The sequence below is a fragment of the Microbispora sp. H11081 genome (assembly GCF_012999535.1).
Lineage (GTDB): Bacteria > Actinomycetota > Actinomycetes > Streptosporangiales > Streptosporangiaceae > Microbispora.
In genome coordinates, this window is sequence record NZ_JABBWV010000008.1 from 112,112 (window position 1) to 226,945 (window position 114,834).

Genomic DNA, 114,834 nt, shown 5'->3' on the forward strand with positions numbered 1-114,834 from the left:
CCCGGGTCGCGATCGAGCTCACCGAGGAGGCCGCGCTCGCACTGGTCGACGCGATCCACCGGGCCCTGGCCGCCGCGCCGCCCGGCCTCGCCTCCGCCGCAGGCGGGTCCGCCCCCGCCTGACCGCGTCGTACGACGACGGCGGCGGACCCGGAGATCCGCCGCCGCCGTGCGAGCCGCCGTCCTGGCCTGCCGCTACCACTCGCCGCCCGGTGCGCCGACGCCCCGCCGGCCGCCGCCGTGCTCGTGCTGCCGATAGTTGGCGGCGAACGCCAGCGCGCCGAGGCCGAACAGGAAGATGATCGCCCCGGTGACCACGTTGTTCCAGATGGTGGCGGTGGTCGCCGGCCGGCCGCTGATCACCCACGGCGCGATGACCGTCCAGGCGCCCAGCACCGGGAGCACCCAGCTCATGCCGTACGTGCGGCCGAACGCGGACGCGCAGCCCAGCGCGAGCGCCGCGACCGTCAGCCCGACGATCAGGTTGTTGATCGCGAGGCCGCCTAGACCGGCGAAGCCCACGACCCACGGCGAGACGGCGAGATACAGCCCGGCGAGGAGCGTCACTCCATCCATGACCTGCGCGGGAACGGTCGAGCCCGCGCGATCGTACGTCTGGCGTAGCTCCGTCGCGTCCGGACGTCGTGCCAGACCTGGTCGCACCATGATGCGTCACCTCTTTCCCCCGGCAGGGCCGCGGCCTCGGGTCTCCCCCTCCGCGGACCCTCCTTCGCATCATGCAACGCCGCAGGCGGCGAGGGGGAGGTCGCGAGACCCGCAGGAAACAGATGGACGACATCTGCCCGGCAGATGGACAGGCCGCCCACGGAGCGCGGGCGGCCTGGGCCGGTCTCGTGGGCGGGGTCGTCAGGCGCGGCCGAGGACGTACCGCTCGACGAACTCGTTGGCGAACACGCCCCGGGGATCGAAGTGCCGCGCCAGCGCCGCGAAGTCGTCCAGGCGCTCATAGCGGGACCGCAGGACGCCGGGCTCAAGGGTGAAGACCTTGCCCCAGTGGGGCCGTGCGCCGAACGGCGCGAGCCGCTCCTCGATCGCGGTGACCACGGGCGTCACGGCGCCGGGGTCCTTGATCCAGGTGAAGTGGAAGGCCACCGTGTCGCGGCCCTGGCTCGGGCTCAGCCACAGGTCGTCCGCGGCGATCGTGCGGATCTCGGAGATCTGCAGCACCGGCGCGATTCGGTCGCGGATCTCGCCGAGCGCGCGGAACGCCGCGACCGCGTGCCGCCGGGGCACCATGAACTCCGTCTGGAGCTCCTCGCCGCTGCTGGGGGTGAAGTCCGGCCGGAAGTGCGGCAGCCGCTCGAACGAGGGGCCGGGCACGCCGAGCTGGGTGGTGCAGTGCACCGCGGACATGCCAGGAACGGGGTGCCTCGGGCCGTCGGCGGGGGTCGCCCCGAAGAAGCCGCCGCCCGGCTCCGCGCCATGGAGGCCTCCCACGGCCGTGGCGCCCTCCAGCCCACCGGCGGCGACGTCCTCGGCGAGGCCGCTCACGGCCGCCGCCTCGGCGGGGTCCACGACGGCGCCGGGGGCGGCGTCCACGCGTTCCTTCACCCAGACCTGGTTGATCCGGGAGGTCCGCCAGTCGGTGAACAGGCTCACGCTGTACGCGGCGGACATGACGGCGTCGAACTGCTCGCCCAGCACCTCGGCCGGCAGGCCCTCGTACACGCGCTGGCGGACGTCGAACGACGGCACGACGTCGAGCGTCATGGCGACGACGGCGCCGAGCGCGCCCAGCGCGACCACCGCGCCGGGGAAGCGGCCTCCGTCGGTGTCGCGGCGCAGCGTGACGAGGTCGCCGCCCGCGGTCACCATCTCGATCTCGCGTACGGACGTGGCGAGGCCGCCGTTGGCGTCGCCCGAGCCGTGGGTGCCGGTCGCGCAGGAGCCCGCGACCGAGATGTGCGGAAGCGACGCGAGGTTGGGCAGGGCGTAGCCCTTGTCGTGCAGGCGGCGGCCCAGCTCCCCGTAGCGGACGCTCGCGGCGACCCGGACCGTCGACGACGCGCTGTCGATCTCGATCTCCGGTGGCAGCGCGTCCAGCGAGACCAGCAGGCCCGGGGAGTCGGCGATGTGGTTGAAGGAGTGGCCGCTGCCCAGGACGCGGATCTTCTCGCCACGCGCGACCAGCCCGCGCGTCTCCTCCACGGAGGAGGGACGCTCGACCGACTCGGCCCGGAAGGTGATGTTGCCCGCCCAGTTTGTCACTTTGTGAGTCACAAAAGAGTTCTACCGGACCAAGGGCCGTGCGGTCGCCTCCTTCCGCGACGAGGCGGAGCGTACGGGGGTCAGGCGCCGCGGCCGGGCAGCGCGGCGAGATACCAGTCGACGCGATTAAGCCGATCGTCGGCCAGCCTGGCCTCCACCTCAGCCTCGGTCTTCGGCGCGGCCAGCAGCACGTCGTCGCCAGGCCGCCAGTTGGCCGGGCAGGCGACGCCGTCGCGGTCGGCGGTCCGCAGCGCGTCCACGAGCCGGAGGATCTCGGGGACCATCCGCCCCGCGTTCATCGGGTAGTAGAGGATCGCCCTGACCACAGACTCCGGGTCGATGACGAACACCGCGCGGACCGCCGCCGTCGCCGACGCGTTCGGGTGGAGCATGCCGTACGCGCGGGACACCCGCATGTCGAGGTCGGCGATGATCGGGAAGGGGATCCTGACGCCGAGCTTGTCCTCGATCGCCCGGCTCCAGGCCAGATGGCTGTGCACGGAGTCGATCGAGTTGCCGAGCAGGGCGACGTCCCGGGCGGCGAACTCCGGCGCCAGTTCCGTGAACGCGACGAACTCGGTGGTGCACACCGGGGTGAAGTCGGCCGGGTGGCTGAACAGCACGAGCCAGCGCCCCGCGTAGTCGGCGAGCCGGACCGGACCCCGCGTGCTCTCGGCCTCGAAGTCCGGCGCCCTGTCGCCGATCAGGGGCAGCCGGGCGGCGGGTTCCACCCCAGGGGTCACGGAGGGGGTGGCTGAGGAGGTGACGGCAGAGGTCATGGTGGCTTCCTTTCCGCACGCCGCGGCGTCCCGCCGCGTCACGCACCGCGTCATCCATCGCTCAGGCACCACGTGGCGCACCGCGTCATCCGCCGCGACGTCCATCGCGCACGCACCGCGTCGTCATCGGGCCCCCTACCCGCCAGAACCGGGGGCGACCACGGCCGGTATCACCCGGATTCGGTAATACCGCTCCGCCCGCGCACGGGGAATGAAAGGAGAAAGGGAAGGGGACGCCATGCCGGTGACCGAGGTCAGCCATCCGCTGTTCGCCCGCTTCTACACGTGGTTCAGCGGGGTGCTCGACCGGCACGGCATGGCCGAGCAGCGCGATGCGCTGGTGGCCGGGCTGTCCGGCCGGGTGATCGAGGTCGGCGCGGGCAACGGGCTCAACTTCTCCCGCTACCCGCCGTCCGTCACGGGCGTGCTGGCCGTGGAGCCGGAGCCGCGGCTGCGGGCGACCGCGGCCGGCGCCGCCCGCCGGTCCCGGGCGCGGATCGAGGTCGTCGGCGGCCTTGCCGACCGGCTCCCCGCCGCGAGCGGCGAGTTCGACGCGGCGGTGGTGTCGTTCGTGCTGTGCTCGCTGCCCGATCCGGTGGCGGGGCTGCGGGAGATCCGCCGCGTGCTGGCTCCGGACGGGCGGCTCCGCTTCCTCGAACACGTCCGCGCGGGCCCCGGCGGCTGGGCCAGTGCGCAGGACCTGCTGGACGTGACCGTGTGGCCGCATCTGACCGGCGGCTGCCACACGGGCCGCGACAGCGTGGCGGCCGTCGAGGCCGCCGGCTTCACGGTCGGGCCGCTGGAGGCCTTCGTCTTCCCCGGGCGCTTCCGCAGCCCCATCTCCTTCTGCGTACGCGGCGAGGCCCGGCCCTGAGACCCGGCCGGGCCGCTCAGCGGGAGTCGGAACGGCTCGCGAGCGCGTCGTACCTGCGGAACGCGGGCACGGCGAAGCCGGCCACCAGGACGAGCACGGCGCACATCAGGCCGCCGCCCGCCCAGGAGGGCACGAGCCCGAAGGCGTCCGCGGACGCGCCCGCCCGCAGGTCGCCCAGGCGGGGCCCGCCTGCGACGACGACCATGAACACCCCCTGCAGGCGGCCGCGCATCTCGTCCGGCGCGTAGGTCTGCAGGATCGTCTGCCGCCACACGGCGGAGGCGAGGTCGGTCGCGCCGCCGATCGCCAGCAGCCCCACCACCAGCCACAACGGCTGCGCCAGCGCCGCCGCGGTGACCGTGACGCCCCACAGGGCGATCACGAGCGTGAGCGCCACCCCCTGCCTGCGCACCCGGCCGACCCACCCGGAGAACACCCCGGCGACGACCGCGCCGATCGCGATGCTCGCCGACAGCCAGCCGAACGCCACCGCCGACCCGCCGAAACGCTCGGCCGTCATCTCGGGGAACAGCGCCCTCGGCATCGCGAACGCCATGGCGATGATGTCCACCACGAACGACATGAGCACGACGGGCTTGCTCACCACGTACGCGAGCCCGTCGACGACCGACCTCAGGCCCGGCCGGGAGATCTCGCCGACGGGCGTCAGCGCCGGCAGTCGCACGGCCGCGTAGAAGCCTGCGCCGAACAGGACCGCGTCGATGAGGTACGCCGTCGCGTACCCGCCCTTGGCGAGCACCAGCCCGGCCAGCAGCGGCCCGGCCACCGTGCCGATGCTGCTGACCAGGAAGTTGAGCGTGTTGGCCGCGGGGACCCGCTCGGTGGGCACGATGCGGGGGATGATCGCCCCGCGCGTCGCAGACGTCACGGCGAAGCCGATCGACTGCAGGGCGATGACCGCGAGGATGAGATAGACGTTGCCCAGTCCCGACCAGGCGTGCAGCAGCAGGGCGACGGTGGACAGCCAGGCCACCACCGAGCCGGCCAGCAGGAGCCTGCGACGGTCCATCGCGTCGGCGACGGCGCCGCCCCACAGGCCGAAGACGACCAGGGGGACGAGGCTGACCGGCCCGAGCAGGCCCACCCACAGGGACGACCCGGTGATGCTGTAGATCTGCCCGCTCACGGCCACCGAGGTGAGCTGGAAGCCGACGAACGAGACGCCCTGGCCCACCAGCAGCCGCCGGTACGCGGGAATGGCCAGGGGCCGGGTGTCGAGGGCGACACGCTTCAGAACTGCCTGTACCCCCGCCACCCTTACCTCACTGACCAGGACATATCGATCATTTCGCGTACTTTACCCTGATCGCGGTCAAGGTCCGGCGACCGGTGCTCTCCAGGCGATCACGGGAAGGCCGAAGGCCCGCGCCGGGCGGCGCGGGCCTTCGGGACGGACCTCAAGGACCTTCGAATCGGAGTGGTCAGCGGCGCGGGCCGGGCTGCAGGAGGCGGTCACCCGGGTTGCACAGCTCTCCCGTGAAGAACGTGCTGCCGGGCACGCACCGCCACATGCTCGGGTTGGTGTAGCTGGGCGCGAGCCGGACGGCGGTCGCCTGCTCCAGGACGTAGCCGTCGGCGAGCAGGGTCGCCTCGCTGAAGGCCGTGCCGACGAGCGCGACGCCGATCGGGTTGCGGCCCGCCGAGCTGTTGGTGGCGCCGTACCCCGCGGGCAGGGTCAGCACCGGGTAGCCCGCGCGGTCGGCGTGACCGACGAGCGCGTTGCCGGACGGCACCAGCACCGCGTCGAAGTCGTCCGACGGGTCGCCGGGGGTCCCGTTGGCGAGGATGCCGTCGATCAGCGCGCGGGCGGACGCCCGCCCCGCCTGCAGATCGGAGGTGTACGCCGCGCCGGTGGCCGGATCCGACAGGTCCACGGCCTGCGCGTCGAGCAGCTGACCCTGCTGGTACTTCAGCCCCTCGACCGGGTTGGCGTCGTTGTAGTCGATGACGTCCTGCAGGGACCTCGCCCCGGGCCCGCGCCCGGCGCCCGAAAGGTAGGCGTTCAGGTCGCGCTTGAACTCCCGGCTCACGATGCTCACCGGGTTGGGGCTCGGGGTGCCGACGGTCACCGTGGTCGTCGTGGCCCCGAGCGACTGCAGGGCGCTCACCACCGCCGGGTACGGCTCGGACGTGCTCGATAGGACGGCGATCCGCTCGCCCTGCAGGGCGGTCTTCGACAGGCCCGCCGTGTAGTCCTTCACGTGCGCGTCCTTCGTCGCCGGGTCGGCCGGATCGGCCCCGGCCATCGCCGTCAGCGCCGCCGCCGCGTCGTACACGGTACGGGTGATCGGCCCGGGGGCGTCCTGCGACTTGGCGACCGGCAGCGTGCCGGTGCGGCTGACCAGCCCGACGGTCGGCTTCAGCCCGACGACGCCGGCCGCGTCGGCGGGGGCCACGAGCTGGGCGGAGTCGGGCGAGGTCTCCATGCCGACGGTGAACGCCGCCAGCCCGGAGGCCGTCGCCGCCGCCGATCCCGCGGACGACCCGGCCGGAGTCTTGTCGGTGTCCGACGGAAGCAGCACCTGACCGGCGAGGGAGGAGTACCCCTCCGGCAGGTTCGCGTCGAACACACCGTTCAACTCGGTGATGTTCGTCTTGCCGAGGATGATCGCCCCGGCGGCCTTGAGCTTGGCGACCACCGTCGAGTCCTTCGCCGGCCGCAGGTCCTGCAGGGCGATCGAGCCGCCCGTCGTCGGCAGCGATTTCACGTCGAACCCGTCGTTGACCAGGACGGGAAGGCCTGCCAGCGGGCCGAGCGGGTCATGCTTGCCCTTCTTGTCCTTGGCCGCCTTCTCCCGCTCCTTGTCGGCCTTGCGGGCCTCCTTGATCGCCTCGGTGTTGATGGAGCGTACCGCCTGGATGGCCGGGCCCTCGGCGTTGGTGAGCGCGATCCGGTAGAGGTACGCCTTGACCAGGGCCTCCGAGGTGAGCGTGCCCGCGGCGAGCCGCGCGGACAGGCTCTGCGCCGACTCGGTCTCCAGCGAGAACGGCAGCAACGCCGGCGCGCCGCCGAGCATCTTCATAATCGTGTCGTAGGCGGGGTTGCAGTGCCCGCGCGAGGCGTACGGCCCCGCCGGGACGGTGGGCGCGCACCGGTACATGCTGGGGTTCACGTTGCCGGCCGTCTGGCGCAGCTTCGTGGACTGCTCGATTACGTAGCCGACGCCGATCAGGTCGTACTCGTCGTACGCGCTGCCGTGGATCTGCACGTTGACCGCACGGCGGGTGGTGGCGTTGTACCCCATCGGGATCGTCATCGCCGGGTACCCGGCCTGCGGCCCGTTCGGCACGCTGCCGAGGATCGCGATCACGGGGTCGGCGGGCTGGGAGGGGTCGGAGCCGGGGTAGGTCATCATGTCGTCGATGGCCTTGTGCCAGGCCGCCTTGCGTACGGGGAGGTTCGCCCGGTAGGCGGTCTCGTTGGCCCCGCCGGGGGTGACGTCGGCGTTCAGCGCGCTGAGGTGGCGGCTGTTGCCGTACTTCAGGGCCTGGTGGGCGTTGGCCTGGTTGTCGGCCACCTCTTCGGCCAGCGACTTGATCGGCGCCTGCGAGCCGAGGCGCTTGTAGTACTCGTCGATGCTCTTGTGCTGCTCGTACCCGCTGGGCAGGTCGGGGATCGCCGGGATCGACACGGTCGGCCGCGGCACCATGATCGCGCCGGCGGCGACCAGCGCGTCGTACGCGATCTTGAGCGGGCTGCCCTCGGTGAGCGTGCCGTTGTAGCCGATCTTCTTGCCCTTGACGAAGCCGAGGTCCAGGGCCTTCATGTAGTCCGGCACCTGGGCGGGCGGGGTGGGGATGACACCGGTCCTCAGGTAGTCGTCGCCGAAGACGGCGCGGTATCCGGCGTCGTTGTCCGGGTCGGGCCCGGCGATCGACTGGAGGGTCATCGCGGCGTCCGACACGCTGCGGACCATCGGCCCCGCCGTGTCCTGCGAGGCGCTGATCGGCGCGATGCCGTACCCCGGGACGAGCCCGACGGTCGGCCGCAGCCCGACGAGGCTCTGCGCGCTCGACGGGCTGATGATCGAGCCGGAGGTCTCGGTGCCGATGCCCAGCGTGGACATCGCGGCGGCCATCGCCGCGCCCGTACCGGAGGAGGAGCCGCTGGGATTCTGGTCGGCGTCGATGCCGTTGATGACCTGCCCGGTGAGGTTCGCGAACCCGGACGGCTGGTTGCCGAAGCTGTTGGCGTACTCCGACAGGCCGACCTTGCCGAGGATGACCACCCCGTGCTCGCGCAGTTTCTTGGTGATGCCCGCGTCGGTCGCCGGGAACGAGTTACGCAGCGAGTAGTTGCCGGCCGAGGTGTACATGCCCTTGACGTCGATGAGGTCCTTCAGCAGGATCGGCAGCCCGTGCGCGGGCCCGAGGACCTGCCCCTTCGCCCGTTGCCTGTCGGCCTCGGCGGCCTCCTTGAGGGCGTCCGCGTTGAGTTGCGTGACGGCGTTCAGGCCCGGTCCGCGCTTGTTCAGCGCGTTGATCCGGTCGATGTACATCTGGGTGAGCTCGACGGAGGTGAGCTGACCCTGCTCCATCATGGCCTCGGCCTGCGCGCCGGTGAGCGTCTCCAGATCGAGTACGGGTGGCCGGTGGCCCTTCGCGGGATCTTTCGGCGGCGCTTCGGCGGACGCCGGCGCCGCCGTGAGCGGGATGACGAGGGAAAGGGTGAGGAGAGAACAGAGGACGGGACGAGCCTTGCGCACGAGGTGCTCCTTGGGGAAACCCGGTGATGCGCGAGACGCTATAAATGATCAGTTACGGCTGAATGTCCGAAACGTTCCCGCCCTGAAACAGGGATCATCCCGACAAATTTCACTGCGGCACTAATGGGTGGCGCAGAGCGGCACAAAGCCCTGATCGTGGGAGGGGCCTGGCGACGAGAGCAGGCGCTTCTCGATGCGCGCTCAGCCACCGTGACGCGGGTGGCACCGAAATTTTCGGGTCTAGATCGAAATTTCTACCCGGCGGAGTATGCGTCCGGCGAGGAGGTGCACCGGCGGCCACTCCGCCGATCGCACCGGTCTCACCACGGCCGGACCCGATATCCGCATCCCGATTCGCCGTACGCTTCCCACGACTTCGGTGCGGAGAGCGTCACCGGATCGGCCGGGGCTCCGAATTTCTTCCCGAGATCCGAAAGTTCAGGCGGCGAGGGCGGCGGTGCTGCCGCGCACGACGAGGCTGGTGGTGAGTTCGAGGCGATTCTGCGGCGGGGTTTCTCCCCGGGCGAGGGCGACCACCATGGTCGTCGCGGCGGCGGCCATTTCGGTCAGCGGCTGGCGGACCGTCGTCAGCGCGGGGATGAGCCACTGCGCCATCGGCAGGTCGTCGAAGCCGACCACGCTCAGCTCGTCGGGGATGCGCAGCCCCAGCTCGTGGGCCGCCTGGTACACGCCCATGGCCTGTGCGTCGTTGAAGGCGAACACGGCCGTCGGGCGCCGGCGCAGCGCGAGCAGGGAGCGGGCGTGCGCAAGGCCGTCCTCCGCGCTGAAGTCGCCCTGCCGGACGAGCTCCGGATTTGTCGGCACGCCCGCGGCGTCCATGGCGGCGCGGAACCCGTCGAGCCGCGCGCGGCTGGACAGGGCGTGGGCGGGACCGGTGATGAGCGCGATGCGCCGATGTCCCAGTTCCAGCAGGTGGCGCCCGGCCGACAGGCCGCCGCTCCAGTTGCCCGCGCCCACCGAGGGAAGCTCGTGCCCGGGATCGCCGGTGGGATCGACCAGCACCACGGGGATGTCCCGGGTCCTGAACTGCTCATGCTGAGCCCGGGTGAGGCCGGAGAAGACCACGATCACCCCGCAGGGGCGACGGCCGATGACGCCCTCCAGCCATCCCCTGGCGGGCGGTCTGCGCTCCTGCAGCTCGGAGACGACCACCGCGAGGTCGTGCTCGCGCGCGACCTGCTCGACCCCCTTGATGACCTCCATGGCGTACGCGCCCTCGAGCTCGTGGAAGACCAGCTCGACGAGCGGGGCCGAGGCGGGGCGCTTCTTCTGCCTGCGGTATCCGTGCTCGCGGATCAGCTCCTCGACCAGTGCGCGGGTCTCGGGGGCGACCTCGGACCTGCCGTTGACGACCTTGGAGACGGTCGCCGGGGACACCCCCGCCAGCTCGGCGATCTGGGCGATGGTCAGCGGCCGGGAGGGCGTGCGTTCCGGAGGCGTCGGCTCCCTGGTCGTCGTCATGGCCGCAGTTTAGCCTCCAGTTTTCGGACAATCACCCGAATGTTTCGGATATCTCGCGTCCGATTCCTTGACGGCCTCCAGCACAGCGACCTAGAGTCCACATAAACTATCGGTCCCAATCTTGAAACTTTCGGTCATCGGGGGCCGAGCCCCACGCGGTGGATCGACAAACAAGGGATGTCATGACATTCGTAGACGCGCCGGGCATCGCGCCCTGGCGGGACGCCGAGCGGCCTCTCGACGAGCGCGTGGAGGCGCTGCTGACCGAGATGACGCTGGAGGAGAAGGTCGCCCAGCTCGGTTCCGTCTGGGTCGACATCTCGACCACCGGATCCCAGGCGGCGTCGGGCAACGTCGCCCCGTTGCAGGACCTGTTCATGAAGGACGGCACCGACCTCGCCGACCGGATCCGCGATGGCGTCGGCCACCTCACCCGCGTGTACGGAACGGCGCCGGTGAGCCCGGCCGAGGGCGCGGCCGGGCTGCGGTCCCTTCAGGAGCAGGTCGTGGCGGCCAACCGGTTCGGCATCCCCGCCATCGCGCACGAGGAGTGCCTGACCGGGTTCGCCACGTACGGCGCGACCGCCTATCCCACGCCGCTGGCCTGGGCGGCGACCTTTGACCCCGCGCTGGTCCAGCGCATGGCCAGGGCCATCGGCGACGACCTGCGGGCGGTCGGCGTCCACCAGGGCCTGTCCCCCGTCCTCGACGTGGTGCGCGACTACCGGTGGGGCAGGGTCGAGGAGAGCCTCGGCGAGGATCCCTACCTCGTCGGCCAGATCGGCGCGGCGTACGTGCGCGGCATCGAGGAGGCCGGCGTCATCGCGACGCTCAAGCACTTCGCCGGCTACGCCGCCTCCCGGGCGGGCCGCAACCACGCCCCGGTCAGCATCGGCCCCCGCGAGATGGCCGACGTCATCCTCCCGCCGTTCGAGACGGCGATCCGCGAGGGCGGCGCCCGCTCGGTCATGAACTCCTACACCGACGTCGACGGCGTCCCTGTCGCCGCAAGCGCCGACCTGCTGCGGCGCGTGCTGCGCGACCAGTGGGGCTTCGACGGCACGGTCGTGGCCGACTACTGGGCGGTGCCGTTCCTCGCGATGAACCACCGCGTGGCCGAGGACGAGGCGCACGCGGGCGTCATCGCGCTGCGCGCCGGCATCGACGTGGAACTGCCGGAGACCGTCGGCTACGGCGAGCGCCTGGTCGAGCAGGTCCGGGCGGGCCGCGTGGCGGAGTCCCTGGTCGACGAGGCGGTCCGCCGTGTGCTGGTGCAGAAGATCGAGCTTGGCCTGCTCGACGGCGGCCCCCTCGTGCCCGAGGGCGCGGGCGACGTCGACCTGGACGGCCCCCGCAACCGCGACCTGGCCCGCACGGTCGCCGAGCGCTCCGTCGTGCTGCTGAGCAACCCCGCGGGCGTGCTGCCGCTGGCCGCCGGGACCCCCACCAGGATCGCCGTCGTCGGCCCGTGCGCCGACGACCCGCAGACGCTGCTCGGCTGCTACGCCTTCCCCAACCACGTGCTCGACCGCTTCCCCGACCACGGCATGGGCCTGCCCGTCGCCCCCGTCATCGACGGCCTGCGGGCCGAGTTCCCCGCCGCCGACCTGCGGTTCGCGCGCGGCGCGGACGTGTCGGGCGACGACGCCTCCGGCATCGCCGAGGCCGCCGCGCTGGCCGCCGACTCCGACCTCGTGCTGCTGTTCGTCGGCGACCGGGCCGGACTGTTCGGCAACGGCACCTCCGGCGAGGGCTGCGACGCCGACCACCTCGGCCTGCCCGGTGTCCAGGGCGAGCTGGCCGAGGCGGTCCTGGCCACCGGCACGCCGGTCGTGCTGGTCGTCGTGTCCGGCCGCCCGTACGCGGTGGGTCCCTACGTGGAGCGGGCCGCCGCCGCGCTCCAGGCGTTCCTGCCGGGCGTGGAGGGAGGCGCGGCGATCGCGGGGGTGCTCAGCGGCCGGGTCGAGCCCTCGGGCCGGCTGCCCGTGCAGATCCCCGGCTCCCCCTTCGTCAACCCCTCCACGTACCTGCAGCCGCCCCTGGGACTGCGGACGGACGGCATCTCCGTGTCCGACCCGACCCCCGCGTTCCCCTTCGGCCACGGCCTGTCGTACACGACGGTCAGCTACGACGCGCTGACGACCTCGGCGGAGCGGTATCCCACGGACGGCACCGTCGAGGCGCGGGTGACCATCACCAACACCGGCGCCAGGGCGGCGGAGGAGGTCGTGCAGCTGTACGCCTCGGACCCGGTCGCGATGGTGGCCCGGCCGGTGGCGCAGCTCGTCGGCTTCGCCCGGGTGCCGCTCGCCCCCGGCGAGACCCGCGAGGTGGTCTTCGACGTGCCCGCGGACGCCTTCTCCTACACCGGCCCCGAGCTGCGCAGGATCGTCGAGCCGGGGGTGATCGCGCTCACGGCGGGCCCGTCCGCCGCCGACCGCCCGCTGAGCGCCGAGATCCTGCTGACCGGCGACACCGTCGTGCTCGGCCGGGCCAGGCGGCTCACCACGCACGTGCGGACGCCGGACCCGGCCTCCTGACCACGCCGCACGGCAGGCGGGCGGCGTGGCCGCCCGTCTGCCGCATCTTCCTGCCCGGAGCGGCCGCCGCTCCACGCCGTGCGCGACGGATCGCGCACGTCCGATATGAATCTTCCCGTGGAAGGAGCCTCCCCGTTGGCCCGGACCGACCTCGACGCGCTCGCACTGGACGCGCTCACTCTGGAGCAGAAAGCCGCGCTGCTGTCGGGCCGGGACTTCTGGACGACCAAGCCGATCGAGCAGGCGCGGATCGCCTCCATCACCCTGTGCGACGGGCCGCACGGCGTCCGCCGCGAGGCCGGCGGCTCCGATCATCTCGGCATCAACCAGAGCATGCCCGCCACCTGCTTCCCGCCCGCCGTCGCGGTCGGGTCGAGCTGGGACCCCGAGGTGGCCGCCCGGATCGGCGCGGCCGTCGGCCGGGAGGGCCGGGCCCTTGGCGTGGCCGTCGTGCTGGGCCCGGGCGTGAACATTAAGCGCTCACCGCTGTGCGGGCGCAACTTCGAGTACTACTCGGAGGACCCTCTGCTGTCGGGCGTGCTCGGGGCGGCGCACGTCGCCGCGCTGCAGGCCGAGGGGCCGGGCGCGTCGGTCAAGCACTTCGCGGCGAACAACCAGGAGACCGAGCGCATGCGGGTCAGCGCCGACGTGGACGAGCGCACCCTGCGTGAGATCTACTTCCCCGCGTTCGAGCGGGTGGTCACCGAGGCCCGGCCGGCCACGGTCATGTGCTCCTACAACCGCGTCAACGGCGTGTACGCCTCGCAGAACCGGTGGCTGCTCACCGACGTCCTGCGCCGCGAGTGGGGCTTCGCCGGCGTCGTCGTCTCCGACTGGGGGGCCGTACAGGACCGGGTCGCCGCTCTGGCCGCCGGGCTCGACCTGGAGATGCCGGGCACCGGCGGCGAGGGCGACCGGCGCGTCGTGGAGGCCGTCCGCGCGGGCGAGCTCGACGAGGCCGTGGTCAACGCGAGCGTGCGCCGCGTCGTCGCCCTCACCGCACGCCACAGCGGGGTGTCCGGCGCGTTCGAGGCCGACGCCCACCACGCGCTCGCCCGCGAGCTCGCCGCGGAGTGCGCCGTGCTGCTGAAGAACGAGGGCGACGTGCTTCCCCTCGACGCGGGCGCCCGCGTCGCCGTGATCGGCGAGTTCGCGGTCACTCCCCGGTTCCAGGGCGGCGGCAGCTCGCACGTCAACGCGACCCGGGTCGACGCGGCGCTCGGCGCGATCCGCGCCCACGCTCCTGACGCCGTCTACGCCCAAGGGTTCTCGCTGGACGGGACGGGCGACGCCCGTGAGCTGCGCGAGGCGGCGGAGCAGGCCGCGTCGTCCACCGACGTCGCCGTCGTCTTCGCCGGTCTGAGCGAGCGGGAGGAGTCTGAGGGGTTCGACCGGGAGACGCTCGACCTGCCCGCCGTCCAGGTCGAGCTGATCCGCGCCGTCGCCGCCGCGGCCCCCCGTACGGTGGTCGTCCTGTCCAACGGCGGCGTCGTCTCCCTGGAGGGATGGCACGACGAGGTTGACGCCGTGCTGGAGGGCTGGCTGCTCGGCCAGGCGGGCGGCTCCGCCGTCGCCGACCTCCTGTTCGGCGTCGCCAACCCCTCGGGCCGCCTCGCCGAGAGCATCCCGATGCGCCTGCGGGACACCCCGAGCTACCTCAACTTCCCCGGCGAGGCCGGGCACGTGCGCTACGGCGAGGGCGTCATGGTCGGCTACCGCTACTACGAGACGGTCGAGCTGCCGGTGCGCTACCCGTTCGGCCACGGGCTGAGCTACACGACGTTCGAGGTCGGCGGCCTCACGGTCACCCGTACGGGCGACGACACGGCGACCGTCACCGTGCGGGTGACCAACACCGGCGAACGGGCGGGCAAGCACGTCGTGCAGGTCTACGTGGCCACCGCTGCGGGCCCGGTGCGGCGGCCCGCCCGGGAGCTGCGGGCGTTCTCGAAGGTCTCCCTCGCCCCCGGCGAGTCGCGCACGGTCACCCTTCCCCTCGACCGGCGGGCGTTCGCGTACTACGACGTGACGCTCGGCCGGTGGGCCGTCGCGCCTGGCGACTACACGATCCAGATCGGGGAGAACGCCTCGTCCGTCGTGGCCGAGAAGACGATCAGGCTGGACGGCGACCGCGCCGTCCCCGTGGTGTCGCTCGACTCGACGCTCGGCGAGTGGCTCTCGCACCCGCTCGCCGGGCCCGCGCTGCTGCGGGCCCTCACCGGTGAGCGCAGCGACCGGCCCGAGGAGGACGACGAGAACGGGTTGCGGATGGCGTCGTCGATGCCGATGGGACGGTTCCTGACCTTCGCCGGAATCGACATCCCGCACGCGACCCTGCGGGAACTGGTGGAGCTTGGCGGGTCGGACGCCGCCGCCTGACCGGCGCGGATCCCGGCCCCCGAGCCCTCGAAGACCCCGAGCCCCCGGAAACCCTGAACCCCCGGAGACCCTGGGCCCCCGGCAGCCGTGAGGCGCCGGGGGTCAGATCGCCAGCGCGCGCCTGCGGGACGCGGCCCGCTTCGCGGCACCGGTCCCGCCGCTGGTCGCAGTGCGGCGCCGCATCTCCGCCAGCACCTCGACAGGATCGGCCAGCAGCCTGGAGAAGGCCAGTTCTGCGGCGCCGACCAGCGTGGCGTCGTCCCCGAGCGCCGACACGCACAGCCGCACCCGCTCCCGGGAGATCACCATGGCGTTCGTCTCCACCCTGCCGCGCACCTGCGCCTCGGCGCCCGGGTACACGTCCCGCAGCATCCCCCCGAAGATCACCATGCCGGGGTTGAACAGGTTGATCAGGTTCGCCACCCCGATGCCCAGCCAGTCGCCGATCCGGTGCAGCGCCTGCGCCGCCGCCGCGTCGCCGCGTCCGGCGGCCTCCACCACCGCGCGTACGCCCTCGCGTCCGCTCAGCTCTCCCGAACGGCCCGCGGCGTCGATCAGGGCGTGCTCGCCGACCTCCGCCTCCAGGCAGCCGCGGGAGCCGCACATGCAGGGCCGGCCGTTGTACGGGTTCACCATCATGTGGCCCAGCTCGCACCCGTAGCCGCTGTCGCCGCCCAGCAGCTTGCCGCCGACGATGATCCCACCGCCCACGCCGACGTCCCCGTGCAGGTAGATCAGGTTGTCGTAGCCGCGGCCCACGCCGCGGTCGCGCTCGGCCAGCGCGCCCAGGTGGGCCTCGTTGCCGACGAGCACCGGCAGCCCGAGCCGGTCGCCGAGCTCGACGCCGAACGCCTGGTCCACCCATCCCATGTAGGGCCCGTACCGCACCGTGCCGTCGGCGGGCCGGATCATGCCGCAGTAGGCCGCGCCGATCCCGACGCAGACCGAGCCCGGCCGGGCGCCGCGCCGCAGCTCGCGGCCGAATCCCGCGAGCACGCCGACGACGTCCTCCAGGTCCGCGCCCGCACGTGGCCTGACCGCCTCGCGGCGGTCGAGGATCTCGCCGCCGAGTCCCACCCGCGCGGCGACCAGCCGGTCGACGCGGACGTCGAAGGCCAGCACGTGCGCCCGGTCGCGCTCAGGGCGGACCACCAGCGACGGCCGGCCCGCCCTGCCGGTGTCTCCCGGCAGTTCCTCGCTCACCAGGCCCGCGGCGGAAAGCTCGGCGGTCAGCGCCATGATCGTGCTGCGGTTCAGGGCCATCCGGTCGGCCAGCTCGGAGCGGGACAGCGCCCCGGACAGGTGCACGTGCCGCAGCAGGTCACCGAGGTTGCGCCGGCGCATCTCCTCTTGGGACCGACCGGCTTTCGACATGGTGCGCGATCCTGACGACTCGGGGTGTTCCTTTTCGGCGGCGGTGGGCGGAGGGGACGCGGGCCCTCCCCACTCTCGAGGTTACCAACGGAGGGGGTCGCGGCGGAGTTCCGCGCGCGGCGCGGGCACCCGGCCGCGCGCCGTCCGCGCGCCCGTCCCCCGTCCGGCGGGAGCGATCCCGCCGCGCCGTGCCCTCGCCCCCGGACGGACCGCCGCCCGGGTCCCCGCCTCGGCCGCCGCCCGGTACGGCGCCTGGGCGAGGGGGGCAGGCAGGGGCAGGCCGGCCGCGTAGGGCGCGCCGGCCGCCTGCACGATCTCGCACCCGCGGCTGCCCCTGCACAACGCGTTCTGGACGCTGGTCCCCCCGTTGGCGACGTTGATGGACAGTTGCTGGGTGCCGCGACTGCTCGTGGTGCTCGACGCGGTGAGCCCCGGCTCGGCGGCGGCCCGCTCGATCGGGGAGGTGCGGGGCCCGGCCTCCGGCCCGCGACGCGTCTCCGGCATGTGGCCGCGCGCGTCCCCGGCGGCGGGACCCGCGACGGTCAGCGCCGCCACGACCGACGCGCAGGCGAGGAGACCGAGGCCGATCCTCCTCGAAGCCGTCCTCACGTACCACCCACACTTCATCGCGCGCTCCCGAGCCTTGGGCGGCCCCTTTTCTCGCCGGGCCGCCCTCAGGCTAACGACGCGCCGGTTTTCCGCGCCGGGCGCGCGCGCGGCGTCTTACGGCATCATTGCCATATCAGGCAGCATGCCTCTCCCGTCCGTGGAGTTCGCGAACGCCGCGTTATTCGCCGTCACCAGCCGTTGGAGGTGATGGGCATGTTCTGCCACACCTTGCAGAGCCTCGGGCCGGGGCCGCAGAAGACGCCCTGAGTGCTGATGCGCCCGCCGTTCGTGATGCCGGTCTGCTGCTGGCCGATCATGAAGGTCGGGGCGAACACCCCGTTGAGGTTCTGGTTGAACTTGCCGTTCCCCGACTGCGACTGCCGGGCCCTGGCCGACCCGCCGGACGCCACCTGCTCCCCGCCACCGCCGCCGCGACCTGTGACGACGTGCGACGCGCCGCGGCGTGAGGGATGCGCGGCCGCGCTCGCGTCCTGGGCCACACCGGTCCACGCGATCACGGCCGCGAGAGCGGCCAGCGCGAGGCGGGGGGCCGTCGCTGACCGGGGCGACCGCGAGCGGAACATACAGCGCCGAGACATCGTGGAACGCACCTACCTACCAATGGCCATCCGGCAATGGGTTCGTCGCGGACAAGGGCAACGCCGACGTCATACCCCCGTGCGATCGCCTCGGCTTCGCCCATGCCGAGCGCGGCATGGTTCATGACGTATTTTTTGTCGCTATGCCTTTCGACCCCGACATTCAGCGCTTATATCTCCATTCGGAGAAATATCCCGCTATTAGCGGTTCATTCCTCGGCGGCGTCGAGATAGACCCAGGCGTTCGCGTGCCGGACGAACCTGCTCCGCTCGCGCATCTCGCCGGGCTGCCCCCGGTAGGCGTACCGGGCGCGGAAGGTGACGGTGCCGTCCGTGTGGACCGGGCTCCCGCCGGTGACCTCCTCGATCTCCAGCCCGGTCCAGCGCATGCCCCGCTCGAAGTCGACCCGCACCGGGCGGGTGGAGGGATGCCAGGTCCGCAGCAGATACGCCTCGTCCTCGATCGCGAACGCCGAGAAGCGCGAACGCATCAGCGCCTCGGCCGTCGGGGCGACGCGTCCCGCGTGGTAGCGGCCGCAGCATTCGCCGTAGACGGCCTGCCGGCCACAGGGACAGGGCTCGCCGGCACGCGGCGCGCGGCGCGGATCGGGACTCACCCCGTGAGGCTATCGTCCCCGGCCACCGGCGACGCGCCCCGGATGCCCGCTCGGGCCGGTGCGGCCCTCGGCGTGACGACGGCCATGGCGATCGGCGGGCGCACCGGTCCGCGGCCGGGCCCGGGTCACCGGAAGACACCCGTGTGGCCGAGCGAGTACCGGCCGGGCTGGGGATACACGCACAGCCCGTGCGGCCCGGCGCCCACCCGGATGGTGCGCACGACCCTGCCGTTCCGGGTGTCGAACACGTAGACCACCCCGTGGTACCGGCCGCTCAGCCACAGCTTCGTGCCGTCCGCCGACACACCGCCCATGTCGGGCGAGCCGCCGCCCGGGATCCGCCAGACGTCCACCACCTTCCGCTTCAGGAACGACACGACCGACACCGACCCCTCGCCCCGGTTCGACACGTACATATGGCGCGAGTCGCGGCTGACGTAGAGGCCGTGCGCGCCCCTGCCGGTCGGCAGGAACCGCATGACCTTGTACGTCGCCGCGTCCACCAGCCACACCCCGTGCCGTTCCATGTCGGCCACGTAGAAGATCGAGCCGTCGGGCGACAGCTTCACGTCCTGCGGCATGCTCATGTGGCCCAGGTGGATGCGGCGGATCAGGCGCGGCGCCCGCCAGTCGATCACGACGAGGTCGCCGCTGAACTCACAGCTCGCGAGGAACACCGAGCCGTCGGCGGTGAAGTCGCCGTGGTTCACGCCCCTGCAGGGCAACGGCAGCGAGCGCAGCAACTTCATGGTGTGCGGGTCGCGGAGGTCGAGCTGGTTGTTCCGCTCCGCCATGACCAGCGCGTACCGGCCGTCCGGGGAGAAGTACAGGTTGTACGGGTCGTCGACGGGCACCGGACGGCCGGGCCTGCCGGTGCGGGGGTCGACGGGGGTGAGGAAGTTGCCCCGGTTGTTGTTCACCCACAGCGTCTTGAGGTCCCAGGACGGCACCACGTGCTGGGGCAGCGCCCCGGTCCTGAAGTGCCGTACGACGCGGTAGGTCTCCGGGTCGATGACGTCGACGGTGCCGCTCTCGCTGTTGGGCACGTAGACCAGGGAGCGGAAGCCCTTGACGACGGGGCTGAGCATCCCCGGCCGGTCGGCCGCGTAGACGTCGGCGGGCGCCCTGTCCTCCGTCCCGCCGCCGGGGCCGAGCGCCGCGACCGCGGCGGGCGACGGCCGGGCGGACACCGGCGGGGCCGTCTCGATCACCGCCTGGGCGGCCCGGGGCACGGACGGCGTCGCCGCGCACCCGGCGAGGGCGCCTCCCCCGATGATCGTCAGTGCCATGGTCGCGGCAGCGGCTCCACGCGCTCGGTCCACGCCTGCCCCTTCGTCGCGGCGGGGCTGTGCCCGGCCGGCCTCCGTACGGTCGTGACCGGCCGCGCCGATGTTCGGCACAGTGCGGGATGGCGCGGTGTTCGATGGGGACGGTGCGGGATGAACACGGTGCGGTATGAACACGGTGCGGCGGGTCGGCGCGACGCTAACGCCCCGCGGGCACGGCCCGGAGGCGGCTTTGCCCGCTCTTTCACGCCCCGTTCGTTCCCCGTGGACTACGGCCTCGCCGGGCGGTTCCCTCGGCGTCGAGCAGTTCGTCCACCGCCTTCCTGTCGGGCAGCGAAGGGCTGGCACCGGGCAGCGTGGTCGCGAGGGCTCCGGCGGCCATCCCCCGGCGGATGGCGGTGGCGGTGTCGAGTCCGGCCGCGAGCGCCGCGCCGACGAAGCCGGTGAAGGCGTCGCCCGCGGCGGTGGTGTCCACCGGGGTGACGGGGTAGGCGGGGAAGTGCCGGGTGCGGTCCTGCGTGACCGACAGGACCCCCGCCGCGCCGAGCGTGATGAGCGCGTGCCGCACGCCGCGGTCGAGGAACCAGGCCGCGGCCCGCTCCGCGGACTCGGCGTCGACGACCTCCACCCCGGTCAGCGCGGTGGCCTCGCTCTCGTTGGGGGTGACGACGGCGACGTGCGGCCAGACCCGGTCGGGCAGCGGCCGCGCGGGCGCGGGATCGAGCACCACGGTCAGGCCGGCCCGCGCACCCGTCTCCGCCGCGTGGCAGGCGACGTCGACGGGGGTCTCCAGTTGGAGGAGCAGCACGCTCGCCGTGTCGCGCACGGCCCTGATGCTCTCGTCCACCATCTCGGCGCTGAGGTCGGCGTTGGCGAGCGGAGTCATGACGATGTCGTTCTCGCCCGACGCGTCCACCCTGATGTGCGCGACGCCGGTGCGGCCCGCGACAGAACGGACCTCCGTCAGCGCCACGCCGTGGGAGCGCAGCGCCGACGAGACGATCTCGCCGAACGGATCCGTGCCGACGCAGCCGACCAGCCAGGTGGGCGCTCCCGCACGGGCGGCGGCGACCGCCTGGTTCGCACCCTTCCCTCCGAGGACCAAGGTGACGTCGTCGCCGAGAACGGTCTCCCCCCGGCGCGGGAGGCGGCGGGTGAAGGCGGTGACATCCGCGGAGATGCTCCCGACGACGACGACACCCTGCGGTTCCATGACGTTCCTCCTGTTTCGGGCTGTCAGTGGTGCGGCGACGCTCAGGAGGCCCGGCCGAGCGTCTCGATGGCACCGATCATGAGGTCCCAGAACCGGTCCCGGTCAAGACCGATCCCGACGTTCGCGTTGGGCTCCCAGTCCATGCGGCGGTGCAGGTCGGCCACCGTCGCCCCCCGCGTGTGCGGCCCGTCCAGCTCGATGCGCAGGCCCACCCGCTCGTACGTCATGACCGTGGGGTCGATCAGGTACGCCACCGTGATCGGGTCGTGCAGCGGCGGGGCGGGGAACCCCCAGGTCTCGTGGTAGGTGGAGCCGAAGAACGTCAGCAGTTCCACGCAGATCCGGGCGAGCGGGGTGCCGAGCGCCTCGATCCTGGCGAGCACGTCGGCGGTCACCAGGGCCTGGTGGCTGACGTTGAGCCCGACCCATGTCGTCGGCACGCCGCTGTCCAGCACCTCCGCCGCCGCCTCCGGGTCGGCGTACACGTTGAACTCCGCGTACGGCGTGTGGTTACCGCGATCCGTGGAGCCTCCCATGATCACGATTTCCCTGATCCGCTCACGGTCACCGGGATGACGGCGGAGCAGCGTGGCGATGTTCGTCAGCGGGCCGATGGCCACCACGGTCACCGGCTCCGCGGCGGCGGCCAGCGTGTCGTGGATGAGGTCGACGCCGTGGCGGGCGTCGAGCGGAACGTCCGGCTCCCCGAACGCCGGGCCGTCCAGGCCGCTCTCCCCGTGCACGTAGTCGCCGATCTCCAGCGGCGCCGTCAGCGGCCGGTCGCAGCCCGCCGCGACCGGCACGCCGGTGACGCCGGCGAGGCTCAGCATCCGGCGGGCGTTGAGCGCGGTCTTCTCCACCGTCTGGTTTCCCGCGACCGTCGTGACCGCGCGCAGGTCGATGGCCGGGCTGGCGACCGCGAGCAGGATGGCCATGGCGTCGTCGTGTCCGGGGTCGCAGTCGAGGATCACCGGGATCGGCATGTCACAGCTCCTTCGCGAGCCAGCGGACCGCCCGCGTGAACAGCGTGCGGTAGCCGTCCCAGGAGACGAACTCATCCGGGCACCAGTGGGGCGCGATGTCTGAGGCCCAGGCCAGCGTGCGGCCCGCCCCGGCCTGCCGTACGGCGAGCAGGGGGTCGCCCCCGACGGTCGCGAGCAGCGTCGCGTCGTCCGGCAGCGTGAAGCGGTTGTAGCCGAGCAGGTCTGGCCACTGGGCGGGGAGCCCGGTCACGATGGGGTGCGCGTCGTCGGCGAGCAGGCCGGGCACACCCTGCGGGGTCTCGACGCGGTCGTCGTGGCGGGAGATCCGGGCGGGCAGCACCCGCTCGACCGCCGTGCCGGCGAACGCCGCCTTGGCCTCGAAGCCCTGGAAGCTCAGGTAGCCCCCGGCCATCGCGAGGCCGCCGCCCTGCTCCACCCAGTCGGCCAGCAGGTCGATTCGGTTGACGGTCTTCTCGCTGGCGAGCCAGGTGGCGGGGTGCAGCAGGATGCTGTTGGCCCCGATGTCGGAGAGCACGACCACGTCGTAGGCGGCCAGCGCCTCGGGCGTGCCGGGGAACAACGCGGGCACGTCGTGCGCGGGCAGGTGGTCGACCTCGATGCCGTCGGCGGCGAGCACGCCCCGCAGGGGTTCGATTCCGGTGTGGTACGTCGTCGAGGTGAACGCGTCGAAGCCCTTGTAATGGGTCGACACGCTCACCCACGATTCACCTGCGACGAGCACGCGGGTCATGAGACTTCTCCTTCTCTGTCTGTCTGGTCAGTGGCCGCGAGCGGCGGCGAGGAAGATCTCGCGCGGGTTGTCCGCGAGCAGGCGGGTGGTGTCGCCCGAGGTCAGCCCGTGCCGGTGCAGGCGCGGGACGAAGTGGGTCAGGATGTGGGCGTAGCCGGTGCCGCCGTAGCGGACGAGCATGGTCTTCAGGAACACGTCCTGGGAGAGCAGCACCCGGTGCCCCAGCCCGGCGCGGACCAGCCAGGCCACCGAGGCGGCGTTCTCCTCGTCGCACGGGGACTGGCCCTCGCCCGGATAGAGGTAGTCCATGCCGCACATGTCGTAACCGAGGTAGGCGCCGCGCAGGGCGAGGGACACCTGGTAGTCGCGGTCGGCCCCGCTGGGGTTCAGGTGCGAGAGCACGGTGCCCGCGAGCAGGCCGCCCTCCTCCGCGACGACGTCGAGGACGCGGTGACCGTGCCGCACCCAGCCGGGAAGGTGGACCGACAGCGGCACGCCGGTGCGGGCCTGCGCCCGGGCCGCGCCGCGCAGCACCTTCTCCTCCTCGGCGGTGAAGTCCGGCGAGACGCCGATCTCGCCGATCACCCCGGCGCGGACGCCGTCCACGCCCTCGGTGAGGTCGCGCTCGATCTCGTCGGCGACGTCCGCCGCCGTCATCGAGCGGACCCGGGCCGGATGGGTTCGCTCCAGGTAGAAGCCGCAGCCCATGACGACGTTCAGCCCGGTGGCGCGGGCGATCGCGACCAGTTCGGCGGGCGCTCGCCCGATCCCCTCCGGGGTCACTTCGAGCAGTGTGCGCCCGCCGCGCCCGGCAAACCTGCGCACCTCCTCAATCGCGGTCTCGGTGTCGTCGAGCGACACGTTGTCGCGGGAGAGGTAGGGGTCGTTGCGGAGCCTGCCGAGGAACTCCATCCGCACGGGTTCGCGGGCGATCAGCTCGCCCTCGGCGTCGCCCCGCGGCGCGGGGTGCCAGGCGAGCGCGCCGTCGTTGCGCAGGTGCTCGTGGCAGAGCGTGATCCCGAGGTCGTCGGGTGACACCGGTCCGAGCACGGTCGTCACGGCCGGCCGCCCGGCTGGGGACGTCATTTTCTTACGGCTCCGAACTTCGCCCACACCTTGCTGTTGGAGAAGATGGCCAGCAGCAGGATGGCGCCCTGGACGATCTGCACGTAGAACGGCGAGACGTGCAACAGCACGAGGCCGTTGGCGATCACGCCGAGCGTGAGCGCGCCGAGGATCGTCCCGAGCATGCTCGCCCGGCCGCCGAAGAGGCTGGTGCCGCCGAGCACGACGGCCGTGATGACCTCGAGCTCGAAGCCGGAGCCCGCGTTGGACGAGCCCGAGCTGAGGCGGGTGGCGATCAGCACGCCCGCGATCGCCGCCGCCACACCGGTCAGCACGTAGACGGTCAGCCCGACCTTCCGCGTGTTCACGCCGGCGCGGCGCAGCGACTCGCCGTTGGAGCCGAGACCGATGACGTAGCGGCCGAACGGCGTACGGGTGAGCACGAGCCAGCCGATCAGCGCGACGACCACGGCGATGACGGCGGGGACGGGCACCCCGGCGATGCGGCCCTGGCCGATCTGGACGATCCAGAGGTCTCCGTCGATTGGGGTCGAGTAGCCCTCCGTCGCCCGCAGCGCCGTGCCCCGCATGATCGACAGCATCGCCAGCGTGACGATGAACGGCGGGATGCCCTGGTAGGAGGAGAACCACCCGTTGATGAACCCGATCAGGGCGCCGAGCGCGAGGATCGCGACCAGGGCGAGGGTGGGGTCCCACCCGTGCTGCAGCACGATCGCGAGCAGCGAACCCGTCAGCGCGACCGTGGAGCCGACCGACAGGTCGATGCCGGACGTGCTGATCACGAAGGTCATCGCGGTCGCGACGACCAGCGTGGGGGCGATCTGCCGCAGCAGGTTGAGCAGGTTGCCCGTCGTGGCGAACCGGTCCGCGGAGAACGCGAAGAAGACGAGCAGGACCACCAGCACGACCGCGATCGCGATGGTCTGCGCGTGCCGGCCGATGTGGGCGTTGGCCCTGGCCGACCTGGTGGTGACGACCCGCTGACTGGTGACGGTCACCGTCGCCTCCCCTCCTTCTCTTCCTCGTCGTGGGCGACGATCTCGGACACGAGCCGTTCGAGGCTGGTGTTCCTGGCGTCCAGGTCGGCCCTGAGCGTGCCCTCGTACATGACGCACAGCCGGTCGCAGACCCGGAAGAGGTCCTGGAGGCGGTGCGTGATGAGGATCACCGACACGCCCTGGTCCGAGACCGTCTTGATCAGTTCGAGGACGGTCTCGACCTCGGCGACGGCGAGCGCCGCCGTCGGCTCGTCGAGGATGAGCAGCTTGGGCCCGAAGGTGACCGCGCGGGCGATGGCGACCGCCTGCCGCTGGCCGCCGGACAGCCCGCCGACGGGGATGTCCGTCAGCGGGATCCGGATGTTCAACGCGTCCAGGTGGCGGCGGGCGTCCGCGTGCATCTTGCGCACGTCGAGCAGCATGCCGCCGCCCTTGCGCGGCTCCCTGCCGAGGAACAGGTTCCCGGCCACGTCGATGTCGTCGCAGAGCGCGAGGTCCTGGTAGACCATCTCGATGCCCAGTTCGCGGGCGTCCTTGGGAGTGGCGAAGGAGACCGGCCGTCCGTCGAAGACGATCTCGCCGGAGTCCGGCACGACGGCGCCGGCCAGCACCTTCATGAGGGTGGACTTGCCGGCCGCGTTGTCGCCGACGAGCCCCACCACCTCTCCAGGGCCGACGCGCAGGGTCACACCGCGCAGCGCGTCGACCATTCCGTAGCGTTTGCGGATGTCGCGCATGACCACCCGATCAACGCGACCCGCCTTCTCCTCGGTCATGCGAGTCCCTTCGCCGCTCACTTGAACGTGGCGCGATACGAGTCGACGTTGTCCTTGGTCACGATCGTCACGGGCACGTCGATGTTCTTCTTCGCCTGGGCGCCGTCGATCAGGGCCTTGGCCTCCTTGACGGCCTCGTAGCCCTCGGTCTTCGGGTCCTGCTGGATCACGCCGGCGACGAACCCCTCGTCGATGCCGTTGATGGCCTCCTTGGTCAGGTCCCAGCCGAAGACCTTGACCCGGTCGGCCGCGTTCTGCGACTTCACGGCGGCGACCGTGCCGAGCAGGGCCGGCTCGCCCGTGGCGTACACGATGTTCATGTCGGCGCGGGAGGTGAGCAGGTTCTCCGCGGCCGTCATCGCGGCCTCCTGCTTGTTCTGCCCGTCGACGGTCTGCACGATCTTCGCGCCCGCGCCCTCGACGGTCTTGACGAAGTCGTCCTTGCGGATGTTCTGGATGAAGGAGTTGAGCGCGCCCACCACGCCGATCTTCGGCGCGGCCAGGCCCTGCGCCTGGGCCCACTTGTTGACGAAGTCGCCCGCCTGCTTGGCCGCGGCAGCGTTGTCCACGCCCACCTGCGTGTCCACGGAGGGCGAGTCGACGATCGCGTCGACGGTGACGACCTTCAGCCCCGCGTCCTTGGCGATCTTCACGGCGGGCTTGATGCCCTCGACGTCGATCGCGACCACGATGACCGCGTCGAACTGCTGCTGGACGAAGTTGTCGATGGCCTCGTTCTGCTTGGCCGGGTCGTCGTTGGCGTTGAAGACGGTGAGGTCGACGTTCGCCTCCTTCGCCGCCTGCTGGGCGCCTGCGTTCATCTCGTTGAAGAAGATCGCCTGCTGGTTGATCTGGACGAGGCCGACGCGCGGCCGGTCTCCGCCGGAGTCTCCGGACGCGCCGGAGTCGTCCGAGCCGCCGCAGGCCGCCGCTAGGAGGCCGGTGGCCATGATCGTCGCCGCCGCTGTCAGGCGGATGAGTCGCGTGGATCGCGCCATGAAGGTGAGCCTTTCGGGGGGAGCCGGCAGGGATGGACTGCTCGGGTAATCGATTACCCGAGTTTCGGGCATGCTAGTGCGACGGAAAAAGCACCGTCAAGGTGCGGTTTCATCGCACAACCTCTATCGTTCCGTGTGATCTGGGCATCGCAAGAGCCTGCTAGGTCGATCGTTGACAAAGATCAAGGGAAATCGATTACACGATGGGCGTGACGATTCACGACGTGGCGCGGGCGGCCGGGGTCTCCGTGGCATCGGCCTCCCGCGCGCTCTCGGGGCGGCGCAAGGTCACGCCCGAGGTCGCGGAACGGGTGGCGCGTGCCGCCGCCGAGCTCGGCTACCAGGTGAACGCGGTCGCCAAGGCGCTGCGCGACCAGACCACCGGCACCATCGGCATGGTCGTGCCGGGCATCGGCAACCCGTTCTTCACCACGATCGTCGAAGCCGTGGAGCGTGAGCTGCAGAACTCCGGCACGGACCTGCTGCTCTGCTCGTCCCGGTACGACCCCCAGGTCGAGGCGCGGAGGGTGGGAACCCTGCTGGCCCGGCGCGTGGACGGGCTGATCATCAGTCCCTGCGACATCGAGGCCAGCGTACCCGCGGTGCTGGACGCGGCCCGCCGGGTGCCCCTCGTGCAGCTCGACCGCCACATCGAGGGCGGCGCGGCCGACTGGGTCGGCGTGGACGACGAGGCCGGCGTGACCCTGGCGGTCGAGCACGTCATCGCGTGCGGGGCACGCTCGGTGGTCTTCGCCGGCAGCCGGCCGGTCAGCTCCTCCGCCCGGCTGCGGCTCAGCGGGTTCGAGCGCGCCGCGGCGCGGGCCGGGGTGGAGGTCCTGCCGCCGCTGCTGGGCGAGTTCACCCTGGAATGGGGCGGCGAGGCCGGGCGCAGGCTGCTCGACGCCGGCCAGCTGCCGGACGCGGTGGTCTGCGGGAACGACGAGATCGCCGTGGGCCTGGTGCGGTCGCTGCGTCTCGGCGGGGCGCGCGTCCCCGACGACGTGTCCGTGGTGGGGTTCGACGATGTGGGACACGCGACGATGTGCGACCCTCCGCTCAGCACGGTGCGCCAGCCGGTGGAGGAGATGGCCGCGGAGGCGGTGCGCCTGCTCGGCCAGGTCAAGGCCGCCGACCCGCGGCCCGCGCAGCGGATCGCGATCACACCCAAGCTCGTCGTACGGCAGACCAGCCGGCTGCCGGCGTCGCGGAGCGAGTCAGGGAGGGATTCCGGGTGAACGAGGCGGTCGAGCTGACACGCGAGCTGATCAGGATCGACTCGGTGGGCGGGGGCGAGGCCGCGGTGGCCGAACCGCTCGCGAGACGACTGTCGGACGCCGGTTTCGTGGTGCGGCGGCACGATCACGCGCCCGGCCGCACCGGCCTGGTCGCCCGCTGGGGGACGGGCGAGCCGGTGACGCTGACCGGGCATCTCGACACGGTGCCGCTGGGCGGGCAGGCCTGGCGGCACGCGCCGCACGGCGCCGAGATCGACGGCGACCGGCTGTACGGGCGTGGTTCCAGCGACATGAAGGCCGGTGTGGCCGCGCTGGTGGTCGCCGCCGAGCGGCATGCGCGCCGCGCCGGGGCGAAGGGCGCACTCGAGATCGTCCTCACGGCCGGTGAGGAGACCGGCTGCGAGGGCGCGGCCGGCATAGTGGCCGCGGGCCTGGTCGGCAGGTCGCGCGCGCTGCTGGTGGCCGAGCCGACCGGCAACCGGGTGCTGCTCGGGCACAAGGGCGCGCTCTGGCTGGAGGCAACCACGCGGGGCAGGACGGCGCACGGCTCGATGCCGCACCTCGGCGACAACGCGATCTACAAGCTCGCCCGCGTGATCGGCGCCGTCGAGCGGTTCGATCCCGGGGTGCCGGAACACCCCTCGCTCGGCCCGTCCACGGTGAACGTGGGGACGGTGCGCGGCGGGATCAACGTCAACTCCGTGCCCGACCTCGCCGCCGCGACCATCGACCTGCGCACCGTCGCGGGCCAGGACCACGGACGGCTCCGCGAACGGCTGCGGGACGCGATCGGCGAGGAGGCGACCCTCGACGTGCTCGTGGACCTGCCCGCGATCTGGACCGAGCCGGACGACCCCTTCGTACAGGTTCTGGTCGGCGCGGGGGCGGGCGCGCCCGGCGACCGCCCTGCGGCCAGCTACTTCACCGACGCCTCGGTCCTCGCCACCGCCTGCGGCGGAGGGCCCACGGTCGTCTGCGGCCCCGGTGAGCCCGAACAGGCGCACGTCACCGACGAGTACTGCCTCGTCCACCGGATCGAGGAGGCCGTCGAGATCTACACCGCCGCCCTCGGGCGGTTCGCCTGATCGTGTGACCGGCCGGGCGGCGTGGCCGGGACAGCCCCTGTCACGACCGTCCACCGCGGGCATCGGACGGTTATCGTCGGACTGTGGCAAGGCGATTATCGAACCGCCGGTGACCCGAGGAGGTCGCGTGCGCGACATGTCCCCGCCCCTGCACATGCTCCGGGACGGATTCCATCCCGTGCCGGAGCTCTCCGCACTGCGCGACGACGAGGGGGTGACCCGGATCCGCACCGTGTTCGGCACCGACGCCTGGCTGGTCACCAGATTCGAGGACGTCCGTACGGTGCTGAGCCATCCCGAGCTGTTCAGCAACGCGCTCGTGCCTCCGCTCCGGCCGCCCGGCGCGCCGCCGCCCAGCGCGGAGGAGGCCGCCGCGATGCGCGCCGGCAATCTGCTCGGCTCCGACCCTCCCGAGCACACCCGGCTGCGCCGGATGCTCACGGGCGAGTTCACCATCCGTCGCATGCGGCGGCTGGAGCCCAGAGTCCGGCAGATCGTCGACGACCATCTGGACGCCATGGAGCGCGGCGGGCCGCCCGCCGATCTGGTGACGGACTTCGCCCTCCCGGTCCCCTCCCTGGTGATCTGCGAACTGCTGGGCGTGCCGTACGCCGACCGGGCCGGCTTCCAGGGGACGTCCAAGCGGATCCTGGACGTGTCCCTGCCCCCGGACGAGCGCGCGGCAGCGGCGGCGGAGGCCAGGGCGTACATCGCGGGGCTGATCAAGAAGATCAGGACCGATCCCGGTGAGGATCTGCTCGGGATGCTCGTACGCGAGCACGGCGACGAGCTGAGCGACGCCGAACTCACCGGCATCGGCACCCTGCTGCTGCTCGCCGGGCACGAGACCACGGCCAACATGCTGTCCCTGGGCACCCTCGCCCTGCTGCGGCACCCCGACCAGCTCACGCTGCTGCGCGACGAGCCGGACCGCGTGGGCGCCGCCGTCGAGGAGCTGCTGCGCTGGCTGAGCATCGTGCACTCGGGAACGGTGAAGATCACTACGTCCGAGGTCCGGCTGGGCGATAGCACCCTCGGCCCCGGCGAGACCGTCATCTGCTCTCTGCCCGCCGCCAACCGCGACCCGGAGCTCACCCAGAACCCGGACGACCTGGACATCCGCCGAGATGCCCTGGGCCACATCGCGTTCGGGCACGGCGTCCATCACTGTCTCGGTGCTCCCCTGGCCCGCATGGAGATGCACATCGCCTTCCCCGCCTTGCTGCGCAGGTTCCCCGGCCTGCGACTGGCGGGCGAGCCCCAGTTCCGCTCCCTCACCGTCGTACACGGCCTGACCACGATGCCGATCACCTGGTAGGCGGCAGCCGGGCGGCCTCCTCCCGCGCGTCGATCCACGACGATCGGGAGGAGGCCGTGGGGGCCCGGGCGGTGCCTCCGTCCTCGTACGGCGCGGAGCGTCAGGCGACCGAGGCGGGGAACCGCTCCCAGACCCGGTGGGCGGCCATCAGCCGCTGGACGGCGGTGAAGGTCTCCGTGGCGGAGTCACCGGACACCACGCCCGGCGTGCCGCTGAGCCCGGTCTGCGCGAGCAGTTTCGCGCCGTCGCCCCACGCGCCGATCACCTTCGCGTGCCGCCAGCACTCGTCGATCATGAGCATGACGCGCGGGTCCACCATGGCGGTGTCGCCCGCGCCCGCCTTGGCGTCGCGCGCGGGCAGCGCGTCGGGCGCCGGCGCCGGCGCCGCCGCCAGCAGCAGCGCGTCGAACTCGATCGACCTGGCGGTGGCGAAGGTCCGCTGCACCGGCATGTCGCCCACCATCCCGCCGTGCGGCGCGATCAGCAGCGGCACCATCCCGGCGGCGAACACCGCCCTGCGCAGGTCGCGTACGCCGTCCAGGTCGGCTCCGTCCGCGACGACGACGCCGACCATGCGGCCGTCACCCGGCCACTCCTTGCCCACCTGCGAGAGCGCGGGGCTGGGCGCCGGGTCGGCGAGCGGCAGCGTCGGCTCCGGCACGGGCAGGCCGAGCCCGGTGGCGACCTCCCGGCACAGGACCGGGTCGATGTTCGCCAGGCACCGGAGCTGGCGTTCCTTGATCGCCTGCTCGTAGCACTTGCCCAGCTCGAAGGTGTAGGCGCGGATGATGTGCTCCTTCTCCACCGGCGACATGCTCAGCCAGAACAGGCGCGTCTGGCTGAAATGGTCGTCGAAGGAGACGGGGTTCGCGCGGACCTTCCGCGCCTGGGCGACCTCGACCGGCGCGTCGGTGTACGCCTTCTCCGCGTCGCCCGCGACGAACGGGTTGCCGCCGTCCAAGGAGTTCGGCCGGTACGGCGCGACGCCTGCGTGCACGGCGTGCTGGTGGAAGCCGTCGCGGAGCATGTCGTTGACCGGGCAGTGCGGACGGTTGACCGGGATCTGCGCGAAGTTCGGGCCGCCCAGCCGCGTGATCTGCGTGTCGATGTAGGAGAACAGCCGCGTCTGCAGCAGCGGGTCGTTGGTGACGTCGATTCCCGGCGGCAGATGGCCGACGTGGAAGGCGACCTGCTCGACCTCGGCGAAGAAGTTCGTGGGCGTCCGGTTGAGCGTCATCCGCCCGATCGCCTGCACCGGCACGAGCTCCTCGGGCACGATCTTCGTCGGGTCCAGCAGGTCGATGCCCTCGAACGTCTGGTCGGGAGTGTCCGGGAACACCTGGATGCCGAGCTCCCACTCCGGGTAGGCGCCGGCCTCGATCGCGTCGTAGAGGTCGCGGCGGTGGAAGTCGGGGTCCATGCCGGCCAGCAGCTGCGCCTCCTCCCAGGTGAGGGAGTGCACGCCGAGCTTGGGCTTCCAGTGGAACTTGACCAGCACCGTCCCCCCGGCCTCGTCGACCAGCCGGAAGGTGTGGACGCCGAAGCCCTCCATCATGCGGAAGGAGCGCGGGATCCCGCGGTCCGACATGTTCCACATCGTGTGGTGCTGCGCCTCGGTGTGCAGCGAGACGAAGTCCCAGAACGTGTCGTGCGCGCTCTGCGCCTGCGGGATCTCCCGGTCCGGGTGCGGCTTGCCCGCGTGGATGACGTCGGGGAACTTGATGCCGTCCTGGATGAAAAAGACGGGGATGTTGTTGGCGACGAGGTCGAAGTTTCCCTCGTCGGTGTAGAACTTCGTGGCGAACCCACGGGTGTCACGGACAGTGTCGGCAGACCCGCGCGAACCGAGGACGGTGGAGAACCGTACGAAGACGTCGGTCTTCTTCCCCTTCTTCAGGAACCCGGCTTTGGTCACCGCTTCCGCGGTGCCGTACGCCTCGAAGACACCGTGGGCGCCTGCGCCCCGGGCGTGGACGACACGCTCCGGGATGCGCTCGTGGTCGAAGTGCGTGATCTTCTCACGCAGGTGGTGGTCCTGCAGCAGGGTCGGACCCCGCTCCCCCGCCTTCAGCGAGTGGTCGGTGTCACGCAGTCGCGCCCCCTGCGCGGTGGTGAGGTAGGCGCCCTGCTGCCCCTCGGCCGTGGCGGGCGCGCCGGTCTCCGCTCCGGTCGGCGTGACGGTCGCGGGAGCGCCCTGCTCCTTCTTCGGCGGCAGCGGGTCGCGCGGCGTCGTCGGCTCCTCCAAGGTCGCCGGGGCGCTGCCGGGCGAGCCGGGGACGTCCGGCGTGAGGAAGTCGCTCACCTTCTCCGCTGCGTTCTCGACGACGTCCTTGACCGCCTTCGCGGGCTTGCTGGCATCCATCAGGTACGTTCCTTTACGAGCGGACATGAACAGATCCGCCCGCATACCCGCAGGTCGCGAACGGAAACCTCCGCCCGCGCCGCCCGCTCGGCGAAATGCGCCGAGACGGCAGGACCCCCGATCCGCCCGGCATCCGGATCACGGTCCCGGCAACGCTGTCATCGGGATGACGCTCGTTCAGGCAAGGCCAAGGACGATCACCGGAACAAGTCCAGCCTGTCCTGCGCCCGTCTCCTGTCCTCCTCCGTGAAGAGCTCCGCGAACTCCTCCTTCAGCACGTGCGCCTCAACAGTGAGATCGAGGCGTCCGTGGCTCCGCAGGGTTTCGAAGCCGTCCGAGATCTGGTCGCTCCACAGAAGTTGCCTTGCGGTGGCGAGTCCACCGCGTTCCGAGACCATCTGGATGAAACGGCTCGCGTTGTATCCGAGATCCCTCTTCGCAGCCTGATAAATCTCGACCATCGCGCGGTGGAACCGGCGCTCGGTCTCATTCACCCTTGCCCTCCTCCAGACCTACGGGGATTTCCGACCCAGGGCTGAGGAGTCCGATCAGCACGAGGACGCAAGACGCACTCGTCGCAGGTGGAGCTTACGGGCCTACCCTCCGCGTTCAGGAGGCCGAGTTCTCGGGCGCGCTCCTGTCGGCGCGCGGTCCCATGCCCTTGTTTCCAGGGAATCTCTGTGAGTCTCCACCAGGTCATGCCGTCCTGATCGGGGTACCGCATCAGGCGTTCGGCAGGTGTGTCGACCAACGAAGAACAGTCAGCACGGTGATGGAGAACACGGCCAGAACCCGCGCATAAGACTTCACCTGCCGAAGGCACAAGCCCGTAAGCGTCGCCCTCGATGTACTCGACCCTGACGATCTCGCCCTCGAATGGAGAGATGGCTCCGCCGCCCGCCCCGAAGCGATGGAGGTCTATCTGACCGGGCCTGGGTCGGCAAAGCCCACATGTCTCCACAGCCATCTCGTGGATACACTCCTCAGACACAAGACCATGCTGGCAGTTCGTCTTCGCTCCTGCCAGACCGTCCCGGCGCCTATCTCCATCGACGCCGACCGGGCTGCATAGAGCCCTTCCTTGCCAGCCCGCGCGTCGACCACGAGGGCTTCTTGCTCCCATAGCCAATTCCTGCTGGGTGAGCTGGACGAAAACACCACCCGAGAGTGCGCTTGCTCCCCCGTTTGATCCGGGTGCGCTGAATTCGACAGTTGGATCGCATGTCGCTTCTGGGGTTTCGTGCGATCCGCTCGCCGTCTCCGCCAATAACCTGGGCGGTCAGGGGTCGCTTTGAGAGAAATAGCACCACCGGCTGCCCACCTGCTCACCCAGGCCACCGCGGCGGCGGCCGCGTGATCAGAGCAGATCGCGTAGGCGCTCGGAAGTAAGGCCAGCCTGCCGCACGATTGAGGCAAGCGTGCCGACGGCCAGGGTGTCGTGCAATGGCACGATCACTGTGCGAGTCTCGTCTTCTGCGTGCAGGCGCAGCTTGCAATGGCTGCCCTTGGTGGCCACCACCTCAAAGCCGCACTTCTCCAGCGCGCGCACTACGTCAGTGCCGGAGCAGACCGGAAACTGGCGCGGGCTCATGCCGAGCGACGGATCTCGATCGGCGCCACGATCGGCTGCTGCGCAGTCTGGGGAAAGGGCTCGTCCTCGAAGTAGAGTTCCAGGGCGTCGCGGAGGCCGGCCAAGGCCTCGTCAACCGTCCGGCCCTGACTGGCCACCTCAACCTGGACGCAGCGCGCGACGTACCAACCCTCTTCGTCGGGGGTGACGGTCGCGGTCAAGGAGACGGTCTGGCTCATGCCGTTAGCGTACGCCAGCGCGCTTCGCCGGACCCGGCAGAAGGCACACGCAACCCCTCGCGATCTCCCAGGATGTTCCCGGCACGAAAGAAGCTCACGCCGCTGCCTCGGCACCCCCGACCTCCTGCCGCGTCGGTCAGGCCGGGTCTGTCCAATCATCAACGGCTCTGCCCCGTAATCGATGGTGGCACTATGTGATCGCCTGACATCCAAGATGCGCGGAAGATCCACAAGTCGTGGAGTGGTGTTCTCGAGGACCTGGTCATGGAGGTGGTGGCGGACGAGCACAACCTCATCCGGGTCACGGCCCGCACGAGCGATCAACCGATGCCGTGCCCGATCTCTAGGGTGCGACGAGTCGTACGAAAACGGCGGAGAGGCGAGATGAGCGCAGACGACAGAATCGAGCAGGCCAGACTGCTGTACGAGCGAGCAGTCTTCGGGGGCGACACCGACGCTATGACGGCGGCCGAGCGAGAGCTGGACGCGGTGGAGGCCGACCTCGCCCTCGCTCGGGGGCGTGTCATGCACGCGCGGTTCCTGGACAACAGGCACGAGAACCCTCACGAGTTGAGTGTGTTCGAGCGCGCGGCCGGACTCTACCGGCAGCTCGGAGACCTACGCGGTGAGGCGGAGGCCCTGTTCTGGATCGGCTGTTTCCATCAGGTCGTACGGAATGACGACGCCGCCGCGGTTCCCGTACTGGAACAGTCTCACCGGAAATCGGTGCACGCCGGTGACGCCCTGACCGCGTCCTATGCTCTCCGGCACCTGGGAATCGCAGATCAAAGGGCGGGCCGCCTGGAGTCCGCCCGGGAACGCCTGGAGGAGTCGACACGGCTCCGCCGTGAGGTCGGGTTCCTTCCCGGCGTCGCCGCCAACTTGATCGGACTGGCCTATGTCACCGCCGGGGAAGGCCGCCGCGACGAGGCGCTGGAATTTCTTGACGAGGCCGGCTCCATCGCCGAAGCTGCGCGGGCTTACGGCATTCTGCGCCAAGTCCAGGAGGCGCAGGCCCAACTGTAGAAACCGTCTTTCGCGAGTCAACTGGTGCAGCGACTGAAGGACGGCGCGTTAACCAGCAGTTCTCGCGCCGCGGGAACCGTGGTCACTCATAAGCTCAAAAGAGGTCACCCGCGTGGTCTCGGACGGCCTCTGAGCTGCGTGGACGATCGACGCGTACCACTAAAGCAGTGAATCTCCTGGGCCTCCGCCGCCGTCACGGGAGTGCCGTCAGCTACTCGCCAATGGCCATGTTCCGACATGCCTAGTTCCTTAACCCACCGTGCTTCTTGTCGTACAGCGGGCGATCGACGCCCTCCAGCGCCCATCCTTCCGCAGGCTGCGCCTATGTGCCACGGAGCGCACGAGGCTGGGCCTGCACCACGCCTAGCGCAAGCTGAGCGGGCGGTTCACAGAACATGGTCCAACCGACTATCACATGCCGCCTGACGTGCTGAAATGTCATGGAAAACAGTCCTAGCCGCGACGCGCATACGGCGTGGGCCTCTCTCTACAGCATCAGGCCCGAAGCGCCCAGCAGGCTAGCTCCTGATTACCAAAGCCCGTGTGATTTGCCGATAATGCCCCAGTGAATGAGAAGCGCTGCGAACGCTGTGATCTCTCTGTGGGCCTCGGCTGCTCCTGCTCAGGCCCATCAGCGACGATGTTCGTCCCCTTCGAGATCCTGATCTCGCCCAAGCGGTGCGCACACTTGCCGGACGGCTGCAATCACACGGCCGCACCGGAGCTTATGGAGAACGACTGGGGGCGGATTCGCCACCCTCGTCCAGGGCTGTGGACCAGCATCAGCCCGGATAGCCCCGCATGGGCTCAGAGCGGCAACCTGCACAGATTTACCGAACGACGATGCGGAGACTGCAACAACACATTCCCTGGCGCCAACTGATTAGAGATCTATCGCACGGGTCGGCGTCCCTGACTACTCAGCTAGGGACCGAGGATGCAGCGGCCCAGAACGAGCCCTCGGTCGGGCAGCGCCGTCTCCCGCCAGGCGGCACACTCGGCGGTCGACCCAACCAGGAAAAGCGTCCTCTATCGAAATGACCTCATCGCGCCGATGCTCACGAACCGCTTGCTCGGCACGAGCGAAGTCCGGATCGGACACCGCAGCCGCGTGTAGCCGCCACACACGCAACAACTCACGAAGTTGCTGGAACCGCCATACCTCGTGGGCCGCATCCAACGCGCTGTGGTACTCGCTGAGAAACTGCTCGTGCCACCGCTCCGGCAGCACACGCAAGATCTCCGCAGGGTCGTCCTCGGCGTGATGCACCGGCTCAGCAGCCATGTCCTCAGGCTATTGCGTGGTGCCGTCTGTCTCCTGCGATCCCACAGACGGCGATGGGCGCAGGGGCGGCACACCCACGCGAAGCAACACCAAACCGTCGTCGTCCCATTCGGAGCGCTTCTGCGGTGGCGGCAGCTCCACGCCTGCCAACCCGGCGGTAGAGGAGAACACCGCGCGCAGATGATCGACAAGTTCCTCGGCGCGGCGAACCGTCCGTGCGAGATCGTCCGGAGCCTCGACGCTGAGGCCGAGGACGGCCGCGCCCTCATCAGTGATCGTGATGATCGCTCCTCGGTGGTCGCGCCCTCTCAGGTAGAGCGAGAACCCGCCGCCGCTCCGGGGTCTCAACTCGTCGATCGCACACAGATCGGCATCGCTCCCCACCCCGAAAGGTAGACCCGCCGGAACGCGGCGAGCCGCTCATCACCCGGGTCATCGACATCGACGTACATGGAGATGAACCGATCGAGGATCGGTGGCCGAGGGTCCGCAACCCACACGTACGCATCGAGCCAGGGATACACGGACCCGAGCGTAGATCAGCGATGCGCCGACACAACGCTCACCCGGCGAATCAGCGGACACGGGAAGACTAGAAGAGGCCACCCGCGTGGTGGCGGATGGCCTCTGAGCTGCGTGGGCGATACTGGGATCGAACCAGTGACCTCTTCGGTGTGAACGAAGCGCTCTCCCGCTGAGCTAATCGCCCGGGATCATCTGCGCCTCGCGGCGCCGACGGGGAAAACCATACCGCACTCCAGGGGGTGATGGCGAAAGCACGGCACGGTCGCCTCGATCGTCCGGCCTTCGTCAACACCTTCGAAAGGTTCGCCAGACCGTCCCCGGCGTGGGGGTGTGGTGTCATAGCATCGTGATGCTCCATGCTCGACCTATACGCACGACCTGAGATCATTCGCCCGCAATGGCATCGCCGGCGCGGCCCCGCCGACACGCAAAGCAGAGGTTAGGACAAGCCTGTTGGTGATGTTTGAGCTGGTAGATGACCGAATGTCAAGCTGTGATCTGCGTTACAGAAGGGCCTGGAGGCGGAATCTTTCCTACGGGTCTCCTCGTTCGCCTCGTAGCGCGAGCGCCCGGCGAGGCCCGACCGCACAGTGAAGACGCAGTGACAGCCCCTGACAGGGGACCCGACGACGAAAAGGTTTGGCTGACGATGAACAGCACCACCGTCTCTGCCGAGCTAGGCCTTCGGCTTGTGGTCCCCGACCGTACGACCGTCCCCCTGCTCGCCGGCCTGAGCTACACAGCTGAGGATCCGTACGCCATCCGGATGGCCTTCCATGTGGGGAATGACGAGCCGGTCGAGTGGATCTTCGCCCGCGAACTGCTGACCGTCGGCATCGTGCGGCGCGTCGGCGACGGGGACGTCCAGGTGTGGCCGGCCCGGTCGGACGGCGAGCGCACGCTCAACATCAGCCTCACGTCGCCCTTCGGCCAGGCCCTGTTCGAGGTGCCGCTGGCCCCCCTCACCGAGTTCCTGCACCGGACCTACGAGCTCGTCCCCGCCGGCCGTGAAACCGACTTCATGGACCTGGACGAGGAGCTCACCAACATGCTCTGGAGTTCGTAGGAATCAGCCCGGCCTCCGCTGGAGCCCTCTCATACGCGCGATCTCGATCTGCTGGCCGGAGACGACGTCCTGCGCCATCGTCCGCATGGTGCGGTCCCGTCCCTGGCGCAGTTCCTCCGCCGCCATGCGCACCGCGCCCTCGTGGTGGCGGATCATCAGCGTGAGGAAGAGTTCGTCGAAGGCGCGTCCCCTGGCCGTACGCAACCGGGTGAGCTCCTCCTCGCTCGCCATGCCGTAGCCGCCCGTCCCCTGATCGCCCGTCCCCTGATCACTCGTGCCGTGGTCGTGGCCGGGCGGCGGCGTGCGGCCCAGTGCCCGCAGCCATGACTCCATCGCCGCGATCTCGGGGCGCTGCCCGTCCGCCACGCGGCTCGCGACCGCCGTCACCAGTGGGTTCTCTGTGCGGCCCGCGGCCAGCCCGGCCATCTCCAGCGCCTGCCGGTGATGCGGGATCATCGCCTCGGCGAACCGTACGTCCGCCGCCACCGGCCCTGCCTCCGCGGCCGGACGGCTGGGCGGCGGGGGGTCGGACTGCCCGGGGGCGCCGGGGACGACCACCGGGGCGTCTGCGCGCGCCGGTGGAGCGACGCCGGACGACGAGCATGCGGCCAGCGCGGGCGCAACTGCCAGCAGAACCGTTACCAATCCGGTCCGCACCGGTCGCGGGCTCGACATACCTTCCATGGTGGGCGATGATCCGCGGGCATGGGGGCGATGTGAGCAGACCGAGGCTGAAGGCCGCGCTGGTGGCGACCGTGATCCTGCTGTCCCCGGCCTGCGCCGCCACCGAGCCCGCGCCGTCGCCGACCGCTCGCGACGGCCTCCCGGCCCAGGACGAGATCAGGCACAGCCCCAACATGAAGCTGGTCGCCAACGTCCCCCTGGCGGCGCCCTTCGACGGCCCGGACGACTGGGGCACCGACATGGCCTTCCAGGGCCGCTACGCGTTCGTGGGCAACTACGGGGGCTTCACCGTGCACGACATCGGCGACCCCGAGCATCCGAAGGCCGTCGCGCGGGTGCGGTGCCCCAGCGGGCAGAACGACATCTCGGTCTCCGGCGACCTGCTGTTCCTGTCGGTCGACGAGCCCCGTACGGACGACACCTGCGCGAGCGATCTCGGGGACCCGGCCGCCGCGGGCGCCTGGGAGGGCATCCGAATCTTCGACATCTCCGACAAAACCCACCCGCGCTACCTGAAGTCCGTACGCACGGAGTGCGGCTCCCACACGCACACGGTCGTGCCGGGCAAGGACGACGAGACCGTCTACCTGTACGTGTCCTCCCCCGGCCCGAATCCGGACACCACGGGATGCGCCGCGCCCCACCAGAACATCTCGATCGTGGAGGTTCCCCGCCGTGAGCCCGGCAGGTCCCGGGTCGTGGCCAAGCCCGAACTGTTCGCGGGCAGACCGGCGGGTGAGGACCGCATCGGCGGCTGCCACGACATCACCGTCTACCCGGAGAAGGACCTGGCCGCGGGCGCCTGCTTCGGCGACGGCGTCCTGCTGGACATCTCCGACCGGGTGCGCCCCAAGCTGCTGCAGACCGTGCGCGACGAGGAGAACTTCTCCATCTGGCACTCGGCCACGTTCAACAACGAGGGCACCAAGGTCGTCTTCAGCGACGAGATGGGCGGCGGGGCCGCCGCCACCTGCCTGCCCTCGGTGAGCGCGACCAAGGGCGCGGACGCCATCTACGCGCTGACGCCGGAGCGCAGGCTCGTCCGGCAGGGCTTCTTCAAGATCCCCCGGGTCCAGGGCGAGACGGAGAACTGCGTGGCCCACAACGGCGCGCTGGTGCCCGTCCCCGGCCGCGACGTGATGGTCCAGGGGTGGTACATGGGCGGAGTCTCGGTCTGGGAGTTCACCGACCCCGCCCATCCGCGGGAGATCGCCTACTTCGAGCGCGGGCCGCTGGCGCCGGAGCTCCACCTGGGCGGCTCCTGGTCGGCCTACTACTACAACGGCTACATCTACTCCAGCGACATCACGAAGGGCCTCGACGTGCTGCGCGTGGACGACCCAGTCACCGATCCCGCCAAGGCCGTGCGCGTGAAGGAGCTCAACGCGCAGAGTCAGCGCTCCTACTGAGGATCACGGGTCGACGTCGGCCGCGGAACGCTCGGCGAAGACCTTCATGGCCTCCAGCGTGACCGGTCCTGGCGCCTGGGGCAGCACCTTCCCGTCCACGGCCCTGATCGGCTGGACGTCGCGGGTCGTGGAGGTCAGGAAGGCCTCCTCCGCGTCGTACAGCGCCGAGATCGGCACGTCGGCCTCCTCGCCGCCGCACCACTGGAGGGTGAGCGCGCGGGTCACGCCGGCCAGGCAGCCGGAGGCGAGCGTCGGGGTGATCAGGCGGCCGCCGGTGACGATGAAGATGTTGCTGCCCGTGCCTTCGCACAGGCTCCCGGCCAGGTTCTCGAAGATCGCCTCGGCGCCGCCGCGCTCCTTGGCGTACGCCAGGGCCTTGGCGTTGTCGCCGTAGGAGGTGCTCTTGACGCCGGCCAGCGCGCCGCGCTCGTTGCGCGGCCAGGGCACCACGACGACGTCGGCGGTGCTGGGGAACGGCGCCTGCTCGCCCACGATGACGATGGCGTTCGTGCCGGTCGATCCGCGGTCGGAGCCGAGCGGTCCAGGACCGCTGGTGTAGGTGATCCTGATCCGCGCCAGCGGCCACTTCGGCGCGGCGGCCAGGCAGCGGCGCACCCCGTCGGCGATCGCGGCGAGGTCGGGCTCGGGCAGGTCCATCCGCTTGGCGGAAAGCGCCAGCCGGTCGAGGTGGCGGGTGAGCGCGAAGGACTCCCCGTTCACCGCCTTGATCGTCTCGAACACGCCGTCGCCGACCATCAGCCCGTGGTCGTACACCGAGACCACGGCCCTGTCGGGCTCGTACAGCTCCCCGTTCACCCAGATGGGTACAGACATCTCCTGCTCCGTTCATTACCGATGTCGCGGGCCGTCCTCGGACGCGAGGCCGACGAGCCTGGCGGCCTTGAGCTCGGTCTCGTGCCATTCCCTCCGGGGGTCGGACCCCCAGGTGATGCCCGCTCCCGTACCGAACCGGATCGTGTCGTGCTCGATCCAGAAGGTCCGGATGCCGACAGCAAGCGCCCCCTCGCGCCTGTCGGCGTCGACCCAGCCCACGGCCCCACAGTACGGCCCGCGGGGCTCTGGTTCGAGCTCGTCGATGATCCGCAGCGCCGACGACTTCGGCGCGCCGGTCACCGATCCCGGAGGGAAGGTGGCGGCGAACAGCTCCGGCCAGCCGGCGCCGCCGGCCAGCCGCGCCCGCACCGTGGACACCAGGTGCACGAGCCCGGGGTGCTCCTCGACCGCGAACAGCGAGGGCACGGTCACCGAGCCTACCTCCGCCACACGGCTGAGGTCGTTGCGAACCAGGTCGACGATCATGAGGTTCTCGGCGTAGTCCTTGTCGAGGAGATCGTCGGCCGTCACGCCGGTGCCCTTGATCGGCCGGGACTCGACCATGTCGCCGCTCCTGGACAGGTACAGCTCCGGAGAGGCCGACACGACTGTCAGCCCCGGCACGCCGACCACCGCCGCGTACGGCGCGGGGTTGCCCTCGGCCAGCCGTGCGGCGAGGGCGAGGGGGTCCACGTCCGGGGAGGGCAGCGGCGCGGACAGGACGCGGCAGAGGTTGGCCTGGTAGACCTCGCCCCGCTCGATGTAGTCCCTGATCCGCCGGACGCCCCGCTCGTAGCCGTCCTGGTCCAGGGAGGTGGTCCAGGCGTCGCGGCCGGGTCCCCGCCACGGGCCGCGCGGCGGGGGCAGCGGGGCGGGCCGCACGTGGTCGAACCGCGCGCAGACGACCTTCCCCTCGTACGACACGACCACCGCCCACCAACCGGAGCCGTCGAGGGCGGCCAGGTCGGTGGTCACCTCTCTCAGGCCGGTGGCGAGGCGGCCCCCGATGTGGGCGAAGGCGTCGTGCACAGGTCTATTCTCCCTCCCCCGCCGCAGCCAGGGAGGCCGGGCGGGAGGGTCGGGCGTCGAGGTCAGGCGGGAACGGATCGGGGCAGCAGGCCGAGCAGCGCGCGGGCGGCCGGGAGCGGCGCCGTGCGCGGCAGGGCCGCGTACACCGTGCGGCGCGGCGCGAATTCGCCGAGCGACCGCAGCGCCACGTCCCCGCGTACGGCGGACGCGGCCATGGCGGGCACCAGCGTCACCCCGAGCCCGGCGGCCACATAGCCGAGCTTGCCGGTCCACTCCCCGATCCGCAGGTCGACCCTGGGCGCGAAGCCGGCCCGGGCGCAGGCGGCGCCGAGCATGGTCACCGTGCCGGGAGGGGCTCCCTCGATCCAGCTCTCGTCACGCAGGGCACGCAGGTCCACCTTGTCGTCCCCGGCCAGCGGGTGGTCGGCGGGGAGCGCGACGAGCAGTTCGTCCTCCAGCAGGGGGGTGACCTCCACCTCGGGACCCGCCCCAAGACCGGAGGGGTAGTCGCTCACCACCGCGATGTCGATCTCCGCGCGGCCGAGGCCGTCCATCAGCGCCGTGCTGAGGCCCTCCACCATGCTGACCGACACCTCGGGGCGGGCCGCGCGCAGTTCGCGCAGGGCGGCGGGGATGAGCACGGCGTTGGCCGTGGCGAACGCGCCGACCCGCAGGCGGCCGCCGGTGCCCTGGTGGATGGCGGCGAGCTCCTCCCCCGCCCGGCCGAGCCGCTCCAGCACCTCACGTGCGTAGCGGTGCAGGGTCCGGCCCGCGGGCGTGAGCCGCACGCCCCTGGGCAGCCGCGCGAACAACGGGCCGCCCGCCTGCGCCTCCAGGGACGCGATGCGCCGGGACACGGCTGATTGCGTGTAGTTGAGCTGCACCGCGGCGGCCGTGAAGGACCCCGTACGGGCCACGACGTCGAGCAGCACAAGCGCGTCGGTGTCGAACATGCTCCGATCCATGAGCGAGAGGAACCAGTGCCATGCGATCTGGTCGCTGGTGGGATGCGTTTTTTCTCCCATAGCATCCCAGGACATGATTGCTTTTCTCGGTCTGGGACGTATGGGCGTTCCGATGGCCGGCCGCCTTGTCGCCGCCGGCCACAAGGTGACCGTGTGGAACCGTACGCCACGGGACGTGCCGGGCGCGGAGGCGGCCCCCTCCCCCGCCGCGGCCGCCGCCGGAGCGGACATCGTGATCACCATGCTGAGCGATCCGGACGCCGTGTCGGAGGTGGCGCGTGCGGCGCTGCCGGGGCTGCGGCCGGGGTCCGTGCTGGTGGAGATGTCCACGATCGGCCCCGACGCGGTGCGGCTGCTGCGCGGCCTGCTCCCCGAGAGCGTGGGCCTGGTCGACGCCCCCGTGCTCGGCAGCGTGGGCCCGGCCGCCGAGGGCACGCTGGTCGTGCTCGCCGGAGGCGCCCGCTGGGACCTGGATCGCGTGTCGGACGTGCTGCGCGTGTTCGGGACCGTCCACGAGGCGGGTGGGCCGGGATCGGGCGCCGCGACCAAGCTCGCCGTGATGAGCGCGCTGGTGACGGCCCAGGTGGGGCTGGCGGAGACGCTGGCCTACGCGGACGCCCTCGGGGTCGGCCGCACCGCCCTGCTCGACGTCCTCGGGGCGACGCCGCTGGCCGGGCTCGCGGAGCGGCTGCGGCCGGTGGCCGAGTCGGGCCCGTTCGAGACGAGGTACGCCCTCGGCCTGGCCGCCAAGGACCTGCGGCTGGCCACCGAAGGGCCGGGAAGCGGCCAGACGGTGACCGCCGCCGCCCGCGACCTGCTCGCGGGGGCGGTCGCGGCCGGGCTGGCGGGGCACGACCTCACCGCCGTCGTCCCGTTCGCCGCGTCCCGGACGCCGGAGGCCCCCGCGCCGAAGGAGGTGCGGGCGCCGAAGGAGGTGCGGGCGCCGAAGGAGGTGCGGGCGGTCAACCCGCCCTCCGTCCCGGCGACCAACGGGCGCTACTCGCACGCCGTACGCTTCGGCGACCTGCTGTTCGTGTCCGGGCAGGTGGCGCTGGACGAGGACGGGAAGGTCGCCGGCGAGGGCGACATGACCCGGCAGTCCGAGGTCGTGATGGAGAACCTCGGCCGGATCCTGGCCGACCAGGGCTCGTCCTTCGACCGGATCCTGCACATCAGGACGTTCCTGACCGACATGGACCGGCTGCACGAGTACGCCGCGGTCCGCGGCCGTTTCCTCACCGGCGAGCCGCCCGCCAGCACGACCGTCGAGGTCGAGCGGCTGTTCCTGCCCGGCCTGGTCATCGAGGTCGAGGTGGTCGCCGCCCTCTGAGGTCCCTACGCCAGGGGGCCGACGGCGGACTCGGCGGCGGCGACCACGGCGCCGCTGCCGACCAGCCGGACGGCCGCCTCGATCTCCGGGGCGAGGAAGCGGTCCTCGCCCGGCCCGGGGACGGACTCGCGCAGCGCCGCGACGACCGCTCCGGTCCCCGGCGCAGGCGTGCGCGGCGCGCGCAGGTCGAGCGCGCGGGCGGCGGTGAGCACCTCGATCGCGAGCACGCGGGTGAGCCCGTCGACGGCGCGGCGCAGCTTGCGGCCAGCCGACCAGCCCATCGAGACGTGGTCCTCCTGCATGGCCGAGCTGGGGATCGAGTCGACGCTCGCCGGCGCCGCGAGCCGCTTGAGCTCGGAGACGATCGCCGCCTGGGTGTACTGCGCGATCATGTGCCCGGAGTCCACCCCGGGGTCGTCGGCGAGGAAGGCCGGTAGCCCGTGGCTGCGCGCCACGTCGAGCATGCGGTCGGTGCGCCGTTCGGCGATCGAGGCGAGGTCGGCCACCGCGATGGCCAGGAAGTCGAGGACGTACGCCACCGGGGCGCCGTGGAAGTTGCCGTTGGACTCCACCCGCCCGTCCGCCAGCACGACGGGGTTGTCGACCGCGCTGACGATCTCGCGTGCCGCGACGGCGGACGCGTGGGCGAGGGTGTCCCTGGCGGCCCCGGCGACCTGGGGGGCACACCGCAGGGAGTAGGCGTCCTGGACGCGGGTGCAGGAGCCGTCGCGGTGCGAGGCCATCACGCCCGAGCCTTCGAGCAGCGTACGCATGTTCGCCGCCGCCAGGGCCTGGCCGGGATGGGGCCGCAGCGCCTGCAGGTCGGCCGCGAACACGTAGTCGGTGCCGAGCAGCGCCTCCACGCTCATCGCGGCGCTGATGTCGGCGGTCGTGAACAGCCTGGACAGGTCGTGCAGCGCGAGCACGAGCATGCCGAGCATGCCGTCGGTGCCGTTGATGAGCGCCAGCCCCTCCTTGGCGGCCAGCTCGACGGGTTCGACGCCGCACTCCTTGAGCGCCTCGGCGGCGGGACGCAGGCGTCCCTCGGCGTCCCGCACGACGCCCTCGCCCATGATCGTCAAGGCGACGTGGGAGAGCGGGGCGAGGTCGCCTGAGCAGCCGAGGCTGCCGTACTCGTGGACGACCGGAGTGAGCCGGGCGTTCAGCAGGGACTCCAGCACCCGGGCCGTGGCGGGGCGCACGCCGGTGTGCCCGGTGGCGAGCGTGCGCAGGCGCAGCAGCATCATGGCCCGCACGACCTCGGTCTCCACCTCGGGCCCGGAACCGGCCGCGTGCGAGCGGACGAGACTGCGCTGGAGCTGGGCGCGCAGCGTGGGGTCGATGTGCCGGGTGGCGAGGGCGCCGAAGCCGGTGGACACGCCGTAGGCGGGGGTGTCGGCCTCCGCGAGCTCCTCGATCCGGCCCCGCGAGGCCGCCATCTCGGCGATCGCGTCGTCCGTCAGGCCGACCGGCGCTCCGTGCCTCGCCACCCTGACCACGTCGTCGAAGGAGAGCGGCCCGGGGCCGACGGCCACGACCTCGTTGTGGAGCATCGTCCCACTCTTTCACGTCGATACGCGCGTGCGCGCGCGTGCTGAGTAACTAGCGTATCTCAGCTTAGGTCCTTACATCCAAAGACCCTCTCCAGCCCCTCCCGTCCCACCGCCGTCACCCGGAGAGCCCGGGGCGCCGTGCCCCGTACGAGCCACTCCCGGGCCAGGAGCCGGTCCAGGACCGCGGCGCCCAGCGCCCCGCCCAGATGCGGCCGGCGCTCCAGCCAGTCGAGGCAGTCGGGGGCGAACCTTCTGCGGGCGCGGCGCACCCGCTCCACGTCCACCCCCAGCTCCTCGAGCGCCTCCGCGCCGCTCGCGGTCAGCAGGCAGCCCCCGTCGGCCACGGTCAGACGCCCCTCGCGCACCAGCGCGTCGTACAGCGCGACACCCACCCGGCCGGCCAGGTGGTCGTAGCAACTGCGGGCCTCCCGCAGCAGCACGGCCCGCCGCGACTGCCGCAGGGACCGTACGGCGACGCGCCCGCTGATCCGGGCCAGCACCTCGATGACGCGGGCGACGTCGGGGCCGGCGAGACGGTAGTAGCGATGCCTTCCCTGCTTGACCACCGTCACCAGGCCCCCGTCGAGGAGCCGGGCCAGATGGGAGCTCGCGGTGGGCGCGCTCACTCCGGCGATCGTGGCCAGTTCGCCCGCGGCCATCGCCCGGCCGTCGAGGAGCGCGGTGAGCATGGCGGCGCGGGCGCCGTCCGCGATCAGGGCCGCGACGGGGGCGATGTCGACGTCCCCCTCGGCCTCGGCCGTCGCCGGCCGCGGCGCGCCTCCCGCGGCACCGGGGATCACGGTGTGGGTGTGGTCGTGCGTGACGGACATGCTCCGACGCTAACGCGGCGACGGTTCGACGCGGCTGGAAACATCGGCCGCAACTCGCGGCGTGAGCAGGGAGAACGCCGCTGATTTGGGGAGTCGCGGGAGATTGGATAAAGTGCTCCACGTGAGTCCGGCCGAGAGCCGGGACGCGGAAGTGGCTCAGTGGTAGAGCATCACCTTGCCAAGGTGAGGGTCGCGGGTTCGAATCCCGTCTTCCGCTCGGAGCTTGACACTGTGCAGCTTGACACTGTCCGGCTTGTCACGGTGGAGTGGCCGAGAGGCGAGGCAGCGGCCTGCAAAGCCGCGTACACGGGTTCAAATCCCGTCTCCACCTCTTGGTTCGTCCAAGGGCGATTAGCTCAGCGGGAGAGCGCTTCCCTGACACGGAAGAGGTCACTGGTTCAATCCCAGTATCGCCCACCAGTATCACCGGCACGACAGGCCAGATCCCGGATTCGGGATCTGGCCTTTCTGTCGTCTGGTCGTTCCGCGACATGCAGCCCACCTATTGAAAGTGAAGTGGTGGGAGCCGCGTTCCACGCGGGCCTCGCCGGGTTCGCCGCGACGCTGCCGCGCCTCGTCATGCACATTCCCGCCGGTTTCATCGCCGACAGGATTCGACCGCCGCACGGTGCTGGCCGTCGCGCGACTCGGACGATTCACGACGCCGCGGCGCTCGAATTCGCGCCGCTGTCCGGGACGTGCACGATTCAGCCGCTGATCGCGCCCGGCCGCCGAACAAAACATCTTTTTATTGTTATAGCCGCATTACCGCCACGAGCGGCGTCCCCCGGACGCGGCCGTACGGCCGCCCGCCACAGCCGGTCGGGCGGCCTCTGGTGGCCCGCGGGTCAGTCGGCCCGCGTGGAGAGCTCGTCGAAGAGCTCCAGCGCGGCCCGGCGCACGTCGTCGGGCGAGATGCCGTCGAGGGTGCTGCGGGCCTGGGCGGCGTCGCGGGTCGTGGCGAAGGTGATCGCGACCGACTTCGCGGCCGCGTGGCGCAGTGATCCGGTGGGCGCGCTGTCGGCCAGTGCCTGCGCGCTCGCGGCCAGGTCGAGGTTGTCTTTGCCGAAATGAGTGGTCAAAGCGTTCTCCTGGTATGTGGCGTCCGCCTCATTATCCGCGATGCCCTCGTGACGAGGGACGGCACCCGCGTTGTTCGCGTGTCCCGTCCCGTTTCACCGCATCAGCGCCCCGCCAGGCGGGCGCGTACGACGAGGTCGTGCAGGGCGTCGTGGGCCGTCGGGGCGTCCGGCAGCGCGGAGGCGTCCCGGGCGTCCTCAAGGTGGGCGGTTAGCTTGTCGAGGTCGGCCGCCAGCCGTTCCGCGCAGGGCGCGCCCTGCGGCGGCCGGCCGTGCTCGGCCGCCCGCTTGGCCGCCACCAGGCCGGGCAGATACGACGGCCCGCCGTCCAGGAGCAGGGTCAGGTCGGCGACGAGCTCGCCCGAGCGCATGAGGTGGACGCCCGTCAGCAGCACCCGGAACGCGTAGAGCAGCGGCTTCAGCTCCCCCGTACGGTCGAACAGCCGCCGCTGGGTCCGGGCGAAACCGAGGTAGTGGTGGGCGTGGTGGCGGGTCAGGCAGCCGCGGGCGAGCGCGCGCAACTCCTCGTGCAGCGGTGAGGTCGTCACGACCAGCGGCGACAGCAGCTGTTCGAGGACGTAGCCGTTGCGGCCGAGCAGCAGCCGGCAGAACTTGGCGAGGTCGTGCGTGACGAGGTCGACCTCCACGCCCTCGCGCACCCATGACCGGGTCACCGTCTCCTCGGCCGCGCGCAGGCCGACGACCTCCTCCACGGGCAGCACGTGCACACCGCGCAGGTCGACGTCGGAGTCCACCGAGGGGAAGCCGTAGAGGTGCGCGCCGCTCACCGTGGCGAAGGCGAGCGGGTGCCGTTCTCCCGCGGCGATCTCGGGCAGCCAGGACGGCAGGACCTCGGTCACGTCGTCTTTCCTATCGTGGGGGTCGAAGGCCTTAACGAGGTCATAGGGCTCGTGGGAGTCACAGGGCCGACCTCCGCACGTCTGCCAGGAACTCCTCGACGGCCGCCCGGTCCGGCCGGGCCGGCAGCGCGCTCCCGGCCCGCTCGTCCAGCTCGGCCAGCAGCCGCCCCCGCCATTCCAGCACCTCACCCCAGGGCGTCCGGCCCCGCCGTACGGCGAGCAGCCGGTCGCGGTGGGCGCTCACGTCGATCAGCGGCTCCCCGCGCCCGGCCAGGTGAACGGCGGACAGCAGGAGCCGGATCATGTGCATGGCCATCTTCCAGCGCCTGGCGTCGTCGTCCGGAGACGGCGGATCCTGCGGCCGGATACGGCGGAACTGCCGTTCCGCCGACCCCGCGAACGCCCGCTCCGCCTTCCCGGACAGGAACGCGCGGCGCAGCGCCAGCAGCCGCTCCCCCCACGGGGTGGCGAGCTCCACCAGCGGCGACCACAGGCACTCGAGCACGACCGGGTTGCCCTCCAGCGCGAGCACGCAGAACCGCTCGACCTCCCAGGAGAACTGCTCGGGCAGCGGCCCCTCCACGTGGTCCGGCGGTTTGTCGAGCCGCCAGAACATCGGGGTGGGCGTCACGAAGACCCCACGCCGGTCGACGTCCGACCCCTCGATCTCCAGCCCGTACGCGCGCGAGCCGATCACGACCGACAGCACGGTACCGGCAGGGACAGCCAGGGTCATGTCACCAGATCTCCTCACGCAGGTAGGCTCCCGGTCCGAGACGCGGAAAGGTAGCGAAATAATGGCCGACTTCGGGCATGAGCTGTGGTTCGGGGCGTTCCTCACGCCAGACGCGGCGGGACACCACCGGATCGTCCGGCAGGCCGTGCTGGCCGACGAGATCGGGCTCGACGTCGTCGGCGTCCAGGACCACCCGTACCAGCCGTCGTTCCTGGACGCCTGGACGCTGCTGTCCACGCTGGCGGGACGGACCGAGCGGGTGCGGCTGTTCCCCGACGTGGTGAACCTGCCGCTGCGTCCGCCCGCGGTGCTCGCCAGGGCCGCCGCGTCCCTCGACATCCTGAGCGGCGGCCGGGTCGAGCTGGGGCTCGGGTCGGGGGCGTTCTGGGACGGCATCGCCGCCATGGGCGGCCCGCGCCGCCGCCCGGGCGAGGCCGTGGAAGCGCTGGAGGAGGCCGTCGCGGTGCTGCGCGCGCTGTGGACGCCGGGTGAGGGCGTACGGCTCGACGGCACGCACTACCCGCTGGACGGCGCGCGTCCCGGCCCGTTCCCCCCGCACCCGATCGGGCTGTGGATCGGCGCGTACAAGCCGCGCATGCTGGAGCTGACCGGTCGGCTCGGTGACGGGTGGGTGCCGTCGTCCGGGTACGCCGCGCCGGGCGAGCTGGGCGCGATGAGCGAGATCCTGGACGCCGCGGCCGTACGGGCCGGGCGCGACCCCGGCGAGATCCGCCGCGCCTACAACATCGCCGGCCGGTTCTCCTCCGTCGCGGGCAAGGGCTTCCTCGACGGGCCGCCTGCCGTGTGGGCCGAGCAGCTCACCGAGCTCGCGCTCGTCCACGGCACGAGCGTCTTCGTGCTCGCCGTGGACGACGACAGTGACCTCAAGGTCTTCGCCGAGGAGGTCGCCCCCACCGTGCGCGAGGCCGTGACTCGCGAGCGCGGCCGGACGCCGGGCGCCGAGGACCGGGAGGGGCAGGTCCCTGTCACAGGAGGATCTCCGGCGAGCGCGGTGCTCGACGAGTCCACCAGGCCCCGGCTGCCCAAGCGCGACATCGCCGCGCTCCCGCCACGGCAGCAGGCCAACGGCCGGCGGCTCGTGCTCATCCACGACCACCTGCGCCGGGAGCTGACCCAGCTCAGGGACGCCGTGGAGCAGGTCGCCGCGGGCCGCTCCGACGCCGCCGCCCTCCGCTCGATGATCAACGAGCTCACGATGCGGCAGAACTACTGGACGCTCGGCACGTTCTGCGCGTCGTACTGCCGGCTGCTGACCACCCACCACACGATCGAGGACGAGCACATGTTCCCGATGCTGACGTCGGCGCAGAAGTCGCTGGCGCCGGTCGTGGCCCGGCTGGAGCAGGAGCACGAGGTCATCGCCGGGGTGCTGACGGACCTCGACGCCGCCCTCGTCGCCATGATCGAGGACCCGGACCGGCTCGACCGCGTACGCGGCCAGGTGAACCTGCTCTCGGACGTGCTGCTGTCGCATCTGAGCTACGAGGAGGAGGAGCTCGTCGAGCCCATCGCCCGCCTTAACCTGGACATCTGAGGCGATAATCGGATGCGCGGGCCGGCGGCTACCTTCTAGGCTCCCCACCGTGCGTGATCTCGCCCTGCTGCCCAAGGCCCACCTGCACGTCCACCTGGAGAGCACGATCCGGCCTGACACGCTGGCGGAGATCGCGGCGGCCAACGGCAGGCCGGTGCCCCGCCCGGCCCCCGGAGCCGCCTTCGACGGCTTCCGTCAGTTCGCCGACCACAACGCGCTCGTACGGGAGTGCCTGGTCAGGCCGGAGGACTTCCACCGGATCGCGGTGGAGTTCTGCGCGGACGAGGCGGCCCAGGGCACCCGGTGGGCGGAGGTGACCTTCACCGCGGCCTCGCACGGGGAGCGGCTCGGCGACCTGGAGATGCCTCTTGAGGCCGTGCTGGCCGGGCTCGCCGAGGGCGCCGCGGCGTACGGCGTCGAGTGCCGGGTGCTCCTCGACCATTCGCGGCGGCGCTCCGTCGAGCGGGCCTGGCGCACAGTGCGGCTCGCCACCCGGTACGCGGAGGACGGGGTGATCGGCGTCGGCGTGGCCGGGGAGGAGTCCTACCCGCTGGCGCCCTTCGCCGAGGTCTTCGCCGCCGCGGCCGGCTCGGGCCTCCACGTCGTCCACCACGCGGGCGAGTGCGAGGGCCCGGCCAGCGTGCGTGAGGCGATCACGCTGGGACGCACCGAGCGCCTGGGCCACGGCGTGCGGGTCCTCGACGACCCGGGCCTGACCGCCGAGGTCCGCGAACTCGGCATCCCGCTGGAGGTGTGCCCGTCGTCCAACGTCGCGCTCGGCGTCGTGGACGGCCTGTCCGCCCATCCGCTCCCCCGGCTGCTCGACGCGGGCCTGACCGTCACGCTCAACACCGACATCCCGTCGGTCACCGGGATCCCCCTCTGCGAGGAGTACGCCCGGGCGCGGGACGCCTTCGGCTTCGACGACGCGGTGCTGGCCGGGCTGGCACGCGCCTCGATCGACGCGTCGTTCGCCCCTGAGGAGACCAAGCGCGCGCTGCGGCGCGAGGCCGACGCCTGGCTCGCCGCTCCCGCCAGACAGGGCGCCCGGCAAGACGCCCGGCGAGACCGCGCGAGAGACGGATACCGCGCGACGCGGTGAATCCCGTGACGGCGGTGACACGGACAGCTCAGTGGGAGCCGTGGTTCGCACCACGGGGACCACGCGGTTCTGGAATGATCTCGTGGAAAACCGTCGGACGTCGAGAGACCGTGACTGATGCCCCCCATTGACCAAATAACCGCCTTCGTGTCGGCCCATCCGGTCGGAACAGTCATCATCAGCGTCATCGCCCTGGTCCTGCTGGTCCTGGCCTTCTTCGCCCTGCGCGCCCTGACCCGCCTGTTCCGCCGCTGGGCCGCCGGCCGGCCCACCGAGGACATCCTCACCATCGTCGCCGCCAGCATCGCCACGGGCGTCTCCGCCCAGGGCATGTGGCGCTTCTCCGGCGACGTCCTCGGGTTCGACGGGCCGCTGCGGCTTCTGCTGTTCGCCTTCATCGAGGTCGCCGTCATCACCAGCGCCGTACGAGCGCGCCGCAACATGCGGGAGAACTACTCCGCCGGCATCGACGGCATCGCCGTGTGGGTCTTCACCTCACTGTCGGCCGTCCTGTCGAGCATGGACGCCCGCAGCGTCGCCGAGGCGGTCTTCCGTCTCGCCGCCCCGCTCGTGGCCGCCTGGCTGTGGGAGCGCGGCATGGCCATCGAGCGGGTCCGCATCACCGGCAGGGGCCGCATCAACTGGCGGCTCACCCCCGAGCGGGTGCTGGTCCGGGTCGGGCTCGCCGAGGCGAGCGACCGTACGGCGAGCGAGGTGGACGCCCACCGCAGGCTGACCAGGGTGGCGCTGGCCGCCAAGCGGGTTCGCGCGCTGCGCGAGGCCGGGGCGTCCGACCGCAAGCTGCGGACCGCGATGGCCAAGCTCGACAAGGCGATGGACCAGGCCGTGGAGTTCACCGGCCTCGCGGTGGACGAGAAGCGGCAGGAGGCCCTGCTGTCCCAGATCGGCGCGCTCTACAACACCTCCGCGCTGATCGACCTCGCTCCGCCGGTGCCCTGGGCGCCCGAGCCCGAGCAGCCGCCCGCTCCCCCCGCGCTGCCCGCCACGGCCATCGCCGAACTGATCGACGACGAGGATGACGACATGGCGGCCGGGCCGGCGCCCGTCGTCGACACGGCCCAGCGCGCGGCCCAGTTGCGGACCGCGCGGAACTACTGGGACCAGCAGATCGCGCGCAGGTACGTCCCCCGGGCCGCGGACATCGCCCAGGAGGTCGGCATCCCGCTCCTCGTGGCGAAGGAGTGGCGGGCGCTGTGGAAGCTCGAACCCCAGGCGCACGCGCTCATCGAGGCGGCCTACCGGGAGCACGGCATCATCGACACCGGCACGTTCCCTGCCATCGAGGTGCCCGAGCGCGAGCGTGTGCTCGTCGTGAACGGCTCCCACGCGGGAGCGTCCGCGCACGACTCCTGACCGAGGCGGCACCGCCCGGCCGACGGCCGGGCGTACCGGACAGCGTGACCAACGGGGGCGGCGGGACCGGACGAACCCGACCCGCCGCCCCGTCGCTTTCCCGGCCCCGCTCTCGATACATCACTCCGCCGACAACGAGGAGAACACCATGCGCAAGGTCGTGCTCTACCACCTGATGTCGCTCGACGGCGTCGCCTACGAAGACGGCGACTGGCTCGCCGACGACGGCCCCCAGCTGATCGCCTACCTCAGCCGGGTCATCGACACCCAGGACGACGTCCTGCTGGGACGCGGGACCTACGACTACTGGGCCGGGCACTGGCCCACGTCGGACTTCCAGCCGTTCGCCGGCTTCATCAACGGCACCCGCAAGCACGTCGTCACCTCCAGCGCGCCCACCGAGGAATGGGCGAACTCCACCCTGGTCACCACCCCCGCGTACGACTACGTGACCGCCCTGAAGCAGGGGCCCGGCGGTGACATCGGCATCCACGGCAGCATCATCCTGGCCCGGTCACTGCTGCGGGCCGGGCTCGTCGACGAACTGCGCCTGGTCGTCGCACCGGCGGTGGTCGGCGACGGCAGGCGGGTGTTCGAGGGCGACGGCGTCCGGTCGTGGAAACTGCTCGATGTCGAACGGGGCAAGAACGGCACGTTGTTCCTGGACTACAGCCGCTGAGAAGTCGTCCACCTAACGGGGTCACATTCCCGGCATAGCGGGGCAAGCACAGTCCTACTTTCCCGTGACATCGCGGGCGCCGGGGCGGACGTCCTCTCCTGCGACGGCCACACCGCCCAGGCACGGGAGGGCTCATGGAGATCTCGGGGGACGGCGCGGGGAACCGCGTGGCCCGCCTCGCGGGGGGACGCGACCAGGTCGGGCGGGCGCGCAGGCTCGTGTCGGCCGCGCTCGGGCGCGATCATCCCCGCCACGACGACTGCGTGCTGCTCACCAGCGAGATCGCGACGAACGCGGTCGTGCACTCCCGGTCGGGAGACGGCGGCACGTTCACCGTCACCGTCTCCCGCCTGCCCGACCGCGTGCGGGTCTGCGTCCAGGACGACGGGTCGGCCGGGCCGCCGTGCGCCGGTCATCCGCTGCCGAACGGGTCGAGCCAGGGTGGCCGCGGCCTGCCGCTGCTGGACATGCTCGCCGACCGCTGGGGGCTGGTCCGCGAGTGCGGCCGCAACGAGGTGTGGTTCGAGATCTGGTCCGAAGGCGACCGCCGCCGCGCGGCGCTCACCGGCGGGCGGACGGCCGTATGGGTCCGGCCGGGAGCCGCGGCGGCGGGTCTCGGCGACCGGTGAAGTGAAACCGGCGCGATGCGTGGTACAGAACCTCCGGGTGATTTCTCGTACGGAAGGGGAAAAACCGAGTAAAAGGATCGGGAAACTAGGAGGACGTCGCATGGCCCTGCCCGACTTCCTGGTGATCGGGGTGCCGAAGGCCGGCACCACGGCCCTGCACTCGGCGCTGGCCCGCCACCCCCGGCTCTTCATGTCGCCCGTCAAGGAGCCGAAGTTCTTCCTCACCGACGGCCCGCCGCCCGACAGGGGCGGGCCCGGAGACGCCGAGACCTACCGCGAGCACGTGTGGCGGCGCGCCGACTACGAGGCGCTGTTCGCCGGCGCCCCGCCGGGGACGCTGCGCGGCGAGTCCACCCCCTTCTACCTGTACGACCGGGACGCCCAGCGGCGGATCCGGGAGGCGATCCCCCACGCGAAGCTCATCGTCTCGCTGCGCGACCCCGTGGAGCGCGCGCACTCCAACTGGACCCACCTGTGGTCGGCCGGCCTGGAGCCGATCGCCGACTTCGTCGAGGCGTGCGCCGCCGAGAGGCGCCGGGTCGCCGAGGGCTGGTCGCCGTTCTGGCACTACGTGAGCCTCGGCCGGTACGGCGAGCAACTCGCCCACCTGTTCACCCTGTTCCCACGCGAGCAGGTGCTGGTCTTCCGCTACCGGGACCTGGTCGACCGCCCCGCTGCCACGCTCGACGCCATCTGCGCGTTCCTCGGGGTGGAGCAGGGGCTCGTCGGCGAGGTGCCCAGGGAGAACGTCACCGCCCACCCGTCGCACAGCCGCAGGCACCACATCCTGGCCCGGCTCGTCCGGCTCGGAGACCCGGTGCTCGGCCAGCGGCTCACCGCGCCGCTCGAGCGGATGCTGCAGCGCGACGCGCAGCCCCGGCGGCCGCTTACCTGGGGGCAGCGCCAGGAGTTGCTGGCCTACTTCGCCGCCGACATCGCGCTGCTGCGCGACGTGCTGGGCCGCGACTCCTTCGGCGAGGACTTCGGCGACTGGCTGCGTCCCAGGGAGCGGTCCGGCGGCCTGGTCGGCGCCCGGCCGTCCGGCCAGCGGCAGGCCCGCAATGGCCGCGCCCGCGGCCGCCCGGCTCCGCGGTGATCAGCGCAGCTCGGTGCGGAGCTCGTGGGCCCCGTCCGCGCGGGTCAGCTCGTAGTAGAGGCGGTGCCCCCCGGACACGGGCACGAGCGACAGGTAGCGCAGCCCTCCCCCGGCGTGCGGCGACTGGGCGACGGGGGCGGTCCCGGTGGCGGTGAGCGTGGACGGGCCGGGTCCGATGGCCACGCCGGTGCGCTCCTCGTAGTTCTCCTCCGCCGACGCGCGGCCGTCGTAGTAGGCGATGACGGTCCCGCCGCTGAACGTGACCGCGCTCACCCGTACGCCGCGCGAGTCCCACTCGCCCGGCCGCCGGTCGAGCGCGGTCCCCTGCCAGACCCAGTCGACGCCGTCGGCGCTGGTGGCGTAGTCGGTCACCATCTGGTCGGCCTCGTCGGGGTCCTCCAGCGGGTGGCACGACGCCCACAGGTGCCAGACGCCGCCGTGGTGGAGGATGACCGGGTCCTTGACGCCGGTCTTGAGGTCGCCCGGCAGCACGACCTGCGCGTCCGCGGGGTCGAAGTCCGCCGGTCCCGCGGCCTCGATCATCTCCACCCGCCAGTGCTTGGTCCCGTAGGTGGCGCAGCTCAGGTACAGGCGCCACCTTCCCTCGGGAGTCACCACGAGCGTGGGGCGCTCCAGCGACTCGGTCTTCATCTGCTCCTTGGTGATCGTGAGGATCCTCTCGAACCGCTCGCCGTCGGCCGAGCGGGCGATCTCCACGGCATACCCGCGCCCCTCGTCGAGCGGCCGGCGCAGCCGGTAGGCCAGGTAGATCCATCCGTCCCGGCTCACGGCGCTCGGCGCGCCCGCCCAGCATCCTGGCCCGTCTCCGGGCGGAGGAACCGCGACGACTGACCGTTCCGGCTTCGGTGCGAACACGTCTTATCTCCGTAGGTGCGCGACGACGGTGGGCTGCCGGCTCGACGCCGGCGCTTCTTGGCCTGTAGTGACTTACCAGCGCCCAGGCGGGAGGCCAAGCGTCCTCGCCATCGGGCGACCATGTCTATATAAAACCCGCTTGGTTTGCGGGTTTTGTCAGGATAAGGCAGATGAGCCACCACGCGGGAAAACGACCACCCTCGGCCATGCGCGCTCCGCGGAAAGCGGTATGACTGTGCACATGGATAAGGCAGACATCGGAGTCACGGGCCTGGCCGTCATGGGCCGCAACCTCGCCCGGAACTTCGCTCACCACGGTCACGTGGTCGCGGTCCACAACCGCTCGGAAAGCCGTACGACCAGCTTCATGGAGGAGTACCGCGACGAGGGCGCGTTCCTGCCGTCGAGCACGATCGAGGAGTTCGTGGCCTCCCTCGAACGGCCCCGCAAGGCGATCATCATGGTCAAGGCCGGGGCGCCGACCGACGCGGTGATCGAGGAACTCGCCGCCGTCATGGAGCCCGGCGACATGATCATCGACGGCGGCAACGCCCTCTACGCGGACACCCGCCGCCGGGAGGCCGCGCTCCGCGAGCGGGGCATCCACTTCGTCGGCACCGGCATCTCCGGCGGCGAGGAGGGCGCGCTCAACGGCCCGAGCATCATGCCCGGCGGCGACCCCGAGGCGTACGAGACGCTCGGCCCCCTGCTGGAGGACATCGCGGCGAAGGTCGACGGGGTGCCCTGCTGCGTCCACGTGGGCCCCGACGGCGCCGGCCACTTCGTCAAGATGGTGCACAACGGCATCGAGTACGCCGACATGCAGCTCATCGCGGAGTCGTACGACCTGCTCAGGCAGGCACTCGGGCTGGACCCGAAGGAACTGTCGGAGATCTTCCGCGAGTGGAACCGGGGCGAGCTGGAGTCGTACCTCATCGAGATCACCGCTGAGGTGCTCGGTCACACCGACGCCGCCACGGGCAGGCCGTTCGTGGACGTGGTGGTGGACCAGGCCGAGCAGAAGGGCACCGGCCGCTGGACCGTGCAGAGCGCCCTCGACCTCGGCGTTCCCGTGACCGGCATCGCCGAGGCGGTGTTCGCCCGGGCGCTGTCGGGCCACCCGGAGCAGCGGGCCGCCGCCCGTTCGCTCGCCGGGCCGTCCGGCACGGCCGGTGACTCCGGCCTGGTGGAGGACGTGCGGCGGGCGCTGTACGCCTCCAAGATCGTGGCGTACGCCCAGGGGTTCGACCAGATGGCCGCCGCGAGCGCGGAGTACGGCTGGAACCTCAAGCTGGGCTCGATGGCCACGATCTGGCGCGGCGGCTGCATCATCAGGGCGCGCTTCCTCGACCGGATCAGGGCGGCCTACGACGCCGACCCGAACCTGCCGACGCTGCTGGTCGACCCCACCTTCGCCCAGGCGCTGGAGGAGGCGCAGGAGGCGTGGCGGAGGGTCGTGGCGACGGCCGTGACGATCGGGGTGCCCACGCCGGGCTTCTCCTCGGCGCTCGCCTACTACGACGGGCTGCGGCGCGACCGGCTGCCTGCCGCGCTGCTGCAGGGGCTGCGCGACTTCTTCGGCGCCCACACCTACCAGAGGGTCGACCGGGAGGGCTCGTTCCACACCGACTGGTCGGCGGACCGGGCCGAGCGGCCCGCCTGACCACCGGAGACGCGATGCGGCGCACGCTCCCCCATGGGGGGCGTGCGCCGCGCCGTGCCTGCTCCGGCTAGTCCATGACGACGGCCACCGGCTCCGCCTTCTCGCCTCCCGCGGCGCCGGGGGCGCCGCCGCGCAGCGGGACGTGCTTGATGAACGCGGCGATCACGGGGACGATCACGGCGAACACGACCGACCACAGGAAGACGCTGCCGATCGCGCCGGCGAGCGCCTCGAGGAACCCCGCCTTCACCGGCGGCGGGAGCTGCGCCAGCACCTTCGGGTCGATCTGACCGCCGCCGGCGTTCGCCAGGGCCCCCGCCTGCCCGCCGAACTTGGCGGCGAGCTCGTCGGCGAGCCGGCTGTTGAAGATGGCGCCGAACAGCGAGATGCCGAAAGAACCGCCGATGGAGCGGAAGAAGGTCGAGGCGCTGCTGGCCACGCCGATGTCCTTCTGCTCGACGCTGTTCTGCGCGATCAGCATGGTCGTCTGCATCAGGAAGCCCATGCCGAGACCGAGGACGGCGATGTAGAGGCCGGTCTGCCACGCGGGGGTGTGGACGTCCTGCGTCGACAGCAGCCACATCCCGACCGCCATGACCACGCCGCCGATCACGGGGAAGCTCTTGTACTTGCCCGTTTTGGTGATCGCCCTGCCGACGAACAGCGACACGACCATGGACGAGGCCATCATCGGGAGCAGGAGCAGCCCGGAGTTGGTGGCCGTGGAGCCCTGCACGATCTGCTGGAACATCGGCAGGAAGGTGATCGCGCCGAACATCGCGAAGCCGAGCAGGAAGCCGAGCACGTTGATCAGCGTGAAGTTGCGGCTGGCGAACACGTGCAGCGGCAGGATCGGCTCGACCGCCCTGCGCTCGATGGGGACGAACGCGGCCAGCGCGACGACCGCCAGCGCGGCCAGCCCGAGGATCTGCCAGGAGCCCCACGGGTATCCGTGCTTCTGGCCGCCCCACGAGGTGATCAGCACGATCGCGGTGATGGCCACGGTGAGGACGGCCGCGCCGAGCCAGTCGATGCGGTGCTCGGTGCGGTGCCTGGGCAGGTGCAGCTTGAGGATGAGCCAGATCAGTGCCACGCCGCCGAGCGGGAGGTTCACGTAGAAGGCCCAGCGCCAGTTCAGGTTGTCGGTGATGAAGCCGCCGACCAGAGGCCCCGCGATCATGGCGAGCGACATGATCGCGGCCATGATGCCCTGGTACTGACCACGCTCACGCGGGGGGACGAGGTCCCCGATGATCGCCATCACGCCGACGATGAGCCCGCCGGCCCCGAGGCCCTGCAGCGCGCGGAAGGCGATGAGCTCGATCATGCCGTCTCCGGGGCCGCCGAACAGCGACGAGCCCGCCATGCCGCACAGCGCGGATCCGACCAGGAAGATGACGATCGAGTTCAGGAAGATGTTCTTGCGGCCGTAGAGGTCGCCGAGCTTGCCCCAGATCGGCGTGGAGACCGTGGTGCCCAGCACGTACGCCGTGGTGACCCAGGTGAAGTAGTCCAGGCCGTTGAGCTCCCCCACGATTCTCGGCATGGCCGTACCGACGATCATGTTGTCCAGCATCGCCAGCATCATGGCGAGCATCAGACCAGGTAAGACGATCATCACTTCCCGGGACCGGCCGGGCGCGGCCGCGGTCTCCGTGGTCATCGGGTGCCCCCTTTGGAGAAATCTGCTTACTTGCCGACAGGCTAGTGCCGGAGGCACGGTATTGTCCTTGCTTGCCGGCCGTCAAGTTAATAAGGACAGCAGGGAATGGGTGCTCAAACCGACACGCGCAGCCGTATCCAGGAGGTCGCGATCAGGCTCTTCACCGAGCAGGGGTACGAGGCGACCTCGCTCCGGGAGATAGCCGAGGCCCTCGGCGTGACCAAAGCGGCACTCTACTACCACTTCCGCACCAAAGAGGACATCGTCGCCAGCCTCATCGAAGACCGCGTCACGGCGCTCGACGAGCTGATCGCATGGGCGAACGGGCACCCTCGCACCCCGGAGACGCGCCGGGAGCTGATCCGCCGCTACTCCGCCCGGATGACCCGCGGACGTCACCACGAGGTCATGCAGTTCATGGACCGCAACAAGACGGCGTTGCAGGGTCACGCGAAGGTCGACCTGATGCGCGACCGCATGGGCGAGCTGATGCAGACGCTGTACGAGCCGGACGACCCGCTGCCGGTCAAGCTCCGGAGGTCCATGGCCCTGTTCGCGATGCACGCGACGTGGTTCCTGGTCAGGGACGAGTCGACACCCGAGGAGCGGATCGCGGCGGGACTGCGGGTGGCCCTGGAATTGGCGGACGGCTCGGAGAGTTGATCCCCGTCTGACGGGAAGGTGATCGACATGCTCTTCGGACAGGAACACGTAAGGCGCTATCTCGAGACGAACGGCGAGGTGGGCCACGAGTGGGAGGGCACCACCGTGGCCATCCTCACCACCAAGGGCCGCAAGTCCGGGCAGCCCCGCAGCACCCCGCTGATCTACCAGCCGTACGGCGACGCCTACCTGGTGGTGGCTTCCAAGGGCGGGGCCCCGGAGCACCCGCTGTGGTACCTCAACCTCCAGGCCGACCCCGAGGTGGAGTTCCAGATCAAGGGGGACAGGTTCGACGCGCGGGCCCGCACGGCGACTCCCGAGGAGCGTCAGGACATGTGGCGGACGATGGCCGCCGCCTGGCCCGCCTATGACGAGTACGCCACCAAGACCGACCGGGAGATCCCGGTCGTCGTCATCGAACGCGTGTAGCGGCGCGGGGCGCGCCGGGCGCCGGCGGTCACGAACCGCGGGACGTCCGGCTCCCCCGTCATCGGACCGTCTTGGCGGCCCGCCGCCCCTTGAACCCCGATGCCGTCCCGGACCGGGGCGGTGCCGCGTTCCTGGCGCCTGCGCTCAGTGACGCGTGCGCCCGTCGGCGGTATCTTTCCGGGTGATCCTCAAGAGCCGCGCCGTCCTCGGCGGACCGCGTGGCCTTCAGGCACTGGGAGGTTCCGTGAGCGACGGCCGCACCGCCGAGATCATGATCGCCGAGGCCCGCAAGGCCTTCTGGGTCATGGTCGGCTTCCTGGGGTTGATCTGGGTCGTGCAGCTCGCCAACTGGGCCGCGGACTACTCCCTCAGCTACAGCTACGGCATCAGGCCCTGGAACCTCGACGCGCTCCCCGGGATCGTCTCGGCGCCGCTCCTGCACTGGAGCTGGGCCCACATCGAGGGCAACTCAGGCCCCCTGTTCATCTTCGGGTTCCTCGCCGCCTACCGGGGCGTGCGGCGCTTCCTCGGCGTGACCGGGCTGATCGCCGTCGCCAGCGGGCTCGGCTCGTGGTTCACCGCCGACTCCGCCACGGTCGGCGCGGGCGCGAGTGGGCTCGTGTTCGGCTACTTCGGGTACGTGCTCGTACGCGGAGCCTTCGACAGGCACCTGATCGACATCGTCATCGGCATGGTCATGGCCCTGTGCTTCGCCTACCAGTTCACCGGGCTGCTGCCGGCCGAGGGCATCGGCTGGCAGGCGCACGTCTTCGGCTTCGCGGGCGGCATCCTCGGCGGCTACCTGTTCCGCGACCGGGGGCCCAGGACCGCGACCGGGACCGTCGCGCCCGGCAAGACCGCCGCCCCCGGCTCCAGGGCGGCGCTGCACAAGGAGATCGAGGACCTCGGCCTCTGAGCCTTGTGCCCGTGCGCGGAAGCGTTCTCCCGCGGCGGCGGACATTCCGCGACGCGCGGGATCAGGGCTCGCAGTGGTCGGGCGGGTGGAAGGGGATGCTGGCGGTGAGCGCGAACCCGCCCTCGGCGGTCGGCCCGTACGTGAGCCGCCCGCCCACCAGGACGACGCGCTCGCGCAGGCCGGGCAGCCCGTAGCCGCCTCCCGCGTCGGCGGGCACCCTGACCGGCACGGCACGGCTCTTGCCGCTGTTGACCACCGACACGTTCAGCATGCCGCCGTGGGCCTCGCAGACCACCTGCACGTCGGCCCCCGGCGCGTGTTTGCGCACGTTGTTGAGGCCCTCCTGGACGACGCGGTAGCTGGCGTGGCCGGCCTGCCGCGGCAGCGTCTCCTCCGGCACGTCGTAGTGCAGGGCGACGCGCATACCGGTGGCCCTGCCCTCCTCGACCAGGCGCGGTATCCCCTCGACGCTCTCCGCCGAGGGCGGCAGGTCCCTGCGCCGCAGCGCCGTGAGCAGCTCGCGCAGCTCGGTCAGCGCCCGCACGCCCTTGTCCTCGATGTTCCTGGCCAGCTTGCGGATCTCGTCGAGCTCGTCGGCGTCCTGGATGAGACCGGCGTTGAGGACCATCACGGTGACGGCGTGCGTCACCGTGTCGTGCAGCTCACCCGCGATGCGGCGGCGCTCCTGGGCGGCGGCGCGCTCCTCGCGCGCCCGCACGCCGGCCCGCAACTCCCGGATCATCGCGCGGTAGCGCCACACCCACGTGCCGACCAGCGCGGGCAGGAAGATCAACGTGACCGCCCGCACCGCCACGGCCATGAGCAGCCGGTCGGTGTAGGGGCTCGCGTAGTCGGTCAGCGCGTAGACGCCCGCCAGCGTGGCGGACGCCAACGGCCAGGCCCGCACCGCGTTCCGCGAGGTCACCGAGTAGGCCACCAGCATCAGCGGCATCGCCTGCCCCGTGAGCAGGGCGCACGCGACGGTGGCGGTGATCATCGGCCAGGCCGTACGACGCCGGGCCAGCATGGACACGGCCGCCGCGCCCGCCGCGGTCAGCTCCGCCCACCACGGCACGGCGAGGAACGGCAGGGCGGGGTAGGAGCGGCCGAACAGCGTCGCCGGGACGGTGAAAGCGAGGACGGCGACCGCGAACAGCACGTCGGCCACCGCCTCCCGGCGCGCGGCGAGCCCGGCCCACTTCTCCCCCATACCGCTAGTTTGTGGGTTTGACCTGCGGCTTCGTGCAGCGCCACACCCTTTTGACGTAGCTGTGCCACACCTTGCCGTACGTCGGGGTGGTCTAAACAGTCATGGGCCTTGGGCAGGATAGGAGTTGTGAGCGAAAGCATGAGCCTCCTCCGCCGCCTTCCGTCCGCCTCAGAGCCCGACGCGCTGTTCGACGCGTTCGTGTCGTGGAACGCCGATCGGGGGCTCACGCTCTACCCGGCCCAGGAGGAGGCGCTGATCGAGGTCGTCTCCGGCAACAACGTGATCGTGTCGACGCCGACCGGATCGGGCAAGAGCCTGATCGCCGCCGGGGCGCACTTCGCGGCGCTGGCCAGGGACGAGATCAGCTTCTACACCGCGCCGATCAAGGCGTTGGTGTCGGAGAAGTTCTTCGACCTGTGCGCGCTGTTCGGAACCGAGAACGTCGGCATGATGACCGGCGACGCCACCGTGAACGCCGACGCGCCCGTCATCTGCTGCACCGCCGAGATCCTCGCCCAGATCGCGCTGCGCGACGGCGCCGACGCCGACGTCGGCACCGTGATCATGGACGAGTTCCACTTCTACGCCGAGCCCGACCGCGGGTGGGCCTGGCAGGTGCCGCTGCTGGAACTGCCGCAGGCGCAGTTCGTGCTGATGTCGGCCACGCTCGGCGACGTCGAGCGCTTCAAGACCGACCTCACCCGCCGCACGGGGCGCGACACCGCCGTCGTGAAGCACGCCGAGCGGCCGGTGCCGCTCATCTACTCCTACCGGACGACTCCCCTGCACGAGACGCTGGAGGAACTGCTGTCCACCCAGCAGGCCCCGGTCTACGTCGTGCACTTCACCCAGGCCGCGGCGATGGAGCGCGCCCAGGCGCTCATGAGCATCAACATGTGCACCAAGGCCGAGAAGGAGGCGATCGCCGCCCTCATCGGCAACTTCCGCTTCACCACCCGCTTCGGCCGGGCCCTGTCCCGGCTCGTACGGCACGGCATCGGCGTGCACCACGCCGGGATGCTGCCGAAGTACCGCCGCCTGGTGGAACGGCTGGCCCAGGCGGGGCTGCTGAAGGTCATCTGCGGCACCGACACGCTCGGCGTCGGGGTGAACGTCCCGATCCGCACCGTGCTGTTCACCGCGCTGTCGAAGTACGACGGCACCAAGGTGCGGCGGCTGCGGGCGCGGGAGTTCCACCAGATCGCGGGGCGGGCCGGCCGGGCCGGGTTCGACACGGTCGGGTACGTCGTCTGCCAGGCGCCCGACTACGTGATCGAGAACGAGCGGGCCCTCGCGAAGATCGGCGACGACCCCAAGCGGCGCCGCGGCTACGCGCGCAAGAAGCCGCCGGAGGGTTTCGTCGGCTGGAGCGAGGACACCTTCGAGAAGCTCCAGACGGCCGAGCCCGAGCCGCTGACCTCCCGTTTCAAGGTCAGCAACGCCATGCTGCTGTCGATCATCAACCGGCCCGGCGACTGCTTCCAGGCGATGAAGCGGCTGCTCACCGACAACCACGAGGACCGCAAGGCGCAGCGCCGCCACATCAGCCACGCCATCGCGATCTACCGCTCGCTGCTGGCCGGCGGCATCGTGGAGAAGCTCGCCGAGCCCGACGAGCACGGCCGGATGGCCAGGCTCACCGTCGACCTGCAGGAGGACTTCGCGCTCAACCAGGCGCTGTCCACCTTCGCGCTGGCGTCCTTCGAGCTGCTCGACTCCGGCTCCCCGACGTACGCGCTGGACATGGTCTCGATCGTCGAGTCGACGCTGGACGACCCCCGTCAGATCCTGCACGCCCAGCTCAACAAGGCCAGGGCCGAGGCGGTCGCGCAGATGAAGGCCGACGGCATCGAGTACGAGGAGCGGATGGAGCGCCTCGCCGAGATCACCCATCCGATGCCGCTGGCCGACCTGCTCTTCGGCGCGTACGAGACCTACCGGCGCGGCCACCCGTGGGTCGGCGACCACGTCGTCAGCCCCAAGACGATCGTGCGCGACATGTACGAGCGGGCCATGACCTTCACCGAGTACATCCAGTTCTACGAGCTGGCCCGCTCGGAGGGCACGGTGCTGCGCTACCTGGCCGACGCCTACCGGACGCTGTCGAAGACGGTGCCCGAGCACCTGAAGACCGACGACCTGGTCGACCTCATCGAATGGCTCGGCGAGCTGGTGCGCCAGGTCGACTCCAGCCTGATCGACGAGTGGGAGAAGCTGGCCAACCCCGCGGAGGCGCTGGCGGCCGGGGAGGAGCTGGAGACCAGGACCCGTCCGGTCACCGCCAACGCGCGCGCCTTCCGGGTGCTGGTCCGCAACGCGATGTTCCGCATGGTGGAACTCGTCGCGCTGGACCGGGAGGAGGAGCTGGTCGAGCTCTACCCGGACGTCGACTGGGGCGCGGCCATGGACGCCTACTACGAGGAGCACGACGAGGTCCTCACCGGCCCAGCCGCCCGCGGCCCCGCCCTCCTGCTCATCGAGGAGGAGAAGGAGCTGTGGCGGGTGCGTCAGATCATCGAGGACCCGGCCGGCGACCACGACTGGGGCATCAGCGCGGAGGTCGACCTCGCCGCCTCAGACGAGGAGGGGCACGCCGTCCTCCACGTCACCGGCCTCACGCGCCTGTAGCCGCCCGGCTGCCGGAGCTCAGGACGTAGGCGGCGAGCACCGCGGTCCCGGCGACGTACGGCGCCACGTCGGCGGGCCGCCTGACCAGCGCGGCCAGCGCGGGCATGGACCCGAGCAGCGCGAGGTCCACGCCGGTCGCCGCCCAGACGAGCGGGCCTGTGGGCACCGCGCCACCCGGGGTGTCGATGACCGGCATGGCGTGGTCGAGGGGCCGCCGCCTGGCCATCCGCAGCGCCCCGGCGGTCAGCGCGGGCGCCGCCGCGGGCGCGGGCGCGGTCGCCGCGCCGTCCCACCGGCCCATCACGGCGGCGTAGTCGTTAGGGCCCAAGACGGCCACAGCCCGCGCGCCGACGCTCGCGATGATGTGGGCGAGGGTCTCGGCGTAGCTGTTGCGAGTCGTCTTCGTCTTGATCCCGTCGAGGAACCGGTCGACGGCATCCGCAACGCTCTCCCCGCAGCGGCCGTCGCTCAACGTGGCGAGGGCCAGTTGGCTTTACCGGGATGCCGGGCAAGTGCGCTGGTACGGCGCTTCGTGGATGTACTGCCGCCATTCCTCCGGTGTGAATCCACGGCCTGCGATGGCGCACACAGCACCAAGAAGATCACGCGGAAGCGCGACATCCCAGATCCGCACCGTCCGGTCGTCGCTGCCGCTGGCCAGCCGGGCACCGTCCGGGGAGAACACCACCGAGTACACCCTGCCGGTGTGGCCGGTCAGGGGCTTGCCGATCGGGGCGCCGGTGCGGGCATCCCAGATCCGCACCGTCCCGTCGTCGCCGCCGCCGCTGGCCAGCCGGGCACCGTCCGGCGAGAACACCACCGACCGCACCCTGCCGGTGTGGCCGGTCAGGGGCTTGCCGATCGGGGCGCCGGTGCGGGCATCCCAGATCCGCACCGTCCCGTCGTCGCCGCTGCCGCTGGCCAGCCGGGCACCGTCCGGGGAGAACACCACCGAGGGCACCCAGCCGGTGTGGCCGGTCAGGGGCTTGCCGATCGGGGCGCCGGTGCGGGCATCCCAGATCCGCACCGTCCGGTCGTCGCTGCCGCTGGCCAGCCGGGCACCGTCCGGGGAGAACACCACCGAGGACAGCCCGCCGGTGTGGCCGGTCAGGGGCTTGCCGATCGGGGCACCGGTGCGCGCATCCCAGATCCGCACCGTCCCATCACCGCCGCCGCTGGCCAGCCGGGCACCGTCCGGCGAGAACACCACCGACCACACCCCGCCGGTGTGGCCCGTCATGGGCTTGCCGATCGGGGCACCGGTGCGCGCATCCCAGATCCGCACCGTCCCATCACCGCCGCCGCCGCTGGCCAGCCGGGCACCGTCCGGGGAGAACACCACCGACCACACCGAGCCGGTGTGGCCGGTCAGGGGCTTGCCGATCGGGGCGCCGGTGCGGGCATCCCAGATCCGCACCGTCCGGTCGTCGCTGCCGCTGGCCAGCCGGGCACCGTCCGGGGAGAACACCACCGAGGACAGCCCGCCGGTGTGGCCGGTCAGGGGCTTGCCGATCGGGGCACCGGTGCGCGCATCCCAGATCCGCACCGTCCCATCACCGCCGCCGCTGGCCAGCCGGGCACCGTCCGGCGAGAACACCACCGAGTACACCCCGCCGGTGTGGCCGGTCAGGGGCTTGCCGATCGGGGCACCGGTGCGCGCATCCCAGATCCGCACCGTCCCATCACCGCCGCCGCCGCTGGCCAGCCGGGCACCGTCCGGGGAGAACACCACCGAGGACACCATGCCGGTATGGCCGGTCAGAATGGCGCGTTGGGGTCGGCTGAGCAAGGAGACCATACTCGCCGAGGCTTCGTCGGTCCTGTAGATCGCCCAGGCGGCGGCGGCCAGTCGTGCCGAGACCGCAGGGTCATCGGCGACTGATTCGCTGTCGCTGTAGGCGGCGGCCTCCCGGGACAGCAGTTGGGCATTCTGGCCGAGCACCAATGTGCGCTGCTGGTCGGCGTCGCGGCCGAAGCGGACCGCGGTTACCGCGGTGACGACCGCGATCAGCAGCAGCACGGCCAGCACCCCCGCCGTCGCTTGCCAACGGCGCCGGGTCCGGGTCGCGGCACGGTTGCCGGCGGTCAGGAAGGCGTCGACGACATCGGATGAACCCAGAGCCGGGTAGCGGCCGGGATCGGCCCGCCAGCGTGCGACCGCGCTCCGCGCGTCCTCCAGGCGAGACCCCCGATACATGAAGGAGGGATTGCGGCCGCGCCGATCCCACTCGCCGGCGTCCTGGAGGATCTGGCCGTGCATGATCCGGTCCGCCTGGTCCTCGGCAAGCCAGGCCCGTAGCCGTGGCCAGGCGGTCAGGAGCACGTCATGGGCGAGTTCGACCGTCCCGGCCGGTCCGGCCGCCGGGAAACCTTCCGCCGGCCTCGGCGACCGTGTCGTCGGGCTGAGCGAGGTGGTCCCCGGGGGAGAGTTCGGCTCGTCCGCTCCTGGTCCCGATGCCGAGCCCACTGCCGATCCCACTGCTGATCCCGGTGCTGGGTTCGAGGTCGGTTCCGATGCCGGATCGGTGGCGCCGGCCGATGACATGGTGGTCATGAGACGGGCGCTGGTGAAGGCCTCCACAACCTGACGGACCTGACGGACCTGAAGGTCCCGGGTGTTGTGGTCGCCGTTGGCGGATTGGCCCAGCCCGGTCAGTTCGGCCAGCGAGGCGCGCCTCCGGCTGATCTGCCCGCCGGGCCCGGTGATCGTCAAGGACAGCAGGACGCGCTGGGCGATCTGCCGCTGCGGGGGATCCAGGCGGGTGTAGGTGTCCTCGGCGGTGTCGGTGACGGCGGAGGCGACCCCGCCCGCGAGATCGTAGGCGGCGTGGGTCAACCGGGTGCCTTCGCGTTTGTCCCAGGTGCGGGCCATGGCCATCGACAGCAGCGGCAATGCGCCCACCACCCTCGATCCGCCGGTCCGGCCTGGTTCGATGGCCGCAGCGTGCAGGTGACTGACCAGGTCATTGACGATCTGCTCGGCCAGGCCGTCCTCCACCCGCAGCCCGGCGGCGGCGGCCGGGCCGGTGATGGCCCGGCGCAGTTCCTGCTCGCTCATCGGGCCCAGCACGAACGCCCGCTCCTCCAGCGCGCGGGCCAGGACCGGGTAGGCGGCGCAACGGTCGATGAAATCTCCGCGGACCGCCAGCACCACGATCCCCGCCGGGAGCCGGTCCGCCCACCCGCTGAAGCCTGACTCCCCCAGGCCCTCACCTGAACCCTCCGCAGGGTCCTGGCCCACCCCGGCCGGCGCCCCCGGCGCGGCGGAACCCGGGCGGGCGGTGAGCGCCTCCAGCGCGGCGAGGAAAGTATCAGCCTCCGCGATCTCCCCGTCCCGGCCGCTGTGGCCGGCGGAGGCCAGGGTGAACAGTTCCTCAAACTGGTCGACGACCACGATCAGCCGCCGCAGGCCCTGGTGCACCCTGGCGCGCATGCCGGGGGCGCGGCGGACCTGCTCGGCGACCAGGACCTGCCGGGCCCTCCGCACCACCGTCCCGGCCGGGTCGGCGCGTAGCTCGGCCAGCACCTGGTCGGGGTCGGCGTTGCAGCGTACCGCCAGCTGCACCGCCAACTCCTGCAACGGCCGGGCCCCGGGCGTGAAGGTGATCTGCGTCCACCCTGCCGTGCCATACGTCGCGGCCGGCGAATCCGCTGCCGATGCGCTCAATCCGGGGAGCAACCCGGCGTGCAGCAAGGATGACTTCCCGGCTCCGGATGCCCCGGTCACGATGATCGGCCCGCTGCCGGTGTGGGTGGTGACCATCGTCAGCAGGCGGGCGGTGGCCTGACCCCGGCCGTAGAAGACCGTCGTCTGGGCGGGGCCGAACGGGGCCAGCCCCTGATACGGGCAGCGACCCGCCCAGGCAGCCGATGGCTTGGCCGAGTCCATTGAGCCGTGACCTGCCGCCGGTGCCGCGCCGGGCAGGCGGACGGCCATCTCGGCCATCTGCTCGTGGAACTCCAAGAGCAGCGCGATCATCCACTGCTGCTGGGAGCGGTCGAAACGGTGCTCGGCCTCCTGCCGCGACAGGCTCCGCTGAATCTGGACGACCGCGCCGTCCAGGCCCCGCAGCAGCGGGCCGAACCCGGCCACCTGCTCGCCGAGGCCGGCGAAACCGGCCATCAGCTCCCGCAACAGCTGTGCCTGGCCGCTGGCGACGGCCTCACCGACCACGACAGCGGTCGCGTCGATCCGCGCCAGCACCAGCGCCAGCGTTCCGGCCAGCGCCTCAGCCTGCTGATCCTGGGCCGCCAGCACCTGCTCGATCCGGGCGGCGATCTCCTCCCGTATCTGCTCGGCGAAAGCCGCCGGATCATCCGCGGCCGGCCCGACGACGTCCTCGGCGTCCGGATCGGGCGCCCGCCGCCCGAGGGACCTCGCACGGGTGCGGGTGCGGGCGGCGTCCAAGGACTCGCTGATAAGGGTGGCCAGCACGTTGGCCCCGACCGAGCCCACCACGTTCAATCCGGCCGCCACCGCCGGCAGGCCCGGCTCGGCCAGCGCGATCGGGACCAGCGCGCTGGCGCACAGACCGGCCAGCATCGCCCGCGGACTGGCCCAGGCCACTCCCCGCACAGAAAGGGCGGCCGCCTGCCGATAGGTCCAGCGTCGTGCGCCGTCCTGAGCAGCGGCGATCGTCCCGTCCGCGCCCACCCCGGATTCCCCGTCGCCGTCATGTGGCGGTGGAGACGGCTGAACCTCGTCCGGTCCGCTCACCTGCTACTCCCGCGACCCTCTGGCCATCACGGCACCCCCAATCCCCGCGCCCAACCCACGCGACCGGCTGAGGTGTCGGGAGCATCCCCGGCTGTCCTGACGCCTGGCCGGTCATCGCCGGATCGGCAGATCTACAGACTTATCGGTCTCGGACCGGCGATCGCTACGACCTGTACCCGAGTGATCTCACAGGAGTTACTCATCGCGCCGCTGAGGACGCGGCATGAAAGGAGGGCCGGGGCAGGCGGTCGCGTGCCCCGAGGGAGCGTTGGGTCAGCTGTGTGGCCAGCCATAGCTCAAGCGACCGGACTGCACGGGGAGTCTGCCCTGGTCAGCCTTCCGCCCGATTTCCGGCGAGTTCTACGGGGACCCCGTACTGCTCGCACCAGGATCCGAACCTTTCCCCAGGTGCCTCGGTAGGCGACGCGGGTGTTCTCCGCGACGCCGTCGTAGCTCAGTGCGGCGGCATCGGGAGTCAGGTGCTCGCGGGGAATACCGGGAGCGGGGAGATCGTCTCCGGCGGGAAGGACCTTCCCGCGCAACACCCACTCCGTCGGTCCGGCACTCCATCCCGGCTGCCCGCTGTTGATCAGCTAGCGATAAGTGAGGTTATCGCTAGCTGATCAATATCGCACAGGCTGCCGTCATCGGCCCGCAAGATAGATTGGTCATTATGAGCGCTCAGCCTGTGGATCCCGTCGGGTTCCGTGATCCCGGTGCGGACCCGGCCGCGATCTTCGAGGCGCTGCCGCCGTCGCACCGGGTTCAGTTCCGGGCGGAGTACGACGAGGCGCTGGAAGCCGCGCACGACCTAGCCCGCTTTAAGCAGGTGCAGACGCTGTTGCGTCAGTGGCGGCTGCGTGCGATCGCCTACGCTCGCCCGGGCTATGAGGAGGCCGTCCAGGACGCCCTTCAAGAGCGTACGGAGATGTTCACTCGCTACACCCCACCGGAGTGGGAAGGCCGGGTGTGAGCTACAAGTTCGATGGCTTCCACGGACGTGCCCTATATGAGCTGAACGGTCTTCCCCAGGAGGTCCGCGATGCCCCCTCCTGGAGCGGCTCATCGAACTCCTCCGCGACCCATGAGACGCGGTCGCGGGACATCATCTGGGCCGGCTGACCTCGCGTACCGGTTGCAGCGCGGAAGCGCGGGAGCGCTGGCGCCGTCAGCCGCCGGAGGTGGGATCCTCCGCGCCCGCGCCGGGGACCGTCATGTCGTCGGGGTCGTCGAGCCAGCCGTGCGGCAGCGACACCTTGGACCGCTCGCCGCTCTTGCCCCTGGGGCCGTCGGCCGCGTCCGGCCAGGGCTGGTCCGCCTCCAGTTCCGCGACCCGCTCGGCCATCTCGGACAGCGTGGCGACCGAGGTGAGGGCACGGCGGGTCTCCGCGCCCACGACGAAGCCCTTGAGGTACCAGCCGACGTGCTTGCGGAAGTCGGCCAGCCCGTGGGGCTCGCTGCCGATGACCTCGCAGAGCAGTTCGGCGTGGCGCAGCATCATCGCGCCGACCTCCCCCAGGCGGGGACGGGCGCGCTCGGCCGAGCCGCGGAAGGCCAGGTCGAGGTCGCGGAACAGCCACGGCCTGCCCAGGCAGCCCCGGCCGATCACCACCCCGTCGCAGCCGGTCTCCGCGACCATGCGCAGCGCGTCGTCCGCGCTCCAGATGTCGCCGTTGCCGAGCACCGGGATCTCCGGAACCGCGTCCTTCAGCCGCTTGATCGCGTCCCAGTGCGCGCTGCCTCCGTAGTGCTGGCGGGCCGTGCGCGCGTGCAGCGCGACAGCGGCGAGTCCTTCCTCGACCGCGATCCTGCCCGCCTCGACGTAGGTCAGGTGGTCCTCGTCGATGCCCATGCGCATCTTCATCGTGACCGGCAGCGGCCCCGCGCCGGCCACGGCCTCACGCAGGATGGCGCGCAGCAGGTTGCGCTTGTACGGCAGGGCGGACCCCCCGCCCCTGCGGGTGACCTTGGGCACCGGGCAGCCGAAGTTGAGGTCGATGTGGTCGGCCAGGTCCTCCTCGGCGATCATCCGGGCGGCCTTGCCGATCACGGCGGGGTCGACGCCGTACAGCTGGATGCTGCGGGGCGACTCCTGCGGGCCGAACCTGATCATCTGGAACGTCAGCGGCACCCGCTCGACCAGGGCCCGAGACGTGATCATCTCGGACACGAACAGGCCGCCGCCCTGTTCCCTGCAAAGGGTGCGGAAACCGATGTTCGTGATGCCCGCCATGGGAGCGAGCACCACCGGGGGCCAGACCTCGAGCGCGCCGACTTTCACCCCTTCATTTTCCCCGCTGCGGGCTGTGAGCCGTACAAGATCGTGGACGTGGGGCTTTTGCCCCGGATAATCTGACCTGGACCAACGGTGGGGAGGTCGTCATGCTGTTGCGGCTGAGAATCGCCTTGCCGGATCGTCCGGGCTCGCTGAGCCAGGTGACCGGGGTCCTCGGGGCCGCGGGCGCCGACATCACCCAGATGACGGTGCTCGACCGGGGTGACGGCCGCGCCCTCGACGACTTCACCGTCTACTGGCCGGACTCCGCCCCTCGCGAGGACCTCGTACGGGCTCTTGAGGCCGTGGACGACGTCCGGATCGAGGGCATCTGGGGCACCAGGGAGGCGCCCGGCACCTACCCCGAGCTGGAGATCCTGAAGTTCCTCACCACGGCGGGCGACCGCGCGCTCGGCACGCTGATCGACTCGATGCCGGTGCTGTTCAGCGCAGGCTGGGCCGCGGCGGCGACCGAGAAGGTTCCGCGCGTCACCGTGTACGCGAGCTGGCGGGCCCCCGAGGACATCCCGTTCCCCGAGGAGACCCCGCCCAGGCCGACGGCCACCACGCTGCCGTGCGGACTGCACGTGATCGTCGCGCCGCTGCCGCCGCTGGCGTTGTCGCTGATGCTGGCGAGGACGGAGGGGCCGGCCTTCCACCGCAACGAGGTGCACCGGCTCACCCGGATCCTGGAGATCTTCCTGACCCTGCCCGCGATCGAGCGGGGAGCCGACCGCGCCTTCCGCAGAACGGCCGCACGGCCGTTCTGAGTACACACCGAGCGCGAAAACCCGGTACAGTAACCACGTCGCCGCGAGGCGGACGCGGAAGTGGCTCAGTGGTAGAGCATCACCTTGCCAAGGTGAGGGTCGCGGGTTCGAATCCCGTCTTCCGCTCCGAGAGGTCCCGATTCGGGTCTCGCTGTGGTGGAGTGGCCGAGAGGCGAGGCAGCGGCCTGCAAAGCCGCGTACACGGGTTCAAATCCCGTCTCCACCTCTTTTTTGCCGATCCGGTCCCGGAGTCGGCGTACGTGTCACGCGGTGCGTGGGCCTTCCGTCCCGGCCGTCGTTCTTCCTGCTGAGGCGGATCCCGCCGAGTCCATCCGCCTCCCACCCGGCGCCTGGTCCTGTACGGGCATCACCGGTGCGTTCCGCCATCCAAGGGACAAGTGGCGGTAAGGGTTCTTCTCAATGCCCCGTACCGGGCGCACACTGAAAGGGACACCATAGGCGATTGAGCGTGGAGTAGCTCGTGCACGGTCACATGCCCTCAGCGATGCCCATGTTGTCTCGCGGCAAGCATCGCAGTCCCAGCAAGGGCGCCTGCTTCATGGAGTTCGCGTCCTATCTCGCAGGTGAGCGGTGGAGCGACCATCCGTCGTGCACGCACCCACTGCTCGCCGGGCTCGCCCGGCTCGTCAACGACCACACCTCCGACGCCGCCAGGCCTCAGCTGGCCGGGCTGATCCCGTCCGTGATCGGGCTTACGGGCGACGATCCACGGCTCGAGGCGCGGATCGCCCTGTGCGCGGCCAGGGCCGCGCTGCCCGTCGTCGCGCACGAGCGCCAGCTCGCGATGGCGGTCTCGATCCTGTCGGCCGAGCACGTGCTCGCCGAGCTGGAGGGCCGTCCCGCCCGCGACCTGAGCGAGCGCAGCCGGCAGGCGCTGGCCGAGGTGCCTGACGCCGCCAGGTGGGCCTACACCTTCGGGCGCGGCGTGCGGGTCTCGCCCAAGGGCTTCCGCAGGTACGCCGCCCCCAACACCGTGCAGCTCGCGGTGCGGGGCATCGCGCAGGCGTGCGTGCCCGACCCCGATCCGCTGCTACGCGATCTGCTGGCCGACGCGATCGACGACTGCTGGGCGCTGTTGCGCCCCGCCGCCGCGACCGCCCCCGGCACCGGGTCACTGGCCGGCACCGCGACCGGCACGGACGCAGGCGCGGACACGGGCACCGGCACGGGCACCGCAGGGCCTGCTCCGGCCGCGGTCGACCCCGCGCGGTGGGCGGACGCCTGCCGCCTCACCGGCGTGTCGGCCTGACCCTTCCGGGCCACCGGCTCCCCCGGCGGGAGCCGTCAGGTCCGTGCGGCGGCGCGTGCGGAGCGCCGCGACGCCGCGATCGGCCGCAGCAGCAGGGCCTGGGCGAGCACGACCACGCAGAAGATCCCGAGCACCCAGCCCCAGCTCACGTCCGTCAGATGGTGCATGCCCCGGTAGAGCCTGGCCAGGCCGACCGACAGGGCCGCGCCCGCGCCGAGCAGCCACCACAGGGCCTTGAGGATCGTGTGGCGGTGCGTGTGCAGCGTCAGGACCAGCGCGGTGCCGCAGTAGAACGCCACGGCGGCGCTGGTGTGCCCCGACGGATAGCTCGACGTAGGCGGGGCGGGGTCGAGGTGCGGCACCTCCGGGCGGTTCCGCTGCGCGAACACGGTCGCGAGCAGGAAGATCGCCGACTGGGCGCAGACGGCGGCCACCAGGAAGATCGACTCCCGCCAGCGTCCGTAGCCGAGCCGGAAGACCACCACCATGACCGCAGTCACGGCGATGATCACGGGGGTGTCGGCGAGCGTCGAGGCCCAGTGGGTCACCTCGTTCCAGAACGAGGTGCGCTCCTGGGCGATCTCGCGGCTGATCGCCTCGTCCTGCGCGACGAGCGTCGAGTGCTCCATCACCTTGGTGATCAGCAGGCCGAGCCCGATGGTCACCAGCGCCATCAGCGCGAGCGGGAGCAGGATCCGCCGTCCCGTCTCCGCGGCGACCCCGCGCCCGGGCCCGGAGGACGATCCCCGCCCCTCGCGGGCCTGACGTTCACGAACCGTGGCCAAGTCGTCCTCCCTCTGGGGTGATCTCCCTCTTCGCCTCAGGGCCGACGCCCTCGCGTAACGGCTGGGCCGGGCGTCGGCCCGCGTCCCGGCGCCATGTCTCGAACGCCGCGGCCGTGGCGGCCACCACGGCCACGCCGAACACCAGGCCGCCCACCACGTCGCTCAGCCAGTGCACGCCCAGCGCGATCCGGCTGAAGCCCACCGCCAGCGGGATCAGCACGGCGAACGTCCAGGCGACCGCGCGCCCCCGCTCCCGTACGAGGGGCAGGACGAGCAGCAGCAGGATCCCGGCCCCGAGCGTCGCGTTGACCGTGTGCCCTGACGGGAACGACGCGCCGGGAGCGATGGCGACGGGGTCGGGCAGGCTGGGCCGGGCCCGCGCGACGACGACCTTCAGGGCGAGGCCGAGCAGGCCGCCGACGGTGATCGTGGTAGCCGCCCACAGGGCCAGGCGGTACGCACGGCGCCACACCAGCCAGGCGACCACGGCGCCGACCACGATCCGCCACGTCAGCGGCGCGAACACGTCGCTGACCAGTCCCATCAGCCGGGCGAAGCCCGGGTTGGCGACCGCGTAGGCGTGCAGGTTCCGCGCGGCGCTCTCGTCGATCTCGGTGAGTGGGGCGAAGGACGTCTTGACGAAGACCAGCAGCACGGTGAACGGCACCCCGATGAGCGCCACCGCCGCCGTCGCCACCGCCAGCCGCAGACCGAGTCCCTGCCGGGCGTCGAGCCGCCCGCCTTGCCGCCTCATCGGCCGCTCCCCACGGGCCGGCGCTCGTACGACGCAGCGGGGGCGGGGCCGGGGTCGGGTTCCGCCGGTTCGCCGCACCCCGCGCGGCACGCCTCCAACTGCGCGGAGAAGGCGAGGCCGAGGAACAGCGCCATCGAGCTGAGGAACGACCACAGCAGCAACGCCATGACCGCCGTGAGCGGGCCGTACGTCGCGCCGAAGGTGTGGTTGCCTGCGGTGTAGAGCGCGAGCAGCCAGGTGAGCAGCGTCCACAGCAGCACGGCGACCGTGGCCCCGACCGCGAGCCAGGTGTGGCCCGGCTGCCGGCGTCTCGGCGAGGCGCGGAACAGCACCGAGATCGACGCGACGGCGAGCAGGAAGCCGATCGGCCACCGCAGCCAGCCCCACAGCCGCTCGGTCGCGCCGCTCCAGCCGTAGGCGTGCGCCGCGGCCTCGCCGACCGCGCCGCCCCCGACCAGGATGACGAACCCGACGCTCATGAGGAGGCCCGCCGTGACGGCCATCAGCAGCGCCCTGCCGTACTTGGCCGCGAATGGGCGGTCACGCTCGATGCCGTAGATGCGGTTGGCCCCGCGTTCGAACTGGGCCATGGCGGTGGTCAGCGACACCACCGCGGTCAGCAGGCCGAGCCACAGGGCCAGCCTCCCTCCGGCGCCAGAGGCCTGGTGGGTGCGGGTGAGCGTCTCCTGGATCACCCGCGACCCCGCGCCGGGAGCGAGCCGCCGGAGGGTGAGCTCCAGGAGCCGGCCGAGCCGTTCCTGGTGCAGCACCGAGCTCAGGCCCACGACGGCGATCGTTCCCGGGATGATCGCAAGGCAGGTCTGGAACGCGAGCGCGCGGGCGTTGCTCACGCCCTCGCCGTATCTGAACCGGACGTACGCGTCACGGATGAGGTGCCAGCCGCCGTACCTGCGCATGGCGGCGTAGGCGTCGTCGGCCGACAGCTCGTCGCCGCTCATGCGCCTGGTCTCCGGCACCGGGGTCGCGGTTCCCATGTCAGTCCCTCACAAGTCCGGGGTGGGAGCCGCCGGAGGCCGGGTCGCGGGCCGGTCTCCGGCGGTTCCCGCCGGCCCGCCGACTACCCCGGCCACCACGTTTGGAACGCCGGGCCCACCGGAAATACCCCGGCCCCGGCGCCGGCTCTCCCGTGACACGCCGGAGGGCCGGCCCTTCCGGGCCGGCCCTCCATGTCCGTCTGCGGTGTCCGTCTGCGGTGTCCGTCTGCCGGGTCCGCCTGTCGCGGGAGCCCCTGTTCCCCGCCTCCTGGTGTCAGAGGACGGCGCAGCCGACGCGTACGGGAACCTTGGCCGACCAGCGGCCGGAGACGACGTCCTGCGCCTGGGCGTAGGCGTTGGCCGGCTTGCCCCCGAAGGCGCAGTCGAACACGCCGGTCTTCTTGCCGAAGCTCCCGGCGACGTACCCGCTGTGCGCGCTCGCGGTCACGGTGCCGCTCCAGTAGAGCTTGCCGCTGGTGTAGCGGATGAAGAGCCTGACCTTGCCGTGGTTGAAGTGGTCGCCGTTGATCTTGATGCGCGGGATGTCGTCGACGGAGGTGCTGGTGGAGGTGCCGTCGCCGTTGTCCACCGGCGGCACGGTGTAACGGGTGACCCACAGCCTGGCCGAGACCCTGCGGTCGGCCGCCTTGCCGTTGTCGGCCTTGGCCTGCGCGCGGACGGCAGGGGTGACGCAGACGTCGTCGCCGGTGAACGCCTCGCGCCACACGTAGCCGGTCTTGCAGGTGTGCGGGCCGAACGCGCCGGAGGTCCAGCGGGACGCCCTGGCGGCGTTGTCGGCGAGGGTCTGCGTGCGGGTCGCGGAGGTGACGCAGACGCGGTCGCTGGGGCGGGCCTCGCGCCAGACGTAGCCCTCGACGCAGGTGTCCGGGCCGTAGTCGCCGCTGGCGGAGGCGGGTCCTGCCATGAGAGTGACGGGGGCGGTGACGGCCAGACCGGAGATCGCGGCGGCGGCCAGACCGAGGAGGGTGCGCTTCATGACTGTCTCCTGGAAGTGCGGTGAGGGTGTTTCCGGTCTGGCCGTCGCCGCCGGGGTGTGCACCTCAGTGATAGGCCCGCCCGCCTGCACGCCCCTTGACAGCGGCTTACCGCGCCGCTGCAAGCCGTCCGCAAGCCCGGCGCCGCCCCCGCCGCCGGCCGTGCCGTGGCGTCAGATCCGGGCCCCGCGAGAGGCCGCCCGCATGCCGAGTCCGTCGATGATGACGGTGGTCAGCGCGTCGTCGGGCCGGGCGCCAGGGCGGCACACGGCCACGCTGAGCAGACCGACGACCTCGCGCGGCGTGATGTCGTCGCGGACGGCGCCCTCCCGCTGGGCTCCCGCGGCCAGGTCTTCGAGCATGGCGTCGAGGTCGTGTACGAGCGGACCCAGCTCAGGATGGGCCTCGGCGCCGTCCGACAGCGACTTGGTCAGGGCCAGTGGCAGGTCGGCGCCGCACCGGACGCACGCCAGCAGCGCGTCCCACCGGCTCACCGGGCGGGCGGCGTGGTCCCGCGCGGCCTCGAGCAGGGTCCGCAGCGCGCCGGCCGCGATCTCCTCCAGCAACGCCTGCCGGTCCGGGAAGTGGCGGTAGAGCGTGCCCACGCCGAGCCCGGCCGCCTGCGCGATCTCCTCCATCGAGGCCTCCGGGCCCCGGGCCGTGAACAGGTCGACGGCCGCGTCCACGATGAGCGCGCGGTTGCGCCGGGCGTCGGCTCGCACAGGTCTCCTCCAACCGGAATCCGAGATTCACCTTATTGTAGGGTGCGTATCCGGAACCGGAATTTCCGCTTCAGATTTGGGGGCACGATGAAACTCGGAGTGGCTGCCGGAGGGATCGGCCTGAGCCTGGACGAGCTGATCGGGCAGGTACGCGAGGCGGCCGAGGCCGGCCTCGACAGCGCCTACTTCAACCAGGTCCTGTCGTGGGACGCCGTCCAGCTCGCGGCGCTCGCCGCCCGCGAGGTGCCCGGCATCGCCGTCGGCACGGCGGTGACCCAGACCTACCCGAGACATCCGCTGGCGCTCGCCGGGCAGGCGCTCACCACCCAGGCGGCCAGCGGCAACCGCTTCACGCTCGGCATCGGGCCGAGCCACAAGCCGCTCATCGAGACTCACTTCGGCCTGTCGTACGACCGACCGGCCCGGCACGTCCGCGAATACCTGTCCGCACTGGTGCCGCTGCTGCGGGGCGAGCAGGTCGACTACCACGGGGAGACTCTGACCGCGGCGGGGCGGGTCGAGGTGCCCGGCGCCGAGCCGCCGCCGGTCCTGCTGGCCGCCCTCGGGCCGGTCATGCTGCGGATGGCCGGCGAACTCGCCGACGGCGCGGTGACCGTCTGGACCGGCCCGGAGACGATCGCCGACCATGTGACGCCTGCGGTCACCCGCGCCGCCGCGGCCGCCGGACGGCCGCGGCCGCGCGTCGTCGCCGGTGTGATCGTGAGCGTGACCGCGGACCCCGAGGGCGTACGGCGGCGGGTCGCGGAGTCCCTGGGACCCGCCGGCGACCTGCCCAGCTACCGGGCGATCCTGGACCGCCAGGGCAGGTCGGGGGTGGAGGAGACGGTCGTGGCCGGGGACGAGTCGGCGGTCGAGCGCGCCGTGCGGGCCTATGCCGAGGCGGGCGCGACCGAACTCGTGGTGAGCCCCTTCGGAGACGCGCGAGAGCGGGCGCGGACCCTCGGCCTCCTGGCCGCGCTGCGCGGGCGGCGCGACGGCGCTCAGTAGGACTGGAGCTCCAGCAGGTTGCCGTCGGGGTCGCGCAGGTGGGCGGTGCGGCAGGTCGGCCCCCATTCGGGCCGGGCGCTCGGCGGCGCCACGACCCGGCCGCCGCAGGCGGCCCCCACGGCGGCGGCCCGGTCGACGTCGTCCACGGTCAGGACCAGCATCGTCCCGTCGCGTCCGCCGCCGAGGTCCACGCCGGTGACCTTCGCGAGCATCTCGCGGTCGAGCAGGGCCAGCACCGCCTCCGCGTCCCGGTCCCAGTTGGCGTACGGCCCCGCCTCCGTGCCCTTGGCGAGGCGCGCGCCCGCCACCTCGGTGAGCAGGCCGTCGTAGAAGCGGAAGCACTCGGCGAACCGGGAGGCGAGCACGCGAGGGTAGAGAGCGTCCATGAAGAATCCTTGGTAAGTACCAACTATTGGTCGTGCCCTATCCTGCTCTCGTGAGCGACGAGCCGCAACTTCCCCCGTCCCTGCTCGGGATCACCGCGTTCCTGGTCTCGAAGGTGGGCATCGCCGGGCGACGCCGCATGGGCGACCGGCTGCGCGGACACGGCATCGGCCTGTGGGACCTGGCCGTGCTGGCCGCGCTGCGCGACTTCGGCCCGGCGTCCCAGCGCGACCTCGGCGCCCGGCTGGGCATCGACCCCAGCGACCTCGTGGCGGTGATGGACACGCTCGTGCCGCTCGGCCTCGTGGAGCGCGAGCGCGACCCCCGGGACCGGCGGCGATACCGGGTCGCCGTCAGCTCGCAGGGCCTGGCCACGCTGGAGACGGCCCTGCGCGAGGCGGGCGAGGTGCGCGACGACCTGCTGGCCGCGCTCGACGAGGACGAGCGGGCGACCCTGCACGCGCTGCTCCGCAAGGCGTACGCGGGGCTGGAGCCGCGAGCACGGGCCTGAGACGCCTCCGGCGGCGTCGAGGAGCGCTCCATAGCGCGCGGAGCCGTCCGTAGCGCGCGAAGCGGTCTCAGCCGGAGGTGAGCCAGACGTAGCCGGCGAAGCGCCCGGTGCGCTGCTCGCGGCGATAGGAGTAGAGATCGGCCGTCTCGATCGTGCAGCGGTCGTCGTGCCGGACGTCGGCCACGCCGGCCCGGGCGAGCTGGGCCGCGATCCCGGCCCTGATGTCGAGCGCGGGCGTGCCGTGCCGGGTCCGCGACCACGTCTCCGGCACGCGGGCGGCGACGCGCTCGCGCAGGTCCTCCGGCACCTCGTAGCACAGCCCGCAGGCCGACGGCCCGATCACCGCGACCATCCGCTCCGGCTCGGCCCCCCGCGCCGCCATCGCCTCGACCAGGGCGGGCACCACGCCCGCCTCCGTGCCCGGCCGCCCCGAGTGCGCGCCGCCGACGAGACCGGCCTCCGGGTCGGCAACAAGCACGGGCGCGCAGTCGGCGACCAGGACCGCCAGGCCGAGCCCGGGACGGCCGGTGAACACCCCGTCCAGCGCGGGCGGCTCCCCTCCAAACGGCTCTTCCCCGAACGGCTCCTCCACGTAGGCGACGCCGGTCCCGTGGACCTGGCGCATGAACACCACCTGGTCGAGCCCGAACTCAACGGCCGTCTTCGCCCGGTTCTCGGCGACCGCCGCCGGGTCGTCCCCCACGGCCCCGCCGAGGTTGCGCGTGCCGTACGGCCCGGCGCTCACGCCGCCGTGCCGGTCGGTGAAGGCCATCCGTGTCCGGCCGATCGCAATCACCCGATTAGCGTACGGCCTGGGAAAGGAGCGTGACATGCGCGCGGTGGTGTACGAGGAGTTCGGCGGGCGGGCCGAGGTGCGCGAGGTGGCGGACCCGGTGGCGCCCCCGGACGGCGTGGTGATCAGGGTCGAGGCGACCGGGATGTGCCGCAGCGACTGGCACGGATGGATGGGCCACGACGCGGACATCACCGTGCTGCCCCACGTGCCGGGGCACGAACTGGCGGGCGTGGTGCACGCGGCCGGCCCTGGGGTGAGCCGCTGGCGGCCGGGCGACCGGGTGATGGTGCCGTTCATCTGCGCCTGCGGGACCTGCCGGGAGTGCACGACCGGCGACCAGCAGGTGTGCGAGCGCCAGACGCAGCCCGGTTTCACCCACTGGGGATCGTTCGCGGAACTGGTGGCGATCGACCACGCCGACGTGAACCTCGTGCGGCTGCCGGACGGCATGGCGTTCGCCACGGCGGCGAGCCTCGGCTGCCGTTTCGCGACCGCGTTCAGGGCCGTCATCGAGCAGGGGCGGGTGCGGGCGGGCCAGTGGCTCGCCGTGCACGGCTGCGGCGGGGTCGGGCTGTCGGCCGTGATGATCGGCGCCGCCGTGGGGGCGCGGGTCGTCGCCGTGGACGTGTCGCCCGCCGCGCTCGACCTGGCCGGGCGGTTCGGCGCGGCCGAGTGCGTCCTGGCCGGCGAGGGCGACACTCCCGAGGAGGTCGCCGCGCGGGTGAGGGCGGCCACCGGGGGCGGCGGCGCCGACGTCTCCCTCGACGCGCTGGGCGACCCCGCCACCTGCGCCGCGTCGATCGGCGGCCTGCGCAGGCGGGGCCGCCACGTGCAGGTGGGCCTGCTCCCCGGGCACACCTCCCTGCCGATGGGCCGGGTGATCGCGCACGAACTGGAGATCCTGGGCAGCCACGGCATGGCCGCCCACGCCTATCCCCCGATGCTGGAGCTGATCGCGGCGGGCGTGCTCCGCCCCGACCTGCTGGTCACCCGCACCATCGGCCTGGAGGACGCGCCGGACGCGCTGACCCGGCCGGGCGCGCATCCGGGCGTCACCATGATCATCCCTGGCGGGTGAGCGACGCGTAAAGCTCGTGGGTGCGCTCGGCGATCCGCCGCCAGGAGAAGTGCTCGATCGCCCGCACCCGCCCGGCCTCGCCCATCGCGGCGGCCAGGCGCGGATCGCCGAGCAGCGCGTTCACCCGCTCGGCCAGCGCCGCGGCGAACGCCTCCGGGTCGTGCGGCTCGCCGTCCACGCCCTGGTCGATGGGGACGAGCAGGCCCGTCTCGCCGTCGGCGACGACCTCGGGGATGCCTCCTGTCGCGGTCGCCACGACGGCGGTCTCGCACGCCATCGCCTCCAGGTTCACGATGCCCATCGGCTCGTACACCGACGGGCACACGAACACGGTGGCGTGCGTGAGGATCTGGATCACCTCCGGCCTGGGCAGCATCTCGGAGATCCACACCACGCCCTTGCGGGCCGCCGACAGCTCGCGCACGAGCGCCGTGACCTCCTCGGCGATCTCCGGCGTGTCGGGCGCGCCCGCGCACAGCACGAGCTGCGCCGCCGGGTCGAACGAGCGGGCCGCGTGGAGCAGGTGCACCAGGCCCTTCTGCCGGGTGATCCGCCCCACGAAGACGACGTACGGCACGGCCGGGTCGATGCCGTGCCGCACCAGCGCCTCGGTGCCCCTGGACGGCGCGTACTCCTCGGTGTCGATGCCGTTGTGGATCACCCGTACCCGCTCGGCGGCGATCTCGGGGTAGGCCGTGAGCACGTCGCGGCGCATGCCCTCGGACACCGCGACGATCGCGTCGGCCGACTCGAGCGCGGTGCGCTCCGCCCACGACGACAGCGTGTAGCCGCCGCCGAGCTGCTCGGCCTTCCACGGCCGCAGCGGCTCCAGGCTGTGCGTGGTGGCCACGTGCGGCACGCCGTACAGCATCTTGGCGACATGGCCGGCGAAGTTGGCGTACCAGGTGTGGCTGTGCACGACGTCGGCGCCCTCGCACCCCGCGGCCATCTCGACGTCGACGCCGAGCACCTGCAGTGCGGCGTTCGCGCCGGACAGCCCCTCCGGGACCGCGTACGCACGCACCCCTGGCTCGTCGCGCGGCGCGCCGAAGCAGCGGACGCGCACGTCGGCCAGGCCGCGAAGCTCCCGGGCGAGGTACTCGACATGGACTCCGGCGCCGCCGTACACCTCGGGCGGATACTCACGGCTCAGCAGATCGACGCGCATACGAGTGAGCTTAGAGTCCCCGATCCGCACCGTTTGCCGGTGTCCCTGGTGTTTGTTAGCCATTTCGCGGGTTAAGGTCCTGCCTATGAAGGTCCTGGCGATCGTGCTCGCTGGTGGTGAGGGCAAGCGGCTGATGCCGCTGACGGCGGACCGGGCGAAGCCCGCCGTCCCCTTCGGGGGCATCTACCGGCTCATCGACTTCGTGTTGTCCAACCTGGCCAACGCGCACTACTGGCAGATCGTGGTGCTGACGCAGTACAAGAACCACAGCCTGGACCGGCACATCTCCCGGACGTGGCGGCTGTCGTCGATGCTCGGCAACTACGTGACCCCCGTGCCCGCGCAGCAGCGGCTCGGACCGCGCTGGTTCGCCGGATCGGCCGACGCGCTCTTCCAGAACCTGAACCTGATCTACGACGAGATGCCCGACCACGTGATCGTCTTCGGCGCGGACCACATCTACCGGATGGATCCCCGCCAGATGGTCGACCAGCACATCGACTCGGGCGCGGACGTGACGGTCGCGGCGATCCGCCAGCCGCTCGAACTGGCCGACCAGTTCGGGGTCATCGAGGCCGACGCCTCGGGCCGCCGGATCGCCGCGTTCCGCGAGAAGCCGAAGGACGCGGTGGGGCTGCCCGACGCGCCCGACCAGATCTTCGCCTCGATGGGCAACTACGTCTTCAGGACGCAGGCTCTGATCGAGGCCCTGCGCGAGGACGCACTCGACCCCAGCAGCAGGCACGACCTGGGCGGCGACATCATCCCGAAGTTCGTCAAGAGCGGCGGCGCCGAGGTGTACGACTTCGCGGACAACGTGGTGCCGGGCTCCAACGAGCGCGACCGGGGCTACTGGCGCGACGTGGGGACGCTGGACGCCTACTACGAGGCCAACATGGACCTCATCTCGGTGCAGCCGGTCTTCAACCTCTACAACGACCGGTGGCCGATCTACACGGGCAACGATCCGCTGCCGCCGGCGAAGTTCGTGCACAACGAGGGCGACCGGGTGGGGCACGCCCTGGAGTCGCTCGTGTCCCCCGGGGTCATCGTGTCGGGCGGCACCGCGTTGCGCTCGATCCTGTCGCCCGGTGTGGTGCTGCACTCCCACTCGCACGTCGAGGACTCGGTGCTGATGGGCTCGGTCAAGGTCGGCAGGGGCGCGATCGTCCGAAAGGCCATCATCGACAAGAACGTGGTGATCCCCGACGGCGCCAGGATCGGCTTCGACCTGGACTACGACCGCCAGCGGTTCGCGGTGACCCGCAGCGGTGTCGTGGTCATCGGGAAGAACGAGATCGTCGACCGCTGATGCCCCCGGGCGAGGGGGCGTTCACCGGCCGTTGATCCGCCACATGGGCTCGACCACGGTCCACTGCGCCTCCCACACCCTGCGGGCCCTGCGCTGGTTTACCAGGCGGGTGCAGGTGACCAGCAGCGCGAGGACCGCGGCGGCGGCCAGCGGCACGCCCGTGCCGACGGTCAGCGCGGCGACCACCGTGGTCTCCCGATCCTGCGGCCTGGGCGCGATCACGCCCGTGCCGTCGGTCCAGATGCGCACCGTCTCGCCCGCCCGCCTGCCGGGCGAGACCTCGATGACCCCGGCTCTCGCCGTGCCGTCGGGTGCCACCCAGGCCGCCTGGGCGTGCCCGAGCGCCGCTCCGGCCACCGACAGCCGGGGCGCCGTCACGTCGCCCGACAGCGTGGCGACGACCTGATGCCGGTCGCGCGCCTGCTGTGCCTCGGTCCGCAGGCCGTTGCCGTACTCGCGGATGCCCAGCATCACGCCGAACACGATCGCGACCACGACTCCCAGCACCGCGGCAAGCCGAACCACCGCTTCGACCCGGTCGCACCGGCGCCGAAGCGGATTCCTGTCAAGTCCCAGCCAGCGGGCGAGCCTGGCGAATAGATTCTGCGACATCTCACACCTCACAGGGTCATTACCACTGCGAGTCCCGTTTATGCCTATTTTGCATCCCAAGAGAATCCAGGGGAACGCCCCTCCCGATATGCCCGGACACCTTCGGCCAATTCGCCGCTCTCCCGCGCCTCTCGCTGCCAGGCACGCACCTCGGCCTCCCCTGCCCCGCCGTCGATCACCCGCTTGGCGGCCGTCAGCGTGAGCCTGGACCTGCCGGCGATCGTGGCCGCCAGGCCGTACACCCGCTCGCGCAGTTCCTCCGGTGGGCACACCTCGTCGACGAGGCGGGCACGCAAGGCGTGATCTGCGGTGATGAGGTCGGCCGAGAAGAGCAGGAGCTTCGCCGTGGCGGGGCCGGCGATCTCGGCGAGCCGCCGGGTGGAGCTGAGCGGGTAGACGACTCCCAGCTTGGCCGGGGTGACGCCGAAGAGCGCCCCCGCCGCCGCGATGCGCAGATCGCACGCGAGCGCGAGCTGGCATCCGCCGCCGACGCAGTAGCCCTCGATCATCGCGATCGCGGGCTTGGGAAAGGTCATCAGCGCCCGCTCCGCGGCGACGGTGAGACCCGTGTCGTCGTCGTTATCCCTAAGTTCATGAATTTCCGAAATATCGGCACCAGAGCAGAAAGTTCGCCCGGCACCGGTAAGGACCAGTACACGAATCTTCGAATCCCTCGCGAGGTCCGCCAGAATTCCCGGCAGGCCACGCCACATGGCGGCCGTCAGGGCGTTGCGCTTGGCGGGCCGGTCGAAGGTGAGGGTGGCGACGTGCTCTTCGACGGTCAGGCCGAACCCGTCCATGACTTCCATTCCTCGATTGTGCAGGCCGTCCGCCCGGCTTCTCCGGCAGGACTCCCGTCGCCGATGGCATAATCGCCGCGCAACGGGATGATCCCGTACGCATGACCCCAAGGAGTCGCTGGGTGTTCGGGATCCTCCGGCCGTGTGCCCGCCACTCCTGCCCGTCCGTCCGCGAAGCCTGGCGCGCGCACCTGTGCGGGCTGTGCCTGACGTTGCGGGACCGGCACGGGCAGCTGGCCCGCATGGCGACCAACTACGACGGCCTCGTCCTGTCCGTGCTGACCGAGGCCCAGTCGGGGAAACGGGCGGGAGTCGGGCCAGGCCGGCGGACCGCGGGGCCCTGCGCGCTGCGCGGCTTCCGGCCGGCGGAGGTGGTGCGGTCGGACGACCCGGGCGCCCGCCTGGCCGCCGTGGTCTCCCTGGCCCTCGCCGCCGGGAAGATCCGCGACCACGCGTCCGACGGCGACGGGATCGCGGCCCGGCGGGTGACCGGCGTCCCGCTGCGCGCGACGGCCGCCGCCTGGGCCTCCGCCGCCCGGCGCGGCGCGGCGCCGATCGGCTTCGACACGGCCGTCCTGACCGAGGTCTCCGCCCGCCAGGCACTGCTTGAGGCGTCTCCAGGGCGCGCCCTGCTCGACGTCACCGAGCCCACCGAGACCGCCGTGGCCGCCGCCTTCGCGCACACGGCCGTGCTGGCCGGCCGGCCGGGCAACGCCGAGAGCCTGCGCGAGGCCGGGCGCTTCTTCGGCCGGATCGCGCACGTGATCGACGCGGTGGAGGACCTCGACGACGACCGGGCGCGCGGGGCGTACAACCCTCTCGACGCGACCGGCACCTCCCCCGCGCAGGCGCGGAGCGTGTGCGAGGAGGCGCTGCACGGGCTGCGCCTCGCCGTACGCGACCTCGACCTGGAGGAGCGGCACCTGGTCGAGACGCTGCTGTGCGGCGAGACCCGGCGTGCCGTCGACCGGGCGTTCGGTACGCGCGCCCACGACGGCGCCTGCGCCACCCGCCGCGCGCCGTCCGCCGAGTCCGCCCCGCCCGACGAGCCGCCAGGACCGCCCGGGCACCCGCCGGGCATGTCCCCGGGGATCGTGCCGGCGGCCGCGGCCGGAGCGGCGATCTTCCTGACCTGCGGGCTCTATCGCCCGCCGTGGAGCACCTACAGGAACGCGCCGTGGCACGACCGCTGCTTCTGCGACCGGTGCGACTGCTGCCCCGACTGCTCATCCTGCTGCGACGGCTGCTCGGGATGCTGCGACGGCTGCTCGGCGTGTTCCAACTGCTGCTCCGGCGATGGCTGCTGCTCCGGCGATGGCTGCTGCTCGGGCGATGGCTGCTGTTGCTGCCCGGACGGCTGCTGCTGCGACTGCGGCTCCTGAGCCCCCCAACCCCCGTGATCTTGTAGTTTGTCGCACGCATACCCTCTGAGCTGCGCATCTCCTTGTGGTGATCATGCACTCCCGACGGGCATCGGTGGCCTGAGCTGCGCTTATCGCCTCCGTGATCTTGCAATTGCAAGATCACGGAGGATGAATGCCCTGGTGGCCGGCCTTTCCGCCGATTCTGTGCATGATCACGGACTATGAATGAGCTGCTCGGCGGGGGTTCGTGCGACAAACTACAAGATCACCACGGGTCCTTCGGAGATCGGCGGTATGGTCGGCGCATGGGAAGATCACGGCCTCCCTTCCGCCGGCTCACCCCCGCCGAGCGGCTGCTGTGGGACGCCTACCCCACCGGCGCCTGGGCCGACCTGCGCCAGGGCCGGGAGACGGACTCCTCGTCCGGCGGCTCGTGGCCCCGCTCCCGGGTGGTCCGCGCCGAGGTGATCACCGCTCTGGCGCTCGACCGGGGCGCGGGCGGGACGGCCTCGGTGCCGGGCGTACGGCTCGCCGGAGCCCGGATCGTCGGCGACCTCGACCTGTCCGACGCCACGATCGAGACGAAGGTCCACCTGCTCGACTGCCACCTCGCGGGAACGGTCTCGCTCTCCGACGCCAGGACCAGGGGCGTGCGGCTGCGACGCTGCGACGTCCTCCACTTCCGCGCCAGCCGGGCCACGGTCGACGGGCTCCTCGACCTCGACGGATCGGTCGTGCACGCGGGCGTGCGCCTCGACAACGCCCACGTGACCGGGCAGCTCCGGCTCTCCGGCGCCCGGCTGGGCACCCCTGGCGCCATGCCGTACCGGACGCAGGCGCCCCCGTGGGAGCAGGGCGGCTGGACCGGGCCGGAGGGATCGAAGGAGCCGCGGACCTGGGAGTCGGTCGCGCTGTGGGCCGGCGGGCTCGTGGTGGACGGCAGCGCCTTCCTGCGCGACCTGCGGGCCACCGGCGGGCTGCGGCTGATCGGCGCGCGCTTCTCCAGCGGCCTCTACCTTGAGGGCGCCGTCGTGACGGCGCACGGCGCCCCCGCCGTGTACGCCGATCACCTGCAGGCCGCCGCGGCCGAACTCGGCGCGGGCTTCACCGCCGACGGCACCGTGCGGCTGCGCGGCGCGCGGATCGGCGGGGTCCTGTCGTTCCACGGCGCGGTGCTGCGGGCGCCCGGCCGGGTGCTGCACCTGAGCCACATGCAGGCCGACGAGGTCATCCTGCTGCCCGAGTCGATCGAGGGCGAGGTCAACCTCGGCTACTCCCGGCTGGGCGTGCTGTTCGACCGCCCGGAGAGTTACCCGGGCGACGTACGGCTCAACGGGCTGGCGTACGAGTCGCTGCGCGGGCCCGCGACCCTGGCCGACCGGCTCTCCTGGCTGCGGCGCGACCCCGGAGGCTACCTGCCCCAGCCGTACGAGCAGTTGGCGGCGTACTGCCGGCGCATCGGGCACGAGCCGGACGCCCGCCGGGTGCTGCTGGCCAGGCAGCGGGCGCGGCGGCGGACGCTGCGGCTGCCCGGCCGGCTGTGGGGCCGCCTGCTCGACGGGCTCGTCGGGTACGGTTACCGGCCCTGGCTCGCGGGGCTGTGGGCCGCGCTGCTCCTCGCGACGGGCACGGTGGTCTTCACGCGCTGGCCGCCGCACCAGATCGGACTGGACGAGTCGCGCCGTTTCGACGCGTTCGTCTACACGCTCGACCTGCTCGTGCCGGTGAGCGTGTTCGAGCAGCGGGGCGCCTGGGAGCCGTCCGGATGGACCCAGTGGCTGGCGAACGGGCTGGTCGCGGCGGGATGGATCCTCGCCACCGCGCTCATCGCGGGCGCGAGCAGGCTCCTGCGCCCGCCCAGCGCCCCCTGAGCAGGGGGCAGGCGCGGGTCACCGGGCCGGTAACTCCAGGCGCAGGCGGGGCAGGCTCTCCGGATACTTCTCGCGGACGAACGTCACCAGGTGCTCGCGGATGTCGCAGCGCAGGTCGAAGGCGCTCGCCGAGTCCGCCGCGCTCATCAGGGCGCGCAGCTCGACCAGCCCGCCCGGGGTGATGTCGGTGACCTGGAGCGTCCAGTCCTTCTGGTCCCACAGCGGGTTGCCGCGCAGCGCCCGGTAGAGCTCGGCGCGGACCTCCTCGACCGGAATCGACCAGTCCACGCGGAGGTACACGCTGCCGAGGATGCGGCTCTCGTGCCGCGTCCAGTTCTCGAAGGGGTTGGCGGTGAAGTAGGACACCGGCAGGATGAGCCGCCGCTCGTCCCACAGGCGCAGCGCCACGTAGGTGAGCGTCAGCTCCTCGATGCGGCCCCACTCGTCCTCCACCACGACCACGTCGTCGAGCCGCAGCGCGTCGCTGAAGGCCAGTTGCAGCCCGGCCAGCAGGTTGCCGAGCGTGGACTGGGCCGCGATGCCGCCCACCACCCCGGCGATCCCCGCGGAGGCGAGCAGCCCCGCGCCCAGCGCCCGCACCTGCGGGAACGTGAACAGCATCGCCCCCAGGGCGAGCACCACGACGACCGCCGCCGACACCCGCCGCACCAGCGCGATTTGGGTGCGGATGCGCCGGGCGCGGCGGTTGCGCTCGCCCTCGATCCGCGTGAGCCGGTCGAGGACGACGTCGGTGACCGCGTACGCCGCCTGGATCAGCAGCCAGGTCACGCAGCCGATCAGCAGCAGCGAGAGCACCTGCTGGAAGCCGTGCGAGTCCGACCCCGGCATGTCCGGGTCGTACACCGCCTTGACCGTGCCGGTCACCGCCGAGGCGAAGCCCGGCCAGGTGCAGCGGCGGGTGACCGGCCGGGCGAGCGCCCACCGCTCCCCCACGAGACGCGATCTCAGCACCCGCCTGACCAGTTCCACCGAGACGACCGCCGTGGTCACGGCGACCGCCAAGGTCGCCCAGTTCCACGCTGCCGCTGTGACGGCGCCCCCTGTCGTCGTCATGGGGTTCCCTTTGCCCTTGACGACGACGCGGGAAACGGCCGGATCAGAAGGCTTCGTCGAAGCTGACGTCACCCTCTACGGCCACCTGGTAGGCCGAGACCCGGCGCTCGAAGAAGTTCGCCAGCTCCTGCACGTCCTGGAACTCCATGAAGGGGAACGGGTTGTCGGTGCCCCACCGCACGGGCAGGCCGAGCCGGGCCAGCCTGCGGTCGGCGACGTACTCCAGGTAGCGCCGCATGTTGTCGGCGCTCATCACGCCGTGCCCGTCGCCGCACAGGTCGCGGGCGAAGGCCAGCTCGGCGGCGACCGCCTCCTCCAGCATCCGCGTCACCTCGGCCGCCAGCTCGTCGTCGAACAGGTCGGGCTCCTCGCGGCGTACGGTGTCCACCACCTCGAACGCGAACTCCATGTGCATCGACTCGTCGCGGAACACCCAGTTGGTGCCGGTCGCCAGGCCGCCGAGCAGCCCGCGCGAGCGGAACCAGTAGACGTAGGCGAAGGCGCCGTAGAAGAACAGCCCTTCGATGCAGGCGGCGAAGCAGACGAGGTTGAGCAGGAAGGCCCGCCGGTCCTCCCGGGTCTCCAGCCGGTTCAGCTCGCTGATCGAGTCGATCCAGCGGAAGCAGAACTCGGCCTTGTCGCGGATCGACGGGATGTGCTCGACGGCGGCGAACGCCTTGGCCCGCTCGTCGTGGTCGGGCAGGTAGGTGTCCAGCAGGGTCAGGTAGAACTGGACGTGCACCGCCTCCTCGAACAGCTGGCGGCTCAGGTAGAGCCGCGCTTCGGGGGCGTTCACGTGCTGGTAGAGGTTCAGCACCAGGTTGTTGGCCACGATCGAGTCGCCGGTCGCGAAGAACGCCACGAGCCGGTTGATCAGGTGCCGTTCCCCCTCGTCGAGGGTCGCGAGGTCGGCGAGGTCGGAGCCGAGGTCGACCTCCTCGACCGTCCAGGTGTTCCTGATCGCCGCGCGATACCTCTCGTAGAACCCCGGGTAGCGCATCGGGCGCAGGGTCAGGTCCATGCCCGGGTCGAGCAGCATCGTTCTCATTGGCATGCCTCGCAGATCTCCGGGTTCTCAAGGGAGCGGTTCTCAAGGGAGCAGGCGACCGCCTCGACCGGCGCCATGGCCGGCACGGTCGTCTGGGCGATCCGCGTCGCCGGGCGGGAGCGCAGGTAGTAGGTGGTCTTCAGGCCCGACCGCCACGCGTAGGCGTACATCGACGAGAGCTTGCCGATGGTGGGCGCGGCCATGAAGAGGTTGAGCGACTGCGACTGGTCGACGTACGGCTGCCGCGCGGCGGCCATGTCGATCAGCGCCTTCTGGGGCAGCTCCCAGGCGGTGCGGTAGAGCGTCTTCAGCTCGCCGGGGATGCCGGGGATGTCCTGGATCGAGCCGTCGTTGAGCTTGATCGCGTCGCGCATCGGCCCGGTCCACAGGCCCAGCGACTGGAGGTCGCGGACGAGATACCGGTTGACCTGGAGGAACTCCCCCGACAGGGTCTCCCGCTTGAAGACGTTGGACACCTGCGGCTCGACGCACTCGTAGCAGCCGGCGATGGAGGCGATCGTGGCCGTCGGCGCGATCGCGACCAGCAGGGAGTTGCGCAGCCCGGTCTCCGCGATCCTCGCCCGCAGGGCCGCCCACTCCTCCGGGTGGGCCGGGGCGCACGAAAAGTGGTCGGGGTGCAGGACGCCGCCCGCCGCCCTGGTCTGCTCGTACGCCGGGTGGCGTCCGCGCTCCACCGCCAGGTCGGCGGAGGTGCCGTACGCCGCGAGCGCGATCTCCTCGGCGACGCGGCTCGACAGCGCCAGCGCCTCCGGCGAGTCGAACGGCAGGCGCAGCGCGAAGAACACGTCGGCGAGGCCCATGACGCCGAGCCCCACCGGCCGCCACTTCCGGTTGGCCGCCTCCGCCTCCGGCGTCGGGTAGAACCCGAGGTCGATCGTCCGGTCCAGGAACCGTACGGCGGTGCGGACGGTGGCGCGCAGCCTGCCGAAGTCGACGGCGTCGCCCTCCGGCGTCAGGTGCGCGGCGAGGTTGACCGAGCCGAGGTTGCACACGGCCGTCTCGCCGTCGCTGGTGACCTCCAGGATCTCGGTGCACAGGTTGGACAGGTGGATGACGTTGCCGGGCAGCGCGGTCTGGTTGGAGGCGCGGTTGGCGGCGTCCTTGAACGTCATCCAGCCGTTGCCGGTCTGGGCGAGCGTGCGCATCATCCGGCCGTACAGGGCGCGGGCCGGCACCTGCCGTACGTATCGCCCTGCGGCCTCCAGTTCGCGGTAGCGCACGTCGAACGCCTCGCCCCACAGGTCGGTCAGCTCGGGGGCCTCCTTGGGGTCGAACAGCGACCACGTGCCGTCCGCCTCGACCCGGCGCATGAACTCGTCGGGCACCCAGTTGGCCAGGTTGAGGTTGTGCGTGCGGCGCGACTCCTCGCCCGTGTTGTCGCGCAGTTCCAGGAACTCCTCGATGTCGGCGTGCCAGGTCTCCAGGTAGACGCACGCCGCGCCCTTGCGCCTGCCGCCCTGGTTGACGGCCGCCACCGACGCGTCGAGCGTGCGCAGCCACGGCACGATGCCGTTGGACAGGCCGTTGGTGCCCCGGATCAGCGAGCCGCGCGAGCGCACCCGGGTCCAGGCGACGCCGATGCCGCCGGAGTACTTCGACAGCCGGGCCGCCTGGCCGTAGCGCTCGTAGATGCTCTCCAGCTCGTCGCGGGGCGAGTCGAGCAGGAAGCACGACGACAGCTGAGGGCGGCGCCCGCCCGAGTTGAACAGCGTCGGCGAGCTGGGCAGGTAGGCGAGCGTGGACATCAGGCCGTACAGCTCGGCCGCCTCGGCCACCGTGTCCGACAGGCCGCAGGCGACCCGCAGCAGGAAGTGCTGGGGGCGTTCAAGCACGCGCCGGGTGACCGGGTGGCGCAGCAGGTAGCGGTCGTAGACCGTGCGCAGCCCGAAGTATTCGAACCGGTCGTCGGCGGCCGGGTCGGCCAGCGCGTCCAGCGCCACGGCCTCGCGGGCCACGAACGCGGCGACAGCGTCGCCGAGCAGCCCGGCGGCGTGGGCGGCGGCGACCGACTCGGAGAACGCGCGCACCCCCTCGGCCGCCGCCTCGTCCGCGATCAGCCCGTTCAGCAGCTTGGCCGCCCGGCGCGAGTTCTCCGGGTCGGCGATGACCCCGGCCGCCGCCTCCTCGATGGCCTGCCACACGGCCGCCGTGTCCCGCGCGCCGCCGTCCCCTGGCACGGGGACGGCGGACGCGGAGGCCGGGTCGGTGATCGTCATCAGGTGCCCTCTCCTCGTCGTCTCGTGACCCGGCCGGAGCGAGGAGAGGCATGCCGCGGCGCACGCGCACGAGAGCCCAGCAGGTGGCCTCGTGCCGTGGCGGCCGGCGGCGAACCCTCCCTCGGGGCCCGGCGCGGGGCGCGCGGCGTCGCGCGCGCGTCGCGGGCAGGTCTTCGGACTCGCGGGCGTCCGGCCGGGCTCGCGCCCGCCGGTCCTACTGGCCGTCGCTTCCCAGGCGCGCTCGCGCCCAGTGCCTGTGACGGCGGTCGTTCCCGCTCACCGCTGCGGGGCAGTCCCGGATTCGCACCGGGTTCCCTCTTGCCTCACCAAAGTGAACCAGCGACGCGATGGATCCTACATCTTGTGGCCCTTCGCGCAACCGCCCCCACACGTTGTGCTTCTCAGCGGAGTCCGAGCTCGCTGAGCAGCGCGGTCGTACGACGCGCCTCGCCGGTCAGCCACTGCCGGAAGTCGTCGCCTTCGAGCCACATCGGCGTCCAGTCGTTGTGCTCGCACAGGTTGTGCCACCCCCTTGTGGCGGTGACGGCCCGGCACAGGTCGAGCAGGGCGTCCCGACCGGGCGTGCCGCGCGGAGCGACCAGCCCGGTCCAGTCGGCGAACACGACGCGTACGCCCGACTCCGACAGCGTCGGCGCGTCGATCCCCGGCAGCCGCTCGCCCGAGGAGACGGCGAGCGGTCGCAGGCGTCCCGAGCGCACGTGCGGCGCGACCTCGCGCCTGTCACCGAACGCGAGCGCGACCCGCCCGTCGAGCACGGCGTCGACGGCCTGCGCCCTGGTGCCCAACGCGACGTAGTCGAGCAGTCGCGGGTCGGCCCCCAGACCCTGCGCGGTCAGTCCGAGCAGCAACTGCTCCGGCCCGCGGTCCGCGCCGCCGGCCACCCTGACGCGGCCGGGGTCGCGCAGCAGCGCGGCGGCGAACTGGTCGAACGTGCGGTAGTCCGACTCCGGCGAGGCGACGAGCACCTCCCACTCCCCCGCCAGCCGCGCGAGCGGGACGGCCCTGGAGACCAGGAACGGGTCGCGGGCCAGCGCGCATGCGGCGAGCAGCGCGGAATCGGCGACCACCAGGCCGGTCCGCGGCATGACCGGCGAGCCGAGACCCCCTCCGCCGGCCTCCCAGCTGATCCGTACGGCGCGGGCCCAGCCACGGCCCTCGACGAGCGCCTTGAACCCGGCGGCCACGCCGTCCCCGCATCCTCCCGGCGAGCGGGGGACGATCAGCGACAACTCCTCCCACCGGCGCGGTGGCGCCTTGACGCCGCACGCGCCCGTGAGGGCCAGGACTCCCATTGCGAGGACGGTACGGCGTCGCATGTCGGCACCCTCCTACCCGAAGAGTCCCTTACACGCACAGACTATGAGTAACTACACCATGTCACCACATAACGGACGTTAGGGATAAGGCGATCGATACACCTCCCCCCTCGCGTCGCGCCCGCATGCGCGTACGGCCCGCGCCGGGTGGGCGCGGGCCGTACGCGGAAAGGCGGTCCCTACTCGACCGTGACGCTCTTGGCGAGGTTGCGCGGGCGGTCGACGTCGCGGCCGAGGGCCACGGCGGCGTGGTAGGCGAACAGCTGCAGCGGGATCGTGAGCAGGATGGGGTCGAGCTCGACCTCGTTCTTGGGCACCACGATGCAGTCGTCGGCCGCCTCGGAGGTGCGGTGGCCGATCATGAGGATGCGCCCGTGCCTGGCCCGGATCTCGCCCAGCGTGGTGAGGTTCTTGTCCAGCAGCTCGTCGTCGGGGACGATCGCGACCGTCGGCAGCTCGGGGCTGATCAGCGCGAGCGGCCCGTGCTTGAGCTCGCTCGCCGGGTACGCCTCGGCGTGGACGTAGGAGATCTCCTTGAGCTTCTGGGCGCCCTCGCGGGCCACCGGGTAGCCGCGCACCCGGCCGACGAACATCATGCCCGCCGAGTCGGCGTACTTCTTCGCCAGCTCCCTGATCCGGTCCTCCAGCGTGAGGATCTCCTTGATCTGCTCGGGCAGCCGGCGCAGGCCCTCGCAGATCCTGCGGCCGTCGGCGGGCGACAGGTCGCGTACGCGGCCGAGGTGCAGGGCGAGCAGCGCGAACGCCACGGCCGTGGAGGTGAACGCCTTGGTGGAGGCCACCGAGACCTCGGGACCCGCGTGCAGGTACATGCCGCCGTCGGTCTCCCTGGCGATGGCGCTGCCGACGGTGTTGACGATGCCGAGCACCCGGCCGCCCTTGCGCTTGAGCTCCTGCACAGCGGCGAGCGTGTCGTACGTCTCGCCCGACTGGCTGATCGCGACGTACAGCGTGTCGGGCTCGACGACGGGGCTGCGGTAGCGGAACTCCGACGCGGGCTCGGCGTCGGCGGGGATGCGGGCCAGCTCCTCGATGAGCTGCGCACCCATCTGCCCCGAGTAGTACGCGGACCCGCAGCCGATGATCTTCACCCGGCGGAAGGAGCGGGTCTCGCGGGCGTCCATGTTGAGGCCGCCGAGGTGGGCGATGTGGAACCGGTCGTCGATGCGGCCGCGCAGCGTGCGGGCGACCGTGTCGGGCTGCTCGGAGATCTCCTTGAGCAGGTAGTGCTCGTAGCCGCCGTTGTCGTAGTGCCCGGCGTCCCAGTCGACCGTGAACGGCTCCTTGGCCGTCTCCCTGGCGTCGCTGGTGAACGTGTTGAACCCGTCGGCCTTGATGACGGCCAGTTCGCCGTCCTCCAGGTGGACGACCTGGCGGGTGTAGCGGATGAGCGCGGCGACGTCGGACGCGGCGAACATCTCCTTCTCGCCGAGGCCGAGCACGATCGGGCTGCCGTTGCGGGCCACCACGATCTCGCCGGGGCGCTGCTCGTCGATGACGGCGATGCCGTACGTGCCGACCACGCTCTTCAGCGCCCGCAGCACGGCCTCCCGCAGCGACTCGGTCTCCTTGACCATCCGCCCGATGAGATGCGACAGCACCTCGCTGTCGGTCTCGCTCTCGAACTTCACGCCCTCGCCCTCCAGGCGGCGGCGCAGCTCGTCGGCGTTCTCGATGATGCCGTTGTGCACGACGGCGATCCGCTGCTCCTGGTCGAGGTGCGGGTGCGCGTTCACGTCACTCGGCGCGCCGTGGGTGGCCCAGCGGGTGTGCCCGATGCCGATCGTGCCCTTGAACTTGGCGGGAACCGCCGCCGCCAGGTCGGCCACGCGGCCCTTGACCTTGCGCGTCTTGAGGCTCTTGGCGTTCACGACGGCGAGGCCGGCCGAGTCGTAGCCCCGGTACTCCAGCCGCTGGAGACCTTCGAGCAGGATGGGCGCCGCATCCTTCGGCCCGACATAAGCGACGATTCCGCACATAACCGCTCCTATCCGTAAACGATTCGCCGGAGCTGGCGCAGGGTCAGCTCCGGTGCCGCGACACGTCTTCCCGCGAGCTCGGCGGAGATTCTGGGAAAAATCTGATCGTTGGTCAGCCCCCTCGACTTGAGTTCGCCGTGGCGGCGCCGCACGTACTCTTCCGCGGACTCGCCGAAGTACGCCAGAACGTCGGCCACCACGCGGGCCGCCTCCCCGGGCCCCAGCGAGGTGGTCCGGGTGAGGTGGCCGATCAGGTCCTCGAAGGGATGCCGTGCCGTGGACACAGAGCAGGACCCTAACGCAGCACTGATGCCGACTACCAAGTTTCCTGCCCGTTTTCGGGCAGGATCAGTCCGAAGCCGCCCCCGGCGACGTCCTGGCGGTCGCCTCAGCCGCCCACCGTGATGTCCGCCACGCTGAAGGACATGAGTTGGGGGATCGTCGGCGAGGGGCAGCAGGTCCGCGGGCCACCCACTGAGGACGAAGCCGTACACGCCCTGGCCGGGGATGGTCTTCAACTCGTCGGTCCTCCGCGCCAGAGGAGGGCGACGGCCGCCGGGGCTCGATGGAGGTCCAGCCGTCAGGGGAGCCGAAGCCTTTGGCGCCACCGAATTGAATCACCCGGTAGTCGGGATTGGTCACCGAAAGCAGGTTTCTCCAGACGGCGACCGCGTGCCCGTCAGCCGAGTGCGCGGAGCATCCGTTGACCCCCACCACCGTCATCACCGCCAGCCCGACGAGCAGCGTCCGCTTTTCTCGTATTCGCACCCGCTCATCAATCTCACACGACCCGCTGACGCGGAATGCGCCCCGAGTACGGCTATTGCCTCGCAGCCTGCCGCGTCACCGGCAGGTGAACGTTTTACCTGTCAATGCCTGACGCTGTTCCGGCCCGATGACCGCGGTACGGCCTCGACGACATGGATGTCGCGCACCGCGGGCTTTTCGAGCATGCCCAGCAGATCTTCCTTCGTCATCCAGTTGGCCACGAAACCGTACACCCGGCCGCGAACACTTCAGGCACCGCGGGGACCCTAACCCATTCCGCGTGCGCCGGAATTCATGGACGTGCCAGGCGGAATTTATCTCCTGCGCATCAGCAGACGGCCCTGGCGGAAGCGCTCGCCTTCCAGTGGCTCGCGCAGCATCCGTCCGATCTCACGGAAATCCGCCTGGCGGGCCAGCGCGGCGAGGTCGTCGATGGGCCAGCGGTACGCCGGCGCCGCCTTGTGGTCGAACTCCGACACCGGATCGCCCTCGGATTCGAAGAATCCGAGCAGGAGGAGGCCGCCGGGGGCGAGTACGCGGCGGAACTCGGCGAAGTACGGCGGCAGTTCCCGTGGCGGGGTGTGGATGACCGAGTACCAGGACAGGATGCCGCCCAACTCGCCGTCGGCGAGGTCCAGCGCGTGCATGGACCCGACTTCGAAGCGCAGATCGGGATAGGCCGCGCGGGCGAGCTCGATCATCTTGGGCGACAGGTCGACGCCGAAGGCGTTCAGTCCCAGGTCCCGCAGGTGCGCCGTCACGTGGCCGGGGCCGCAGCCGACCTCGGTCACGGGCCCGGCACCCGCGGCCCGTACGGACTCGGCGAACGCGGCGAGCATCGCGCGGTCCAGCGGCAGGCGGTCGAGCGAGTCCCGGAAGAGGTCGGCGTAGAGGACGGCGACGGCGTCGTACGCCTCCGCCGTCGCGGTGAGATAGGACGCGGATTCGGTCACGGCGGGCGACTCTATTGCCTCGGCTCACCCGTGCGGCCGTCGAACGGGCCGCGCGGAGCCGCCGCGGCCGTGCTCCGGGGGTGACGGCCGGCCGCCTCATCGCCGGCGGACGGGCCCAGGCCAGGCGGGAAACCGGGTGAAGCCGAAGCACCCCGACGGGGCGGATCAGGAGCCCTGATCCGCCCTCTGCCGGTCGGTGCGGGGATCAGGACGCCGGGGCGACGGCGCGCAGCACCTTCATGAACTCGCGCATCCACGCCGGGTGGTCCGGCCAGGCCCGCCCGGTCACGAGGTTCTGGTCGACGTGCGCCTCGCTGTCGACCCACGTGCCGCCGCCGCTCTCGACGTCGGTCGCGCAGGCGGGGTACGCGCTGCTCTCCCGGCCCTTGAGCACTCCGGCCGCCGCGAGCACCAGCGGCCCGTGGCAGAGCGCGGCGATCGGCTTTCCGGCGCCGGCGAAGTGGCGGACGATCTCCTGGACGTCCCGGTCGCCGCGGAGGTACTCGGGGGCGCGCCCGCCCGGCACCACCAGCGCGACGTACTCGTCCGGGTTCACGTCGGCGAACGCCAGGTCGGCGGCCCAGGTGTGGCCCGGCTTCTCCGTGTAGGTGTCGTAGCCGTCGACGAAGTCGTGCACCACGAACTGGAGCTTCTTGGCGGACGGCGCCGCGATGTGCGCCTCGTAGCCCTCCTCGAGAAGCCGCTGGTAGGGATACATCACCTCCAGGTCCTCGGCCGCGTCACCGGTGATGATGAGCACCTTCGCCATCGAGTAACCCCTTCCCGCGTACGGTCGCGGCCTCATCCTGTGCACGGCATCCCCCGGAGGTCAACGTCTCACCCCACTTCGGTCACAGCGGCGCGTCCGCGTGTGTGATTCGGGCCCGGTTGGCACCGGCACCCCCGGGAATCCGCTAGAGTTGTTCACGCGTCGCCGGGGAAACCGGGCGATGACTGCGGAAGTGGCTCAGTGGTAGAGCATCACCTTGCCAAGGTGAGGGTCGCGGGTTCGAATCCCGTCTTCCGCTCGGAGTCCGGATCACGTCCGGGCACGGACGATTAGCTCAGCGGGAGAGCGCTTCCCTGACACGGAAGAGGTCACTGGTTCAATCCCAGTATCGTCCACCACGATCCGAAGGCCGGATCCGCGATCAGCGGGTCCGGCCTTCGGCGTTTCCCCGCCCTTCGCACCGCGGAGCGCACGCGCACAGCGGTAGAACGCACGGCGGTGGAACACACCATGGCGGAACGCACCCCGGCGGAACGCACGGCGGCGGCGCCGGCCGCTGACGCAGGGCCGGCGCCGCCGGAAAGCGCGGCAGTCGGTTTCCGGAACGGAACCTTTCCGCCGCCACCGGTACGGCCCCCGCCATTGAGCACCGGTGTCACACACAGAGCGCGGCCCGTTCCCCGCCGGATCCGCGCGCCGAGATATCTTCTATCAATTGCCCCCGGACGTACACAATCCATTTTATCCGGAAATCTAAGGAACCCAGATCTACATTTTCCCTTAATGGCGGGATTTGTCGTCGTTCTCCGCATGCGGGACGGCGAGCACCTGTGGCGCCGCCTGGCGCATACGGGTGCGCAGCCAGAGCAGATGGACGGCCGTCTCGGGGGCACAGTGGCGGGTGAGATCGAGCAGGTCGTCGTCCCTGAGCCCGCGTGCCGCCTGCGCGAGCAGGCCCCAGGACAGGTCGCACTCCGTCGCGAGGAGATACAGCCCGTGCAGGTCCCGCAGCAGCGTGAGGCCGCCGCCGTCCCCGCCGCCCCGCCCACGTGTCAGCGGACGCCGTGCCGTTCCAGGGTCCGCGTCCTCCACGCTCGCCCGCTCCCGTTCCGCCGCCGCGCGAACGACCCGCTGGAGATCGGCCGTCTCCAGACCCGCGGCGTCGAATCCTCCACCTTCGAAACCGCCGGAGTCGAAACCCCCTGGATCGAACCCATGGAGATCGAAGCCGCGGGCGTCGAAACCGTGGGCGCCGAGGCCCCCGGCGTCGAAACTCGCGGTCTCCAGACCCGGCGCCTCCAGGCCCGGCGGCATCGGCCCCGCCGTCCTCGGCTCGGCCCCGGCCGCCCGCGGGTCGCGCGCTCCGCCGGAGCGGTAGCGCCGCAGGAATGGCTTCAGCCGCTCGGCGTGGTCGCGGCACTGCGCGGCCAGCCGCTCGCAGACGCCGCCCAGGTCGGGCTCGCGGGGATGGCCGCGCCACAGGGCGCGGAATCCCGACGACAGCTCGTGCTGCGTGAGGGAGAGCGTCTCCATGTAGCGCGCCAGACGTTCGCTCACAGATCGCCCCACCCGCTGGCCGTGTGCCCCCCAGCGGTGCGGCGTGTGTGCGCAGGGACCATCTCGTCGCTTCCTTCCGGTAGGCCGGCCCACCTCTCCGGCGAACGCGGACGTCAGAACTCCTCGTACCGCTCCGGCGCCTCCCCTCCTCCCGTGGCGGCCGCCACCTCGGGCCGCGCGGTCATACCGCGGCCGATGCGCAGGGCGGCGGAGCACAGGCCCTCCTCCACGGAGGTGTCCCCGCGCCGCCCGGCCTTCACCAGCCGGACCGCCACGGCGCCGCGCAGCGGCCTGCGGGACACCGCGTCCCAGGCGGTGAGCGTGAGCTCCTCCGCCGCCCGTGTCACGGCCTCGCCCTGCCCGTCGAGCAGCAGGACCACCGCTCCGGGACGTACGCCCGACAGGTGCGCGACTGCCTCCAGCACGCCCAGGGGCGACTCGACCCGGACGAGGTCGCCGTCCTCGACGCCGAGCACGGCGGCGTCGCCGGGATGGACCTCGAGGAACGGCTCGGGCGCCGCGGCGTCGCCGAGCCGCGCCAGCCGGCCGGGAAAGGGGTGCAGCGCGCGGCGGGTGGTGAGGACCAGGGGATACTCGTCGTCGGCCACCTCGGGCGACGGCTCGAAGTCGGCGGCGTGGAGGAAGGCCCGTCCTCCCGGGTCCTCGGCGCGGTACCGCTCCTCGCCGTACTCGGCCCCCGTGGCGAGGTCGGCCCCGAACGTCTGGCAGTGCCCGGGCCCGGTGGCGAAGTGCCCCCCGGCGTACAGGCGCTCGACGCCGTGGGTGCCGGACGGCGCGCAGGGCCACTGGATGCCGCCGGCCCGCAGCCGCTCGTAGCTGATCCCGGTGTGGTCGCACGGGCGGCCCCTGGTGCACGCCTTCCACGCCTCGAACGCCGACTCCGCGTCCGTCCAGCCCACGAGCGGCCTGCCGTCCCGGTCGCGCAGGCCCATCCGCCGCGCGTAGTCGAGCAGGATGTCGAGGTCCGCCCTGGCCTCCCCCGGTGGCTCGACCGCCTTCTCGCACAGGTGCACCGTGCGGTCGGCGCCGGTGACGGTGCCGGTCTTCTCGCCCCAGGCCGCCGCCGGGAGCACCACGTCGGCCAGCCGCGCGGTCTCGGTCAGGTACGGATCCTGGACGACGACGAACAGGTCGTCGCGGCCGAGGACCCGGTCGAGCCCGGGCATCGTGGCGGCCGGGTCGGACGCGGTGATCCACAGCAGGCCGAGCGACCCCTCCTCGGCGTACCTGAGGATCTGACCGGCGTGCGTGGCAGGCCCCCAGTGCGGGATGACGGCGGGGTCGACGTTCCACAGGTCCGCCAGTTCGCGCACGTGCCCGTCGTCGGCCCAGTTGCGCAGTCCGGGCAGGTCAGCGGCCGAGCCCGCCTCCAGCGCGTCGCACCCGGGCCCGCCGAACTGGAACAGCCCCGCTCCCGGACGGCCGAGCATGCCGCGCAGCAGGTGGACGTTGTTGACCTGGCAGGCCGCTTCGGTCGCCTGGTTGGAGCCCAGGATGGCCTGGCCCACCGTCGACACCAGCCGTTCTGCCGCGCCCAGGATCTCGGCGGCCTGTTCGATGAGCGCGACCGGCACTCCGCAGATCTCCGCGGCCCGCTTGGCCGGATAGGCCTCGACGACGCGCCACAGCCGTTCGAACCCGACGGTGTGCGCGGCGACGTACGCCGCGTCGTGCCAGCCGCCCGCGATCAGTTCGTGCAGCAGTCCGTTGAGCAGCGCCACGTTGGTGCCGGGACGTACGGCGAGGTGGACGTCCGCCTCCCCGGCCGCCGCCGTCCCCTCGGGCCCGATCGCGATCATCGCGGGGGGCGCGGGCCCGGACCGCCGGTCGAGCATCCGCTCCCACAGCACGGGATGGGAGGCGGCGCAGTCGTGCCCCCACAGCGCGAGCGCGTCGCAGTGGTCCACGTCGGTGTAGGAGCCCGGCTGCCCGTCGGCGCCGAAGCTCGCCGCGAGCGCGGCCGCCGCGGCCGCCGCGCCCCAGCGGGTGTCGCCGTCCATGTGGGGGGTGCCGATCCCCGCCTTGCCGATGACGGCGAGGGTGTAGTGCTCCTCCAGGAACAGGCGCGTGCCCGTGTGGAAGGCGAGGCGGCCCCAGCCGCCCGGGCGGGCGAGGAGCTCCCTCGACCTCGCCGCCACGCGGTCCATCGCGGTCTCCCACGTGGCCTCGACCAGCCGCCCGTCCTCGCGCGCCCCGCCTTCCCGAACCAGAGGGCGGGTCAGGCGTTCCGCGCGCGGCTGCCAGGCGTGCCACTCCCGGGGGTCGAGCCTGCCGTGGTTGACGCGGTCGCCGGCCCGGCCGCGTACGCCGGCGACGCGGCCGTCGCGCACCGCCAGGTCGAGCGCGTTGTCGCCCCAGCCCGCCGCGGAGACGGCGCCGGCCCAGTGCTCGACCTGCTGCTCGGTGAGGCCCTCCTCCAGGACGACGTCCACGCGCACCGGCCAGGGGCTGCCGAGACGGATGACCGGGGGGAGCGCGTCCCGCATGTGGCTCGGCAGGGCCGCCGCGAGCCGCTCCACCGCGTCAGGAGGCCCGTACGGCGTGCGCCCCCTCCTGGGATCGGCGATCCGGTCCAGCACCTGGCACCTCCGCGGCGGTGATGTGTGAACGTCGCGTCCCGTACCCGGTGCCATGCTTCCCTGATCCCGTAATCGCCCGAACTGACCGGTTCCTTTTCGAATAATTTCCAAATGGGCTTAATGCCGAGCTGCTACCCCTGTACGATCTGTTGATCTGTAAAGTGCGTTTACTGGATTGTCTGCGCGGCTCATAAGGGGTGGCCCGCGTATTCGCGTGTGGGGTGCGGATGGATGGACGCGCGGCCGGGCCGGTCGTCTCGGGCGCTTCCGCGCCGCTGGTCGGACGGCAGGACGCGCTGGCCGCGCTGAGAGGCGCCACGGCCGCGAGCCGGCGGGACGGATTCCAGTTCGTCGCGCTGGTCGGCGAGCCGGGCGCGGGCAAGACGCGGCTGCTCGGCGAGCTGATGGCGATGGCGAGCCGGGACGGATTCGCCGCGCTGTGGGGACGCGCCGCGGAGTACGAGCAGATGCTGCCCTTCAGCGCCCTGGTGGACGCGCTCGACGACCACCTCGACGCCAACCGCGACGAGGTCACGAGGGCCGTGGGGACGGGGCAGGCCGCCCTGCTGTCCGGCGTCTTCCCCGGGCTGGCCTCCGGCGGCGGCCCTGCCGGCGACGAGCCCTCCCTCGCCGACGACCGCAGCGGCCTGGCCCGCTACCGGCTCTACCGGGCCCTGCGTCACCTCATGGGCGCGCTGGCCGGGGACTCCGGCGTCCTGCTGGTCCTCGACGACGTCCACTGGGCCGACGACGGCACGATGGAGTTCCTCGACCACGTGGTGCGTCATCCGCCCGCGGGCCCTGTGCTTATGGCCGTGGCCTACCGTCCGGCCCAGGCCGCCCCGCGCGTCGCCAGGCTCGCCCCGGCGGCCGGCCCGCGCGGGCACGAGGTCGTGGTCGGCCCGCTCAGCGCGGCGGAGGTCAGGCAGTTCCTCGGCCCGGGCGTCAGCAGGGGGCGGGGCACGGCACTGTACGAGGCCAGCGGAGGCAACCCTTTCTACCTTGAGGCGCTGGCCAGGATGGGCGGCACCGACGTGGCGGAACTGCCGCCGACCATGCGCGCGGCGCTCCAGGTCGAGCTGGGCGACCTGTCCCCCGGAGCGCTGCTGGTGGCCCAGGCGGCCGCCGTGACCGCCGACGAGTTCGAACCGGCCGTCGCCGCCGTGGCCGCCGAGGTGTCGGCGCAGGCCACGCTCGCCGCGCTGGACGAACTGGTCGAGCGCGACATCGTCCGCAGCGTGGGCGGGCGGTTCCGATTCCGTCATCCCCTCGTGCGCCGCGCGGTCTACGAGTCCGCCGCGGCGGGCTGGCGCCTGGGCGCGCACGCGCGGATCGCCGCCCACCTCGCCGGGCTGGGGGCTCCCGCGACGGTGCAGGCCCACCACGTGGAGCACTCGGGGTCGTTCGGCGACCGGCGGGCGGTGGAGGTGCTGGTGGAGGCGGCCCGCGCGGTCACCGCGCACGCTCCGGCCACGTCGGCGCACTGGCTGCAGGCGGCGCTGCGGCTCATGCCCGACGACGCCGCGGCCAGGGAGGACCGGCTCGCCCTGATGATGGAGCTGAGCTGGGCGCAGGGCATCAGCGGCAGACTGGCCGAGGGCCGTGACACCGCCCGCGAGCTGCTGCGCAGGCTCCCTGAGGACGACTATTCCCGCCGTGGCCCGGCGGCCCGCGTGTGCGCGCTGATGGAGCGCCAGCTCGACCGCCCGCACGAGGCGCGGGCGCTGCTGCTCGACGAGCTGAGCCGCATGCCGAACCCGCGGGCCGCCTCCGCGGTGCCGCTGCGGATGCGCCTGGTCGCCGAGAGCATGCTGCGGGTGGACTTCCGGGCGGCGCAGGCCGTGCTCGACCTGATGCCCGACAACGCCGACGACTGGGAGCCCGGCCTCGCGGTCGCGGTCGCGGCGCTGCGCCCGATGCCCGCCCTGGCCGCCCGCCGTCTGGACGACGCGCTGCGCTACGCCGAGATCGCCGGCAAGCTGCTGGCGGACGCGCCCGACGAGCACCTGTCGGAGTGGCTCGACGCCATCGCCTGGCTGTGCTGGGCCGAGTCCTACCTCGGCCGGTACGGCGAGGCGCTGCGCTACTTCGACCGGGTCGCGGCCGTGGCCAGGTCGACGGGGCAGAGCTACATCCTGACCAACCTCCTGGCGGGCCGGGCCAAGACGCTGGTGGCGATGGGCCGCCTGGCGGAGGCGGGGGCCACCGCCGAGGAGTCCGTCGAGGGCGCGCGGCTGCTCGACTCCGGCCAGCAACTCGTCTTCGCGCTCACCCAGACCTGCCTGGTCGAGTCGTGGAGCGGCGACGACGACGCGGCGCTGCGGGCCGGCGAGGAGGCCGTGCGCCTCGGGGTCGGGGCCGGCGAGACCTGGGAGGCCTCGGCCCGCTACGCGCGCGGGGTGGCCCTGGTCAACGCGGGCAGGTGCGCCGAGGGCGTCGCGGCGGTGCTGGACGCGTGCAACGGGTTCGAGTCGCCGCGCCTTGACCTGGGGACGCTGCTCCAGGCGTGCGAGACGCTCGCGTACGCGGACGCCTCCCTTGAGACGACCGCGGGAAAGCCTGGGCGCGCGGCGAAGTGGGCGGCGCTCGCCGCGCGGCTGGAGGACCCGCGCCTGCCGGCGTACTGCGGCTTCGCCGCGCTCTCCCGCGCGCACGCGCTGTCCGGGGAGGACCCGGTCGCGGCGGCGGCCGCCGCCGAGGAGGCGGCCGGTCAGCTCAGGGTGGGCGAGCGGCGGCTCGACTCGGGCCGGGCGCTGCTCACCGCCGGGCAGGCGCGTCTGCGCACGCCGGGCGGCCGCGCCCGCGCCAGGGAGCACCTGCGGGCGGCGGCCGAGATCTTCGACTCGTGCGGCGCCCGCGCGCTCAAGGCCCGCACCGAGCGGGAGCTTCGCCGCCTCGGCGTACGGGTGGGCGGCGGCGCGACCACCCCCTCGGACGGCGACGCGCCCCCGCTGGGGTTGTCGCCCAGGGAGCTGGAGGTGGCGCTGCTCGTCGCCGAAGGGCTGACGAACCAGCAGGTCGCGGAGCGGCTCTTCCTCAGCGTCCGCACGGTGGAGACCCATCTGTCGCGGATCTTCGCCAAGCTGGGGGTCACCTCGCGCGTCGGCGTGGCGACCGCCCTGAAGCGGTGATTTCCGGCAAGTACGGGTTTTCCACGATGCCACCGGTATGGGTGGGCCTGCGATCGTATCTGCCAGCAGAAAGGCGAACGCATGGGACACCGTATACCCCGGTTCACGCACGACGGTGTGGGTAAGGCCGAGGTCACGGTCCATGCGTTCGCCACCGACGACGAGCTGGGGTTGCAGCTCACCCGGTTCCGCCGGGACGACGCGCCGGCGCTGGGGGCGCCGGACGTCGTGCTGCTCGTGCACGGCCTGAGCTCGTCGAGCGACATGTTCGTCATGCCGGAGCACACGAACCTCGTCCGGTTCCTGCACGACAACGGGTTCTGCGACGTGTGGGCGCTGGACTTCCGGATGAGCAACAGGTTTCCGTACACCATGGAGACCCGTAGGGACACCCTGGACGACATCGCCCAGTACGACCACCCGGCAGCACTGCGCGAGATCCGCCGCCACGTGGGGGCGCGGCGGATCCACGTGGTGGCCCACTGCCTGGGGTCGATGACCTTCAATATGAGCCTGTTCTCCGGGGCCGTACGCGGGATCGCCAGCGTGGTCGCCAACAGCGTCGCGCTGACGCCCCGGGTCCACCCCTGGGCCCGGCTCAAGCTCGCCCTCGGGCCCGCGCTGCTGGAGTACGGCGCGGGCCTGTCCTACCTGGACCCCAGGTTTCGGGACGCGCCGCCGCTGACGCGGCGGTGGCTGCTGGCCCGCGCCGTCTCCTTCCTCCATCCCGAGTGCCGGGAGGCCGCGTGCCACATGCAGAGCTTCATGTGGGGCAGCGGCAGGCCCGCGATGTACCGGCACCGCAACCTGGCACGGAGAACGCACGTGCACGAGCGGCTCGCCGACCTCAACGGCGCCTGCGACCTGCACTACTACCGGCACGTGCGGAAGATGGTGGCCGCCGGGCGGGCGGTGAAGTCCGGCGCGGGCGACCCGCGGTACGCCGCCCTGCCGGACGACTACCTGGCCGGCGCGGCCGGCGTGGACACGCCGATCCTGTTCCTGACCGGCGACCGCAACCACGTCTTCACCGACTCCAACATCGTCTGCCACCGCGTGCTGTCGAAGGCGGCGCCGGGGCTGCACGAGCTGCGGGTGCTGCGCGGCTACGGGCACATCGACCCCCTGATAGGGGCGAACGCGCACCGGGACGTCTACCCGCACATTCTCGACTTCATGAAGCGACACAGCGGTCGCTGAAGCGGCACTGAGAGATCACCTATGGAACATGTCGACGCGGTCGTGGTCGGTTCGGGTTTCGGCGGCGCCGTCGCCGCCTACCGTCTCGCCGAGGCGGGACTGTCCGTGGTCGTCCTGGAGCGGGGCAGGGCGTACGCGCCGGGGGACTTCCCGCGCGGCCCGGTGCAGCTCGGGCGTGCCTTCTGGGACCCCGCCGAGGGCCTGTACGGGATGTACGACATCTGGAGCTTCTCCGACTGCGACTCCGTGGTGTCCAGCGGCCTCGGCGGCGGCTCGCTCGTCTACGCCAACGTCATGATGCGCAAGGACGAGGACTGGTTCGTCCACGAGCAGGCGCTCCCCGGCGGCGGCTACGAGTCGTGGCCGGTGACCAGGGCCGACCTCGATCCGCACTACGACGCGGTCGAGCGCATGATCGGCGTGGCGCCGTACCCGCTGGGCCGTCCCGGCTTCGACGACACGTTGAAGACCATCGCCATGCGGGACGCGGCGGCCGAGCTGGGGCTCGACTGGCGGCTCCCGCCGCTGGCCGTCAGCTTCGCGCCGTCGCCGGACGAGGAGCCCCGCCAGGGCGTGCCCGTCGCCGCCGCCGCGTACGGCAACCTGCACGGCGTGCCGCGCAGGACGTGCAGGTTGTGCGGCGAGTGCGACATCGGCTGCAACGACGGCGCGAAGAACAGCCTCGACCACACCTACCTGTCCGCCGCCCGGCGTCACGGCGCGGACCTGCGCCCGCTGCACGAGGTGCGCCGCGTCCGGCCGCGTGTCGGCGGCGGGTACGACGTGGAGTACGTCGAGCACCTGCCGCGCGGGGACGACCCGGGCGGGCGCGGCGACGGGCCGCCGCGACGGACGGGCCCGCACACCATCAGCTGCGAGCGGCTCGTCCTGGGCGCGGGCGCGTACGGCACGTCGTACCTGCTGCTGAAGAACCGGGCCGCATTCCCCGGCCTCAGCGCGGCCCTCGGCACGCGCTTCTGCGGCAACGGCGACATGCTCGCGTTCCTGCTGAGAGCCACCGACCGGAGCAGGACGCGGCCCATCCGGGCGAGCCGGGGACCGGTCGTCACCAGCGCGATCCGGCTCGACGACGGTCCGGACGGGCGCGGCGCCTACATCGAGGACGGCGGTTATCCCGAGTTCGTCGACTACCTGGCCGAGGCCGCGGCCGTGCGGCCGGGCCGGATCGCGCGGTTCCTGCTGCGGCGGCTGCGCAACATCGTCACCCACGACGCCAACCTGTCGGCGGAGATCGCCGACCTGATCGGCCGGGGCGAGCTGTCGGGCAGTTCGCTGCCGCTGCTCGGCATGGGCCGCGACGTCCCCGACGGGAGGCTGCGCCTGCGCGACGGCCGCCTCGACGTGGACTGGCCGGCCGAGACGAGCGAGGACTACTTCGAGCGGGTCCGCGCGATCATGCGCAAGATCGGCGACGTCCTCGGCGCGGAGTACGCCGACAGCCCGCCGTGGTGGCGCAAGCGGGTCATGACCGTGCACCCGCTGGGCGGCGCGCCGATGGGTCTCCATCCTGGCGAGGGGGTGTGCGACGCGTACGGGGAGGTCTTCGGGTTCCCCGGGTTGTACGTCGCGGACGGCGCGGCCCTTCCCGGGCCGGTCGGCGCCAACCCGTCGCTGACGATCGCCGCGCTGGCCGACCGCATGTGCACCCGGCTGCTGGAGACCCGCGCGTCGGTCGCCGCGCCCCTGGCGGCCCCGATCGGGGCGCGGGCCGTGCCGGTGGGCGCGGTGGCGCGGCCGGCGGCGAGCTCCCCCGGCGCGCCGTCCGCCGCCGCGGACGGCCCGCGCGCGCTCGCGGCGGCGCCGCCGGACGAGCCGAGCGTGTTCGAGGACCGCACCTCGCTGTGGTTCGTGGAGGAGATGCGGGGGCTCCTGCTGCCGGCCCCGCCCGGCCGCGCCGCTCGTGGAGGCGCCGCCCGCGGAAGCGCGGCCCCCTGGGGTGCGGCCGGAGGCTTCCCGTTCGCCTTCCGCCTCACGATCACGATCGACGACGTCGAACGGTTCCTCACCGAACCCGATCACGAGGCCAGAGCGGAGGGCTGGATCGAGGCCGACCCGTGCGGGGGCAGACGACCCCTCGCCCGGGGGTCGTTCAACCTGTTCGTCCCCGGGGAGCGGGCCGGGCAGCGGCACATGCGCTACCGCCTGCACTTCTACGACGCCGACGGCCGCCCCCGCACGCTGGCCGGGCACAAGGAGATCCAGCCGGGCGCGCCGGCCCGCCTGTGGCTGGACACCTCCACCCTGCACGCCCGCCTGCTGGAGGGACACGTCGAGGAGGACGGGGACGACCGTGCGGCCGTGGTCGCCGCGGGGGCGTTGCGCATCCTGCCGTCCGACCTCGTGCGGATGCTCACGACCTTCCGTACGGCGGGCCCGGACGGCGCGGCGGCGGTGGCCCGCTTCTGCCGCTTCTTCCTCGGCGAGCTGTGGGACGTCTACGGCCCGGGCTGATCGCCGCCCCAGGGGTCGTAGTCGACCTCCAGCGGTTCCTGGCCGGGCCGGTCGGGCTCGGGGACGTGCTGGAGGTTGACCCGGATCCGCGTCCACACGGAGCTGCGCCCCCGCATCGAGTCGACCAGGACGTCGGCCGGCCGCAGGAGGCGGGCCACCTCGGGGTGGCGTGCCTTCCAGCGTTCCAGCCCGGCCAGCGCCTCGTCCCGCGTGGCCGCCCTGGCGATCTCGACGAGCGGCATGACCGGCCGGCGCCGCCCCCCGGCGGGCGGGGCCGCGGGTCTGTCCGGCCGCGGGCCCTGGGCCTCGGCCAGCTCGAGCAGGGCGTCCAGGGAGCCCGCCCGCTCGTCCATCCCGGCCCACGGGTCGCCAACCTCGGCGTACCTGTCGGGCATCGACGCCAGCGTGAAGTCCTCCGGCCGGCACCCGGGCACCTCGTCCCAGGCCAGCGGGGCCGAGACGAGGCCGGTCGGCCGCACCGAGTAGGCGGAGGCGACGGTGTGGTCGCGGGCGTTCTGGTTGTAGTCCACGAAGACGCCCTGGCGCTCCTCCTTCCACCACCGGCTGGTGGCGACGTCCGGCTCCCGCCGCTCGACCTCCCTGGCCACCGCCTCGGCGGCCCGCCGCACCTCGCGGAAGGTCCAGCGCGGCTCGATGCGGGCGTAGACGTGGAACCCGCGTGAGCCGGACGTCTTGGGCCAGGCGGTCAGGCCGTGCTCCTCCAGCACGTCCCTGGAGACCAGGGCGACCCTGACGATCTGCTCCCAGCCCACGCCGGGCACCGGGTCGAGGTCGATCCGCAGCTCGTCCGGGTGGTCGAGGTCCCAGGCCCGCACCGGATGGGGGTTGAGGTCGACGCAGCCCAGGTTCACGGTCCACAGCAGGACGGCGAGGTCGCGGATCACCACCTCGTCCGCCGTACGGCCCGAGGGGTAGCCGAGCTCCACGACCTCCACCCACTCGGGGCGCTTGGCGGGCGCGCGCTTCTGGAAGAACGCCTCCCGGTCGACGCCGTGCACGAAGCGCTTGAGGATCACCGGCCGGTCGGCCACGCCGCGCACCGCTCCCTCGGCGACCAGCCGGTAGTAGGAGATCAGGTCGAGCTTCGTGTGCCCGGTCCGCGGGAAGACCACGCGGTCCGGATTCGTGATCCGCACGATCCTGCCGTCGAGCTCCAGCGTCATGCCGCCACACTACGTCGCTCCCCCGTCCGCGCCCCGGAGCGCGTACGGAAGGGCCCTGACATTTACCGGCGGACGCTCTAAGATCGCCGCCCATACCGAGGTTCACACGGCTGAGAACGGCTCGGTGACCCGAAAGGCAGGCGCACACCCATGATCTCCGACAGAACGTCCGGGTCGCCCGTGGAAAATCTCATCTCGCTGCCGCTGGAGCCGCTGCTCACCAGGGACTACGAGACCGACCCCGCGCTCGTCCACGAGCGGCTGCGCGCGATGTACGGCCCGGTCGCCCCGGTCGACCTCCTCGGCGTGCCGGTCTGGTTCGCGTCCGGCTACGACGAGGTGCTGCACGTCATGCAGAACCACGGCGACGTGTGGAGCAAACGCGTGGACAACTGGCGGGCGTACGCGGAGGGACGCGTCCCCGCCGACTGGCCGCTGCTCTCCCTCATGGCCGCCGACAACTCGGGCTTCCACGACGGGGACAGGCACCGGAGGCTGCGCGGCGTCTGGGACGAGGGACTCCGGCCGTTCCAGACGACGGGGAGCGGGCAGGCGCTGCGGCTGGAGCGCGCCATGCTGCGGTTCTGCGACGACCTCATCGGCGTGATAACGGAAGACGGCCCCTCGGGGCAGATGGACCTCGTCGTCCAGTACGGGCGGCCGTTCCCGCTGCTCGTCGCCAACCACCTGCTGGGCGTCGCCCTCGAGCGGGGCGAGGAGATGGTGGCCGACCACTGGCGCCTGCTCGACGGCCCCGACTCCGCCGGGGCCTACCAGCGGCTGTACGCCGCCCTCCTGGAGCTGGCCACGCTCAAACGGCATCGGCGCGGCGACGACCTGCCCTCGCACATGCTCGACGCCGACGCGAGCCTCACCGACGAGGAACTGGCCCGCGAGCTGTTGATGCTGGCCGGCTTCCTCGACTTCACCGGCAGCCTGATCTGCAACGTCATCGTCGAGGTGGTCACCAACCCCGGCATGCGCGAGACCGTGTCGGTCGGCGCGATCGAGGAGACCGTCAACCGCGTCGCCCTGCTGAACCCCGCGCTCGCCAACCTGACCTTCCGCTACGCGAGGACGGACGTCAGGCTGGGCCGCTTCGTGATCGCGGCCGGCGACCCGGTGATGCTGTCCGTCTCGGGCGCCCACGCCGACCCGCGGTTCGCCTCCGCGCTCCGGGACACCATCCGCAGCACCCGGGCCCACCTGGCCTGGGGCGCGGGCCCGCACAGGTGCCCGAGCCGGCGGCTGGCCACCCAGATGGCCACGATCGCCGTGCGCCGGCTGCTCGACCGGTTCTCCTCGCTCCAGCTCGCGGTCCCGGCCGACCGGCTCTCCTGGCGTCCCTCCCCCTTCATCCGCACACCGCGCTCCCTGCCCGTGGCCTACCGGCTCGACCAGTCGTCCGTCCCCGCGCCCGGCCCGCGGCAGGAGGCCGGCGCCGGGCCGTCGCCGGCCGCGGAGGACGGCGGCGACGCGCGGCCGAGGCCCGGTCTCCTGGCGTTCCTGCGCAAGCTGCGCCGCAGGCAGTGATCGAAGCCGTAGGACCGCAGCGGTGCCACGGCCGGTCCGCGCTCCGGCCGGACCATTCCGGCTCCCGACGACGTGACCGTACCGGTCACGCGAACCAGGCGATCGCCTGCCCGTGCGACCGGGTCCAGGCGAGCGGAGTCCCGTCCAGCGCGAGGACGTTCGACAGCGCCGTGCCCGGCGGCCGCGGCAGCCCGGCGTACGCGAGCACGTCCGGGGCCTCGTTCGCGATCCAGTGCCCCGGCAGCCCGCGGGCCAGCTCGGCGAACGCCTGCCGCCTCGGCGCCGGCACCTGGTACAGGACCGAGGTGTGGAACACCACCGGCGTCGCGCCCCGCGGCGCCTGCGCGGCCAGCGCCGGCAGGTCGTCCACCAGGTCGCCGCGCACGAGCAGCGGCGGCTCGGCCGCGGCGACGGACGCCGCGGCCCGCAGCCGGGCCCGGCGGTGAACGTGTTCCGGCCAGATGAGGGCGTCGAGCCACGCGACGTCCGCGGGATCGGTCACGTCGAGCGGGTTCAGATCCAGCCCGGCCCGCCATACGACCCGGGGTAGGCGGGCCGGCGGCGCCACCCCGGTCGCGGCACAGTCCAGGACCGGTTCGCCGGACCCGACCAGGTGGTCGCCGTAGCGGTAGGAGTACCGGTCGGGATAGAGACACAGCCCTGCCGAGGCCCCGACCTCCAGCAGGGCGAGCGGCTGCGGCAGCGCGGCGAGCACCGGCAGCAGCACCGCGCACCGCCCGGCCTCGTTCGTCTGTGTGGTCCGGGTGCGCATCTCCACTTCGACCGCCGGCCAGTTCCCCAGAACGTGGTCACGGAACGCGGCGGGGTCCTCGACCGGGCCGCCGAGGAGCCGTACGACGCCGAACAGCAGGTTCGGCTGCCGCTTCGCCGGCGGGAGCGCGCCGAGCAGCGCGAGCATCTCGCGGTCGCGGGAGACCGCGAGCGCCAGGCGCTCGTACGCCGGGGACACGCCACGCGCCTCCCGAGCGGCGAATCCGGCGTAGATCTCGCTGGTCGTCATGTC

General features: G+C 71.9%; 96 protein-coding genes, 8 tRNA genes and 1 riboswitch (1 of these 105 running past the window's edge). Of the genes, 42 read left to right on the top strand and 62 right to left on the bottom strand.

Translation table 11 applies throughout. The features are described 5' to 3' along the window. Positions 1 to 122, top strand: partial view of a DUF6295 family protein gene (locus HHX31_RS21150; protein ID WP_169950057.1) — the end only. 166 nt of this gene lie to the left of the window's left edge; the window shows 122 of its 288 coding nt (coding positions 167-288); its start codon lies beyond the left edge, outside the window; it ends in the stop codon at positions 120 to 122. 72 nt (positions 123 to 194) lie between these two features. On the opposite strand, the gene HHX31_RS21155 is transcribed toward HHX31_RS21150, so the two are convergent. From HHX31_RS21155 to HHX31_RS21165, 3 genes are all read right to left on the bottom strand, one after another. Beyond that, a complete protein-coding gene (locus HHX31_RS21155) occupies positions 195 to 665 on the bottom strand; it encodes an SPW repeat protein (protein WP_169950058.1) in 471 nt (156 codons plus the stop codon). Positions 666 to 866: 201 nt separating this feature from the next. Continuing rightward, positions 867 to 2,240 (bottom strand): D-arabinono-1,4-lactone oxidase, encoded by a 1,374-nt coding sequence (locus tag HHX31_RS35230; RefSeq protein WP_169950059.1) that lies wholly within the window; start codon positions 2,238 to 2,240, stop codon positions 867 to 869. Positions 2,241 to 2,308: 68 nt separating this feature from the next. After that, positions 2,309 to 3,007, bottom strand: a complete 699-nt coding sequence (locus HHX31_RS21165; RefSeq protein WP_169950060.1) for a peroxiredoxin — start codon at positions 3,005 to 3,007, stop codon at positions 2,309 to 2,311. A gap of 238 nt (positions 3,008 to 3,245) precedes the next feature. Between HHX31_RS21165 and HHX31_RS21170 the strand changes: the two genes are divergently transcribed. Beyond that, positions 3,246 to 3,881 carry a class I SAM-dependent methyltransferase gene (locus HHX31_RS21170; RefSeq protein ID WP_169950061.1) on the top strand — a complete coding sequence of 212 codons (636 nt, stop codon included), beginning with the start codon at positions 3,246 to 3,248 and terminating at the stop codon, positions 3,879 to 3,881. A 16-nt stretch (positions 3,882 to 3,897) separates the two neighbouring features. Here HHX31_RS21170 and HHX31_RS21175 read toward each other — a convergent pair whose 3' ends face one another. From HHX31_RS21175 to HHX31_RS21185, 3 genes are all read right to left on the bottom strand, one after another. Continuing rightward, a complete protein-coding gene (locus tag HHX31_RS21175) occupies positions 3,898 to 5,157 on the bottom strand; it encodes an MFS transporter (protein WP_169950062.1) in 1,260 nt (419 codons plus the stop codon). Between the two features lie 166 nt (positions 5,158 to 5,323). Next, on the bottom strand, positions 5,324 to 8,608 hold the full coding sequence (locus HHX31_RS21180; RefSeq protein WP_169950063.1) for an amidase family protein: 3,285 nt from the start codon (positions 8,606 to 8,608) through the stop codon (positions 5,324 to 5,326). A gap of 438 nt (positions 8,609 to 9,046) precedes the next feature. Next, a complete protein-coding gene (locus tag HHX31_RS21185) occupies positions 9,047 to 10,090 on the bottom strand; it encodes a LacI family DNA-binding transcriptional regulator (RefSeq protein ID WP_169950064.1) in 1,044 nt (347 codons plus the stop codon). Between the two features lie 182 nt (positions 10,091 to 10,272). On the opposite strand from HHX31_RS21185, the gene HHX31_RS21190 reads away from it, so the two are divergent. Next, positions 10,273 to 12,630 (top strand): glycoside hydrolase family 3 N-terminal domain-containing protein, encoded by a 2,358-nt coding sequence (locus HHX31_RS21190; RefSeq protein WP_169950065.1) that lies wholly within the window; start codon positions 10,273 to 10,275, stop codon positions 12,628 to 12,630. A 135-nt stretch (positions 12,631 to 12,765) separates the two neighbouring features. After that, a complete protein-coding gene (locus HHX31_RS21195; protein WP_249346227.1) occupies positions 12,766 to 15,009 on the top strand; it encodes a glycoside hydrolase family 3 C-terminal domain-containing protein in 2,244 nt (747 codons plus the stop codon). A gap of 102 nt (positions 15,010 to 15,111) precedes the next feature. Here the strand turns inward: HHX31_RS21195 and HHX31_RS21200 are convergent, their stop codons facing one another. The 12 genes from HHX31_RS21200 to HHX31_RS21255 form a co-directional block, all read right to left on the bottom strand. Beyond that, positions 15,112 to 16,383 carry an ROK family transcriptional regulator gene (locus tag HHX31_RS21200; RefSeq protein WP_211590111.1) on the bottom strand — a complete coding sequence of 424 codons (1,272 nt, stop codon included), beginning with the start codon at positions 16,381 to 16,383 and terminating at the stop codon, positions 15,112 to 15,114. An 81-nt stretch (positions 16,384 to 16,464) separates the two neighbouring features. After that, positions 16,465 to 16,992, bottom strand: coding sequence for a hypothetical protein (locus HHX31_RS21205; protein ID WP_169950067.1), 528 nt, complete (start codon positions 16,990 to 16,992; stop codon positions 16,465 to 16,467). A gap of 188 nt (positions 16,993 to 17,180) precedes the next feature. Further along, positions 17,181 to 17,576, bottom strand: coding sequence for a hypothetical protein (locus tag HHX31_RS21210; protein WP_169950068.1), 396 nt, complete (start codon positions 17,574 to 17,576; stop codon positions 17,181 to 17,183). A 224-nt stretch (positions 17,577 to 17,800) separates the two neighbouring features. Then, positions 17,801 to 18,208: a YchJ family metal-binding protein gene (locus tag HHX31_RS21215; protein ID WP_311932143.1), complete on the bottom strand. Its 408-nt coding sequence runs from the start codon at positions 18,206 to 18,208 to the stop codon at positions 17,801 to 17,803. A gap of 125 nt (positions 18,209 to 18,333) precedes the next feature. Further along, a complete protein-coding gene (locus tag HHX31_RS21220; protein ID WP_169950069.1) occupies positions 18,334 to 19,497 on the bottom strand; it encodes a hypothetical protein in 1,164 nt (387 codons plus the stop codon). A 241-nt stretch (positions 19,498 to 19,738) separates the two neighbouring features. Then, positions 19,739 to 20,707 (bottom strand): ribokinase, encoded by a 969-nt coding sequence (locus tag HHX31_RS21225; protein ID WP_169950070.1) that lies wholly within the window; start codon positions 20,705 to 20,707, stop codon positions 19,739 to 19,741. A gap of 41 nt (positions 20,708 to 20,748) precedes the next feature. After that, positions 20,749 to 21,690 carry a nucleoside hydrolase gene (locus tag HHX31_RS21230; protein WP_169950071.1) on the bottom strand — a complete coding sequence of 314 codons (942 nt, stop codon included), beginning with the start codon at positions 21,688 to 21,690 and terminating at the stop codon, positions 20,749 to 20,751. A 1-nt stretch (position 21,691) separates the two neighbouring features. Further along, positions 21,692 to 22,441, bottom strand: a complete 750-nt coding sequence (locus tag HHX31_RS21235) for a glutamine amidotransferase (protein ID WP_169950072.1) — start codon at positions 22,439 to 22,441, stop codon at positions 21,692 to 21,694. 27 nt (positions 22,442 to 22,468) lie between these two features. Beyond that, positions 22,469 to 23,527, bottom strand: a complete 1,059-nt coding sequence (locus HHX31_RS21240; RefSeq protein WP_169950073.1) for a phosphotriesterase — start codon at positions 23,525 to 23,527, stop codon at positions 22,469 to 22,471. Then, on the bottom strand, positions 23,524 to 24,525 hold the full coding sequence (locus HHX31_RS21245) for an ABC transporter permease (RefSeq protein WP_169950074.1): 1,002 nt from the start codon (positions 24,523 to 24,525) through the stop codon (positions 23,524 to 23,526). The genes HHX31_RS21240 and HHX31_RS21245 overlap by 4 nt, the downstream gene beginning before the upstream one ends. Beyond that, on the bottom strand, positions 24,522 to 25,301 hold the full coding sequence (locus tag HHX31_RS21250; protein ID WP_169950075.1) for an ATP-binding cassette domain-containing protein: 780 nt from the start codon (positions 25,299 to 25,301) through the stop codon (positions 24,522 to 24,524). Before HHX31_RS21250 ends, HHX31_RS21245 begins: the two co-directional genes overlap by 4 nt. A 17-nt stretch (positions 25,302 to 25,318) precedes the next feature. Then, positions 25,319 to 26,299, bottom strand: coding sequence for a substrate-binding domain-containing protein (locus HHX31_RS21255; RefSeq protein ID WP_169950076.1), 981 nt, complete (start codon positions 26,297 to 26,299; stop codon positions 25,319 to 25,321). A gap of 203 nt (positions 26,300 to 26,502) precedes the next feature. Between HHX31_RS21255 and HHX31_RS21260 the strand changes: the two genes are divergently transcribed. The 3 genes from HHX31_RS21260 (at position 26,503) to HHX31_RS21270 (ending at position 29,937) form a co-directional block, all read left to right on the top strand. After that, positions 26,503 to 27,534 carry a LacI family DNA-binding transcriptional regulator gene (locus HHX31_RS21260; RefSeq protein ID WP_169950077.1) on the top strand — a complete coding sequence of 344 codons (1,032 nt, stop codon included), beginning with the start codon at positions 26,503 to 26,505 and terminating at the stop codon, positions 27,532 to 27,534. Further along, entirely contained in the window at positions 27,531 to 28,619 is a 1,089-nt protein-coding gene (locus HHX31_RS21265; RefSeq protein ID WP_169950078.1) for a M20 family metallopeptidase, read from the top strand. The genes HHX31_RS21260 and HHX31_RS21265 overlap by 4 nt, the downstream gene beginning before the upstream one ends. A 136-nt stretch (positions 28,620 to 28,755) precedes the next feature. Next, positions 28,756 to 29,937: a cytochrome P450 gene (locus tag HHX31_RS21270; protein ID WP_249346266.1), complete on the top strand. Its 1,182-nt coding sequence runs from the start codon at positions 28,756 to 28,758 to the stop codon at positions 29,935 to 29,937. A 100-nt stretch (positions 29,938 to 30,037) separates the two neighbouring features. Here the strand turns inward: HHX31_RS21270 and HHX31_RS21275 are convergent, their stop codons facing one another. The 4 genes from HHX31_RS21275 to HHX31_RS21290 form a co-directional block, all read right to left on the bottom strand. Further along, a complete protein-coding gene (locus HHX31_RS21275) occupies positions 30,038 to 32,299 on the bottom strand; it encodes a catalase (RefSeq protein ID WP_169950079.1) in 2,262 nt (753 codons plus the stop codon). Positions 32,300 to 32,496: 197 nt separating this feature from the next. After that, positions 32,497 to 32,793, bottom strand: coding sequence for a hypothetical protein (locus tag HHX31_RS21280; RefSeq protein WP_169950080.1), 297 nt, complete (start codon positions 32,791 to 32,793; stop codon positions 32,497 to 32,499). Between the two features lie 863 nt (positions 32,794 to 33,656). Further along, positions 33,657 to 33,848 carry a type II toxin-antitoxin system HicA family toxin gene (locus HHX31_RS21285; RefSeq protein WP_311932144.1) on the bottom strand — a complete coding sequence of 64 codons (192 nt, stop codon included), beginning with the start codon at positions 33,846 to 33,848 and terminating at the stop codon, positions 33,657 to 33,659. Between the two features lie 38 nt (positions 33,849 to 33,886). Then, positions 33,887 to 34,108: a type II toxin-antitoxin system HicB family antitoxin gene (locus HHX31_RS21290; protein ID WP_169950082.1), complete on the bottom strand. Its 222-nt coding sequence runs from the start codon at positions 34,106 to 34,108 to the stop codon at positions 33,887 to 33,889. 264 nt (positions 34,109 to 34,372) lie between these two features. On the opposite strand from HHX31_RS21290, the gene HHX31_RS21295 reads away from it, so the two are divergent. Next, complete coding sequence (locus HHX31_RS21295) at positions 34,373 to 35,134, top strand: tetratricopeptide repeat protein (RefSeq protein WP_211590113.1); 762 nt, start codon at positions 34,373 to 34,375, stop codon at positions 35,132 to 35,134. A gap of 916 nt (positions 35,135 to 36,050) precedes the next feature. On the opposite strand, the gene HHX31_RS35980 is transcribed toward HHX31_RS21295, so the two are convergent. The 3 genes from HHX31_RS35980 to HHX31_RS21305 all read right to left on the bottom strand — a co-directional run bounded on the left by HHX31_RS35980 (position 36,051) and on the right by HHX31_RS21305 (position 37,128). Beyond that, complete coding sequence (locus HHX31_RS35980; RefSeq protein WP_396711400.1) at positions 36,051 to 36,419, bottom strand: DUF6247 family protein; 369 nt, start codon at positions 36,417 to 36,419, stop codon at positions 36,051 to 36,053. A gap of 9 nt (positions 36,420 to 36,428) precedes the next feature. Then, positions 36,429 to 36,803 carry a hypothetical protein gene (locus HHX31_RS21300; RefSeq protein ID WP_169950083.1) on the bottom strand — a complete coding sequence of 125 codons (375 nt, stop codon included), beginning with the start codon at positions 36,801 to 36,803 and terminating at the stop codon, positions 36,429 to 36,431. Positions 36,804 to 37,056: 253 nt separating this feature from the next. Then, positions 37,057 to 37,128: transfer RNA gene (locus HHX31_RS21305), tRNA-Val, on the bottom strand. A 465-nt stretch (positions 37,129 to 37,593) separates the two neighbouring features. Between HHX31_RS21305 and HHX31_RS21310 the strand changes: the two genes are divergently transcribed. Continuing rightward, positions 37,594 to 38,010 carry an SsgA family sporulation/cell division regulator gene (locus HHX31_RS21310; protein WP_036329836.1) on the top strand — a complete coding sequence of 139 codons (417 nt, stop codon included), beginning with the start codon at positions 37,594 to 37,596 and terminating at the stop codon, positions 38,008 to 38,010. 3 nt (positions 38,011 to 38,013) lie between these two features. On the opposite strand, the gene HHX31_RS21315 is transcribed toward HHX31_RS21310, so the two are convergent. Then, positions 38,014 to 38,685, bottom strand: a complete 672-nt coding sequence (locus HHX31_RS21315; RefSeq protein WP_169950084.1) for a DUF305 domain-containing protein — start codon at positions 38,683 to 38,685, stop codon at positions 38,014 to 38,016. Positions 38,686 to 38,726: 41 nt separating this feature from the next. On the opposite strand from HHX31_RS21315, the gene HHX31_RS21320 reads away from it, so the two are divergent. Beyond that, a complete protein-coding gene (locus tag HHX31_RS21320; RefSeq protein ID WP_311932146.1) occupies positions 38,727 to 40,103 on the top strand; it encodes a hypothetical protein in 1,377 nt (458 codons plus the stop codon). 3 nt (positions 40,104 to 40,106) lie between these two features. Here the strand turns inward: HHX31_RS21320 and HHX31_RS21325 are convergent, their stop codons facing one another. The 3 genes from HHX31_RS21325 to HHX31_RS21335 form a co-directional block, all read right to left on the bottom strand. Next, a complete protein-coding gene (locus HHX31_RS21325) occupies positions 40,107 to 40,937 on the bottom strand; it encodes an aminotransferase class IV (protein ID WP_169950085.1) in 831 nt (276 codons plus the stop codon). Positions 40,938 to 40,952: 15 nt separating this feature from the next. Next, complete coding sequence (locus HHX31_RS21330; RefSeq protein WP_169950086.1) at positions 40,953 to 41,966, bottom strand: chorismate-binding protein; 1,014 nt, start codon at positions 41,964 to 41,966, stop codon at positions 40,953 to 40,955. A 62-nt stretch (positions 41,967 to 42,028) separates the two neighbouring features. Beyond that, entirely contained in the window at positions 42,029 to 42,919 is an 891-nt protein-coding gene (locus HHX31_RS21335; protein ID WP_169950087.1) for a LysR family transcriptional regulator, read from the bottom strand. Between the two features lie 85 nt (positions 42,920 to 43,004). On the opposite strand from HHX31_RS21335, the gene HHX31_RS21340 reads away from it, so the two are divergent. Then, positions 43,005 to 44,261, top strand: a complete 1,257-nt coding sequence (locus tag HHX31_RS21340) for an NAD(P)-binding domain-containing protein (RefSeq protein ID WP_169950088.1) — start codon at positions 43,005 to 43,007, stop codon at positions 44,259 to 44,261. Positions 44,262 to 44,266: 5 nt separating this feature from the next. Here HHX31_RS21340 and hutH read toward each other — a convergent pair whose 3' ends face one another. Together hutH and HHX31_RS21350 are read right to left on the bottom strand one after the other, a co-directional pair. Next, the gene (hutH, locus tag HHX31_RS21345) at positions 44,267 to 45,814 is read right to left on the bottom strand and encodes a histidine ammonia-lyase (protein WP_169950089.1); all 1,548 of its coding nucleotides are present in this window, start codon (positions 45,812 to 45,814) and stop codon (positions 44,267 to 44,269) included. Positions 45,815 to 45,873: 59 nt separating this feature from the next. Next, a complete protein-coding gene (locus tag HHX31_RS21350; RefSeq protein ID WP_169950090.1) occupies positions 45,874 to 46,644 on the bottom strand; it encodes a helix-turn-helix transcriptional regulator in 771 nt (256 codons plus the stop codon). 145 nt (positions 46,645 to 46,789) lie between these two features. Between HHX31_RS21350 and HHX31_RS21355 the strand changes: the two genes are divergently transcribed. From HHX31_RS21355 to HHX31_RS21365, 3 genes are all read left to right on the top strand, one after another. Beyond that, a tRNA-Gly gene (locus HHX31_RS21355) sits at positions 46,790 to 46,861 on the top strand. A gap of 43 nt (positions 46,862 to 46,904) precedes the next feature. Next, positions 46,905 to 46,975, top strand: a tRNA-Cys gene (locus tag HHX31_RS21360). A gap of 14 nt (positions 46,976 to 46,989) precedes the next feature. Next, positions 46,990 to 47,064 (top strand) — tRNA-Val (locus HHX31_RS21365). 428 nt (positions 47,065 to 47,492) lie between these two features. Here the strand turns inward: HHX31_RS21365 and HHX31_RS21370 are convergent. The 3 genes from HHX31_RS21370 to HHX31_RS21380 form a co-directional block, all read right to left on the bottom strand. Continuing rightward, a complete protein-coding gene (locus HHX31_RS21370; protein WP_169950091.1) occupies positions 47,493 to 47,726 on the bottom strand; it encodes a hypothetical protein in 234 nt (77 codons plus the stop codon). Between the two features lie 101 nt (positions 47,727 to 47,827). Continuing rightward, positions 47,828 to 48,583 (bottom strand): DNA polymerase beta superfamily protein, encoded by a 756-nt coding sequence (locus tag HHX31_RS21375; RefSeq protein ID WP_169950092.1) that lies wholly within the window; start codon positions 48,581 to 48,583, stop codon positions 47,828 to 47,830. A gap of 58 nt (positions 48,584 to 48,641) precedes the next feature. Then, positions 48,642 to 49,319, bottom strand: coding sequence for a DNA polymerase beta superfamily protein (locus HHX31_RS21380; RefSeq protein ID WP_169950093.1), 678 nt, complete (start codon positions 49,317 to 49,319; stop codon positions 48,642 to 48,644). Positions 49,320 to 49,380: 61 nt separating this feature from the next. On the opposite strand from HHX31_RS21380, the gene HHX31_RS21385 reads away from it, so the two are divergent. From HHX31_RS21385 to HHX31_RS21410, 6 genes are all read left to right on the top strand, one after another. Continuing rightward, positions 49,381 to 50,874: an LLM class flavin-dependent oxidoreductase gene (locus tag HHX31_RS21385; protein WP_169950094.1), complete on the top strand. Its 1,494-nt coding sequence runs from the start codon at positions 49,381 to 49,383 to the stop codon at positions 50,872 to 50,874. A 49-nt stretch (positions 50,875 to 50,923) separates the two neighbouring features. Further along, complete coding sequence (gene add, locus HHX31_RS21390; protein ID WP_169950095.1) at positions 50,924 to 51,976, top strand: adenosine deaminase; 1,053 nt, start codon at positions 50,924 to 50,926, stop codon at positions 51,974 to 51,976. Between the two features lie 117 nt (positions 51,977 to 52,093). Next, positions 52,094 to 53,350: a hypothetical protein gene (locus HHX31_RS21395; RefSeq protein WP_169950096.1), complete on the top strand. Its 1,257-nt coding sequence runs from the start codon at positions 52,094 to 52,096 to the stop codon at positions 53,348 to 53,350. Positions 53,351 to 53,498: 148 nt separating this feature from the next. Continuing rightward, the gene (locus HHX31_RS21400; protein WP_169950097.1) at positions 53,499 to 54,029 is read left to right on the top strand and encodes a dihydrofolate reductase family protein; all 531 of its coding nucleotides are present in this window, start codon (positions 53,499 to 53,501) and stop codon (positions 54,027 to 54,029) included. 134 nt (positions 54,030 to 54,163) lie between these two features. After that, positions 54,164 to 54,658, top strand: coding sequence for an ATP-binding protein (locus HHX31_RS21405; protein WP_169950098.1), 495 nt, complete (start codon positions 54,164 to 54,166; stop codon positions 54,656 to 54,658). Between the two features lie 100 nt (positions 54,659 to 54,758). Next, positions 54,759 to 55,754 carry a sulfotransferase gene (locus tag HHX31_RS21410; RefSeq protein ID WP_169950099.1) on the top strand — a complete coding sequence of 332 codons (996 nt, stop codon included), beginning with the start codon at positions 54,759 to 54,761 and terminating at the stop codon, positions 55,752 to 55,754. On the opposite strand, the gene HHX31_RS21415 is transcribed toward HHX31_RS21410, so the two are convergent. Further along, the gene (locus HHX31_RS21415) at positions 55,755 to 56,630 is read right to left on the bottom strand and encodes a hypothetical protein (protein WP_169950100.1); all 876 of its coding nucleotides are present in this window, start codon (positions 56,628 to 56,630) and stop codon (positions 55,755 to 55,757) included. It abuts the gene before it with no gap. A 241-nt stretch (positions 56,631 to 56,871) separates the two neighbouring features. Between HHX31_RS21415 and gndA the strand changes: the two genes are divergently transcribed. Beyond that, on the top strand, positions 56,872 to 58,293 hold the full coding sequence (gene gndA, locus HHX31_RS21420; RefSeq protein ID WP_169950101.1) for an NADP-dependent phosphogluconate dehydrogenase: 1,422 nt from the start codon (positions 56,872 to 56,874) through the stop codon (positions 58,291 to 58,293). 67 nt (positions 58,294 to 58,360) lie between these two features. Here the strand turns inward: gndA and HHX31_RS21425 are convergent, their stop codons facing one another. Beyond that, positions 58,361 to 59,956, bottom strand: coding sequence for an MDR family MFS transporter (locus HHX31_RS21425; protein WP_169950102.1), 1,596 nt, complete (start codon positions 59,954 to 59,956; stop codon positions 58,361 to 58,363). Between the two features lie 105 nt (positions 59,957 to 60,061). On the opposite strand from HHX31_RS21425, the gene HHX31_RS21430 reads away from it, so the two are divergent. The 3 genes from HHX31_RS21430 (at position 60,062) to HHX31_RS21440 (ending at position 61,964) form a co-directional block, all read left to right on the top strand. After that, on the top strand, positions 60,062 to 60,619 hold the full coding sequence (locus HHX31_RS21430) for a TetR/AcrR family transcriptional regulator (RefSeq protein ID WP_169950103.1): 558 nt from the start codon (positions 60,062 to 60,064) through the stop codon (positions 60,617 to 60,619). Between the two features lie 27 nt (positions 60,620 to 60,646). After that, the gene (locus HHX31_RS21435; protein ID WP_169950104.1) at positions 60,647 to 61,048 is read left to right on the top strand and encodes a nitroreductase family deazaflavin-dependent oxidoreductase; all 402 of its coding nucleotides are present in this window, start codon (positions 60,647 to 60,649) and stop codon (positions 61,046 to 61,048) included. Positions 61,049 to 61,292: 244 nt separating this feature from the next. Beyond that, entirely contained in the window at positions 61,293 to 61,964 is a 672-nt protein-coding gene (locus tag HHX31_RS21440; protein WP_211590117.1) for a rhomboid family intramembrane serine protease, read from the top strand. Positions 61,965 to 62,025: 61 nt separating this feature from the next. Here the strand turns inward: HHX31_RS21440 and HHX31_RS21445 are convergent, their stop codons facing one another. Then, positions 62,026 to 63,174 carry a sensor histidine kinase gene (locus HHX31_RS21445; RefSeq protein WP_169950105.1) on the bottom strand — a complete coding sequence of 383 codons (1,149 nt, stop codon included), beginning with the start codon at positions 63,172 to 63,174 and terminating at the stop codon, positions 62,026 to 62,028. Positions 63,175 to 63,312: 138 nt separating this feature from the next. On the opposite strand from HHX31_RS21445, the gene HHX31_RS21450 reads away from it, so the two are divergent. Continuing rightward, complete coding sequence (locus tag HHX31_RS21450) at positions 63,313 to 65,802, top strand: RNA helicase (protein WP_169950106.1); 2,490 nt, start codon at positions 63,313 to 63,315, stop codon at positions 65,800 to 65,802. Here the strand turns inward: HHX31_RS21450 and HHX31_RS21455 are convergent. Continuing rightward, on the bottom strand, positions 65,789 to 66,274 hold the full coding sequence (locus HHX31_RS21455; protein ID WP_169950107.1) for a hypothetical protein: 486 nt from the start codon (positions 66,272 to 66,274) through the stop codon (positions 65,789 to 65,791). The genes HHX31_RS21450 and HHX31_RS21455 overlap by 14 nt on opposite strands. 21 nt (positions 66,275 to 66,295) lie before the next feature. Beyond that, positions 66,296 to 70,519 (bottom strand): hypothetical protein, encoded by a 4,224-nt coding sequence (locus HHX31_RS35775; protein WP_169950108.1) that lies wholly within the window; start codon positions 70,517 to 70,519, stop codon positions 66,296 to 66,298. Positions 70,520 to 71,192: 673 nt separating this feature from the next. On the opposite strand from HHX31_RS35775, the gene HHX31_RS21465 reads away from it, so the two are divergent. Beyond that, positions 71,193 to 71,492: a DUF6247 family protein gene (locus HHX31_RS21465; RefSeq protein WP_169950109.1), complete on the top strand. Its 300-nt coding sequence runs from the start codon at positions 71,193 to 71,195 to the stop codon at positions 71,490 to 71,492. A gap of 195 nt (positions 71,493 to 71,687) precedes the next feature. Here the strand turns inward: HHX31_RS21465 and dusB are convergent, their stop codons facing one another. Next, positions 71,688 to 72,800: a tRNA dihydrouridine synthase DusB gene (gene dusB, locus HHX31_RS21470; protein WP_311932147.1), complete on the bottom strand. Its 1,113-nt coding sequence runs from the start codon at positions 72,798 to 72,800 to the stop codon at positions 71,688 to 71,690. A 101-nt stretch (positions 72,801 to 72,901) separates the two neighbouring features. Between dusB and HHX31_RS21475 the strand changes: the two genes are divergently transcribed. The 4 genes from HHX31_RS21475 to HHX31_RS21490 all read left to right on the top strand — a co-directional run bounded on the left by HHX31_RS21475 (position 72,902) and on the right by HHX31_RS21490 (position 74,834). Then, positions 72,902 to 73,564, top strand: a complete 663-nt coding sequence (locus HHX31_RS21475) for an ACT domain-containing protein (RefSeq protein ID WP_169950110.1) — start codon at positions 72,902 to 72,904, stop codon at positions 73,562 to 73,564. A 54-nt stretch (positions 73,565 to 73,618) separates the two neighbouring features. Next, positions 73,619 to 73,690 (top strand) — tRNA-Gly (locus tag HHX31_RS21480). A gap of 29 nt (positions 73,691 to 73,719) precedes the next feature. Further along, positions 73,720 to 73,790 (top strand) — tRNA-Cys (locus tag HHX31_RS21485). Between the two features lie 279 nt (positions 73,791 to 74,069). Next, positions 74,070 to 74,834, top strand: a complete 765-nt coding sequence (locus HHX31_RS21490; RefSeq protein ID WP_211590119.1) for a hypothetical protein — start codon at positions 74,070 to 74,072, stop codon at positions 74,832 to 74,834. 35 nt (positions 74,835 to 74,869) lie between these two features. Here HHX31_RS21490 and HHX31_RS21495 read toward each other — a convergent pair whose 3' ends face one another. From HHX31_RS21495 to HHX31_RS21515, 5 genes are all read right to left on the bottom strand, one after another. Next, positions 74,870 to 75,619, bottom strand: a complete 750-nt coding sequence (locus tag HHX31_RS21495) for a phosphatase PAP2 family protein (protein ID WP_169950111.1) — start codon at positions 75,617 to 75,619, stop codon at positions 74,870 to 74,872. Further along, positions 75,603 to 76,373: a phosphatase PAP2 family protein gene (locus HHX31_RS21500; RefSeq protein ID WP_169950112.1), complete on the bottom strand. Its 771-nt coding sequence runs from the start codon at positions 76,371 to 76,373 to the stop codon at positions 75,603 to 75,605. The genes HHX31_RS21495 and HHX31_RS21500 overlap by 17 nt, the downstream gene beginning before the upstream one ends. Then, on the bottom strand, positions 76,370 to 77,368 hold the full coding sequence (locus HHX31_RS21505; RefSeq protein ID WP_169950113.1) for a YihY/virulence factor BrkB family protein: 999 nt from the start codon (positions 77,366 to 77,368) through the stop codon (positions 76,370 to 76,372). Before HHX31_RS21505 ends, HHX31_RS21500 begins: the two co-directional genes overlap by 4 nt. A gap of 274 nt (positions 77,369 to 77,642) precedes the next feature. Further along, positions 77,643 to 78,365: a hypothetical protein gene (locus HHX31_RS21510; protein WP_169950114.1), complete on the bottom strand. Its 723-nt coding sequence runs from the start codon at positions 78,363 to 78,365 to the stop codon at positions 77,643 to 77,645. Between the two features lie 171 nt (positions 78,366 to 78,536). Then, on the bottom strand, positions 78,537 to 79,085 hold the full coding sequence (locus tag HHX31_RS21515; RefSeq protein WP_169950115.1) for a TetR/AcrR family transcriptional regulator: 549 nt from the start codon (positions 79,083 to 79,085) through the stop codon (positions 78,537 to 78,539). 99 nt (positions 79,086 to 79,184) lie between these two features. Between HHX31_RS21515 and HHX31_RS21520 the strand changes: the two genes are divergently transcribed. After that, entirely contained in the window at positions 79,185 to 80,093 is a 909-nt protein-coding gene (locus tag HHX31_RS21520; RefSeq protein ID WP_311932148.1) for a TIGR03564 family F420-dependent LLM class oxidoreductase, read from the top strand. On the opposite strand, the gene HHX31_RS21525 is transcribed toward HHX31_RS21520, so the two are convergent. Continuing rightward, positions 80,087 to 80,479, bottom strand: coding sequence for a VOC family protein (locus HHX31_RS21525; RefSeq protein ID WP_169950117.1), 393 nt, complete (start codon positions 80,477 to 80,479; stop codon positions 80,087 to 80,089). The genes HHX31_RS21520 and HHX31_RS21525 overlap by 7 nt on opposite strands. A 50-nt stretch (positions 80,480 to 80,529) precedes the next feature. Here HHX31_RS21525 and HHX31_RS21530 point away from each other — a divergent pair, with 50 nt between their 5' ends. Continuing rightward, positions 80,530 to 80,988: a MarR family winged helix-turn-helix transcriptional regulator gene (locus tag HHX31_RS21530; RefSeq protein ID WP_211590121.1), complete on the top strand. Its 459-nt coding sequence runs from the start codon at positions 80,530 to 80,532 to the stop codon at positions 80,986 to 80,988. 67 nt (positions 80,989 to 81,055) lie between these two features. Here the strand turns inward: HHX31_RS21530 and pgeF are convergent, their stop codons facing one another. Then, positions 81,056 to 81,760, bottom strand: coding sequence for a peptidoglycan editing factor PgeF (pgeF, locus tag HHX31_RS21535; protein ID WP_169950203.1), 705 nt, complete (start codon positions 81,758 to 81,760; stop codon positions 81,056 to 81,058). Between the two features lie 58 nt (positions 81,761 to 81,818). Here pgeF and HHX31_RS21540 point away from each other — a divergent pair, with 58 nt between their 5' ends. Next, a complete protein-coding gene (locus tag HHX31_RS21540; RefSeq protein WP_169950118.1) occupies positions 81,819 to 82,862 on the top strand; it encodes a zinc-dependent alcohol dehydrogenase family protein in 1,044 nt (347 codons plus the stop codon). Here the strand turns inward: HHX31_RS21540 and glgA are convergent. After that, positions 82,846 to 84,030 carry a glycogen synthase gene (glgA, locus tag HHX31_RS21545; RefSeq protein WP_169950119.1) on the bottom strand — a complete coding sequence of 395 codons (1,185 nt, stop codon included), beginning with the start codon at positions 84,028 to 84,030 and terminating at the stop codon, positions 82,846 to 82,848. The two genes, HHX31_RS21540 and glgA, sit on opposite strands and share 17 nt — an antisense overlap. Positions 84,031 to 84,034: 4 nt before the next feature. Between glgA and glgC the strand changes: the two genes are divergently transcribed. After that, entirely contained in the window at positions 84,035 to 85,342 is a 1,308-nt protein-coding gene (glgC, locus tag HHX31_RS21550; protein ID WP_311932149.1) for a glucose-1-phosphate adenylyltransferase, read from the top strand. A 21-nt stretch (positions 85,343 to 85,363) separates the two neighbouring features. Here the strand turns inward: glgC and HHX31_RS21555 are convergent, their stop codons facing one another. Continuing rightward, a complete protein-coding gene (locus tag HHX31_RS21555; protein ID WP_169950121.1) occupies positions 85,364 to 85,954 on the bottom strand; it encodes a hypothetical protein in 591 nt (196 codons plus the stop codon). Positions 85,955 to 85,998: 44 nt separating this feature from the next. Then, on the bottom strand, positions 85,999 to 86,763 hold the full coding sequence (locus tag HHX31_RS21560) for an enoyl-CoA hydratase/isomerase family protein (protein ID WP_169950122.1): 765 nt from the start codon (positions 86,761 to 86,763) through the stop codon (positions 85,999 to 86,001). Positions 86,764 to 86,876: 113 nt separating this feature from the next. Here HHX31_RS21560 and HHX31_RS21565 point away from each other — a divergent pair, with 113 nt between their 5' ends. Together HHX31_RS21565 and HHX31_RS21570 are read left to right on the top strand one after the other, a co-directional pair. Continuing rightward, entirely contained in the window at positions 86,877 to 88,136 is a 1,260-nt protein-coding gene (locus HHX31_RS21565) for a DUF5685 family protein (RefSeq protein ID WP_169950123.1), read from the top strand. Positions 88,137 to 88,423: 287 nt separating this feature from the next. After that, positions 88,424 to 89,989 (top strand): oxidoreductase, encoded by a 1,566-nt coding sequence (locus HHX31_RS21570; protein ID WP_169950124.1) that lies wholly within the window; start codon positions 88,424 to 88,426, stop codon positions 89,987 to 89,989. Positions 89,990 to 90,007: 18 nt separating this feature from the next. Here the strand turns inward: HHX31_RS21570 and HHX31_RS21575 are convergent, their stop codons facing one another. The 8 genes from HHX31_RS21575 to HHX31_RS21610 all read right to left on the bottom strand — a co-directional run bounded on the left by HHX31_RS21575 (position 90,008) and on the right by HHX31_RS21610 (position 100,172). After that, complete coding sequence (locus HHX31_RS21575; RefSeq protein WP_169950125.1) at positions 90,008 to 91,063, bottom strand: mechanosensitive ion channel family protein; 1,056 nt, start codon at positions 91,061 to 91,063, stop codon at positions 90,008 to 90,010. 43 nt (positions 91,064 to 91,106) lie between these two features. After that, positions 91,107 to 92,117: a ribonucleotide-diphosphate reductase subunit beta gene (locus tag HHX31_RS21580; protein ID WP_249346230.1), complete on the bottom strand. Its 1,011-nt coding sequence runs from the start codon at positions 92,115 to 92,117 to the stop codon at positions 91,107 to 91,109. Next, entirely contained in the window at positions 92,108 to 94,348 is a 2,241-nt protein-coding gene (locus HHX31_RS21585) for a ribonucleoside-diphosphate reductase subunit alpha (RefSeq protein WP_169950126.1), read from the bottom strand. Before HHX31_RS21585 ends, HHX31_RS21580 begins: the two co-directional genes overlap by 10 nt. Before the next feature lie 146 nt (positions 94,349 to 94,494). Then, positions 94,495 to 94,704, bottom strand: a riboswitch (cobalamin riboswitch). 45 nt (positions 94,705 to 94,749) lie between these two features. Then, positions 94,750 to 95,661: a tripartite tricarboxylate transporter substrate binding protein gene (locus tag HHX31_RS21590; protein ID WP_169950127.1), complete on the bottom strand. Its 912-nt coding sequence runs from the start codon at positions 95,659 to 95,661 to the stop codon at positions 94,750 to 94,752. Between the two features lie 203 nt (positions 95,662 to 95,864). Beyond that, entirely contained in the window at positions 95,865 to 97,682 is a 1,818-nt protein-coding gene (gene glmS / locus HHX31_RS21595) for a glutamine--fructose-6-phosphate transaminase (isomerizing) (RefSeq protein ID WP_169950128.1), read from the bottom strand. Between the two features lie 8 nt (positions 97,683 to 97,690). Next, on the bottom strand, positions 97,691 to 97,966 hold the full coding sequence (locus HHX31_RS21600; protein WP_169950129.1) for a hypothetical protein: 276 nt from the start codon (positions 97,964 to 97,966) through the stop codon (positions 97,691 to 97,693). Between the two features lie 798 nt (positions 97,967 to 98,764). Beyond that, positions 98,765 to 99,403: a class I SAM-dependent methyltransferase gene (locus HHX31_RS21605; RefSeq protein ID WP_169950130.1), complete on the bottom strand. Its 639-nt coding sequence runs from the start codon at positions 99,401 to 99,403 to the stop codon at positions 98,765 to 98,767. A gap of 205 nt (positions 99,404 to 99,608) precedes the next feature. Beyond that, complete coding sequence (locus HHX31_RS21610) at positions 99,609 to 100,172, bottom strand: DJ-1/PfpI family protein (RefSeq protein ID WP_169950131.1); 564 nt, start codon at positions 100,170 to 100,172, stop codon at positions 99,609 to 99,611. A gap of 187 nt (positions 100,173 to 100,359) precedes the next feature. Between HHX31_RS21610 and HHX31_RS21615 the strand changes: the two genes are divergently transcribed. Both HHX31_RS21615 and HHX31_RS21620 read left to right on the top strand, forming a co-directional pair. After that, a tRNA-Gly gene (locus tag HHX31_RS21615) sits at positions 100,360 to 100,431 on the top strand. 25 nt (positions 100,432 to 100,456) lie between these two features. Further along, a tRNA-Val gene (locus HHX31_RS21620) sits at positions 100,457 to 100,531 on the top strand. Positions 100,532 to 100,913: 382 nt separating this feature from the next. Here the strand turns inward: HHX31_RS21620 and HHX31_RS21625 are convergent. Beyond that, positions 100,914 to 101,690, bottom strand: coding sequence for a hypothetical protein (locus HHX31_RS21625; RefSeq protein WP_169950132.1), 777 nt, complete (start codon positions 101,688 to 101,690; stop codon positions 100,914 to 100,916). Between the two features lie 113 nt (positions 101,691 to 101,803). After that, positions 101,804 to 104,290, bottom strand: a complete 2,487-nt coding sequence (locus HHX31_RS21630; protein WP_311932150.1) for a molybdopterin-dependent oxidoreductase — start codon at positions 104,288 to 104,290, stop codon at positions 101,804 to 101,806. A gap of 227 nt (positions 104,291 to 104,517) precedes the next feature. On the opposite strand from HHX31_RS21630, the gene HHX31_RS21635 reads away from it, so the two are divergent. The 3 genes from HHX31_RS21635 to HHX31_RS21645 all read left to right on the top strand — a co-directional run bounded on the left by HHX31_RS21635 (position 104,518) and on the right by HHX31_RS21645 (position 111,093). Further along, positions 104,518 to 107,421, top strand: coding sequence for a LuxR family transcriptional regulator (locus HHX31_RS21635; RefSeq protein ID WP_169950134.1), 2,904 nt, complete (start codon positions 104,518 to 104,520; stop codon positions 107,419 to 107,421). 81 nt (positions 107,422 to 107,502) lie between these two features. Further along, complete coding sequence (locus HHX31_RS21640) at positions 107,503 to 108,621, top strand: alpha/beta fold hydrolase (protein ID WP_169950135.1); 1,119 nt, start codon at positions 107,503 to 107,505, stop codon at positions 108,619 to 108,621. A 21-nt stretch (positions 108,622 to 108,642) separates the two neighbouring features. Next, on the top strand, positions 108,643 to 111,093 hold the full coding sequence (locus HHX31_RS21645; RefSeq protein WP_169950136.1) for a GMC oxidoreductase: 2,451 nt from the start codon (positions 108,643 to 108,645) through the stop codon (positions 111,091 to 111,093). On the opposite strand, the gene ligD is transcribed toward HHX31_RS21645, so the two are convergent. Beyond that, entirely contained in the window at positions 111,078 to 112,277 is a 1,200-nt protein-coding gene (gene ligD, locus HHX31_RS21650; protein ID WP_169950137.1) for a non-homologous end-joining DNA ligase, read from the bottom strand. The genes HHX31_RS21645 and ligD overlap by 16 nt on opposite strands. 150 nt (positions 112,278 to 112,427) lie before the next feature. On the opposite strand from ligD, the gene HHX31_RS21655 reads away from it, so the two are divergent. Further along, positions 112,428 to 113,810 carry a cytochrome P450 gene (locus HHX31_RS21655; RefSeq protein ID WP_169950138.1) on the top strand — a complete coding sequence of 461 codons (1,383 nt, stop codon included), beginning with the start codon at positions 112,428 to 112,430 and terminating at the stop codon, positions 113,808 to 113,810. An 85-nt stretch (positions 113,811 to 113,895) separates the two neighbouring features. Here the strand turns inward: HHX31_RS21655 and HHX31_RS21660 are convergent, their stop codons facing one another. Beyond that, entirely contained in the window at positions 113,896 to 114,831 is a 936-nt protein-coding gene (locus HHX31_RS21660; protein WP_169950139.1) for a DUF2332 domain-containing protein, read from the bottom strand. Between the last annotated feature and the right edge of the window lie 3 nt (positions 114,832 to 114,834).

Bases quoted from the DNA above. Each gene is read 5' to 3' on its own strand.
- ligD (WP_169950137.1), bottom strand. From the start codon at position 112,277: ATGACGCTGGAGCTCGACGGCAGGATCGTGCGGATCACGAATCCGGAC.
- HHX31_RS21425 (WP_169950102.1), bottom strand. From the start codon at position 59,956: ATGACCACGGAGACCGCGGCCGCGCCCGGCCGGTCCCGGGAAGTGATG.
- pgeF (WP_169950203.1), bottom strand. From the start codon at position 81,760: ATGGCCTTCACCGACCGGCACGGCGGCGTGAGCGCCGGGCCGTACGGC.
- HHX31_RS21645 (WP_169950136.1), top strand. From the start codon at position 108,643: ATGGAACATGTCGACGCGGTCGTGGTCGGTTCGGGTTTCGGCGGCGCC.
- HHX31_RS21235 (WP_169950072.1), bottom strand. From the start codon at position 22,441: ATGACCCGCGTGCTCGTCGCAGGTGAATCGTGGGTGAGCGTGTCGACC.
- glmS (WP_169950128.1), bottom strand. From the start codon at position 97,682: ATGTGCGGAATCGTCGCTTATGTCGGGCCGAAGGATGCGGCGCCCATC.
- HHX31_RS21240 (WP_169950073.1), bottom strand. From the start codon at position 23,527: ATGACGTCCCCAGCCGGGCGGCCGGCCGTGACGACCGTGCTCGGACCG.
- HHX31_RS21260 (WP_169950077.1), top strand. From the start codon at position 26,503: ATGGGCGTGACGATTCACGACGTGGCGCGGGCGGCCGGGGTCTCCGTG.
- HHX31_RS21510 (WP_169950114.1), bottom strand. From the start codon at position 78,365: ATGAAGCGCACCCTCCTCGGTCTGGCCGCCGCCGCGATCTCCGGTCTG.
- HHX31_RS21315 (WP_169950084.1), bottom strand. From the start codon at position 38,685: ATGTCGAGCCCGCGACCGGTGCGGACCGGATTGGTAACGGTTCTGCTG.
- hutH (WP_169950089.1), bottom strand. From the start codon at position 45,814: ATGCTCCACAACGAGGTCGTGGCCGTCGGCCCCGGGCCGCTCTCCTTC.
- HHX31_RS21555 (WP_169950121.1), bottom strand. From the start codon at position 85,954: ATGTCGCAGAATCTATTCGCCAGGCTCGCCCGCTGGCTGGGACTTGAC.
- HHX31_RS21255 (WP_169950076.1), bottom strand. From the start codon at position 26,299: ATGGCGCGATCCACGCGACTCATCCGCCTGACAGCGGCGGCGACGATC.
- HHX31_RS21310 (WP_036329836.1), top strand. From the start codon at position 37,594: ATGAACAGCACCACCGTCTCTGCCGAGCTAGGCCTTCGGCTTGTGGTC.
- HHX31_RS21580 (WP_249346230.1), bottom strand. From the start codon at position 92,117: ATGCCAATGAGAACGATGCTGCTCGACCCGGGCATGGACCTGACCCTG.
- HHX31_RS21500 (WP_169950112.1), bottom strand. From the start codon at position 76,373: ATGAGGCGGCAAGGCGGGCGGCTCGACGCCCGGCAGGGACTCGGTCTG.
- HHX31_RS21505 (WP_169950113.1), bottom strand. From the start codon at position 77,368: ATGGGAACCGCGACCCCGGTGCCGGAGACCAGGCGCATGAGCGGCGAC.
- HHX31_RS21575 (WP_169950125.1), bottom strand. From the start codon at position 91,063: ATGACGACGACAGGGGGCGCCGTCACAGCGGCAGCGTGGAACTGGGCG.
- HHX31_RS21475 (WP_169950110.1), top strand. From the start codon at position 72,902: ATGCTGTTGCGGCTGAGAATCGCCTTGCCGGATCGTCCGGGCTCGCTG.
- HHX31_RS21295 (WP_211590113.1), top strand. From the start codon at position 34,373: ATGGAGGTGGTGGCGGACGAGCACAACCTCATCCGGGTCACGGCCCGC.
- glgA (WP_169950119.1), bottom strand. From the start codon at position 84,030: ATGCGCGTCGATCTGCTGAGCCGTGAGTATCCGCCCGAGGTGTACGGC.
- HHX31_RS21540 (WP_169950118.1), top strand. From the start codon at position 81,819: ATGCGCGCGGTGGTGTACGAGGAGTTCGGCGGGCGGGCCGAGGTGCGC.
- HHX31_RS21590 (WP_169950127.1), bottom strand. From the start codon at position 95,661: ATGGGAGTCCTGGCCCTCACGGGCGCGTGCGGCGTCAAGGCGCCACCG.
- HHX31_RS21250 (WP_169950075.1), bottom strand. From the start codon at position 25,301: ATGACCGAGGAGAAGGCGGGTCGCGTTGATCGGGTGGTCATGCGCGAC.
- HHX31_RS21525 (WP_169950117.1), bottom strand. From the start codon at position 80,479: ATGGACGCTCTCTACCCTCGCGTGCTCGCCTCCCGGTTCGCCGAGTGC.
- HHX31_RS21395 (WP_169950096.1), top strand. From the start codon at position 52,094: ATGCCCCCCATTGACCAAATAACCGCCTTCGTGTCGGCCCATCCGGTC.
- HHX31_RS21450 (WP_169950106.1), top strand. From the start codon at position 63,313: ATGAGCCTCCTCCGCCGCCTTCCGTCCGCCTCAGAGCCCGACGCGCTG.
- HHX31_RS21225 (WP_169950070.1), bottom strand. From the start codon at position 20,707: ATGGAACCGCAGGGTGTCGTCGTCGTCGGGAGCATCTCCGCGGATGTC.
- HHX31_RS21350 (WP_169950090.1), bottom strand. From the start codon at position 46,644: ATGTCCGTCACGCACGACCACACCCACACCGTGATCCCCGGTGCCGCG.
- HHX31_RS21170 (WP_169950061.1), top strand. From the start codon at position 3,246: ATGCCGGTGACCGAGGTCAGCCATCCGCTGTTCGCCCGCTTCTACACG.
- HHX31_RS21270 (WP_249346266.1), top strand. From the start codon at position 28,756: ATGTCCCCGCCCCTGCACATGCTCCGGGACGGATTCCATCCCGTGCCG.
- HHX31_RS21380 (WP_169950093.1), bottom strand. From the start codon at position 49,319: ATGACCCTGGCTGTCCCTGCCGGTACCGTGCTGTCGGTCGTGATCGGC.
- HHX31_RS35980 (WP_396711400.1), bottom strand. From the start codon at position 36,419: ATGGCTGCTGAGCCGGTGCATCACGCCGAGGACGACCCTGCGGAGATC.
- HHX31_RS21585 (WP_169950126.1), bottom strand. From the start codon at position 94,348: ATGACGATCACCGACCCGGCCTCCGCGTCCGCCGTCCCCGTGCCAGGG.
- HHX31_RS21185 (WP_169950064.1), bottom strand. From the start codon at position 10,090: ATGACGACGACCAGGGAGCCGACGCCTCCGGAACGCACGCCCTCCCGG.
- HHX31_RS21325 (WP_169950085.1), bottom strand. From the start codon at position 40,937: ATGTCTGTACCCATCTGGGTGAACGGGGAGCTGTACGAGCCCGACAGG.
- HHX31_RS21465 (WP_169950109.1), top strand. From the start codon at position 71,193: ATGAGCGCTCAGCCTGTGGATCCCGTCGGGTTCCGTGATCCCGGTGCG.
- HHX31_RS21610 (WP_169950131.1), bottom strand. From the start codon at position 100,172: ATGGCGAAGGTGCTCATCATCACCGGTGACGCGGCCGAGGACCTGGAG.
- HHX31_RS21155 (WP_169950058.1), bottom strand. From the start codon at position 665: ATGGTGCGACCAGGTCTGGCACGACGTCCGGACGCGACGGAGCTACGC.
- HHX31_RS21445 (WP_169950105.1), bottom strand. From the start codon at position 63,174: ATGGGGGAGAAGTGGGCCGGGCTCGCCGCGCGCCGGGAGGCGGTGGCC.
- HHX31_RS21660 (WP_169950139.1), bottom strand. From the start codon at position 114,831: ATGACGACCAGCGAGATCTACGCCGGATTCGCCGCTCGGGAGGCGCGT.
- HHX31_RS21340 (WP_169950088.1), top strand. From the start codon at position 43,005: ATGATTGCTTTTCTCGGTCTGGGACGTATGGGCGTTCCGATGGCCGGC.
- HHX31_RS21400 (WP_169950097.1), top strand. From the start codon at position 53,499: ATGCGCAAGGTCGTGCTCTACCACCTGATGTCGCTCGACGGCGTCGCC.
- HHX31_RS21190 (WP_169950065.1), top strand. From the start codon at position 10,273: ATGACATTCGTAGACGCGCCGGGCATCGCGCCCTGGCGGGACGCCGAG.
- HHX31_RS21635 (WP_169950134.1), top strand. From the start codon at position 104,518: ATGGATGGACGCGCGGCCGGGCCGGTCGTCTCGGGCGCTTCCGCGCCG.
- HHX31_RS21560 (WP_169950122.1), bottom strand. From the start codon at position 86,763: ATGGAAGTCATGGACGGGTTCGGCCTGACCGTCGAAGAGCACGTCGCC.
- HHX31_RS21655 (WP_169950138.1), top strand. From the start codon at position 112,428: ATGATCTCCGACAGAACGTCCGGGTCGCCCGTGGAAAATCTCATCTCG.
- HHX31_RS21570 (WP_169950124.1), top strand. From the start codon at position 88,424: ATGGGAAGATCACGGCCTCCCTTCCGCCGGCTCACCCCCGCCGAGCGG.
- HHX31_RS21335 (WP_169950087.1), bottom strand. From the start codon at position 42,919: ATGTTCGACACCGACGCGCTTGTGCTGCTCGACGTCGTGGCCCGTACG.
- HHX31_RS21385 (WP_169950094.1), top strand. From the start codon at position 49,381: ATGGCCGACTTCGGGCATGAGCTGTGGTTCGGGGCGTTCCTCACGCCA.
- HHX31_RS21430 (WP_169950103.1), top strand. From the start codon at position 60,062: ATGGGTGCTCAAACCGACACGCGCAGCCGTATCCAGGAGGTCGCGATC.
- HHX31_RS21490 (WP_211590119.1), top strand. From the start codon at position 74,070: ATGCCCATGTTGTCTCGCGGCAAGCATCGCAGTCCCAGCAAGGGCGCC.
- HHX31_RS21230 (WP_169950071.1), bottom strand. From the start codon at position 21,690: ATGCCGATCCCGGTGATCCTCGACTGCGACCCCGGACACGACGACGCC.
- HHX31_RS21290 (WP_169950082.1), bottom strand. From the start codon at position 34,108: ATGAGCCAGACCGTCTCCTTGACCGCGACCGTCACCCCCGACGAAGAG.
- gndA (WP_169950101.1), top strand. From the start codon at position 56,872: ATGGATAAGGCAGACATCGGAGTCACGGGCCTGGCCGTCATGGGCCGC.
- HHX31_RS21275 (WP_169950079.1), bottom strand. From the start codon at position 32,299: ATGGATGCCAGCAAGCCCGCGAAGGCGGTCAAGGACGTCGTCGAGAAC.
- HHX31_RS21405 (WP_169950098.1), top strand. From the start codon at position 54,164: ATGGAGATCTCGGGGGACGGCGCGGGGAACCGCGTGGCCCGCCTCGCG.
- HHX31_RS21200 (WP_211590111.1), bottom strand. From the start codon at position 16,383: ATGTCGAAAGCCGGTCGGTCCCAAGAGGAGATGCGCCGGCGCAACCTC.
- HHX31_RS21210 (WP_169950068.1), bottom strand. From the start codon at position 17,576: ATGTTCCGCTCGCGGTCGCCCCGGTCAGCGACGGCCCCCCGCCTCGCG.
- HHX31_RS21165 (WP_169950060.1), bottom strand. From the start codon at position 3,007: ATGACCTCTGCCGTCACCTCCTCAGCCACCCCCTCCGTGACCCCTGGG.
- HHX31_RS21435 (WP_169950104.1), top strand. From the start codon at position 60,647: ATGCTCTTCGGACAGGAACACGTAAGGCGCTATCTCGAGACGAACGGC.
- HHX31_RS21640 (WP_169950135.1), top strand. From the start codon at position 107,503: ATGGGACACCGTATACCCCGGTTCACGCACGACGGTGTGGGTAAGGCC.
- HHX31_RS21410 (WP_169950099.1), top strand. From the start codon at position 54,759: ATGGCCCTGCCCGACTTCCTGGTGATCGGGGTGCCGAAGGCCGGCACC.
- HHX31_RS21220 (WP_169950069.1), bottom strand. From the start codon at position 19,497: ATGGCACTGACGATCATCGGGGGAGGCGCCCTCGCCGGGTGCGCGGCG.